This window comes from Martinezella lusitana (genome assembly GCF_014207095.1).
In the GTDB taxonomy this organism is placed as follows: Bacteria; Pseudomonadota; Alphaproteobacteria; order Rhizobiales; family Rhizobiaceae; genus Rhizobium; species Rhizobium lusitanum_B.
The window spans coordinates 1-84,657 of the sequence record NZ_JACHBG010000024.1; the positions used below are offsets into that span (position 1 = coordinate 1).

General features: G+C 58.3%; 79 protein-coding genes and 8 pseudogenes. 39 read left to right on the top strand and 48 right to left on the bottom strand.

All coding sequences use genetic code 11. From position 1 onward, the window contains the following. Positions 1-169: pseudogene (locus GGD46_RS34060) on the bottom strand (MarR family transcriptional regulator); the annotation flags it as partial. Between the two features lie 39 nt (positions 170-208). On the opposite strand from GGD46_RS34060, the gene GGD46_RS28345 reads away from it, so the two are divergent. Both GGD46_RS28345 and GGD46_RS28350 read left to right on the top strand, forming a co-directional pair. After that, positions 209-1,324, top strand: coding sequence for an IS630 family transposase (locus GGD46_RS28345; protein ID WP_004119981.1), 1,116 nt, complete (start codon positions 209-211; stop codon positions 1,322-1,324). 17 nt (positions 1,325-1,341) lie between these two features. Beyond that, positions 1,342-2,289: a hypothetical protein gene (locus tag GGD46_RS28350; protein WP_240535456.1), complete on the top strand. Its 948-nt coding sequence runs from the start codon at positions 1,342-1,344 to the stop codon at positions 2,287-2,289. A 613-nt stretch (positions 2,290-2,902) separates the two neighbouring features. On the opposite strand, the gene ssuD is transcribed toward GGD46_RS28350, so the two are convergent. The 6 genes from ssuD to GGD46_RS28380 form a co-directional block, all read right to left on the bottom strand. After that, positions 2,903-4,072 (bottom strand): FMNH2-dependent alkanesulfonate monooxygenase, encoded by a 1,170-nt coding sequence (gene ssuD, locus GGD46_RS28355; RefSeq protein WP_004119972.1) that lies wholly within the window; start codon positions 4,070-4,072, stop codon positions 2,903-2,905. Between the two features lie 213 nt (positions 4,073-4,285). After that, positions 4,286-4,735: a hypothetical protein gene (locus GGD46_RS34065; RefSeq protein WP_135488289.1), complete on the bottom strand. Its 450-nt coding sequence runs from the start codon at positions 4,733-4,735 to the stop codon at positions 4,286-4,288. Positions 4,736-5,321: 586 nt separating this feature from the next. Beyond that, entirely contained in the window at positions 5,322-5,465 is a 144-nt protein-coding gene (locus GGD46_RS34570) for an FAD/NAD(P)-binding protein (RefSeq protein WP_157385366.1), read from the bottom strand. Positions 5,466-5,529: 64 nt separating this feature from the next. Beyond that, positions 5,530-6,792 (bottom strand): SfnB family sulfur acquisition oxidoreductase, encoded by a 1,263-nt coding sequence (locus GGD46_RS28370; RefSeq protein ID WP_004119965.1) that lies wholly within the window; start codon positions 6,790-6,792, stop codon positions 5,530-5,532. Between the two features lie 7 nt (positions 6,793-6,799). Continuing rightward, the gene (locus tag GGD46_RS28375; RefSeq protein ID WP_004119961.1) at positions 6,800-8,068 is read right to left on the bottom strand and encodes an SfnB family sulfur acquisition oxidoreductase; all 1,269 of its coding nucleotides are present in this window, start codon (positions 8,066-8,068) and stop codon (positions 6,800-6,802) included. Positions 8,069-8,095: 27 nt separating this feature from the next. Then, positions 8,096-9,505, bottom strand: a complete 1,410-nt coding sequence (locus GGD46_RS28380; RefSeq protein ID WP_004119959.1) for an LLM class flavin-dependent oxidoreductase — start codon at positions 9,503-9,505, stop codon at positions 8,096-8,098. A gap of 383 nt (positions 9,506-9,888) precedes the next feature. Here GGD46_RS28380 and GGD46_RS28385 point away from each other — a divergent pair, with 383 nt between their 5' ends. The 3 genes from GGD46_RS28385 to GGD46_RS28395 all read left to right on the top strand — a co-directional run bounded on the left by GGD46_RS28385 (position 9,889) and on the right by GGD46_RS28395 (position 13,097). Continuing rightward, complete coding sequence (locus tag GGD46_RS28385) at positions 9,889-11,229, top strand: ABC transporter substrate-binding protein (RefSeq protein WP_004119956.1); 1,341 nt, start codon at positions 9,889-9,891, stop codon at positions 11,227-11,229. 114 nt (positions 11,230-11,343) lie between these two features. Beyond that, on the top strand, positions 11,344-12,285 hold the full coding sequence (locus tag GGD46_RS28390; RefSeq protein WP_015341969.1) for a carbohydrate ABC transporter permease: 942 nt from the start codon (positions 11,344-11,346) through the stop codon (positions 12,283-12,285). After that, positions 12,282-13,097 carry a carbohydrate ABC transporter permease gene (locus GGD46_RS28395; RefSeq protein ID WP_004119950.1) on the top strand — a complete coding sequence of 272 codons (816 nt, stop codon included), beginning with the start codon at positions 12,282-12,284 and terminating at the stop codon, positions 13,095-13,097. Before GGD46_RS28390 ends, GGD46_RS28395 begins: the two co-directional genes overlap by 4 nt. Before the next feature lie 508 nt (positions 13,098-13,605). Here the strand turns inward: GGD46_RS28395 and GGD46_RS28400 are convergent. The 9 genes from GGD46_RS28400 to msuE form a co-directional block, all read right to left on the bottom strand. Then, positions 13,606-13,836: a response regulator transcription factor gene (locus GGD46_RS28400; protein ID WP_004119948.1), complete on the bottom strand. Its 231-nt coding sequence runs from the start codon at positions 13,834-13,836 to the stop codon at positions 13,606-13,608. A 688-nt stretch (positions 13,837-14,524) separates the two neighbouring features. Further along, on the bottom strand, positions 14,525-15,772 hold the full coding sequence (locus tag GGD46_RS28405; protein WP_004119945.1) for an SfnB family sulfur acquisition oxidoreductase: 1,248 nt from the start codon (positions 15,770-15,772) through the stop codon (positions 14,525-14,527). A 32-nt stretch (positions 15,773-15,804) separates the two neighbouring features. Next, positions 15,805-16,599 carry an ABC transporter ATP-binding protein gene (locus GGD46_RS28410; protein WP_004119942.1) on the bottom strand — a complete coding sequence of 265 codons (795 nt, stop codon included), beginning with the start codon at positions 16,597-16,599 and terminating at the stop codon, positions 15,805-15,807. Between the two features lie 89 nt (positions 16,600-16,688). Then, positions 16,689-18,023 (bottom strand): ABC transporter substrate-binding protein, encoded by a 1,335-nt coding sequence (locus GGD46_RS28415; RefSeq protein WP_004119939.1) that lies wholly within the window; start codon positions 18,021-18,023, stop codon positions 16,689-16,691. Between the two features lie 96 nt (positions 18,024-18,119). Further along, positions 18,120-19,163, bottom strand: coding sequence for a branched-chain amino acid ABC transporter permease (locus tag GGD46_RS28420; RefSeq protein ID WP_004119936.1), 1,044 nt, complete (start codon positions 19,161-19,163; stop codon positions 18,120-18,122). A gap of 1 nt (position 19,164) precedes the next feature. Next, positions 19,165-20,061, bottom strand: a complete 897-nt coding sequence (locus GGD46_RS28425; protein ID WP_004119933.1) for a branched-chain amino acid ABC transporter permease — start codon at positions 20,059-20,061, stop codon at positions 19,165-19,167. Next, positions 20,061-20,972, bottom strand: a complete 912-nt coding sequence (locus tag GGD46_RS28430; RefSeq protein WP_004119930.1) for an ABC transporter ATP-binding protein — start codon at positions 20,970-20,972, stop codon at positions 20,061-20,063. Before GGD46_RS28430 ends, GGD46_RS28425 begins: the two co-directional genes overlap by 1 nt. A 122-nt stretch (positions 20,973-21,094) precedes the next feature. Continuing rightward, positions 21,095-22,204, bottom strand: a complete 1,110-nt coding sequence (gene sfnG, locus GGD46_RS28435; RefSeq protein WP_004119927.1) for a dimethylsulfone monooxygenase SfnG — start codon at positions 22,202-22,204, stop codon at positions 21,095-21,097. Positions 22,205-22,235: 31 nt separating this feature from the next. Further along, positions 22,236-22,811 (bottom strand): FMN reductase, encoded by a 576-nt coding sequence (msuE, locus tag GGD46_RS28440; protein WP_028755187.1) that lies wholly within the window; start codon positions 22,809-22,811, stop codon positions 22,236-22,238. A gap of 1,038 nt (positions 22,812-23,849) precedes the next feature. Here msuE and GGD46_RS28445 point away from each other — a divergent pair. Continuing rightward, entirely contained in the window at positions 23,850-24,899 is a 1,050-nt protein-coding gene (locus tag GGD46_RS28445; protein WP_004119923.1) for a class I SAM-dependent methyltransferase, read from the top strand. A 431-nt stretch (positions 24,900-25,330) separates the two neighbouring features. Here the strand turns inward: GGD46_RS28445 and GGD46_RS28450 are convergent, their stop codons facing one another. The 3 genes and pseudogenes from GGD46_RS28450 to GGD46_RS28460 form a co-directional block, all read right to left on the bottom strand. Beyond that, positions 25,331-25,732 carry a twin-arginine translocation signal domain-containing protein gene (locus GGD46_RS28450; protein WP_004119921.1) on the bottom strand — a complete coding sequence of 134 codons (402 nt, stop codon included), beginning with the start codon at positions 25,730-25,732 and terminating at the stop codon, positions 25,331-25,333. A 208-nt stretch (positions 25,733-25,940) separates the two neighbouring features. Continuing rightward, positions 25,941-27,475, bottom strand: a pseudogene (locus GGD46_RS34460) (M10 family metallopeptidase C-terminal domain-containing protein); the annotation flags it as partial. Positions 27,476-27,861: 386 nt separating this feature from the next. Beyond that, a pseudogene (locus GGD46_RS28460) lies at positions 27,862-28,290 on the bottom strand (HlyD family secretion protein); the annotation flags it as partial. A 1-nt stretch (position 28,291) separates the two neighbouring features. On the opposite strand from GGD46_RS28460, the gene GGD46_RS28465 reads away from it, so the two are divergent. Further along, positions 28,292-28,972 carry an argininosuccinate synthase domain-containing protein gene (locus tag GGD46_RS28465; RefSeq protein ID WP_004119915.1) on the top strand — a complete coding sequence of 227 codons (681 nt, stop codon included), beginning with the start codon at positions 28,292-28,294 and terminating at the stop codon, positions 28,970-28,972. Between the two features lie 3 nt (positions 28,973-28,975). Here GGD46_RS28465 and GGD46_RS28470 read toward each other — a convergent pair whose 3' ends face one another. After that, positions 28,976-30,121: an ISAs1 family transposase gene (locus GGD46_RS28470; RefSeq protein WP_004128957.1), complete on the bottom strand. Its 1,146-nt coding sequence runs from the start codon at positions 30,119-30,121 to the stop codon at positions 28,976-28,978. 519 nt (positions 30,122-30,640) lie between these two features. Here GGD46_RS28470 and GGD46_RS28475 point away from each other — a divergent pair. The 5 genes and pseudogenes from GGD46_RS28475 (at position 30,641) to arsK (ending at position 33,745) form a co-directional block, all read left to right on the top strand. Then, on the top strand, positions 30,641-30,919 hold the full coding sequence (locus GGD46_RS28475; protein ID WP_004119911.1) for a hypothetical protein: 279 nt from the start codon (positions 30,641-30,643) through the stop codon (positions 30,917-30,919). Between the two features lie 279 nt (positions 30,920-31,198). Beyond that, positions 31,199-31,549 (top strand): DUF3088 domain-containing protein, encoded by a 351-nt coding sequence (locus GGD46_RS28480; RefSeq protein ID WP_004119910.1) that lies wholly within the window; start codon positions 31,199-31,201, stop codon positions 31,547-31,549. 91 nt (positions 31,550-31,640) lie between these two features. After that, positions 31,641-31,856, top strand: a complete 216-nt coding sequence (locus GGD46_RS28485) for a hypothetical protein (protein ID WP_004119909.1) — start codon at positions 31,641-31,643, stop codon at positions 31,854-31,856. Between the two features lie 450 nt (positions 31,857-32,306). Beyond that, positions 32,307-32,513, top strand: a pseudogene (locus tag GGD46_RS28490) (arsenical resistance protein ArsH); the annotation flags it as partial. Beyond that, complete coding sequence (gene arsK, locus GGD46_RS28495) at positions 32,510-33,745, top strand: arsenite efflux MFS transporter ArsK (protein ID WP_004119907.1); 1,236 nt, start codon at positions 32,510-32,512, stop codon at positions 33,743-33,745. The pseudogene GGD46_RS28490 and the gene arsK, both read left to right, overlap by 4 nt. Before the next feature lie 255 nt (positions 33,746-34,000). Here arsK and qatD read toward each other — a convergent pair whose 3' ends face one another. The 4 genes from qatD to GGD46_RS28515 form a co-directional block, all read right to left on the bottom strand. After that, entirely contained in the window at positions 34,001-34,741 is a 741-nt protein-coding gene (gene qatD / locus GGD46_RS28500) for a Qat anti-phage system TatD family nuclease QatD (RefSeq protein ID WP_004119906.1), read from the bottom strand. Continuing rightward, positions 34,738-35,973: a Qat anti-phage system QueC-like protein QatC gene (qatC, locus tag GGD46_RS28505; protein WP_240535453.1), complete on the bottom strand. Its 1,236-nt coding sequence runs from the start codon at positions 35,971-35,973 to the stop codon at positions 34,738-34,740. Before qatC ends, qatD begins: the two co-directional genes overlap by 4 nt. Before the next feature lie 35 nt (positions 35,974-36,008). After that, the gene (gene qatB / locus GGD46_RS28510) at positions 36,009-36,605 is read right to left on the bottom strand and encodes a Qat anti-phage system associated protein QatB (protein ID WP_240535452.1); all 597 of its coding nucleotides are present in this window, start codon (positions 36,603-36,605) and stop codon (positions 36,009-36,011) included. A 290-nt stretch (positions 36,606-36,895) separates the two neighbouring features. Further along, positions 36,896-38,746: a P-loop NTPase fold protein gene (locus GGD46_RS28515; RefSeq protein ID WP_004119903.1), complete on the bottom strand. Its 1,851-nt coding sequence runs from the start codon at positions 38,744-38,746 to the stop codon at positions 36,896-36,898. A 152-nt stretch (positions 38,747-38,898) separates the two neighbouring features. Between GGD46_RS28515 and GGD46_RS28520 the strand changes: the two genes are divergently transcribed. Then, a complete protein-coding gene (locus tag GGD46_RS28520; protein ID WP_004119902.1) occupies positions 38,899-40,530 on the top strand; it encodes an ATP-dependent nuclease in 1,632 nt (543 codons plus the stop codon). Continuing rightward, complete coding sequence (locus tag GGD46_RS28525; RefSeq protein WP_245305019.1) at positions 40,455-41,666, top strand: UvrD-helicase domain-containing protein; 1,212 nt, start codon at positions 40,455-40,457, stop codon at positions 41,664-41,666. Before GGD46_RS28520 ends, GGD46_RS28525 begins: the two co-directional genes overlap by 76 nt. A gap of 85 nt (positions 41,667-41,751) precedes the next feature. Here GGD46_RS28525 and GGD46_RS28530 read toward each other — a convergent pair whose 3' ends face one another. The 13 genes and pseudogenes from GGD46_RS28530 to GGD46_RS28590 form a co-directional block, all read right to left on the bottom strand. Continuing rightward, on the bottom strand, positions 41,752-42,987 hold the full coding sequence (locus GGD46_RS28530; protein WP_004119898.1) for a type II toxin-antitoxin system HipA family toxin: 1,236 nt from the start codon (positions 42,985-42,987) through the stop codon (positions 41,752-41,754). After that, on the bottom strand, positions 42,980-43,570 hold the full coding sequence (locus GGD46_RS28535) for a helix-turn-helix domain-containing protein (protein ID WP_015341966.1): 591 nt from the start codon (positions 43,568-43,570) through the stop codon (positions 42,980-42,982). Before GGD46_RS28535 ends, GGD46_RS28530 begins: the two co-directional genes overlap by 8 nt. A 152-nt stretch (positions 43,571-43,722) precedes the next feature. Continuing rightward, positions 43,723-44,181, bottom strand: coding sequence for a hypothetical protein (locus GGD46_RS28540; protein ID WP_240535451.1), 459 nt, complete (start codon positions 44,179-44,181; stop codon positions 43,723-43,725). Beyond that, the gene (locus GGD46_RS28545; RefSeq protein ID WP_004119892.1) at positions 44,178-44,798 is read right to left on the bottom strand and encodes a hypothetical protein; all 621 of its coding nucleotides are present in this window, start codon (positions 44,796-44,798) and stop codon (positions 44,178-44,180) included. The genes GGD46_RS28540 and GGD46_RS28545 overlap by 4 nt, the downstream gene beginning before the upstream one ends. Before the next feature lie 23 nt (positions 44,799-44,821). Further along, positions 44,822-45,547 carry a DUF5677 domain-containing protein gene (locus GGD46_RS28550; protein ID WP_240535450.1) on the bottom strand — a complete coding sequence of 242 codons (726 nt, stop codon included), beginning with the start codon at positions 45,545-45,547 and terminating at the stop codon, positions 44,822-44,824. A gap of 258 nt (positions 45,548-45,805) precedes the next feature. Then, positions 45,806-46,795: a hypothetical protein gene (locus GGD46_RS28555; protein ID WP_004119888.1), complete on the bottom strand. Its 990-nt coding sequence runs from the start codon at positions 46,793-46,795 to the stop codon at positions 45,806-45,808. Between the two features lie 6 nt (positions 46,796-46,801). After that, a complete protein-coding gene (locus GGD46_RS28560; protein WP_004119886.1) occupies positions 46,802-47,305 on the bottom strand; it encodes a hypothetical protein in 504 nt (167 codons plus the stop codon). Between the two features lie 22 nt (positions 47,306-47,327). Further along, positions 47,328-48,428, bottom strand: a complete 1,101-nt coding sequence (locus GGD46_RS28565) for a helix-turn-helix domain-containing protein (protein ID WP_004119883.1) — start codon at positions 48,426-48,428, stop codon at positions 47,328-47,330. Between the two features lie 12 nt (positions 48,429-48,440). Next, a complete protein-coding gene (locus GGD46_RS28570; protein WP_004119881.1) occupies positions 48,441-49,064 on the bottom strand; it encodes a hypothetical protein in 624 nt (207 codons plus the stop codon). An 85-nt stretch (positions 49,065-49,149) separates the two neighbouring features. Further along, a pseudogene (locus GGD46_RS28575) lies at positions 49,150-50,226 on the bottom strand (RHE_PE00001 family protein); the annotation flags it as partial. A 260-nt stretch (positions 50,227-50,486) separates the two neighbouring features. After that, a complete protein-coding gene (locus GGD46_RS28580) occupies positions 50,487-51,416 on the bottom strand; it encodes a TRADD-N-associated membrane domain-containing protein (RefSeq protein ID WP_004119876.1) in 930 nt (309 codons plus the stop codon). Between the two features lie 71 nt (positions 51,417-51,487). Beyond that, entirely contained in the window at positions 51,488-52,414 is a 927-nt protein-coding gene (locus GGD46_RS28585; protein ID WP_004119873.1) for a hypothetical protein, read from the bottom strand. Further along, positions 52,411-52,788 (bottom strand): Rap1a/Tai family immunity protein, encoded by a 378-nt coding sequence (locus GGD46_RS28590; RefSeq protein WP_004119872.1) that lies wholly within the window; start codon positions 52,786-52,788, stop codon positions 52,411-52,413. Before GGD46_RS28590 ends, GGD46_RS28585 begins: the two co-directional genes overlap by 4 nt. A 510-nt stretch (positions 52,789-53,298) precedes the next feature. On the opposite strand from GGD46_RS28590, the gene GGD46_RS28595 reads away from it, so the two are divergent. The 4 genes and pseudogenes from GGD46_RS28595 (at position 53,299) to GGD46_RS28610 (ending at position 56,250) form a co-directional block, all read left to right on the top strand. Next, a complete protein-coding gene (locus GGD46_RS28595) occupies positions 53,299-53,658 on the top strand; it encodes a hypothetical protein (protein WP_028755196.1) in 360 nt (119 codons plus the stop codon). 592 nt (positions 53,659-54,250) lie between these two features. Next, positions 54,251-55,168, top strand: coding sequence for a recombinase family protein (locus tag GGD46_RS28600; protein WP_004119867.1), 918 nt, complete (start codon positions 54,251-54,253; stop codon positions 55,166-55,168). 285 nt (positions 55,169-55,453) lie between these two features. After that, a pseudogene (locus GGD46_RS28605) lies at positions 55,454-55,906 on the top strand (DUF4172 domain-containing protein); the annotation flags it as partial. A 140-nt stretch (positions 55,907-56,046) separates the two neighbouring features. Continuing rightward, the gene (locus GGD46_RS28610; RefSeq protein WP_004119863.1) at positions 56,047-56,250 is read left to right on the top strand and encodes a cold-shock protein; all 204 of its coding nucleotides are present in this window, start codon (positions 56,047-56,049) and stop codon (positions 56,248-56,250) included. On the opposite strand, the pseudogene GGD46_RS34080 reads toward GGD46_RS28610, so the two are convergent. The 4 genes and pseudogenes from GGD46_RS34080 to repA form a co-directional block, all read right to left on the bottom strand. Next, a pseudogene (locus tag GGD46_RS34080) lies at positions 56,199-56,784 on the bottom strand (GNAT family N-acetyltransferase). The gene GGD46_RS28610 and the pseudogene GGD46_RS34080 sit on opposite strands and share 52 nt — an antisense overlap. Positions 56,785-56,898: 114 nt before the next feature. Beyond that, positions 56,899-58,113, bottom strand: a complete 1,215-nt coding sequence (repC, locus tag GGD46_RS28615) for a plasmid replication protein RepC (protein ID WP_004119862.1) — start codon at positions 58,111-58,113, stop codon at positions 56,899-56,901. Between the two features lie 161 nt (positions 58,114-58,274). Continuing rightward, complete coding sequence (gene repB / locus GGD46_RS28620) at positions 58,275-59,249, bottom strand: plasmid partitioning protein RepB (protein WP_004119861.1); 975 nt, start codon at positions 59,247-59,249, stop codon at positions 58,275-58,277. A 59-nt stretch (positions 59,250-59,308) separates the two neighbouring features. Further along, positions 59,309-60,529 (bottom strand): plasmid partitioning protein RepA, encoded by a 1,221-nt coding sequence (repA, locus tag GGD46_RS28625; protein WP_028755142.1) that lies wholly within the window; start codon positions 60,527-60,529, stop codon positions 59,309-59,311. Between the two features lie 378 nt (positions 60,530-60,907). Between repA and traI the strand changes: the two genes are divergently transcribed. The 12 genes from traI (at position 60,908) to GGD46_RS28685 (ending at position 71,738) form a co-directional block, all read left to right on the top strand. Next, complete coding sequence (gene traI, locus GGD46_RS28630; protein WP_004119859.1) at positions 60,908-61,546, top strand: acyl-homoserine-lactone synthase TraI; 639 nt, start codon at positions 60,908-60,910, stop codon at positions 61,544-61,546. After that, on the top strand, positions 61,543-62,520 hold the full coding sequence (gene trbB / locus GGD46_RS28635; protein ID WP_004119858.1) for a P-type conjugative transfer ATPase TrbB: 978 nt from the start codon (positions 61,543-61,545) through the stop codon (positions 62,518-62,520). Before traI ends, trbB begins: the two co-directional genes overlap by 4 nt. Next, entirely contained in the window at positions 62,510-62,893 is a 384-nt protein-coding gene (locus GGD46_RS28640) for a TrbC/VirB2 family protein (protein ID WP_004119857.1), read from the top strand. The genes trbB and GGD46_RS28640 overlap by 11 nt, the downstream gene beginning before the upstream one ends. Further along, positions 62,886-63,185: a conjugal transfer protein TrbD gene (locus tag GGD46_RS28645; RefSeq protein WP_004119854.1), complete on the top strand. Its 300-nt coding sequence runs from the start codon at positions 62,886-62,888 to the stop codon at positions 63,183-63,185. Before GGD46_RS28640 ends, GGD46_RS28645 begins: the two co-directional genes overlap by 8 nt. Before the next feature lie 9 nt (positions 63,186-63,194). Beyond that, positions 63,195-65,651 (top strand): conjugal transfer protein TrbE, encoded by a 2,457-nt coding sequence (locus GGD46_RS28650; protein ID WP_004119853.1) that lies wholly within the window; start codon positions 63,195-63,197, stop codon positions 65,649-65,651. Next, on the top strand, positions 65,623-66,426 hold the full coding sequence (trbJ, locus tag GGD46_RS28655; RefSeq protein ID WP_004119852.1) for a P-type conjugative transfer protein TrbJ: 804 nt from the start codon (positions 65,623-65,625) through the stop codon (positions 66,424-66,426). The genes GGD46_RS28650 and trbJ overlap by 29 nt, the downstream gene beginning before the upstream one ends. 4 nt (positions 66,427-66,430) lie before the next feature. Continuing rightward, positions 66,431-67,609: a P-type conjugative transfer protein TrbL gene (gene trbL, locus GGD46_RS28660; protein WP_004119851.1), complete on the top strand. Its 1,179-nt coding sequence runs from the start codon at positions 66,431-66,433 to the stop codon at positions 67,607-67,609. Between the two features lie 24 nt (positions 67,610-67,633). Beyond that, positions 67,634-68,296: a conjugal transfer protein TrbF gene (locus GGD46_RS28665; protein ID WP_004119850.1), complete on the top strand. Its 663-nt coding sequence runs from the start codon at positions 67,634-67,636 to the stop codon at positions 68,294-68,296. Positions 68,297-68,312: 16 nt separating this feature from the next. Beyond that, positions 68,313-69,125, top strand: a complete 813-nt coding sequence (trbG, locus tag GGD46_RS28670) for a P-type conjugative transfer protein TrbG (RefSeq protein WP_004119849.1) — start codon at positions 68,313-68,315, stop codon at positions 69,123-69,125. Positions 69,126-69,128: 3 nt separating this feature from the next. Further along, positions 69,129-69,563, top strand: a complete 435-nt coding sequence (gene trbH / locus GGD46_RS28675) for a conjugal transfer protein TrbH (RefSeq protein ID WP_004119847.1) — start codon at positions 69,129-69,131, stop codon at positions 69,561-69,563. Positions 69,564-69,573: 10 nt separating this feature from the next. Continuing rightward, the gene (trbI, locus tag GGD46_RS28680; protein WP_004119844.1) at positions 69,574-70,875 is read left to right on the top strand and encodes an IncP-type conjugal transfer protein TrbI; all 1,302 of its coding nucleotides are present in this window, start codon (positions 69,574-69,576) and stop codon (positions 70,873-70,875) included. A 158-nt stretch (positions 70,876-71,033) separates the two neighbouring features. Further along, on the top strand, positions 71,034-71,738 hold the full coding sequence (locus tag GGD46_RS28685; protein WP_004119842.1) for an autoinducer binding domain-containing protein: 705 nt from the start codon (positions 71,034-71,036) through the stop codon (positions 71,736-71,738). Between the two features lie 3 nt (positions 71,739-71,741). Here the strand turns inward: GGD46_RS28685 and GGD46_RS28690 are convergent, their stop codons facing one another. Then, complete coding sequence (locus GGD46_RS28690; RefSeq protein ID WP_004119838.1) at positions 71,742-72,056, bottom strand: transcriptional repressor TraM; 315 nt, start codon at positions 72,054-72,056, stop codon at positions 71,742-71,744. 249 nt (positions 72,057-72,305) lie between these two features. Between GGD46_RS28690 and GGD46_RS28695 the strand changes: the two genes are divergently transcribed. Further along, entirely contained in the window at positions 72,306-72,542 is a 237-nt protein-coding gene (locus tag GGD46_RS28695; protein WP_004119837.1) for a helix-turn-helix domain-containing protein, read from the top strand. A gap of 263 nt (positions 72,543-72,805) precedes the next feature. Here the strand turns inward: GGD46_RS28695 and GGD46_RS28700 are convergent, their stop codons facing one another. From GGD46_RS28700 to traA, 4 genes are read right to left on the bottom strand one after another with little or no spacing between them, the layout of a single operon-like run. Beyond that, positions 72,806-73,414, bottom strand: coding sequence for a TraH family protein (locus GGD46_RS28700; protein ID WP_004119835.1), 609 nt, complete (start codon positions 73,412-73,414; stop codon positions 72,806-72,808). A 15-nt stretch (positions 73,415-73,429) separates the two neighbouring features. Next, the gene (locus GGD46_RS28705) at positions 73,430-74,593 is read right to left on the bottom strand and encodes a conjugal transfer protein TraB (protein WP_004119833.1); all 1,164 of its coding nucleotides are present in this window, start codon (positions 74,591-74,593) and stop codon (positions 73,430-73,432) included. Further along, positions 74,583-75,149 (bottom strand): conjugative transfer signal peptidase TraF, encoded by a 567-nt coding sequence (traF, locus tag GGD46_RS28710; protein WP_004119831.1) that lies wholly within the window; start codon positions 75,147-75,149, stop codon positions 74,583-74,585. Before traF ends, GGD46_RS28705 begins: the two co-directional genes overlap by 11 nt. Continuing rightward, positions 75,146-78,457 (bottom strand): Ti-type conjugative transfer relaxase TraA, encoded by a 3,312-nt coding sequence (gene traA / locus GGD46_RS28715; protein ID WP_004119830.1) that lies wholly within the window; start codon positions 78,455-78,457, stop codon positions 75,146-75,148. Before traA ends, traF begins: the two co-directional genes overlap by 4 nt. Positions 78,458-78,713: 256 nt before the next feature. Between traA and traC the strand changes: the two genes are divergently transcribed. The 4 genes from traC (at position 78,714) to GGD46_RS28735 (ending at position 82,010) form a co-directional block, all read left to right on the top strand. Beyond that, entirely contained in the window at positions 78,714-79,010 is a 297-nt protein-coding gene (gene traC / locus GGD46_RS28720) for a conjugal transfer protein TraC (RefSeq protein ID WP_004119828.1), read from the top strand. Positions 79,011-79,014: 4 nt separating this feature from the next. Beyond that, complete coding sequence (gene traD, locus GGD46_RS28725) at positions 79,015-79,230, top strand: type IV conjugative transfer system coupling protein TraD (protein WP_004119826.1); 216 nt, start codon at positions 79,015-79,017, stop codon at positions 79,228-79,230. Then, positions 79,223-81,199: a Ti-type conjugative transfer system protein TraG gene (gene traG, locus GGD46_RS28730; protein ID WP_004119814.1), complete on the top strand. Its 1,977-nt coding sequence runs from the start codon at positions 79,223-79,225 to the stop codon at positions 81,197-81,199. The genes traD and traG overlap by 8 nt, the downstream gene beginning before the upstream one ends. A 232-nt stretch (positions 81,200-81,431) precedes the next feature. Next, positions 81,432-82,010 carry a thermonuclease family protein gene (locus tag GGD46_RS28735; protein WP_004119813.1) on the top strand — a complete coding sequence of 193 codons (579 nt, stop codon included), beginning with the start codon at positions 81,432-81,434 and terminating at the stop codon, positions 82,008-82,010. A gap of 149 nt (positions 82,011-82,159) precedes the next feature. On the opposite strand, the gene GGD46_RS28740 is transcribed toward GGD46_RS28735, so the two are convergent. Then, on the bottom strand, positions 82,160-82,336 hold the full coding sequence (locus tag GGD46_RS28740) for a hypothetical protein (protein WP_015342042.1): 177 nt from the start codon (positions 82,334-82,336) through the stop codon (positions 82,160-82,162). A 361-nt stretch (positions 82,337-82,697) separates the two neighbouring features. Here GGD46_RS28740 and GGD46_RS28745 point away from each other — a divergent pair, with 361 nt between their 5' ends. Then, positions 82,698-82,955 (top strand): WGR domain-containing protein, encoded by a 258-nt coding sequence (locus GGD46_RS28745; protein ID WP_004119812.1) that lies wholly within the window; start codon positions 82,698-82,700, stop codon positions 82,953-82,955. Positions 82,956-82,977: 22 nt separating this feature from the next. On the opposite strand, the gene GGD46_RS33655 is transcribed toward GGD46_RS28745, so the two are convergent. Beyond that, a complete protein-coding gene (locus GGD46_RS33655; RefSeq protein WP_004119811.1) occupies positions 82,978-83,277 on the bottom strand; it encodes a hypothetical protein in 300 nt (99 codons plus the stop codon). 179 nt (positions 83,278-83,456) lie between these two features. Between GGD46_RS33655 and GGD46_RS28750 the strand changes: the two genes are divergently transcribed. From GGD46_RS28750 to GGD46_RS28760, 3 genes and pseudogenes are all read left to right on the top strand, one after another. Continuing rightward, positions 83,457-83,699: a hypothetical protein gene (locus GGD46_RS28750; protein ID WP_004119810.1), complete on the top strand. Its 243-nt coding sequence runs from the start codon at positions 83,457-83,459 to the stop codon at positions 83,697-83,699. Continuing rightward, the gene (locus tag GGD46_RS28755) at positions 83,680-84,291 is read left to right on the top strand and encodes a zeta toxin family protein (RefSeq protein WP_028755140.1); all 612 of its coding nucleotides are present in this window, start codon (positions 83,680-83,682) and stop codon (positions 84,289-84,291) included. The genes GGD46_RS28750 and GGD46_RS28755 overlap by 20 nt, the downstream gene beginning before the upstream one ends. 121 nt (positions 84,292-84,412) lie before the next feature. Then, positions 84,413-84,580, top strand: a pseudogene (locus tag GGD46_RS28760) (HU family DNA-binding protein); the annotation flags it as partial. Positions 84,581-84,657: the final 77 nt, after the last annotated feature.

Below are 84,657 nucleotides of genomic sequence, written 5' to 3' on the forward strand. Positions count from 1 at the left end.
TCTGGTGTACAGACGGTGCGGTCACCTCAAAGTGGCGACGCATGTCCGCTTCTGCCGGGGAGCGTTTGAAGATCCTGGTATAGGCATAAATGAAGGCCAGGTATTGGCCCTGCAGCTGCGTGAACTGTGGCGCTCCGGCAGGAGGCTCTTTGCCAAACGTTTGATTCATTTGAGTTTAACCTGTGTTTCATCGCATCAGGAGGCTCAAATGAATATAAGATATCATGTGGAACTCAACCAGCTTGAACGTGAGCAACTGAACGCTCTTTTGAGCGGTGGCCGTCACTCGGCGCGCAGGCTCAAGCGTGCACAAATCCTGTTGGCGGCGAATGAGGGTGTGAGCGACGAGGTCATCGCTGCGACTTTGAATGTCAGCGGATCGACCATCTATCGCACCAAGCGCCGCCTGGTAGAGGCCAATCTCGAAGGCGCGTTGAGTGAGGAGCCACGGCCCGGCGTTGCCCGCAAACTATCAGCCAAGGAGGAAGCACTGCTGGTGGCGACGGCTTGCTCAACTCCGCCGCCCGGCCGGGCACGTTGGACGCTTGAGCTTCTGGCTGACGAGATGATCAAGCTGACCGATCACGCGCAGATCTCCTGCGAGACCGTGCGCCGAAGGCTTGGTGAAAATCATCTCAAGCCATGGCGAAAAGACATGTGGTGCATTCCCAAGGTCGACGGGGAATATGTCGCCCGAATGGAAGACGTCCTGGACCTGTATGCCGAAGCCCCAGACCCGCAAAGGCCGGTTGTCTGCTTTGACGAAAGCCCGGTCCAACTGATTGGCGAGGTGCGGGACCCCATTTCTGCAAAGCCGATGCAGCCCTTGCGCTACGATTGTGAATATCGCCGCAATGGCACCGTCAATCTTTTCGTTTTCTTGGACGCGCATCAGCCATGGCGGCGGGTGAAGGTCACCGATCGGCGCACCAACAAGGACTTCGCCGAGTGCATGCGCGAACTGGTCGACATTGACTATGCTGACGCAAAGACCATTCGTGTTGTTATGGACAATCTCTCTACCCATTCACCCGGCGCGCTATACGACGCGTTTCCTGCCGCCGAAGCCCGTCGTGTGCTCAAGCGGCTTGAATTCCACCACACGCCGAAACACGCAAGTTGGCTGAATATGGTCGAGATCGAGATTGGCGTTTTGAAAAGCCAATGCCTCGACCGCAGGATCGACGACAAACACAGGATGATTGCAGAGATCAATGCTTGGCAGCAGCAGAGAAACGCGCAAAGGGCACAAATCCAATGGATGTTCACCACCGAAAAAGCCCGTGAAAAACTCCACAAGGCCTATCCAGTCAAAGAGTCATAATCTCTGCGGAGGGGTACTTGAAGAAGCACGACCCGGTTGATCCGTCTCTGGCCGCGTCCGTCGAGGCCCTTTGCCGCGATGCACATAAGGATCACGACTGGAGGGCCGGCCGGGGTCCTCGCAGGCTCAGCAACCGAAAACTCGAGAACATCGAGCGGTGGCTGGAGTTGCCAATGCGCACCCCGCCATCCATTCCCCTCGAAGACGTCGATTGGGAAGTCGGTCCATGGCTGTCATCCTGGGAGATCTCGCTGCCGCCCGATCGGCCGCGTTATTTTCACCATGACAACTTATGCGGCAGAACCTGGCTGCTTTCGGGAGAGGAGCCATTAGGCGACATGGACGATGATGACGAGTTTCCAGCTTATGAAGAGCACGACAATACGGCGGAAATCGCCAAAAATCTGGTCGCCTGCTGGCCCAATCCGCCGAAAGAGATTGCGGCTACGGTCGGCGTTACCCTGCGACAACTCCAATGGTTTCTCTCGGAACGCTCCTCCCTGGACAGAACGGCCCGCTACGACCTTTCACGCCTGTTGGGCGTCGCGTATGACGAGCGGATGGGCGGCTACACTCCTTCGGGACCTTACGTCCTGATCGCCAGAAAAGCACAGGCGCTCGACGCGATCTATCAGGAGATTTCCGGCGCTGGTGATGCTTGTCCTTGTGAACTCGTTCCCGCGCAGGGAGAGGCAGATCCGAGCTGGCGATACGTCTTGATCAATGCATATGGAACGCCGCCGACCGTTGTCATGGCGCGCCGTGGCGAGGCAATCGCGGAGCGCCTTCCCGACCTGATCATGAACTACGAGGGCATTCGGCCGGTCTCCCCTACTTTTTACCGGGATGTGGTCACCACCTGCGCCCGCGCCTGCCAAACCCCTCAAGCGAATGTCCGGGAGATGACAGAATTCGCGAAACGGTATGAACGGCACTGGATTGATTGCGCGTGGCTACCGGATTGAATTTTCTGGTAGCACGTGAGCTCTGATGTTTGAGCGCGTTCGAACATACCAGCCTGGTTTCTTTGCACCCCTCCTTCCATAGGGAAAATGGAAGGTGCCGCTTTAACTCATCGTTTTCCGCGACCGTACAGCTCGATGTCAGCGACGGCGTCAGTCTTCCTTGCCTGGATGTTATCGCCATTTCCGTCAGCAAGGCGCTTTTGTGGCATACGGTCGAGGCCCGGTCTGGCAATCGAATCTACGACCTGGCCTGCCTTGGAGAAGAGGCAGCCCGGCTAGCGGCTGATCTCTACAGCTTCTTGAACCATCACCTCTTCGAATTGATCGGCTCAGACGTCGGTCATTTGAGCGAGGTGGACACGAGACTACAGTCTGTTGTCGAGGGTAGCCCGCAGGCAATATTTAGCGCAAGCCGACCTTTCCCATGCGATTTGGGGCGTTAGAGTCAATCACTCTTCTGAAACGGCCGTCTCCTCCTAAATAACGAGGTCTAATGAAAGATCCCAACGGGGCCCGTGGATCGACTTCTCCGCCCGCGTCGGTTTCTGGTTCGGCTCCCAGCGGCAGCCATTGTGCGCTCCTTCCAGACAGGAGGAGCTCGCCGGTAAATTCTTCAGGAGGCGGATGCGATCTTCACGTTTCCGCCATGTCCGCCTCCCCCAAAGACCCGGTGTTCGCCGAATGCGGAGCGGATCTGCCCATGAGGGCCGGGCAGGCCTATTTCGGGGAAGAGCAACTCGCAAACCCGGTAGGCTTCTTCCAGGTGCGGATAGCCGGAGGCGATGACGGTATCGATCCCGAGCTCCTGATATTCCCGGAGACGTTCCGCGATGGTCTTCGGAGATCCGACCAGTGCGGTCCCCGCACCCGTGCGGACGAGACCAATCCCCGCCCAGAGATTGGGAGAGACTTCGAGCTTTTCGCGGCGTCCCTGATGCAGGGCGACCATGCGCGCCTGGCCGACCGAATCCGAGCTCTTCGCGAACACTTCCTGCGCTGCGGCAATCGTTTCGTCGGAAAGCTTGGAAATCAGCCGGTCGGCCGCGGCCCAGGCCTCTTCATCGGTCTCGCGAACGATGAAGTGAAGACGGATGCCGAAGCTGACGTGCTTGCCCTTCGCCGCGGCGGCCTGGCGGACCTTGGCAATCTTCTCTGCCACTTGCGCCGGCGGTTCGCCCCAGGTCAGGTACTTGTCGGTGATACCGCCGGAAAACGCAATTGCAGCGTCGGACGATCCGCCGAAATAGAGCGGAGGGCGCGGTTCCTGTATAGGCGGCAGGCCAAGTCTCGCATCGATGGCCTTGATATACTTGCCGTCGAGGTTGGCCTTTCCGGTCTCGACCAGCGAGTTGAACACCTGGAAGAACTCGCCCGCATGATCGTAGCGTTCGTCATGCGGCAGGAAAATGCCGTCACCGGCGAGCTCCTGGGCACTGCCGCCGACCACGATGTTAATCAGCAGGCGGCCATTGGAAACGCGGTCGAGCGTCGCGGCAAGGCGCGCATAATAAGCCGGCGATGCCGTACCCGGCCGAATGGCCACCAGAAATTTCAGTCGCTCGGTATGGGCGGCGAGATCGGCGGCCAGAATGAAGGATTCTTCGCACGCCGCCCCCGTTGGGATAAGCACGCCGGAATATCCCAGCCGGTCGGCAGCCTTCGCGATTTCGCGGAAATAGGCGGGATCCGCCGGGCGGCTGAGATCGTCCGACCCCAGATACGCACCGTCACCGGACGAAGGGATGAACCAAAGAAAGTCGAGAGGCCTATCGATTACCGTCATTCCCATTCCTGTCAAAAGCGGCAGAACCGTTACAGATTTTCTCGATATTATTAAATTCTATAGTTTTCATAAGCAATTTTCTTCCAACTATCGTGCGGCTTTCGAAAAGATCGGTTCTCTTGCGGCGGTCTTAGTGACCGAAGTGATCAGTAAGTGTCTGTCTGATACGGTTCGCACCGAACACGGCGTGTTCGGTGACCTGGGGCAGACCCATCAGTTCACCAGAGGTTCCTCGGCCAAGGGGCCGGCAATGAGCACATTAGACACGGCTTCACTCCCTCGAGAGATCGAATGTGCTTTACCATTGCAGGCGATACCGAGCCACGTCGGGCAGGGCTGCAGGAGGCCGGCGACGCTAAGGTCGCGTAAAAAGTCCTGGCTCTCGAGAATAGCGCCATGCCCCGGCCCTGTTGTCACGACGATGGCCTCGACCATGATTTCCCGACTATCTCGCCTGTGCCGTTGTCGTAGGCTCACCTTGAAGCTGGAGCCGGTTCTCTCAACCGCCGCTACTGAAGCGGCGAGGATCTCAAGTTTGCCGCTGGAGAGCTCATCATTGATGACATCCTCCACCTGCGGCGGATGCGGAAGCGGTGGACGTCCCAGAACGGCCTGACATGGCGGGCGATCGGCCGGCGTTCGGCCATCGGCAAAGCGGCCCACACTTCTTGTCCCTGCAAGCGAACAGCATCGAGCACACAGTGCCAGGACAGTCCCTTGGCCTCAGCCTTCCTGTCCGCTGTGCGCACGTGCCGCAAGAGGCGGCTCGCCGTCATTGCGGGTTCCGTCACGAGATCGCCCAGCGCCTCCTGTCCGGCCGGCTGTGCCCGCGCGAACGAAGACCGCGCCGAGAGATGGATGATGTGGCCATAACGTCCGCGACGCTTCAGCGATGCCACGACGTCTGCCCGGTCCGTCCGTTCCCGATAATCAGCACATGGTCGGTCGCCGCGATGGGGCCAGCGCACCAGCGACCGTGACATCCATGACGAGTTTGCCGTCTCCGCGCAACGGCACGAGGACGTGGGCAAAGCCGGCGGCGGATGGCTGACGGCAAGGACCAGGAAATCGGCTCGAATCTCGGATCAGTCGGCAGCCTGCAAGCGATATTCCTGACCGTCTCGGCCAACTGTCTGGATTGTGGCTCGGCAGTGCACGATCCGACCCTCTGCGATCAAGGGGCGCAGTCGGGCAGCCACATAGTCACCGAAAACGGAACGCCAGGGATAAGGCAGGCCATCTCGACCGATCAGTCTTTCGTCGGCAACCTCGGTCGAACACTCTGCGAGCAGTTCAGGAAATCGTCGGGTCGCTCCGGAAAGAGTGTCATCTTACCTGCGGAGACGTTTATCCGGTGCGCAGGGTCGTTTGTACCATAGGCCAGACCCGTCACCGATATCAGAGCGCCAAGGCGATCTCATTCGGATCTCCACAGAATTCGATAGGTAATCTGAAAATCAGAGGGCGCCATGCCGCGGGGGCAGGATGCCATTCAGATAGAAGTTTCCGATATGGTGATATTTCCAGCGCACCGGATCATGCAGGGAATGCGTGCGGGCATTACGCCAAAAGCGGTCGAGCCCATAGCCTTCGAGCGTCGAGCGCGCACCACCGAACTCGATAAGCTTGGTGGCGGCAAGCTGTGCCACTTCCGTCCCGAGCGCCTTAACCTCCGCGACAGCAACGGATGCCTGCGCTACGCTCGCCGCCGTCGGTTCTGCGATGGCGCGGTCGATGATCCGCCCCGCCCTTTTGAGCAGCGCGTCGGCCGCATGCACTCTGATCGCGACGTCGCCGACGCCATGTATGGTGTGCGGATCCTCATAACCGTGCTCGATCGTCAGTTCAAAAAATGGCCGTGCATGGGCACGAACGTAGGAAATCGTCTCCGCGAGCGCCCCGCGCGCGATGCCGACTTGCACAGCAGCATGGATTATCTGCGCAAAAGGACCCATCGGCGTCGGCTGTTCGAAGCTTCCATCATGGTCAACGATCTGAAACGGCGCCACCTCGACGTCGTCGAAGGTGACGGTCCCGCTCCCTGTCGAACGCTGCCCGAAGGACGACCAGTCGTCGACGAAGCCGAGCCCCGGAGCAGCCCGGTCCATGAAGACCAAATGGACGCGGCCATTCGGTCCCTTCGCCACAGCGACGACGATATGGGCGAACAGTGAGCCGGTCGCGTAAAACTTCTGGCCGTTCAGATAGAGTTTTCCGTCGCGCTCGGCGAAATGCGTCTTAAAGTCGACCGGCGTCTTCGTGCCGATCTCTGTGAAGGCGTTGCCAAGACGGTCACCCTGCAGCACGCCCCGGAAATAGTGCTGCTTCTGCTCCTCGCTGCCGGTCAGTCGCAGCGCCTCTACCATGTAGAAATGATTTTGCGGGATCTGCCCGATTGAAGAGTCCGCAGCCGAGATGATGGCGGTGACCTCGGCCAGCGTCACCGCAGAGACGCCGGCGCCGCCATATTCCTTCGGGATGGTGATTGCCCAGAGACCGCTTTGCGAGAAGCGGTCGATCTCCGCAAGCGGAAGGCGTCGTTCGCGGTCGCGCTGAGCGGCACCGACCGCGAATTCAAGCGCAAGGTCCGTCGCGATCTGGATGGCCTCCGCATCATCGCGGATGACATGGGCCAGGCCCCCGCGCGCGGCTATGCGCGGCGCGGGACGGCCGGCGGTGAGCGCTGCATCCCGGTGCAGCTTGCGATCATTTGTGCTCATCTTGGGGTCAGTTCCAGGCGTGGCGCGGCGGGTGGACGCGGTTCAGATAATAATTGCCGACATGGTAGAACTTCCAGCGCACTGGATCATGCAGCGTATGGACGCGGGCATTGCGCCAGTGGCGGTCAAGTCCGTGCTCGGCGAGGGTCGAGCGGGTTCCTGCAAGTTCGAACAGCTTGTTCGTTGACAGGATCGCAATCTCCGTCGTCAGAACCTTGGACTCGCCTGTCTTGATCGTTGCTTCCGAGACCGTCTCCAGCGTCGGATTGGCGCGCGCCACATCGATGGCGTGCCCGGCGATCTCTAGCAGCGCTTCGGCCGCATGCAGCTTGATCTTCAGGTCGCCGATCTGGGCAATGGTGAAGAGGTCTTCGCCGGCGGTCGCCTTGCCGCTGTCGATCCAAGGCCGGCTATACTTGCTGACGAACTCGATCGTATCGTCGATCGTGCCCCGGGCGATGCCGACATCGATCGCCGACTGGATGATCTGCGAGACAGGGCCGCCGACTGTCGGATGGTCGAAAGAGGTGACCTTCAGCGCCCGAGCCTTAGGCACGCGCACGTTTTCGATCTTAACCGAACCCGACGCGGTGGTGCGCTGACCGAAGCTCGACCAGTTGTTGGTGACGGTGAGACCGGGGGCGTCGCGGTCGGCAAAGACGAGATAGCCCTGGCCAGTCTCGTCGACGCCGACGATCGGCACGATATGGGCAAGGAGCGCGCCAGTCGTGTAGAATTTCTCTCCGTTGACGACCACGTCGTCGCCATCATGAACGACCTTGGTCTCGAAATCGGCGACGGTCTTGCTCTTCAGTTCGGAGAAGGCGTTGCCGTAACGGATCCCTTCGAGCGCCCAGCCGAAGAACAGTTTCTTCTGCCCTTCCGTGCCGTCGAGATCGACGGTCGCGACGATCGCCAGATGGTTCTGAGTGATCTGCGCGATGGCCGGATCGGCCGCAGCGATGATGGCGATCACCTTTGCGAGCGTGGCATAGGAGACTTCCGGACCGCCATAAGCTTTCGGCACGTTGATGCTCCAGAGACCGCTTTGCGAATACGCGTCGAGCTCGGCGATCGGAAGCAGTCCCTCCCGGTCACGCAGCGCCGCCCCGACCTTGAAGCTCGCGGCCAGCTTCTCGGCTATCTGGATAGCCTCCTCTTCGCTCCTGATCACATGCGCCGGCTTGACCGGGCGCGGACGGGGCGACAATGGGTCTGTTGAATTGACGCGCGGATGGACGCTGTGATCAATCTTGGTCTCGGTGATGCTTCCCATAAGGAAAAACCTCGTCGGTTAAGGACCTCAGCTGGCATTGGCCAGCGTAATTGCCTGGTTGCGTTTGAAGGATTCGATGTCGCGGTAACGGTCGGCCGGATGGGCCTTGGGCAAATGGGGTCCCTCGCCGAACAGCTTCTCCCGCAGCGTTCCGGGGCGATAGCCGGTCGGATAGACCCCGCGCTTCTGTAGTTCCGGCACCAGATAGCCGACGATATCCTCAAAGGTCTCGGGAGTTACGGCATAGGCGAGGTTGAAGCCGTCAACGTCGGTCTCCTCAACCCAGGCCTGCAGCTCGTCGGCTATGGTGGAGGGCGATCCCACGACCACCGGTCCCATACCGCCGATACCGCCCCATTCGGCGAGCTCCCTGATCGTCCAGCGCTTATTCGGATCGCCTTCCGAAAGGCTCTCGATCGCCGAGTGGATGGCGTTGGTCTCGACCTTGCGCACGAGGTCGTCCGGTGCGTAGCGCGAAAAGTCGACGCCTGTCCAGCCGGACATGAAAACCAGCGAGCCATCATAGGAAACGTAATCGAGATAGTCGCGGAATTTGGCGCGCGCCTTCTCGTCGGTTTCGTCCACGATGACGGTCATCAGATTGTAGATGCGGAACTTCGACGCATCGCGCCCGACGGTCGCCGCCCGCAGCCGGACATCACGCACATAGTTCTTCAGAATGGTCCTGGTCTGTGCCGCAACGAAGACGCATTCTGCATGCTCCGCCGCGAATTGCTTGCCCGGCCCGGAAGCACCGGCCTGATAGAGCACCGGGGTACGCTGCGGCGACGGCTCGGTCAGGGCGTAGCCCGGCACTTCGAAGAAGCGGCCCTTATGGCCGATCTCGTGCACCTTCGACGGATCGGTAAAGATGCGTTTCTCGCGGTCGCGCAGTACGGCACCTTCTTCCCAGGAACCCTCAAGGAGCTTGTAGATGACCTCGAGATATTCGCTCGCCACTTCGTAGCGGTTATCATGCGCACGCAATCCGCCTTGTCCAATGTTCTTGGCACCGCTCTCCAGATAGGAGGTCACGATATTCCAGCCGACGCGCCCCTTTGTCAGGTGGTCGGCGGTGGCCAGACGCCGTGCGAAGGGATAGGGGTGCTCAAACGAGATCGAGGCGGTGATGCCGATGCCGAGATGTTCGGTGGCTAGCGCAATCGGGACCGCGAGTTGGATCGGATCATTAACCGGAATCTGCGCCGCCTGTTGGATGGCGTGGTAGTTGTTGCCCTTGTAGACGTCGTAGTAGCCGATCACGTCAGCGATGAAGATGCCATCGAAGACCCCCTTTTCGAGCGTCCTCGCAAGACCTTGCCAGTAGTCCAGATCCTTGTATTTCCAGGATCTGTCCCGGGGATGCGCCCAAAGCCCGGGCGACTGGTGACCCACGCAGTTCATGTCGAAGGCGTTGAAATGTATCTGCTTGGTCATTCCTCGATCCCATCCGAATTTCAGGCTTGGCCCCGAAGCATCCAGACACTGCACATATTTAACAGTTATTATATGTTTTTTATAGACTATTTCGTGGAATTTTTTTCTCGGAGTTTGATGGGCAGTGAATGGCTCTCGTCTCGGTTATCGCGCTGATCGGCCTTATTTGACAGCATCCGCTCGTGCGTCGCCACTTCGGCTCTAGCCGCTCGAAGCGTCGCGCCGAAAAGAAATTCTATGTTTTTTGTGTACTTTAAATTCCTGTTGGTTAACGGCAGGAGTTATCTGGCGAATGATCCCCCAAAGGCCGACGCGGGTGCCACACGGAATACCGCTCCGTGGTCATTCCTGCGGCCCGCACCATCGCAACCGAGGATCAATTCATGTCCGACCCCATCATCGACCAAGCATATCGCCGCCGCACGGTCTTGAAGACCATGCTGGCATCAGGAGCGCTTCCTCTTCTCTCATCGGGCGTCTTGTCCTCCGCCCTGGCCGCAGGCAATCGGTTCGCCGGACACACCCTCAATCTCCTGATCATTCAGCCGCATGTCGTCACAGGCAAGAAGATCTCCGAGGATTTCGAGAAGCTTACGGGTGCGAGGGTCAACGTAACCGCCGTTCCCTACGACCAGGTCAGCGTCAAGGCGACCCTCGACTTTCAATCTGGAGCCGGTGAATTCGACGTCATCGACTATTTCTATACCTACAAGGGCCAGTTGGCCGAGGACGGCGTGATCGAGGACGTCACTGACTTGATCGAGAAAGACAAGGCGGAAATCCAACCCGACGACTTCATCCAGACGATCTATGACCAGTACACGCTGCATGAAGGCCGTCGCTATGGCCTGCCTTATGACGGCGACAGCCACCTTCTGTTCTACAACAAGGAACTCTTCGATCGTTATGGCCTCAAGCCAGCAACGACCTGGGACGAATACAATGAAAACGCCAAGATCATCACCGACGCGGAATCCAAGAACGGTATCTACGGTGCTGCAGTCCTGGGCGCGAAGATCCCGGTGATCATCCTGTCGACCTATGCCAACCGCCTCACCGGCTTTGGCGGCAACTTCCTGAAAGCAGACGGCACCTCGGCCCTCGACAGCGCCGAAGCCGTGGAGGCGCTGAAGTCGCTCCTCGCATCCGCACCGCATGCATTGCCGACGCCGCTCGAGACGCGCTTCGAGGAAGGTCTACCCGCCTTCCTCAGCGGTAAGGCCGCCCAGATCGACTTTTGGACTGACCTCGGCGGCTACGCCCAGGATCCCAAGGGCTCGAAGATCGTCGACAAGTGGGGCGTCACCCGCATTCCAGTCGGTGGCGCCAACAAGACACCGCGTCTTGCCTTCAACGCCGGTTTCGGCTTCGCAATCACCAGCGGGTCGAAGAACAAGGACGTCGCCTGGGAACTGATCAAGCTCGCGACCAGCAAGGGCTACCACGAACAACTGCTCACGCTGACCGGCTCCGGTATCGATCCCGACCGTCACTCCGGCCTTAACTCCGAAAAGTTCAAGGCCTTCCAGCCGCTCGTCCAGCCGCTGCTGGCAGACGGTGCACTTGAAAACAGCCTCGCCTGGCCCACGGCCGTTTATGCCCCGAAGCTGGAAAACGCGCTGACCGATGAACTCTCCCTCGCCCTTGCCGGGACCAAAAGTGCCGAACAGGCGATCGCCGATGCCCATAAGTCCTGGACGAACATCATCGAAGCCAATGGCTGATCATTGAGCCCCGGCCCACCTGCGGACGTCGTACACCAGTCCCAAAGGCGTGGCTCGCGGCCGAGGGGGCACGCCTTTCCAGAGAAGAACGACGAAGACCACAGGCACGATGACATGACTGCGATCGATTTCCCCCCCGCTCGAAGACGCGCCGCCTCAACGACGGCAGATCACGGTATTTCGGCACACCGGGTCATCGGTTGGCTGTGGATCTCTCCGATCTTGCTCGGGCTCGCCTCGACCCTGGTCTATCCCACACTCTTCCTGGTGGCCCTTGCGCTCAGCAAAAGCACGCTCGGGAAACCCTTCCGCAGCTTTGTCGGATTGCGACATGTGCGGGACGTCCTCCAGGATCCGCTGTTTGTGACCTCTCTGACCAAGAGCATCGCCTATGCTTTCATCACGGCGAGTACCCAGCTGGCTATCGGCTTTTTGATCGCCTTGCTCTTCAGCCAGCTCCTGAAGGCCGGACGGTTCCTGGTAAGCCTGATCCTGCTGCCGCTCATGACGCCGCCGGTGATGGTGGGAGTCGCATGGAAGTTGATCCTCGCGCCGGCCGGAGGGCTCCTGAACGGGGTGCTCCTGAACCTTGGCATTGTCGACGCGCCCGTAAGCTTCCTGGGCGATCCTGTCTTTGCCTGGTTCGCGATCGCGGTTGCCGATGTCTGGCAATGGACGCCCTTCGTCGTCATCCTTAGCTTCGCCGCCCTTTCGACCATTCCCGAAGGCGTCCACGAGGCATCGATCATTGATGGAGCATCACCTCTGCAACGCTTCTGGCACATCACGCTTCCGCTCGTGGCGGCGCCGCTCTCCTCAATCTATCTCCTGAAGCTCATTCTCTCCTTCAAGGTCTTCGACCTCGTCTATGTCCTGACGTTCGGCGGTCCGGGCTTTGCCACTACGACGACCGGCTTCTCCATCTATCGCCGCGCATTGGAACAGTTCGATGTCGCCCGCGCCGCCGCCGAGACCCTGATCTATAGTCTGGTAATTGGCGCAGTGCTCTGGCCCGTCATCCGCATTCACCAGCATCTCGAGAGGAAAGACGCATGAAGATCAACCGCTCCGACATTCTGCTCGTTGCCGCGACCGCGCCGATCTTCATCTTCTTCACTCTGCCGATCGCGTATCTCATCTCGGTTTCTTTCAAGACCAAAGACGACGTGCTGAGCGGGCACTTCCTGCCGACAAGCCCGACGCTCGACAATTGGCCGGCCGCCTTCGAGGCTGCCTGTCTTTCAGGATTCATAGCCAACTCCGTTGCCGTATCGCTGCTCGCCGGCGCCCTGACGTTGCTGCTCACCCTCCCCGCCGCCTACGCCGTGCTGCGACTCGGCATCGGTGGCAAGTGGCTCGGTGATCTCACTCTGTCGAGCTACATGGCGCCACCGATCGTGGCTCTGATTCCCCTGTTCTATCTTCTCAAGGCAACCGGGCTCCTCAACACGCATGCCGGACTTGTGATGCTCTACGGCTTTGCCAATATTCCCGTCGCCTTCTGGCTTCTCACGCCTTTTCTCCGGCGCATGCCGCTGGAGATTGAACAGGCGGCAGCAGTCGACGGAGCCGGCCCCTTCCGGATCCTTGTCCATATCGTCGTGCCGATCATTGTGCCAGGCATCGTGGCGACGCTGATCATTGTCTCGGTCCTCGCCTATAACGAGTTCCTCTTTGCCTCCGCCTTCACCTTTTCCGACGAGACGCGCACGCTTCCCGTCGGCATCTCGCTCTTCCAGGGGGATCGGCTGGTCAATTTCGGACAGATGGCGGCTGCTTCTCTCGCGGGCATCGCACCAGTCTATCTGGTGGCACTCTTCCTGCAGCGTTATCTCGTTGCAGGTCTTGCCCATGGCGGCCTCAAATGACGACTGGACACGGTGCAAGCACGAGAATTCCGAGGAGTGGGCGGGATTGTTCCTCCGAGCCGTCACCCTCGCTAGAGAAGCTCGGGCGCATCCATACCCGCCTCAGTCTTATGACAAAGGGAGTGAACTGCTTCGTCGCCAGATCCGAGGCGAGCATCTCGCATGCGTACCGGCGTGTTCTTTTCGCATACCTAAACCGCTTCCCGTGACAGTGATCCGCCCCCCGCGCAAGATCTCTTATTTAGCTTCGAACGAGTTCAGCAATATTGACCTCAAGCCCAACTTGATAGCCGCAAGATAGTTTCATAAGTCGGGGAGACCTGCCCATTTCTCGATTCGATAAGGCAGAAGTTAATATACCCGCCCCCCGCCGGAGGGGGTTTAAGGCGAGCTCCGCCTGCGTTCTGAGCTTCTGACCTGCTGGTGCGATGGGAAGATATTTCTCGTTCATCGACCCTCTACTCGAATTCCGGTTAGTCCTGCACTTCCCGATGCGAATTACAGATTCCTAATGCCATCCAATGATTCCGAGCTCAACAGCTTTCAATGCAGCAGCCATTCTGCTGCTGCAGTTTAGCTTTCGCATGGCATTCCTAAGATGAAAATTTACCGTGTGCTCCGATATGCTCAATGTCTTCCCGATCGCCCACGATGATTTACCTTTCGCAGTCCATGCGAGGCATGCTTTTTCGCGGTTTGAGATGGCTGGATATTCCGTGTTCATGGCCGAGTTTTGCATCGTGCGGTTCCTAGGTGGAGTCTTGAGCCGGCGAGAGGTTCGGAAGGGACAATGCGCTTGTCACCGTGATCGATCCCAAAGCGAGACTCAAGAACCGTGCCAAATCGTCAACTGTGGCGCCAAATGCGCTAGAACCTCAGTGGCGGGGCCGGTAAGTGTCAATAAAAATCGGTTTCGATGGCGAGATGAGCAATCTCTGAACCGACTCACGACAGCGACTGTCGGTTGAACCGGCCGCCTGACCAAAGTACCCCCTTAAAAAGGAGAGCCTTTCGTGTCGAAGGGCCGGATGTCGCAGCGAAAGCGCTGGCGATCTCGCAACAGCCGGCGGCCGTCATCATTCATATCACCGCCGCCAAGCCTGACGGGGCAGCCGCCGGCAACTGTTTAGGCAAGCCGAGGTTGGCATGGAGCGTCTCTTCTCCGCCTTCGGTGCGGATACACGCCCCGCTCCTGCAAAAGCGGCACGACCTTTCCGACGAATTCGTCAAAGCCGCCAGGAGGTAAATGCGGCGCGAAGACGAATCCATGCGCGCCATCGGCTGCTCCGGCTTTTGATAATGCAGATCATATTGGCTTATTCGTCAACGCCTCCGACATATGTTTGGCAGAGGCCGCATTTGGTTCACTTTGCCACGAACCTTGAGGTCTCTCACGCCGTGACGGCGCAAGAGACTTTTGCGGATCGTCAACTCCACGCATGCAGCGGGGGATTTTCGCCATTCAGGAAATATCTTCCAAGAATGGCGTATTTCCAGCGCACGGGGTCATGGAGCGTATGGGTGCGCGCATTGCGCCAATGGCGATCGAGGTTGTGCTCGGCGAGTGTTGAGCGAGTGCCTGCGAGTTCGAACAGCTTGTTGGTCGCAGCAATCGCGATTTCGGTCGATAGGATCTTGGCCTCGGCCGTGACGATCTGCGCTTCGGCGACCGTCTCCGCATTGGGGTTCAGTACGGCGCGGTCGATTGCATAGCCGGCTTTTTCCAAAAGCGCTTGCGCGGCATGCAGGCGCAGCGTCAGGTCGCCGACGGCCTGGATTGTATAGGGATCCTCCCAGGCATGATCCTGGCCGCTATCCACCCATGCCCGGCTCTTGGTGCGCACGAAGGCGACCGTCTCGTCAATGGCGGCCTGTGCGATACCGGTGTCGACGGCAACCTGGATGATCTGGAAGATCGCACCATCTGCGCTCGGCACTTCATAGCCCTTGTATCCAGGCACGAGATGGGTCTTCGGCACCTTGACGTTGTCGAGCAGCACGGTGCCGGACAGCGTCGTGCGCTGCCCGAACGAGGACCAGTCATCGATGACGGTGAGCCCCCGCGCATCCCGCTCGGCAATCGCATACCAGGCCCGCCCTTCGTCATCGAGCGCGACGATCGGCACAAGATGCGCGAGCAGAGCGCCGGAGGAATAGAACTTGCGCCCGTTGACGACAACGTGGTCGCCGGCATCGCTGAAGCGCGTTTCGAAATCGACCGCCCGTTTGGAACCGAATTCCGAAAAAGCGTTGCCGAAACGGGTGCCTTTCAGCACCTCGGCAAACAGGAGTTTCTGCTGGGCGACATCCGATACAGTCCGGATGGCAGCGACGACCCCCAGATGGTTCTGGGCGATCTGACCGATCGATGAATCCGCCGCCGATATGATTTCGATGACCTTTGCAAGCGTGGCGTACGAAACCTCCGGGCCGCCGAAGGCCTTTGGCACATTGATCGACCATAGGCCGCTTTGCGAAAAGGCATCCAACTCGGCGACGGGCCAAATGCGTTCGCGATCGCGCTTGGCGGAGTCCTTCACGAATTCGGCCGCAAGCCGGCGGGCAACAGCGATTGCCTCGGCATCGTCCTTGATGACATGGGCGGGCTCAGCCGGACGAGGAACCGCCGGCACAGCCTTGACGGCATTTTCGGTATTGACCTGTGAGAGCGTCATGATGGATTCTCCTGGTTGACGATGGCGGCCGATCAGGCCTGTGGGAGGCTTGTTGTGGCGGGTATGGATGCCGGTGTGGATTTCTGACCGAGATAAAATGCCTTGACGTCGTCGCGTCCGCGCAACTCGGCCGCATCTCCCGAAAGCACTGCAGCGCCGTTTTCGAGGACTGTCGCGCGGTCGGCATAACGCAGGGCGATCGCCGAATTCTGTTCGGCAACGAGAATGGAAAGACCGCCTTCAACATTCAGCCGCCGCAACGTCCGGAAAATGTCCTGCACGACGATCGGCGCCAGCCCCATGGACGGTTCGTCGAGCACCAAAAGCTTTGGACGCGACATCAGCGCACGGCCGATCGCCGCCATTTGCTGTTCACCGCCCGAGGTAAGACCGGCCAGCGCGCGGCGCTTCTCCTTTAGTCGGGGAAAAATCGTGTATATTCTCTCCAGATCGGCGGCGATCTCGGAGCGCGAGCCGCTCCGTCCAAGGCCGCCGGAAACGAGATTTTCCTCGATGGTCAAATTGCGGAAGCAATGCCGGCCCTCAAGGACCTGCACGAGGCCGGCGCGCACCAATTCGGCCGGCGTTGCAGTGGTGACGTCGCGGCCCTCGTACAGGACGCCGCCGGCGGTAATCTCGCCGCGCTCGGCTGGAAGCAGGTTCGAAATCGCCTTGAGCGTCGTCGTCTTGCCGGCGCCATTGGCACCCAGCAGCGCCAGAATCTCGCCGCGGCGCAGTGTGAAGCTGACACCGTGAAGCGCCGTGATTGCTCCATTGTAGGTCGCTTTGATCCCGTCCACGCTCAGCAGAACGTCTTTTCCAGCCATGGTCCACCCAATCTCAGTGTGGTTTCGTATGCGAGCCGGGCACCGGCAGACAGCAGCAGGACCGCGCTGCCGATGCCCAGCCACCGGGCTCAGTTCGTCACGGCCTGTGCGTCTTCGGACGTGCGCAACTTGATGCCCTTTTCCTTGGCGTAGGCTTCCGAGGATTTCTCGATGATCGGCCGGAGCAGTGCCCAGTCCGGCGCAATCCAATCGGAGACGACGTTCCACTTCTTGCCGTCCCACTGCTGGAAGGTCACGTAGCCGTTGCCCTCGTGATTGTCCCAGGTGACGTTTATGGAATGGAACAGGCCCTTGGCGCCGAGCGCCTCGACGCGAGCCGGATCAAGCTGCAGGTGCTCGAAGCCCCAGCGGACCTCGTCGCCCGTCAGAGTCCGATGTCCGAACTTTTCCTGGGCAATACGGATCGCCTCGACGTTCAGGATACCGTTGACGATACCGAGATTATGATAGACGGAGCCGATGCGCTTCTTGTCTTCCAGATTGCCCTTGCCGTTGTCATAGAGCGTCTTCACGATCTCCTGGACGATCGGATATTCCGTGCCGGAGGCTTGGGTCGTGATGGCGGTATATCCCTTCGCGGCGTCGCCGGCCGGGATCACGTCCTCTTCCGAGTTCGACCAGACATTGCCGATGATATGGTCGGCAGGAAAGCCGGTCTTGGCCGCGGTTTTCAGGGCGACCGGGTTCATGACACCCCAGCCGCGCAGGACGACGTAATCCGGCTTGGCGCGGCGGATCGTCAGCCATTGCGCCTGTTGCTCATTGCCGGGATGCGGCACCTCGATCTGCTGCAGTTCGAAGCCATATTTCTGCGACAAGAGTTCATAGATCGGGATCGTTTCCTTGCCGTAGGGCGAGCCGTGATACAGCACGACGATCTTCTTGCCCTTCAGCTTGTCGAGACCGCCGAGCTTCGAGGCGATGTAGTTCACGATGCCCGAGGTCTCGCTATAGGGATTGAGCAGCAGCGGAAAGACATAGGGGAAAACGCGGCCATCAGTGGAATCCGTGCGACCATGGTTGATGGTGATCAACGGCACCTTGTCCTGCGTGATGCGGTCGATCATGGCATAGGCGATACCGACGGAAAGCGGGTTCCAGGCGGCAATATTCGGATTGCTCTTGAGACGCTCGTAGGCCTCGACGCCGCGTTCAACCTCGTATTGCGTTTCCGCTTCCGACCAGGTGAGCTTGACGCCGTTGACGCCGCCATTCCGCGTGTTGATGAGGTTCAGATAATCGATAAAACCACCGAAGAAACCTGTGCCGCCGGCCGCATAGGGCCCGACGCGATAGCTCTGCAGCGGGAAATATTGTTCATCGGCATGGGCGGCCGGTATCGCGGCCGAGACGGCTAGTCCAGCCGCAATGACAGCGGCCTTCAATTTCGCAAGCATGGTCATGTTTGGATACACTCCGGGTATTGTCCGGTGTGATGGCCGGAACTGGGTTGAATGAGCGATGGGTTTGATGTTTGCGGAGCTTGTGCCCCGGCTTGGTCAGGCCGGCCTGTCGATGGCAGAGCCCAACCGCCTTCGGATCTTGCCCCAAAGCGAGGAAAGCCCGTCCGGTTCCAGGATCAGAAACAGAATGATCAAGGCGCCGAGCACGATGCGCTGGCTCATGTCGAGCACGCCGGAATCGAAAACATCACCGAGCAGGAACGAGCCCAATCGAGATAGCACGAGCGGGAAGACGACGATCAGGGCGGCGCCGAGAAAGGCGCCCCGCGTCGAGGCAAGCCCGCCGATGATGATGATGAAAAGGATTTGGAACGATCGGTCGAGATTGAAGCCGGCCGGCTCGACGGTCCTCAGGTAAGCAAAGGCCCAAAGCGCTCCCGCAACCGCGATGATGAAAGAGGAGATCGCAAAGGCCAGCAACTTGGTTCTCAGTACGGGCACGCCGATGATGCGCGCCGCGATCTCATTGTCCCGAACGGCGATGAAGTTGCGCCCGGTTTGAGAGGTCGTCAGCCGATGCGCCAGGAAGGTCAGCACCACCACGATCGTAAGTGAAAAGAGATAGCGACCTGCCGGGCCCGTAAACTCGACGCCCGCAAGCGTCAGAGGCGGCGCATCAATGACCCCGGAGGCAGAGTCGTTTGAAAACCAGCTAAACTTGGTGAGAGCCCACTGCACGAAGAACTGCGCGGCGAGCGTCGACACCGCAAGATAAAAGCCCTTCAATCTGAGGCTCGGCAGGCCGAAGACGATGCCGATCACCGCCGCCATAAGGCCGGCCAGCAGGATGCTGACGATCAACGGCAGGCCATCGACGCGCAGATTGAAATTGTAAGCAGCAAAGGCACCGACGGCCATGAAGGCGGCGCTTCCGAGCGAGACCTGGCCTGCATAGCCGGTAAGCAGATTCAGCCCGACGCCGGCAAGGCTGAGCGCCAGGAACGGCAAAAGGATCGCCTCGAACAAATAGGTCGAACCGACAAAGGGAACCACGAGATAGGCGCCGGCAAGGATGGCAATCGGCGTCATCCAGCGGCTGAAAAGCCGTGTGGGATGATGATCGGTGGTAACGACGGCCATATCAGACCCTTTCCACGAGCTTTTGCCCAAACAGGCCGGAGGGGCGGATGAGCAGGAAGGCGAGTGCTGCGACATAGGCAATCCAACCTTCGATGCCGCCGCCGAAATATTCGCCGATATAGACTTCCGCGAGCTTCTCTGTCGCGCCGATTAGCAGGCCGCCGACGATCGCACCCAGAATGGAATCAAAGCCGCCAAGCACGAGAACGGGCAGCGCTTTCAGCACCACCAGCGACAGGGAGAACTGCACGCCGAGCCGCGCGCCCCATAGCAGGCCAGCCACCAGCGCCACGACACCGGCAGCCGCCCAGACCGTTGCCCAAATCCAGGGCAGTTTCAGTCCGACTGCAAGCGCAGCGAACTGATCGTCCGCTACAGCCCGGCATGCCAGCCCAATTCGGGTGTAGCGGAAGAAGGCGGACAGCGCCGCCACCATCGCAGCAGCGACTGCCGCCGCAAAAAGATCGAACTGGCTGATGAACACGCCGCCAATGTCGAATGGAACATCCTCGATCCCGAGCTCCAGACCGTGGACCTGCGTGCCCCAGATGAGTTGAGCCGCCCCCTCGATGATATAGGAGAGCCCGAGCGTCGCCATGAAAAGCGTAATCGGCGGCTTGTTGGTCAATGGTCGCAGCACGGTACGCTCGATGGCAATGCCGATCAGCACCATGACAGCGAATGTAATGACGAGCGCCAAGGCAAAGGGAACGCCACGCTCAAGAAGGCTGACAAAGGTCAGCGCGGCAAACAGCAACATTGCCCCTTGAGCGAAATTAAGCACGCCCGACGTCTTGTAGATCAGCACGAAACCGATTGCGACGAGCGAATACATAACGCCCGACAGCAGGCCGCCAACCAGCACTTCGATCAGAAACGGCCAGTCGAAATCTGCCATCAGATGCCCTCCCCATCCTCGTTTTCCGCAACGACGCCGAGATAGGCGTCGATGACGCGCTCGTCGGCACGAATTTCGTCCGGGCTGCCGTCGGCGATCTTGCGGCCGTAATCGAGGACCGCGATCCGGTCGGAAAGCTGCATGACCACGCCGATATCGTGTTCGATGAGGATCACCGTCGTGTCATACAGATCTCGGGCAGACCGGATGACGTCGGCCATGTCGTTCTTTTCGCTCGCCGTCATCCCCGCCATAGGCTCGTCTAGAAGCAGGATCTTCGGTTCCGCCACCAGGGCGCGGGCGAGCTCGACGCGTTTTTGCAGTCCGTAGGGCAGCGTGCCTACGAGACGATGGCTGACCTGGCCCAGATGCAGGAACTCGAGAATACGGGCCGCCCGCTCGCGTGCATCCGCCTCTTCGCGGCGCGCGCGGCCAAGCCCGAGGATCTGTTCGGCAAAGGTCGAGCACACGGTATAGGCTCGACCGGCGATGACGTTATCAGTGACACTCAAGCCCTTGAACAAGGCGAGGTTCTGGAACGTGCGCGCAACGCCAAGCGATGCCAATCGCTCCGTCGGCACATGACGATAGGTGTTGGAGCCGATACGAACATGGCCATGGTTCGAGCGATAGACACCGCTGATGACGTTGATCAGCGAACTCTTGCCTGCGCCATTTGGACCGATAATCGCCCGGATCTCCCCCGGCTCAACAGAAAGGTCTACATTGACCAAGGCAGCGACGCCACCGAATGACAGGCTGATGCCATGCAAAGAGAGAGCATGGGTCTCTTCGTCATGCTGCGGGATGCCGCCGGTCTTGCCCGGTGGCAACGCGCGGGCAATCTGGTCGCCGGAGTCCCGCAGCGTACCGGGATCCAGCACGTCAAGGGAATAGGTCGCGGCAGGCATTCAGTGTCCTCCATTCGGCTCGGGCGCGGCTTGAACATGGCACGCCAATCCCGTCGGCGTGGACCAATCGGCCCACGCACCCATCATGTTTCACTTTACGAGGTATTTTGCTGCAGCGAGGCCTATTCGGCCGCCACTGGCTGCGTGCTGGCGGCCTCTTCGAGCTCACGAACCAGCGGAATCACATGCTTGCCGAAATACTCGACCTCCTCCTGGAAATGCAGGAAGCCCAGCAGAATCAGATCCGCACCCGCCTGCTTCAGCGCCACAACCCGCTCGGCAACCTGCCGTGGCGTGCCGATGAGGTTCGAGCGGAAGCCATCATTATATTGAACGAGGTCTTCGAAAGAAGATTTCGCCCAGTTTCCTTCGCCTTCCGGCGACGCCTTGCCGGCGTTCTTAACTTCATGCCCGAAAGCATTGACCGCCTCGGGATTGGCCTTCTCGATGATCTCGGCAAGCACTGCCTTGGCTTCTTCCTCGGTTTCGCGCACGATTGCGAAGGCGTTCACCCCGATCCGCACTGAATGGCCATTCTCCTTGGCCTTCGATTGGATGTCGTCAACCTGCTTGCGGATCTCGGCCGGCGTATTGCCGTTGGTGAAGTACCAGTCCGACACACGCGCCGCCATGTCGCGAGCTGCGCGTGAGGAGCCGCCCTGGAAGATTTCCGGCTGCGGATCGATCGGCTTCGGCTTCAGCGAATAATTGTTGAAGCGATAGAAATCGCCGCGGAAGGTGAAATTATCCTCGGTCCAGATACCGCGAAGCGCACGGATGAACTCCTCCGAGCGGCGATAGCGCTCGTCATGATCAAGCCAGTGCTCGCCAATGGCGGCAAATTCACCGCGGAACCAGCCGCTGACAATATTGACTGCGACGCGCCCGTTGGTCAGGTGATTGATGGTGGCAATCTGCTTGGCGGCAACGGCCGGATTCCAAGGACCAGGCAGGATCGCTGCGATCACCTTCAATGTCGTCGTCGATTCAAGAAGGGCCTGACTGAACGAAACGGACTCATGCTGAAATTCCGCTCCATAGCCTGCCGTGAAACGGATCTGGCTTAGGGCATAGTCGAAACCGCTCGCTTCGGCGATCTGCGCAAGCTTTCTGTTGTATTCGATCGTCCAGCTTGTGCGCTGTTCGATATTCGAAATCACCAGTCCTCCCGAGACATTCGGCACCCAATAGGCAAATTTGACCGGATCGTTTGAGGCATTGGAAAAAGTCATGTAAGGCTCCCTCTGGAATTTCGTTCTATGGCTAAGCTGCCAATCCGCTGTGTTTTGCCGAGGCCGCGATCGCTCCGATGTCGAGCGCCGGCGTGATTTCAGAAACCTCTTCGACGGCTCGATCCACGCGCTCGAGGACGGCAGGATTCCTGAGCTCGTGATCGGTAAAGTCGGCCTCAAGCGCATAGATCGAGGTCGGGACGGTCAGCGCATTGAAGAAGCCGAAGAGCGGCCGCAATTGGTGCTCAAGCATCAGGCCATGCAACGGCGTGCCGCCGGTTGCGGCGAGGACGACGCGCTTGCCCGTCAGCGCTCGATGATCGACAAGGTCAAACAGATGCTTCAGCGCGCCGCTGTAGGACGCCCGATAAACGGGTGATCCGGCGATGATGATATCGGCTCCTTCCACCGCGGCAATGACCGCCCTGCCCTCGGTATCGAGCTGATCAGCTCTGAGCGCCCGAAAGAGCACCGGTGCTGCATCGACAAGCTCGATGCACTGCACGTGGCCACCAACGCGCTGCCGCAGGCGATCGGCGGCGACCTTCACCAAGGACGCCGTGCGGGACGGTCTTTTGACATTGCCACTCAGCGCGAGGATGTTCATGATGACCACGAGTCCCGATTGATTAGATAATTTACCCTATATATTTAGTAGCTTTTAGAAAGGCGAAGATGTTCTAATCTTCCGAGCAAAATGGATTGAATTACTGTTTTGAGCGATGGCTTATCGGAAGAATTTTCTCAAACGCAATCTGTCGTGCATGGCACGATGGGTGCTGAAGAACTGACGCCGAAGTGCGGGGACTGATCGACATACGAGCTCTGAGGGCAGTCATTTTCTTAAGCGCCTTACAAACTTTATATTGGCCGTTGATCGCCCGGCGTCCAACCCAGTGCACGCGTTGGGGAGGCCGATGGGGATTATGGCTGGTCGCCCCAGTGAGCGAAATCGCAACCAGCCTGTCCGTCTGCACCTTTGAATCGCGAAATCAGGTTGGGAAAGAAAAACGAATTCTTCGGCCGCTTATGATTCTAAGTTAGACATGACCTCTGGTTGTGACTGCCGCAGACATACGACAGCCTTGCGTGCGAGCAGTGATGCCGGAATTAGATCAGTGTTGGCCATTCTCAGTTCCTCGGCTTTCAGACCCGCAGCTTGCATCGAGATCCGGGCGTTCGTTAATACCGTCTTCGCCCATTTGTTGTCGCCCCTCCCAAAACTTCCTCTTCATCGTGGCACTGATCGGGGGCGGATTGCGACACGACATGTCCGCAACCCTACACCCCCCCGATGAAACATCCGCAATCTCGGACGGTTGCGGGGGCGACCTGATTGGCACGAGTAGTGCTCAGAAGAAGCCGGGGGGCTAAACCCAAGAGCGCGACGGAGGTACCATCGGCGGCATTATTCGCTGAAAACGGATGGCGATTAAACCGCCCAGTTTGCGCACCGCAAGCGTCTACGCGTTACTGTCGTGCGAGAAGGCCATGCAGTTAGAGGGATGCGCAGGTTCTAGATGAGCGTCTACGCAAAGCGTAGGCGGTGCATACATCCGAAATCGAGGGCATCGAGTTCATCTGTTTCCGACCCCTTGAACCACAAGCGGCGCATGAGGCCGCCACAAATCACGAGGAATTTCACATGACAGAAATCAACGAAACAACGCTCAATGAACTCGTGAGCCGCGTCCTTGACGACCTTGGCGGAGCGCTCAGCGTGCCGCTGGTACGGATTGGAGATGCTCTCGGGCTATACAGGACGCTGAAGGCAGTCGGGCCGGTGAAGGCCGACGAACTTGCCGATGCCTCGGGATGCGCACCTCGTTATGTGCGGGAGTGGCTGGCGGCACAGGCAGCCTCAGGTTATGTGCATCATGAGCGAGGATTGTTCTCGCTGACGCCGGAGCAGGCCTTCGTGTTTGCCGAGCCGGACAGCGCGGTCAATCTCGTTGGCGCGTTCGATATCGCTGCTGCGATGGTCGAAAACCAGCCGAAGGTGCAGTCCGCCTTCAAAACCGGCCGAGGCGTTGCCTGGGGAGATCAGGCTGGCTGCATGTTCTGCGCCGTCGCGCGACTATTCCGCCCAGGTTATATTAATTCCCTTGTGCAGGACTGGCTGCCGGCACTCCACGGTGTAATCGATAGATTGGAAACGGGCGCGAAGGTGGCGGACGTCGGATGTGGGCACGGGCTATCCACGATCCTTCTGGCGCAGGCGTTTCCCAATTCCCGCTTTGTGGGCTACGACTTCCATGCAGGCTCGATTGCCGCTGCGATCGCGCACGCCCAGGCACACGGGTTGACGAACCTGCACTTCGAGGTTGGCCGGGCGCAGGATTTCGACGGCGGAGATTTCGATTTGATCACCTGCTTCGACTGTTTGCACGACATGGGCGACCCGAAAGCCGCTGCGGCTCATATCCGAAAGGCGTTAAAAAAAGGCGGGGTCTGGATGGTGGTCGAACCAACGGCCGGAGATACCCTGGAGGAGAATATCAATCCGGTTGGACGGCTCTACTACTCAGCCTCGACGATGATCTGCGTTCCGACCTCGCTTGCCCAGGAGACAGGGCTCGCGCTCGGTGCGCAAGCTGGAGAGCGGCGATTGGCCGAGGTGATCCGCTCAGGCGGCTTCACTCATATCCGGCGTGCAGCCCAGACGCCCCTCAACATGGTGCTCGAAGCAACCTGACGAGAATGAGTGACGCATCGGTCCGGCCAGATGGGGCAGGCGCTCTGCGCGTGACGTCGGAAAGCGGGTAGCCGCCCTTGAAATTTGGTCGCGTCTGCTGGGTACAGGAGAAATCGCGCGCTTGCGATAAACTTAGGCCGGGTTCGAGTGCGATCCGGAACGCTGTCCTGCGGCTGTTTGGCGACGCCTTGTACCGGCGGACCTATGAGCAGCTCACACGCCCCTTCTGAAAGGCGGCCGAACAACCAAAGTCCCTAGCCCTTGGGTGCCCTCACCCGCAGATCGATCTCTCAACCTGGGATTTGATGGTGCGCCAGTTTGGTGGAGCAAAGCCTGCCGCTATTAGCCAGTGTCTACGCGCGAGTCAGGCGGTCACCTGTCGACATCGATTTTCGAGACGAGTTCTGTCGTCAGTCATTGGTCTTGCCCCCTTAATACATCACGATGTTGAGTGTGACGTCGACAGGCGAAGCCGCCTTGAGCTGGGTGCTCCCGCGCGCAACCAGCAGGCCATCCGCACGCTCCAAGCGCGCGACGATCTGCAGCGTTCTCGAAGCAGCCGAGCTTGCGGGCAGGGACAAGGAAAAGGCTATCGCCTTTGACCCGCCGTCGCTTCTGATGCGCGTTTCCGTGGCGCGACGTCGCGCATTATTTTGAATGGCACGGTCCTCGAGATAAATCTCAAGACGACCCTTCGGTATCACCGCGCCGCCCTCGAACGTGACCGTGCCGCGAATATCCGACGATTGAGCAGCGACTGGTCCGGCGACCGCCGCAACAGCCGCAGCCCCAACGGCCTGTAATACTGTGCGGCGGTCGGTCCGGTGCTTCATCGCACACTCTCCATGATTGCCTCGCAAGGCCCTGCGGTAGCGAGATTGCCGCTCAGCTAAGGGCTCGAAAAGATAAACCACTGCAAATGTAGTATCGGAAGGGGCGCCTGCAAGCGCCCCTCCTGGTATCGAGTTAGATGACAATGAAGTCGGCTGCCGAAAGCCTCAGATTTGGGGTCAGCTGCGCAACCTGAATGGCCGCAAGCTCTCCGCCTCCGTCGACGTCATATGACAACGCGCCGCTATCGGTGTTGTAGATGATGCGGTCGCCTGCGTTATGAGCGATGCCCTCCGCGCTCCCGTGGAACGCGCCCAAGGCGAGAGCGCCGTCTCCACCGCCGCTCTCAAAGACGAGACTGTCCAGCAGGATCATGTCGTTGATCACCCTGAAGTCCTTGATCCGCTCGACATTACCGTTCCCAAGCTCAGGCGAGAAGCGGAATGTATCCTGACCCTCGCCGCCGGTCAGCGTGTCCTCGCCAGCTCCGCCACAGAGGATGTTGCCATCGTTGCCAGGCAATTCGTCGGCGTAGATGATGTGTTCGACGTTGGCGATTTGCGGAATTTTCAGGTTCTTGGACAGGAGGATGACGGTGTCGTTCCCGCCGTTGGCCTTCTCGTGAATGACGTCGTCCGGGGAATCGACGAAATAGATATCGTCGCCGCCGTTGCCAGCCATGCGGTCGGCGCCGCCGCGGCCGTCGAGGACGTTGGCGCCGTCGTTGCCGATCAGGACATCGTCATGGCTGCTGCCGATGCCGTTCTCGACGTAATAGTCGGTCGCATCCGCGTTGTGTCCAGCGAAGATCGAAACATTGTTGCTGCAACCGTTGACGCTGGAGAAATGTCCGGCGCGCAAGTCGAGGATCGTACCCGCCGTCGAGCCGGAGAAATCGATCGTGTCGGTCCCGCCGGTATCATGGATCGCGAAGCCGATGTCATGCTGCTTGCCAGAGGAGGTCAGCTGGTAGCTACGCTGTGGGCTCCCGAAGCCGTAGATATTGTTCTCTGTGTTGAGGTCGATGTGCTGGTAGGTGCGCACTCCATTCGCGTCAACGGTTGAAAAAAGGCGGCGAATGAAGGCCTCGATGTCGGCCATAAGCGGCGTCGACGCAAACCAGAGGCTGGTTTCGCCGACAGCGTTGCTATCGAAATAGGACATGACGCTGTATTGCCACCGATCATATATCCAGGTCGCATCGTTCCGATAGGTGATCGGCTCGCGCCGTCGGGACCGCTGTAATTGTAGTCTCCAGGATGATTCAGACCGAATTGATGGCCGAATTCATGCATGAAGGCTTGGAAGACATAGCCGCCGACATCGGTCTTGTGGGCTTCCTTGTCGTCGAAACCCTGGCCGATGCTGACATGGTGACCGTTCGAATAGGCCATGCCATCGTCCTCCTCGCCAAGTTCGGGGCTGACAACCTCAATCTGGTCCGTGGTGCCGTCGAACGGCGCGTCGTCGATGATTTCGAATTTCAGGGGTGTGACAGACGCCCACATCTCTAAGGCGCCGATCGCGGCGGCCTTGTATTCCGGGTGGTTGTTGAGTTCGTAGAGATTGATCCTCACCGTTCCCGCAGCGATCTCGGGCGTCAGCCAACTGGGCAATGACCCAAGATGGTCGATAAAGGACTCATAATCCTCGCTCTTGCCATATGGGTTGTCGGGCGTCTGGTCGTTAATCCACCAGTCGTCGCTCGTCTGGCTTGGTTTTCCGGTCTGGCTTGGATGCGGCATCTTGGGATTCCTCTCTCTTCGATTGTGCGCAGTTACGGCTGTACCGTTCTGCAGGGGTCAAGACTTCCGGTACCAGTTTGGAGGACGCACAGTAGAGAAGGATTGACCTCACCATAAACCGCCCGATCGCTTAGGTTTTCTGTACCGTTGCTACTCAGAGGCCAATAACCGATGTTCATGATCCATTCGTCCTTAGCGCAGGATTTTGAACTGCTCCTGTCCTAACCCCAATTACATATGAGCCACAGCCTGCACGTGAGGCGCTGCGAACCCCCATACGCCGACGAAGCATTCCCCCGGAACGCATCGTTCTTAAAAACCGCTGCCCCGCCCGAGGCGCCCACCTCATTCGCCGATACCTACTCGCCGCTCCAGCCACGCGCTGCTCAATCCTCCCGAAACGCATGCTGCATCTGGTCGGTGAGCGGCTTTGTCAGGTAGGAGATGACGGTACGGTCGGCGATCTTGATGAAGACCTCGGCGGGCATGCCGGGGTAGAGCGAAAGGCCCTTGAGCTTGGCGAGGCTTTCCGGATCGGGGTGGATGCGCAGCGGATAATAGGTGGCCCCGGTGCGCTCATCGGTTACGAGGTCGGGAGCGACCGTCACGACCTCCGCCTCGACGTCGGGCGTGGTGCGCTGGTTAAAGGCGCTGAAGCGGATCTCGACCAACTGCCCGACGTGGATCTGGTCGATGTCACGGGTGGCCACCCGGGCTTCGACGGTCAGATCATCTGCCTCCGGTACGACGAGCATCAGCGTCTCGCCTGCCATGACGACGCCGTTGATGGTGTGGACTGCGAGCTGGTAGAGCCGCATGTGGAATCTCGTATCCACCGAGGATGGGATTCTCGCTTTTGTTCGCGGCGCATCAAAAGGGCAAGGAGCGCAATATTGGACCCAATCCCAGATAGGTCAGTTCTTTTCCTCGGGTGCTAAGCAAATTGCGGTTGTTCAGGCACCCCAGACCATCAGGACCAAAGGTTACGGTGCTGTGTCGCTCACCGCGTCGGAAATCTATCGCGTGGACTCCGATAACTTCGGCAGTCCGTATGAATGCTCGGTGATTTGCCGGCAGCAGAAGGCCGCCGCCCTCTCCAAGTTCGGACTGACTTTTGTGACGGATCGCACGTGGAGCGGGGACGAAAACCTCTGGTGCCGGGAATTTGAGTCTGGACCTTTGGACGATCCCGAGAACTTTTCTATCCCGGAAGAGGCGTTTGATTGGACCCGTAACATTGCCGCGCAGCAGCCGGTAGAGATCAAACTGGGGTTTATCGACGGAAATCTCGTGTCAATTGATGACCATGACGTTGCACTGATCGACACAATCCCGCTCCTAAATAAAACAGTTGGTAAATTCGGACACGGCCGCTTTGTCGGGCTCGAACACATTTCAACCGGTGAAAAGGTTCTCGAGGTCCGCGAGGCGCCCGCGGCGGCCATCATCATGGACGCGCTGCGGCACCTCGAAACCACGGCTCTGAATCCGGGTTAACAGTCATGCTCGGATGATTTCGGCCATGTATTGTGGGTTTCTGCCTGCTTTGTTTCGTCTGAGTTTGATACTGCGCTTGTCGTTATGGCTTCGAACCATGTTGATGGCGAAGTGTCGGACGACGGCCATGTTGGCTGGTCCATGCCCGGTTCGAGATCGGGCGGCATCCTCGTTGAAGGTGACGTCGAGTACCCAATGGAGGGAGTTCTCGATGGCCCAATGGCCACGTATGGCCTCGGCGAACTGGAGCGCGGTCATCGACCGCGAGGAGATATAGAAGCGGACCTGGCTGCTTTGCCTGGACTTTTCATAGACTTGTGCTTGCACCTTGACGATGGTGGCGATGGACGGGAAGCGGTATTCGCCGGGAAAGCGCCTGTCGCCGGAGAGCCAGTCGATTTGAGTGGAGACGGTGACCCGCCGCTCTTCGACCCGGCCATGGCCCTTGTCGACTTCGGTCACGGTTGAGGTGAGGTTTGCCGGAGCGTCGGCAAAGAAGCGCTCGATCTCACCCATCAGGCCGGGCTGATTGGCCTTGGCCGCCAGGAGGTAATCAGCGCCTGCATCGAGCACCGCCTGGGCGGTTTTGGCATTGCAGGCAATGGCGTCGATGGTCACGAGCGCGCCTTTCAGGCGATCCTTTTCGGCCAACCGTTCCAGCAGCAAGGGGATGGTGTCCTGCTCACAGCTTGTCGTTGCCACTGCCTCTTGTCCAAGAACCAGCCGTTCACGGGTGGCGAAAGCCGAGACGAGATGCAGCGCCGCCCGGCCGTTGGCCCGGTCATGACTGCCGCGCGAGGTCTTTCCGTCAATCGCCACCAGCGCCGGAGCATCGGGTCGAAGCGTCGCCGCCCAGGATATGAAGCAGTTCGAAAACAGGTCCGGATCGATCCGGTTGAGCAGAATGCGCAGCCAGCGCGAACCCGGTATGCCATGGTGATAGGGAAGAAACCGACGTAAAAACGCCAGGTTATCCTCTCCCCATTCGACGACCTCGTCAAAATCGTCGCATGCGCCGATCGTCCCGCAAACGACCAGAAGAAGCACCTCGGGTAACGGATGGGCGACCCGCCATTGCTCCCGCTCATCCTCAACGAGACTAAAATGGTCCAGCAAAACCCGCAGCCGCGGGCGATCGTCTTCAAACATGTCGGCCTCCAAATCACCGACACTCTTGAATCACACCCAAACCGTTCAGGGAAGAAACGTTAACCCGAGTTCAGAGCCGTGCCTCGAAACCGCTTCCCTTGACGTCGGATCAATCGTGTTGAAGCAAGGGCTGGAGCAAGCCTGGTCCCAGGAGGCGGTTTCAGGTGCATGGGGCAGTACTATTCACAGGATGTGCGATCGGGCCATAGCATCCGCACTCGAGGGCGTCAGCGGAAGCGTCAGCTACATAGTCGACAACACGCGCTTTCTACCTCGGTCCATCATAGCCAGCACGCCTAAATACATTACGGACCGCCACCTGTGGGAACACCAACCCGTCAGGGGTTCCGTGGAGCTGCAGCAAGGCTGCGGCGGAATAGAGCCTGGTCCGAAGGACGTGCCTGTGAAATCACGTGGCACCGATGGGAAAACAAATGAAGAACGATTTACGCCGTGCTATGCCTATTCACGGCACCTCGTTTCATAGGTGATGCAGGGATAGACAAGCAGGATGCTGTGATGCTGAAAACCGATACCCGCCAAGCGAATTGGCGCCGTGCCAATCCAGGCAAATACGATGCTCACCTTGCTGTGCAGCGAGCGGTGAAGGCAGGCGAGCTAGAAAAGCAAATATGCGAGGTTTGCGGGATCGAAGCGGTCGATGCCCATCATGATCAATACGATGAGCCTTTAAGGGTGCGGTGGTTATGCCGACGGCATCACACCCGGCTTCACCACTACGGCGAAGATATGTTTCCGATCAGGGACTTGATCACTGGCAGCGACTGCAGAAACTGACACGCAGTCCAATAACTGTCCGTACGGGGCAAAATGACCTGGTCATAAATTATCTTGGCAGGCTTTCGAACAGAGGAGATATTTCGGACAGCCTATTCGGCCTAAATTGACCCATACCGCACCTTTGCCTAATCTTTCAATTTCGTTGCGGAGGTGTGGCGAACTGGAAAAAGCCTGTCCGACAAACGGACGTTTTGCGGGCCGTGCAAGAGGCTGCCGCGCACTTGAAGATTGGCAAGCCCGCGCTCTACAATGCACTGAAATCGGAAAGGAAATGAAATGGCGAACCGCGACCGACTGTTCTTGCTGCGCCCGGGCTTTGACGATTCTGCCTATCCAGGTCAGCAGTTTTATTGCTGGCACTGCGCCCTTCTGGAGGGGGTGCTGGCCTCGTTCCCGGATTTGGCGATGAAGCTTAATGTCGAGCGCATAGAATGGCCGAGACCCAGACAAAGCGTCATCGCCCTTGTTGGAGAGCAAAACCAGTCCTTGCCCTTGCTGGTACTAGCGGAGGGAGACAGCTCGCCTCATCAAACAGGGGTTTATGAGGGGCGCATCTTCATCGCAGAGAAAGACAAGATCCTTGCCGCGCTATCGGATCGGCACTGCTTTCCGCTCCCACATCCATAACCAGTGAAAAGCGGTTCTTCACTCGTTCTCAAAAGCCGGACAGAATCACCACTTCGGTGTCGTGACGCCTAAAGGGAGAGGACATGAACGGATGAGACTGGTACGCCTGACCTTGAATGCCGCAGTCTTGGTGCTCGGCCTTGGCGCAATCTTCTTTATGATCGGCGCCACACTTGAATTTCTGAGGATCGATGTGGGCATGGCCGACGTGTTCCGTAGCACCATCTATTCATCGATTTGCACGATCCTGTTGGCATTCGCCGCCGTCTGCCTGGACAAAGCCAACCAAGCATTGTTGCGGAAATAGATGCTCTGAGGCGTGGGTGGGGCCATGGCCCCTGCTCGCGATGAGGTCTCGGAAGATAGCCAATCGGTTAAAGAGGAACCTGCTGGCAAATCACTTAGACCTGAGCCCGAGGCTGGCATACGCAGCCCCCTCCATCCATACCAATGGTCTTGCAGCGACGGTAAATGACTTGCAAATCGCGCATAATTAGGTTGATCAGGGGTTGTAGGAAAGCACTACCGGTGTGGCGGATATCCAAGTTCAACTGTGCGCATATCCTTGGTGGCAAGGCGGCCATCACTTGACGCGGAGAAAGATAATCGCGACATTTCAGAGATGACTATATTCAACCTCCTCGCTGTGAGAGTTCAGATCCGGACCGGCACCTTTGGTGCCAGTACGCGCTGCATCTGTCCTTCGCCTTGTCAGCAAGGCGGTCGACGCCGGTTGGGGCGAGCGGGAGGTTGCCGCAGCACTCGAAAGGCTTTCCAGGAATTCGATGCCAAGGGCCGGATGAAGCCATCCTCCTATTATGACCGTGTCGTCGATGTCTGCGAGGAGCTGGCAAAGTTCACCTGGCTGACGCGTGATGCGTCCGGCTACCTGACAGACCGCTACAGCGAGCGGAAAGAGGAGGCCGAAAAACTCGAACAGCGCGTGAGCCTCAAATCCATATGACGATGATCAGCACCGAACGACCGCCCGTCGCGGCTATCCTTGCCCTCGGTCTCACGCAGATCATCGGGTACGGATCGCTCTATTACAGCTTCAGCATCCTCGCACCGGGCATAGCGCGGGATCTGAAATGGTCGTCGAAATGGATTTTTGGCGCGTTGTCGGCCGGTCTCCTGATCGGCGGCTTGGCGGCCCCAGCCATGGGCAAGTGGATCGACCGCTTTGGTGCCGGTCGCGTCATGACAGCCGGCTCGGCGATTGCCGCCGCCGCCCTTGTGGCTTGTGCGTTTGCCTCTGGCAAGATTGCCTTCGTCGCCGCCCTGATCGCGCTTGAGACGGCTTCCAATCTCGTGCAGTACGGTGCGGCCTTCGCGCTTCTCGTTCAGATCAGACCAAAGGTCGCCCAGCGCAGCATTACCTACCTGACGCTGATCGCCGGCTTCGCCTCGACGATCTTCTGGCCGATCACGACGGCGCTCAACGCGCATATGTCGTGGCAGAATGTCTATCTGGTCTTCGCTGCGCTCAATGTCGCTGTCTGCCTGCCGATCCATGCGTGGCTGTCGTCCAGCGTCACCAGAAGCCGCAAGCGTGCATCGGCCGAGCCTGCAAAGCATGTCGAGCCAAGTCTCTCTCCGTCGATCCGCTCGCCAGCCTTCATGCTAATGGTAACAGGCTTTGCGCTGGAGAGCTTTGTCAATGCCGCGCTCCTCGTCCACATGGTCCCGGTTCTGTCGGGACTTGGGCTCGGAGCGATGGCGCTCATGGTAGGCACGCTGTTCGGCCCGTCGCAGGTGCTGAGCCGGTTCATCAACATGGTCTTCGGAGGCGGCCTACCGCAGCTGGTGCTGGCGCTGATCTCCGCCGTGCTGTTGCCGGCCGCGCTGGTCATCCTGATTGTCACCGCCCCCTCCGTGCCAGGCGCACTGGTGTTCGCCGTGGTCTTTGGCCTCGGCTCGGGCTTGAGCAGCATCGTGCAGGGAACCTTGCCGTTGGCGCTCTTCGGCAGTGAGGGTTACGGCCAACGACAGGGACAGGTATTGGCCATCCGTCTGGTGGTCTCGTCGACGGCGCCCTTTATCCTGGCATTCCTGATGACGAACGTCGGGGTGTTCTGGTCACTAACGGTTGCCGCCACTGTCGGCGCGATTGCCGTATTTGCGTTCGTCGCAATCAGCCGGCTGGCGCACCTGCCTGACCCTTCGCATCTCGCTCTTAACCGTGCCGAGACCTGATCTTTTCAACAGCCTTTGCGAAGGATCGAAGACAGTCCGCTCAACAGATCTCGAGATGTCCTCGACGGTGCCGCAAGGATCGCCATATCGCCAACCTCGCACGCCTTGAACCAATTCGAACTACCGACCGGAACGAAATTTTGCAAGGTACTGAAAACACATTCATTTCGCGATAAATCGAATGGCCCATGGTTTTGACGCAACGCATATTTTAGGAGGATGCTCTCGACAAGCGATCGCGCCCCTTATGCGCGGTTAGCTTTCGGCTCGACCATAGCCCAATTGTCGTAAGTTCTCCGCCACCCGCCCTTCGACCGAAAGCGCATCTTCCGACCACAGTTCTGCGATCGCGTTCAATACGCGGTCGAGCTCCCATGGTAGAACAGACCTGCCCTCGATTTGTGTGAATGGTCCGTCAGATTCGGTTAACAGGCGATCACGGGGGATCATTTTGACGATATCCCGGCCCTTCTGACCATGGATCATCCCTGGTCCCACGCTGAACCAACAGCCCATGGAGACGGCGCGATCCAGCTCTCGCTTTGTCCCCGAAAACCAATGAAGGATTGGTGTTCCTGCGCCTTTGTGCGCTTCGAGTGCGTCCATTACTTGCGTGGCCGCCCGCCGACTATGAATAGTCATTACACGACCGCCCGCCTGGTCGCATAGATCTAAAATGCGATGAAACACCCGCTTTTGGGTTTCCCAGTGGGGTCGCAACTCGGGTGAGCCGTCTAACCCGATCTCCCCTACGTATGTGGCTGATGGCAGGAGTTTTTCAAATAAGGGAAGTTCGCCATGGCGTTCATGTGCAATCTGTGGGTGCAGCCCGAGCGCCGTTCTGATCCGCTTTGCCTTATGTGAAAGAGCAAGCGTACCTTCCCAAGCCGAGGGCGTGTTAGTGACAGAGAGAACATAGATATTCCGGCTCACGCAGGACTGCGTGACCGCAACAGGATCCGGGTACAGATCAAGATGGCAATGGAAGTCAATCACTTAACACCATATAGTCGATGCAGCTCACCGAGTTCGTTTAACCCTCGATCTAGCATGCCGCGGACACCGTTACGATCACCAATATCCGGAGGCGACAAGGTGTGGCCAAGCCACCGATCGAGGCCGTCAGCTTTCACCGAAGCCAACGCTATGGCAACGGAACGAACATCATCGAACGACGCGTGGTCTTCATCATCCTTTCCCAAGGGCTCGTAGACGTAATCCGTCGTATCGCGCTTCGCGTCCCATGCGACGAATGCTGCCCGTCTCACTTGACAGGGAACGCAGCGACCGCAGTGCCGGTAATTGAACCGCTGAAAGCGCCCACAGCTGGTCGAATGCGCGGCCTCGGTCTGAAGGAAAATCTGGTCCTTGCATTCGATAAGCATCTCGCCCTTCGTTTTTTGGGCGTAGGGATTTTCGATCTTCACGTTGAGGCTTGCGGCATCGAGGATCTTCTGGAATCGCGTTAGGAAGACAGGGTGCGCCGTGCGCGTGCTCAGGCTTCCAAGCCGGGAACCGGTGAGCGGCGGATTGATCGCAATGAACCCATTTTCGCAAACGTAGAGCGGGGCGGTGTTGCCTTTTGCGTATTTCTCCAGCGATGTAGCTACGACCACGCCAAAGGTCAAAAAGATCAGAGAGCGCGCTCGCTGTGACGTTTCCTGCACGGTGGGGGAAGTCGCAACGTGATTGAGCTGCAGGTGCTTCGTCAGACCAATTTCCTGTGCGAAATCCCGTTGCTTCAGACCGTCCCCTCGAACGTTCTGGCTGACTGCCACCGGCTTCAATCCATCACGAGTCAGATCGATTGCGCCAACGAGACTGTCCAATCCGCCGGACAACAACACGACGCAGTCTTCTTTCAGCACCGAAATCTTCTTCGGCGGAGCGGGTAAAACGCCGCCGTCATGAAACCGAAGCTTCCAGCGGTCCGTTGTCAGGAACGCGAGCGCCTGCCGAAATTCGTTGGCCATCGTATTCCAGAAAGCTCGGTCGGAAACGGCGACATCGAGTTCAATCTCTCTAGTCCAGCCATCGGCGCTGTCATCCCGCAGTACCGAAAAGTCGGCGGTGATGATTGAAAGTGCGATCGAAAGCAGATCCCATGCCCGTCGATGGGGGTTCAGCCCCTTTCGCCGAAGCTCTGCCTTGACGGCTTCACCCGCACTTGCCTCCGAGGGGATGCGTGGCTGACCATACAGGACAACACGCAGATCGCCTTCTTCCAATGGAAGCTCGAACGATCCAGGTCCACAAACGAGCCTCATTCTGCGTATCCCTCGAAAACCTGAAAGGTATCCCGTAGTGCATCTCTAACCACCGCGGCGATACGGTTCGAGTTTACGCTCTTGCCCGCCGCTCTGAGTTTGCGAAAGGAAGCAGCTACGGTCTGCTTGATGTAGTCACGCACCTGTTTCAGGCGACTGAGAGCCACTGTGGCGGTGGGCGCTTTCTCGATGATTGTTTTTCCGACATCGAGTTCGAACCGACGAGCAACATCCATTGCGGTGAAACGCTCGATGGCGAATTCACGCTGTTCCGGTGTCAGGGCAGCCAAATCGGCATCAGGGTACTTCACCAAGAGATCCGAAAGCGAGTCCTTGATGGCGGTTCGTTCAGCCTCGGCGTCCTGAGTGCCGTCGACCGGCCGAACCGCTTCGACGACAGCATCCATCACCTCGTTCGCGGTGCGGCCCGCAAGAAGCGCCGGATCCAGTGCACTGCCTGCGGGCTGTTGCCCCATAGTTTCGAGGATGCCGCCGAGTGCACTGGCTGTGGAAGCGGTCCCACCAAATCTGCTGGTGGTCGTCCTCGATCCGCCGTAGCCGTTACGCACGTAGTTTCCCAAGCTGCGGCGCATATCACTTAAGTTTCCGGCCTTCGCAAATTCGCCAAGGCTTCGGCGGGTACCAGCGAACCGGTGACCGGGCGCGAGAGGGGCCGCTGGTGGCGGCACGTTAGGCGCAACGGGTTTGTTGGGAGCGGCATCTACCGGCTCCTGCTCCGGCGGATTTAGATCTGGAGCGGGGTCTGGCGGCGCGTCCGGTGGTTGATCACCGGAAGGCGGATCTTCCGCCGGTGGCGCGGGGGTCCACGCGGGCACCATGTGGACGCCTCCCTTGGGTCCGTTACTTGATTGAGATGTCCCCATTATTGTTCGGCCTTCTCAATCGCTCTTTTGACCACCAGCGGCACGCCCGTGCGCTTCCATTTCTCGAAAACGCCGTCCGCCCAAGGTTGGTCTCCGATTTTCGGAACGATCCCCGGAGTAATCTGCGCCGGTGGACGATCGTTCAGAAATGCCGCCAATCGTAGTCCTTGCTGAGGATCGGCTTTCGCAACCGCGAGGCAGGCTTCCAGGATAGCTGGAACTCCCCATTCTTGTTCTTGATGAGCACGGTCCAGGAGACGATCCATAATGATCGAGGTTTCTACGCGCGACACGCGTGCCAATTTGTCGACCAGGGCCGCAGCCATTTCAGGGTGGGTGAGCATTGCGGTCAATATTTCGGCCGCTTCGGTCGTTAAACGGTCACCGGGCGTTATGAGCGGCGCGTGCTCGCGGCTCACATACAAAGCGCCCAACAACTTCGCATCGTGTAGCGGCGGAGGCAAAGCCAGCCATTCCCTCGAGAAAGGAGCATCCCAGGGCGCGGCAAGGTTTAGGTCTTTTCCCTCTGTGGCCGCTTCTTCCCAATCCTTCAGGAATCTGGGTTTGCCGTCATCGTCTTGGCTAACGGCCTTCAATAGTTCGGCGTAAGCCAACGGGCTACCGAGACGTTCGAACAGGAGAAGCTTGGCGAGGACCGCCTCATCCACGCCGACGCCCTGAGCATTGGAGATCGCCATGCGGATAGAAAGTGCATTCAGGAAACGCTTGATCAGTCGGGGATTACCGACGATGCCCGAGGCAGTCGTCATGATAGGCGCAAGCCTTTCAGCCGTATCAAAACGTCCGATAAGATCTGCCGGTATGTTCTCGTGCAGTCCCGTTACATATGCCTTGTCGACGCGCGCGCCCTGCCACGTCTTTCGCAACTGATCGATTATCCCAACCCGCAGTTTTTCCTTTACGTCGTCCTTCAAGTCGCTGTTTTCGATGTAGAGCAACATCATGTACGCGCGGACTTCCTGCGTTCCCAAGGGAGGAACGCGGATAGGCACCTGGATCAATTTGTCGAAGTAGCTCGTTACAAGTAGATCGTCGGGAACGCCTTCGAAATGCTTGCGGACGGCGTGTTTGATCATGTCGTTGTCGGCCGCGATGACGAATGCCGTATTTTTCAGAAACAGGAACAGCCGTATGGCCTCAAGGGTCGAGATCGTCGTCTCGGGGAGGCAACGGTCAAGGTCGTCGATCAACACGACAAGAGTTACCCCAAGCTCCTCAAGGGTCTCCTCGAAATTATCCCTGAGGGCTTGGATTTCCTTAGGTGGTGAGGTTTCCTCTGCCGGATTGAGAAGCCCGGAGGCAGCACTTGCCACCTCACCCGCTTTCGATTTGGCGTCTTCGATTAGTTTTTGGTCGACGGAACCACCTAGAAACCGCTGCCCCAGCCCCCACACTTCGCCGATGAGCCCAGTTGGAGGAAGTCCCATCGACACCGCTATCGCCGAACCGGCAGCGAGCTTCATTGCACGCAGCCAGTTCACGCGCTTGATGAGCGCCTTGGCCTTGTCTACTCCTCTTTCGCGCGCTCTTGCTTCCTGCTCTAGCTTCGTCGCGATGACGTCCATCAATGCGGCGCGAGCGTCGTCATAACCTTGGTAAAGCCAAGCATTGAATTCGACGAAGACGAAGTCCTTCTCGCCTTCTTTCCTCTCTCGGTTAGCGAGGGATGCTTGGGTCAGTTTTATCATGGAGGATTTTCCAATGCCCCATGATCCCGAGACACCGATTGAAATTGGGCGCCCCCGCGCCTGGACGATGATTTCCGCTACGGTGTCGGCCACTCCCGAAAAATTAAGGAAGTCTTTTTCAGTCTCATTATCTGCCCACATTCAAGGCCTCCCCCGTCGCACCTGTCGATAGTAAAACCATCGCACCGAGACGTCGCACCGATGATTCGCGTCACCCTACATTTGCAACGTATTGTTCGCGCCGAAGCTGTGTCAATTTGGAAATTCTTGCCTCGCTGGAAATAGGGAAGTCGATGTACATCGAGAAGGTCAAGATAAAGAACTTCAAGTGTTTCGAAGGCTGGTTCGCAGCCGATTTCAATCGGGGCGTCAACATCATCGTCGGCAACAACGAAGCCGGAAAATCCACGCTGCTCGAAGCTATCCATCTATGCCTGACGGGTATGCTGAACGGGAAATACCTGCGCAACGAATTATCTCCCTATCTTTTTAACCGGAAGGTCGAGCGGGCGTATCTGGACAGCATCGCCGCGAAACAACCTCTCGATCCGCCGGAGATCCAGATCGAGCTGTTTTTCGGCGGTGATAGCGACGCGTTGGAAGACCTGCGCGGAAACGGGAATTCCGAGAAAAACGACAAGGCTCGCGGCCTTCTCTTCTCGATCGAGTTCGACAAGAAATATGACGGTGCCTATACCGAGTTGCTGAAGAACAGGGAGATCAACTCGATACCCTTGGAATTCTATCAGGTGCAATGGTCGGAATTCTCCCGCCAACCGGCGATGCCTCGCACCATTCCCATTAAATCGGCCCTCATCGATTCAACAAGCACGCGTGTGCAGAGCGGTTCGGATATGTACATCTCCCGCATCGTCAGAGAGTTTTTGGACGACAAGGAACGTGTTGCGATATCCCAAGCCCACCGCAAGCTGAAAGACGCCTTCAAGGCCGACGGCAATGTCGGCGCCATTAATGAAAGATTGGCGGAAGCGGCGAAGATCAGCCGAAAAAAGGTCAGCATCTCGGTCGATATGTCGTCTCATAATGCCTGGGAAAACAGCCTCATGACTTATATCGAGGATGTGCCCTTCCACTATATCGGCAAGGGCGAGCAGTGCATCGTCAAAACGCGACTCGCGCTGAGCAGCAAAAAGAACAGCGAAGCGACCGTATTGCTGATCGAGGAACCGGAAAACCACCTCTCGCACTCGAAGCTCAACCAGCTCATCAGCGATATCAGCACCGACAATAGCGGCAAGCAGGTCATCATCACCACGCATAGCAGCTTCGTCGCGAACAAACTAGGACTGGACCACCTGATCCTGTTACGGGAAGCGAAGGTCACACGGATCGAGGATCTGGACGCGAGCGACTTCTTCCATAAGCTGCCTGGCTATGACACGCTGCGTCTCGTGTTGTCGCAGAAGTCGATCCTTGTAGAGGGCGATGCGGACGAGCTGGTCGTCCAACGGGCCTACATGGATACCAACGGGGGAAAATTGCCGATCGACGACGAGATCGATGTCATCTCGGTCGGGCTTTCGTTCCTGCGTTTTCTCGAACTGGCGACGGCGCTGAAAATCCCCGTCGTGGTCGCAACCGACAACGACGGGGATACTGCTGCGCTTGAAAAGAAGTACGCCAAATACAAGGACGTCGATCATATCACAATCTGCTATGATCCTGTGGTGGATAAGGGCGACCTGGTCCTCGGCGGCAAGCCTTTCAACTATAACACCCTTGAGCCGAAACTGGTCAAATCCAATAGCGTCGAGACCTTCAACACGCTGTTCGGTACCAAGCATGATCTCGATAACCTTCATCGTTATATGAAGAACAACAAGACCGAATGCGCGCTGGCGATTTTCTCGGCGAAGACGAAAATCAGTTATCCGAAATATATTCTGGATGCGATCGCCAAATGATGGGGCCGAATAAGCTCGTCATTGCTGCGGCAGGCTCGGGGAAGACCACCTACCTCGTCAGGCAGGCGCTTGCCGTTGAACAAAAACGGGTCCTCATCACCACCTACACGGAATCGAACGAAAAAGAGATCCGGCGCAAATTTTTCGAAATCAATGGCTCGGTTCCGGGCAACGTGCATATCCAGACCTGGTTCAGTCTGCTGATCGAGCACGGCATCAAGCCCTTTCAAGGCAAGCTGTTCGATTGGGATGTCGCTGGCATGCTTCTAGTTTCGCAGAGATCCGGTTTGCGCGGGCGCGACCGGCAAGGCCGTCCCATGTATTGGGGTGAGGAAGATTTCAGACGCTGCTACTTCGACCGTCGAAATCGCGTCTATTCAGACAAATTGTCGAGGCTGATGATACGGTGCAACGAGGCATCGGACGGCGCTGTCATCGAGCGGCTTTCCCGTATCTATCACTTTATTTTCGTAGATGAGGTGCAGGATCTGGCAGGCCACGACCTCGACATTTTGGCGGCGCTCTTCCAAAGCCCCGTCAACGTCGTCATGGTGGGTGATCCCCGTCAGGTCACCTATGTGACCCATCTGGAGGCTCGCCTTAAGAAGTACAGGGATGGCGGCATTGCCGACTTCATTCGGGCGGAACTTCCCCGAAAGGTTACCTGCGATATTGATGTGACCAGCCTCATGACATCGCACCGAAATAGCACCGCTATCTGTGAACTATCGTCGAAGCTCTATCCAAAGTTGGCGGCTGCGACTGCATGTAAATGCGTCGACTGCAGGCAGCCGGTCCCTGGTGATGCGGGTCTCCACATCGTCCGACGTAACGATCTGCCACGCTATCTCAAGACCGGACGACCGGTACAGCTGCGATGGAGTTCCGCCGTTAAGGTCGCATCTGTAGAACTGCCGTCGCTTACATTCGGACGATCCAAGGGACTCGGTTTTGACCGCGTCATTATCTATCCGACGAATGAAATGATGGACTGGCTGAAGAGCGCCCAATCGGCGTTGAAAGCCGAAACCCGTGCAAAACTCTATGTTGCCCTAACCCGCGCAAGGCATACGGTAGCGGTGGTCCATGACCTTGCCGATGGTGAAGTCGTTCCAGGATTCACATTGTTCCAGTAGCGAAAATCTCCGGAAAATGCACCCTATATAGATCTATGATTTCATCCTTGGCGGTGGGGCATCATCTTCCGATGATGACCTTTTTCTAGGTAGCTTCGTTGAATTCCCGATACAGCTCGATTGTGGGCAGATGTGCATCGATAGTCTCGCGCACCTTCGCGGCCATCGGCAGGTTGTTTTTCTCGTTTTTCCACACATCCATAAACCGTCCGACCGTCTCGCGTGCTGTGTCGAGGACCAGCTTTTCGGACAGCGCCGACTTGGCGGCCAGATGTGCAAGCTCGTCCTTCGATAGCTCCGCCATTCTTTTCGTGCGTGAAAAGTTAAGCGCGGCCGTATCCTCTCCCTCGATATAGGGGATTGTCGATAGCAGGTCGTAAGCCGGCGAGAGCGCAGGGGTACGGCGATCGGGGTAGATCAGCGACCAGTTCTTCAGATGCATGTCGCCATTGCCGATCAGTGTGCTGAAGACCAACCGGCGGATGAACTCCGCCACGTCGGCCGTGCTCGTCTCGATGCCGAGGACGCGGGCGATCATCCGGTAATTGCCCTTGCTGTACTTGTCATCCGGCTTCACGCCAAACACCTGCGCAAAATCCTCGATATGCACCGGACCCTCCGGCGTACGGTCGAAACGCCTAATGGCGAGCGCCTGCCCGTGCAGTTCTCCTACCCCCTGTGGCAGGCCGCTCACCGCATCCAGCTCGACCAGCTGGATCTCCGGCACGTCCATGCCCATCATCGCGGCGATGGTCATCATGGAGAATTCGTTCTCCGGCACGCCGCTATACTGCTGGGAGGGCAGCTTCACGATCCATGATCCACCGGTACCCTCGGCCGGAATAGTCAGGCCGCCTCCCTTCGTGGTGTTCTTGAAGGCCGAGAATTTCAGCTGCACACCGGCCAACGAAAAGCGCAATGCATTCGGTCGCGCTTCGACAGAAGCCTGCTCGTCATCGGGCGGCAGGTCATCACCCACGGTGGGATGGACCGTCACTGCACCGGGCAGATCACGACCGAGCATCCAGAGCAGGAAGAATTCCCGCGTCTGTTTTACGCCAGCACGCTCGGCGAGGTATTTTCGCAGCGGCCCTTCCGGCAACAGGTTCGAGAAGAAGGGTGGGACCACCATGTTATATGGGCGGAACTTCGTAATCAGGGCGCCGAACGGGTCCTTGAAGGACAAGCTGAGTGTCGGCCGCTTTTCGTTTTCGATATAGTCCTCGTTGAATGCGAAGATGGTGCGCCCGTCCTGCAGGTTCGTCAGGGTCGCGACCGGTTCTCCGTTTAGCCTGACATCGAGTACCGTGACCTTAGGCATCATCGTCCTCCTCATCCAGCGCGTAGGCCGAGCGCGGGATTGCGTCATCCCGGTCGCGATGCACCGCGGCGTTGCGCAGTTGCCTTATCTCGCGAACGATCGCACCCATTTCCTGACGTGACATCTTGTCGGTCTGAGAATTTTCAAGGCGGTTGGCTGCCCGCCTGAGGATGTCCAGCTCGTCGGGAGTCAGTGGCAGATGGCGTAGGAGGCCCAGGCTATCCTTGAACGCGTCCGCGTCGGCACTCGTCCCGACCCCATACCCGTACTGCGCAGACGATCGCTCGAGACGCGCGACCAGTTTGCGTTGGTCAGATGTGAGGACGTCATTCGACGCCGAACTACTTTCGAGGATGTTGCGGATCGCCGGCATCAGCTTCTTCGGCGCAAGGACGATCTCGAGGTCGAGCGCGCGCGCCACATCCACCAAGCTGCCGAGCCCAGGCTCCATTGTACCCCGCTCGATCTGGGAAATATGGCTCTGCGTCAGGCCCGAACGAGCGCTCAGCTCACGCTGGCTTACTTTCTGTCCTTCCCGGGCAGCGCGTAACTGCTGTGTTATATGCTCTGTTTTATATGCCACGATCATTATCCTGTATCGCATGATGGGAGATATACAGGATAATATATAGACAATTCCGTAAGGCAGCGCAACTCTGATATACAGATCTGTATCACTGAACAATTTTATATATAATCATATGTCAATCAGCCATGATGACTCATCATACCGGCCTAGCTTCTGTAGCCGCCCATGAGGGCGCGCAACATATCGGCCTGTGCAGACCCTGCCGGCATCGTATCCACTGTGAAAGGGACATTGATATAGGCCTGCCCGTCAGGTTGCGGCTGCGCATGCACGCCGAATTCCTCAAAAAGCCGGTAACCGACCGCCCCGACATCGATCAGCGCATCATAGCTCGGCCACTCACCACGCGTATCCCATAGGCCGCGCAGCTGCTCCACCAGCCGGCCGATCGCCCTGACCAAAGCCTGATCCTCGGTCGGCAATTCTGGCGCCACCTCGCAGAGGTTGTCGGATTCGTTCATCCCGTCCAGATGGCCGAACAGGTAGGATGCGATCCGCAAGGGCTCAAGAATGACAATACCGACTTCCTGAAAGACCCGCACCACATTGCCATGCAGGCGATAGGACCGGATGGCATCGTGCGCCCTGCCGCGGCAATCCTTCAACCGAACGGCCAAATTGTCGCGGAAACGGGCTTCCTCGTTGACCGCGAACCCCGCCGACAAACGGCAGACCGCATATTCACCCCGGCAGGCTTCGGCGAAGTGCTGCTCGTGATCGCTGATGAAATGCCCGGTCGGCGGACGAAAATGGATGCCGGGAATTGGTCCTCGCGAAAGGCGATTTCTTCGACATGTGCGCATTCATGGGCGATGATGGCAATGGCCGTGCGGAAATCCTCTTCATCGCGATCGGCCCCCTCGAGCACAATCGGGCATACCGGACCCGCGGACAAAACGATATGTGTCTTCACGGCGTCGCCACGCATGACCACGACACTCTTTCCGACGCCGGCCAGGCCCTCGTCATTGGTGCGGCTCAACGGCGCCAGCCCTTCGACGCCCCGATCGAGGTCGCGCAGCGCCTCGTCGTAATCGACCGCTACGGTCACACCGTCGAGCGCGCTGATATCGATATATTCCCCGACCTCGCGCAGAATGTGGAACATCTGCTGCCCGAGGCATTCGGCGCCGTACTGGTTGGTGATGCCCTGTACCGTCACCTGAATCTGCGGAAGCGTGGAGGCAGGCACCTCTTGTCGCGGCGTGTCGCTCGTATCCATATTAGCCCCTCTCTCCCCTCACCTCATGCGGTTTCACCCAGCTGCGCCTGCCCGCCGGCGGCAAGCACCTTATAGCGGGCATGCAGGTTATAGAATGCTTCGTCGCCCACCATGGTGAGTATCATGCGCACAAGGCTGAAGACGCACAGCAAAACGGAGAGGCCGAGTATGTTCAGCGTCTCCTGCAGCTCGTCTTCCTCCAGCAGAGGATCGAGGCTGAACAATGCGGTCCCGTCCGGCAGGAACGAACGATGCCGTAATAGCGAGCTGTAGGTGACATGTGCCGTGTCGGCCGAGATCTCACGATACATGTGCGCCATGCGCGGGAACTGGCTGTCCTTGCTCAGGTCACTCGGCTTGAGCTGCGCGCCCTTCTTGTCATTCAGGAATTCCTGCAGCAGCTTATGCGAGCCGGCATCAAGGTCCGTCTGCATGTCCTTTAACGCCTTGGCTCTCGACCATTTACTCGTGGCTTCGTCATCCTTGAGCGCCTGCAAATAGTCAGGCTTGCGGCACGCTGCATCCATATGGATCGCGCATTCGACGACCTTGCGGCAGGTACTGCGCACATCGAGCACCTTGTCATGCTCAGCGAGCAACAATGCCGTGTCGAACAATGTCAGGGCACGGGCGAACAGCGCGAATTTCACGAACAGCAGTTCGGGCTCTTCGCCTTCCGGCGCATCGAAGCTGTCCACGTCCGCGAGCTTCGCCGAGCCATGCGGAAATCCCTCATCCATTGCAGCCATGCTTCATTTATCTGGGGCTGATCATCATTCATGCGATTCTTCCTGGTTGCCACCGGTACATGTGGAGTCAAATAGCTATCCGGAGGATAATCCCACCGCCAAATGGTTCGGCGGAATGCGATGCGACTATGCGATAATCAGGAAGTCGGCAGCCGTCAGCGCCAAACCTTTGTCGAGAGAGGCGAACTGGACCGCAGCAGCCTTTTCCGTACCGTCAGCCTGGTACTGGAGAGCACCCGTGTCTTTATATGGCCGTTCCTACATCGTGGCGAACGTGAACGGAATGCGGAAGCCGCAATTGCCGTGCTCATCCCATTGGAAGAAGAAGCCACCCTCGCCCAGCACATCGATGATGATCTCGCCGATCGGTGCGAATTCGCTTCGATCTTCCCATTGCCCGTACCTGGCCCACAGTTCTCTTAGCGCGGTGCGCAGCCTTTCGAAAAACGGCGCGAACCAATGCCCTCCCAGCGCCCTGCGAACCGCAGGCACATCGTCTATCGTCAAGCCGTGACCGTCCATATGGCCGAGCAGATAACTGCCGCTCGTCATCAGGTTCTGGTAATACCGCAGGACCTCGGAGAGTATTCGGTCATGGTCGTGATCGGTGCGATAGCGTCGGATACATTCGTTTGCCCGGTTCATCGTCTCCTCGAGATGGGTGATGAATGCATTGGTGTAATCCTGCAGAGGATCTCGGCCGAACGGGGCTGCGATGCGGCAAGCCGCATACTCATCCCAGCAGGCGTTTTCGGCCTGCCCTTCGCAGGCATCTGCGGCATCATCGTAGATTTTTTTCAGCAGCGTATCGGGGAACGCCTTGTCAGTCGTCATGGCGAGTTCGACATGTGCGCATTCATGAGCGAGCAGATGCAGGGAATGGGCATAGTGCTCATCTTTCTCGTCCGGCAGTGAATAGATATAGGCAGCGTTCAGTACCAAATGCGATTTGAGAATACCGTCACGGATGACGCTCGGCGCCATCGCAACGCCTTCGACCAGCTCGGAGCTGGGCGTTAGGCGGTGGTCCGTCTCATATCCTCTATCGAGTGCGAGAAGCGCTTCCTTGTAATCGACGGCGATGGTGATGCCGTCCAGCCGCTCGAGATTGATGTAACGGCTCAACTCCCGCACATAATCGCCGACGCAATAGGCGAGCTTCTCGCCTGCTTTTTCTTCCATGCCTTGGACTGAAATACCAATGCTGGGCACGGTGATCGGTCGCTCTTCCTCGGTGGTCTCCGTCATGCTTCCTCACTCTGACTGCAAATGCGTCTTGGCCCAGACCAGCGCGCTCAACGCCCCTGCCCTTGCCTCTTCCACGGATGCGAATTCCTTGTTGCCGCTGCGGGTCGCACCGTTCTTGCGGTTCGTCACCACCACGCCAAAGCCTGCATTTTTAGGGAATACCGTCAGATTATACCCTTCGGTGTTGATGTAATCATTGCCCTTGGCCGAACGTTTCCATGAGCGCTCGGCCCATGTCCTACGGCGTTTGGCGAGGCTCCTTAATCCCCTCTCCCGTTCTTTCGGACGGACATAGTCCTCTTCCATATGTTCGGCACAGACGCAGTCAACGGCCAATGCTTCCGTGGTCTGGCCGTGCTCCATATAATGGACGTAGCGGATGGTGACGCTTTCGCACATTTCGCAAAGCTGGGAAGGCTCACCCAAATCCTCGATCCCGACACATGACCATCCCTTTTTGGGCACCCCAGCTTCGGACCATTTGCCATGACTCGTGTGATCCCTGGTCATCGCGTCCACTCAATCTTGACGTCTATTTCACGATACTGAGCTTTGAGCGTCGGACTTCACCACCCTCATTGTCGGTACCGTGCTGGGGCAGAATACAAAATAAAAGTCGTTCGACCTCAGTCATTGGAAGCGATAGCTCATCGGCAACGTCCACGAGACTTTTCCGCTCCGCCCAAAGCTGGGATAAAACCTTCCCCCATAGCACAGACGTTTCCCTGGGGATGCCATCAGGCTCGCTCGTGCGATAACCGCGTTTCCCAAGCTCGATACATATGGAACGGTATTGCCATTCGGAGAGCATGGGTCTGGTAAGATGTGCCAGTCGGTATGCCAGCGCCATTGCCGAGACGCGCCACCTTTTCTTCGCCCGTAAAATGAGATCAGCCGTTATAAGACGGGGCATTCTGACCCTGACGTCTTCCTCCGGCATTAGAAAGGCGGAAGCGAAGCGGTTTGCCTCCACCTCGGCCGTGCGTGTATCTTCGTCCGCGCCTGAGGTTTGGCCATGCCTGTGCAGGACCAAATGGCCCAGTTCGTGAGCCGCATCAAAAATACTACGCTCCGCCGATTTGAACGAATTCAGAAACACATACGCTTTGTCATTTTGCCAGAACGAGAATGCATCGACATTTGCGGTGGTTTCTTCTAGCCCCAGGACGCGGATGCCTTTGGCCTCCATCAGTTTCATCATGTTTGCGATGGGTTGGTAACTGAGGCCCCAGTGCTGGCGGAGAGCATCGGCGGCAGCTTCAGGTGTCAATTCCGGGTCGAAATGCGGCAAATCCAACGCCGGTAGATTGTATCGATTTTCAAGCCACTCATAGACTTCGACCCCGTTATCGCCGGCCGAAAGGGCAGCGTTTCGTTCTTTCGCGGTCATGCTCGACAGGCTGCGAAAGCTGACGATTTCTGCTGAAAGGAGTGCGGGGTCCTCCTTGAAGAAAAACTGCACGGGATAACCGAGAACCTCTGCGAGCTTCTCAAGTGTTCCAGAATCCGCCTGGTTCTGACCGGTTTCAAGCCGCGTGATTGTGACCGGCGATACGCCGGCCTTTTCTGCGAGTTCCTTCGCTGTCAGCTTCTGCCTTTTCCTGGCGAGGCTGAGTCTCTTTCCATTGAACATGATTGTTCGGCTTTATTTTCGACTGACGACGATATCCAGATCCGGATCGTTGGTCGGTTCATTGATGCCAAAATCGACCGCGTCCAGATCGCCACCCTCAATCAAAAATACGCGATCGATACAGCGAAGGAATTGGCCATTCTTCACCACAGGTAAGCTGAGTTCCATTGCGCCAAACTGATCGACCATCAGGTAATATGTTTTGTGGTCTCCATGAAACTTGACCACGCTGATAGGGAGGTCGATACCGGCAGCTTCAAACATATCGCCACAAGCCACGCGCTCGGAGCCAGCGCCTTTTCGAGACCGCGCTCTAGGATCCGCTTTGCGGCAGGCTTGATTGACATTTACAAAGAGAACTCGAAGCTTGAGGACGTCATTGCGGATGCCTTCCACACCTTCCTCGCTAAAGATCTCCCAATTTCCACCGAGGTTTTCGGCTCGAAGGCCCTTCACTCCGTCCATATACGCGAACATGCCGGCGGCATTGGTGGGATGCAGTGGTGAGGCAGTCGCAGCAGCAGCAAGTGCGTGATGACCTGCCGCGATCAATTTCTCACGCTCAAGTTCCAGACGAGCAAGGTAAAGGTCGCCAATCTCAGGATCAGTGATTGTCTTTGGGCTGATATTTTCCATGCCGCCTACTCATGTTAATGTTCTCTACCTCATTTGTGGAGGAAAAAATTAACATGGTCAAGCTAGAAGAATGTATTCGGCTAATTCACAGGACGCTCCAGGCGCGAAACCTCCCCCGCCCCGTCATCTCGCGCAATCCGAGCTCGCCAACGATCCGCCGCGCCGCCTGCGGCGTGACGCCCAGCGTCGTTACGACCATCTTAGCCGACACCAGCGGTTTCGCCATCACCAGCTCGACCAGCTCCGGCAGTTTTGACGACGTCCGGCGCCCGTCCAGTTTTCGGTCCATCATCGTTTTCACCAGCGTCAGCCGATCATGCTCTTTCAGCCCGATCTCGGCGGCCGCGACCAGTCCATGGGCGATGGCGAGCAGCCGGGTTTCTCGATCGCGATGTCGGCGCCGATCGACGGGAATGGTTTTTAGTCCGAGATTGATGGCTGCGAGATGTGCGGCCGTGGTGACACCGGCCTGGCGGAGGATCGAGGCGGCCAACAGTCGTCCAAGCCAGGGCGCGTGCTGCAGCACCGCAATCTCGTTCCAGGCATCGAGGGCGACAATCGCCTGCAGCACCGCCGGCAGATCATCGGTCTGCCGCAACACGTTGCGCCACTCGCCCAGCCGCGCGTCCTCGTCCCAATCGAGATCGTAGATCATGGGATCTTTTTCTTGCGCGCCGGCCCGTCCGGACCGTGCGTTCTCGATCGCCGCCTCGGACCGGGCCAGCAGCGCATCAATGGCGGCATAATCGACGCCAGGCAGATCTTTGGCGTCGTCAGCATCGTCCCCCTCCCCTATCGGCTCGACAGCGACAGGCCGCTTGGCGGCGGCGCCCGACTCAGCATCATCGGCCCTGACCGATGTCACATCCGAGGTTTGCCTGAGCGTGCGAATGCCGTCGGGCGACAGTGCCCAGACCGGTGGTTGCGCGGCAATGCGTCGCCGGGTGCGCAACGCGTCGCGGGCGATTGTCAGTTCATGGGTGGGTGTGCGAATATCGCGGGTGTCGTCGTGGAGGACGAGGTCTTCGAGGTGAACAAGTTCGCCGTCGATCCACAGCGAGGCGCAGGCGTCGGCAAAGTGCGACCGTTCGATCCACCCCTGTCCGACCGCGGAGCGGGCGATGCGCTCGTCGAGACGCGCCAACTCAATGCCGGCTCGAAAAGTGTGGCTTCTACTTTGTTATTTCAAATGGGAAAACTTCATATGTCTGTTAGGTTTAGCCGATAAATGAAGGGCGATTTTCCGCTAACGATTTCACTGAAACGTCTCTTTGCCAAAACGATTTCAAGATCGAACATCAATGTCGGCTCGCTCGATCGAGGGAGAGCAGTGGTCGGCGTCGTCAAAGGCGTGCCGCGCTTATGCAAAGGTGCGACGTGCAGCTTCATCACGCTGGCAAGCATTACGCGTAGTCGGTCGCGCTACTCGGCGGCTGGCTCGGGTTGCGTTCTGGTGCGCCTTGCCGCTGGCTTCTTTGCCGCTGGGTCCGGAAGGTAAGCGGGCGCGGTCGTGCTGCGTTCCGCTACAATGAATATCAGCCTGTCCACGGCCTTCGCCCTTTCCTTTCCCTCTGGCAAGGACTCGGCAAGATGGATTGCCAAAAGCGTGTCCTGCATTTGCGCCAGACGGGAGAAGAAGAAATTAAGCTGAATCAGGCTTCGGTTATAGAGATAGAAATAGCCTCCGCCGATGAATTGAAGCAGTACACCCGCTAAGGGAACGATATATGCCGTCCCATCGCTTCGGCCCGAGGAGAACGCCCACCACGTACCCCCAATGATCGTCCCGAAACCGGCAACGATGGCGGTCAGGCTGGCAGTGTAACTCCTGCGCGCCTGACTTTTGTTCATGATGTAGTATTCGATCAGCTGACGGAGGTTCGCTTTGATGCCCTGAATAATGTCGTCGTCGGACTTGGCAGCGCTTTCGGTTTGCGGCGCCATCTTGGCATCGCCGCCCGCGCCTCCAGACTGCGCGTCGAGCAAGGGAGTGAAGCTGGATGCCCACGCCCTGAGAAGCTGGTCGTCGCTGTCACGATCTACGATTGCCTTGAGCTTATCACGGTCGATCACGCTGAAAGCGACCATCACGAGCATGAACAGGGCGAAGACGACCCCTATAGTGATGCCCGGCTGAAGGTCGTGCGGCTTATATTCATAGCCTTGCACGAACACGTGGCTTGTTGCCAAATAGAAGACGACATAGAAGCTTCCGGCAATGGTCAAAATGGAAATGATTGCGACCGCCCAGCGAACCTTCGGCGAGTACCGAAGGACTTCAACGATTACGAGGATGACGGTAAGAATAAGCTGATACATGAAGCCCCCGCCGAACAAATTCGCGACAGTCATCTGTACTCTCTCAACCTTTACGAATCGTGCCTATACAACCCTGGCGCGGAATAAATCGAGCGGGCGCGTCGTCACTTCAATGGCGGCAGCGTCATGCCCTTAATGCTATCGGCCACGGTCGGCCGCTTCCGCTTCCCGTCCGCGTAGGGATCTGGCAGAGCCCGTGCGGCCTTCTTCACGGCCTCGATGTCATAGCCGACCGGACGGCCAAGCAGGAACATCTCCACAAATCGGTCAACAAGCGACTGGTCTGCCAAAAGATTGGCTTTGACCGCCTTGCGGAAGGACGCGATATCCGAACCATTGGTCAGGTAGCCCAGATTCCGTGCCTCGGTGAGGTGCTCATCAACCCTCTTCTGAACGCCCTTGCCCATGCAAAATGCACGGACGTAACGCACTAGCGACGTGAACAGCAGCTCCTCGCTATGCATGAGGAGCAGCTTGTCTTTCAGGACTGCTCGGAACGCACCGATAAGCTCGCTCTTCTCGAAGACGTGCCGGTAAAACCGGACCACAGAATCCTCCGCATCGCCTGCCGTAACTTTGTTTTGGGGCGCGGCCAATATGTAGAATGGCGCGCGGGTCGTGACATGAATTTCTTTCACGAGATGAAAGCTGAAACAGGCCAGCGAGATGACGCACAGGTTATTGGCCGTGGCTATGTTGATCGCGCGCAGTCTCTCTGTGATCTCGGCCCAGCTGCAATCCTCGTTCGAGGCGACGATATGAATACCCATGTCCTCATCGCCATGGGTATCGAAATGGATGATCGGCAGCAGGCCGTCTTCAACCACCTTCGCCACATAATCCAAGAATCCCAGAAGATCAGCGGCGCTCTTCGGCTCAAATTTCATGAAGAAGATCTGGTTGGCCTGCAACAAGGGTTCCAAATCTTCGAGGACGCGGAGGGTCACCCCGTGCTCGCTCTCATGCAGGGACGTGATCCAGATCACGGAATTTACGCTCACATGGGATTGGATAGTCGCGGTCTTGGTCATTGGTCGCAAGGCCATGCAGCTTTATAGGGAGCCATCAACGAACGCTCGGCCGGCCAGGTTCCCTTCTCGGGATGCGTCGTCACCCAGTCGCAGCCAATCACGATGGCGCGGGCGACATTGGCGCCCTTCGGGATGCAGAATTTCCCGAGAATGCTCTCCCGAGCGATCCCGAGCATTTGCTCGTCCTTCATGCCCATCTTAACGACGCTATCGAATACAATCTCATCCTCGCGCCATTTCTCCATGAAGCCCATGACGTAATTTCCGGCAAGTGTGATGCTGCTCTTGCAGTCGCGCGCCAAATCCTGGGCCATCATAGCATTGGCGCCGGTCGCAAAAAGGGCGGCTGCAGCCGCCAGTATCATCCGTTTCATGATCTTCCCCAACCCAAGTTGGGGGCAGATTATCGAGTGCAACCGGTAACTGCAACAGGGTCAATTCGCTTGCTTCCCTTGGTTTTTCTTCACGTACCCGTGGCCGTGCGCAGTTGTCCGATGCACCTCGAGCTTGACGCCAAGACCGCCCTGCTCGCGCTGACGCAGTTCAATGGTAAAGAACTTTCGGTACCGTCCTTTGATGGGCGCGGCGATGAAAAGTGCATGTTCCACCGCCGATTGGGATGAAAATCGGAATTGCTAAGTGGTGGCGCAGCCAATGGAAACGGCGCATCTTTCTTTCATCACCGAGCTAGTGCCGGAGCCGCCAAGCCACCGTCCTCATGGGAGTTGATGGCCGCCGGTCTGCAACGCGACCGCATGAGCCGCGACGACGGCAACCGAGCATCTTGAGGAGCAGGTTCGGACGCTGAATCAGGGACGGCGACAAATGTAACTCATCTTATATTTTCCACGCGTCGGGCATTCCGCCCTTAGAAAGGACCTGACATGCATGAAATTTATCAGAACGGAAAGCCGATCGGCCTCACTTTCAGCGACCGCGAGGTGGCCAAAGCCATAGCCCGCGACATGCAGAGGGAGGGCGCCAAAAACGTCGAAATGCGGCCGTTTAAGCGCCGAAATCACTGGTATAATTGGCGCGCAAACGGGCGCAACGTGGCGTCTTATCTCGCCTCGTTACGCCCTGCCGCGCCACTTAGGAGGCCTTGTGATCCCGATAGAGCAATACTTATCTGGTCAGAGGCGGTACAAAATCTGATCGTTCCAGAAACCATCGAGGCTACACAACTCCCCACGCCCGGAACCTCCCCTCCCTACCATCTGCATATCAATGAAATTCTTAGCTAAAAGCGACACCCACGTACCCCTTTTATCCGGGAATGTTGGCCGTTTCCATCTCGTTACCCATATGAATTAACGTTGTTCTTTTCCAGAACAGAAGCTATTTAAGCCATTGCTTCCGTCACTCGGGACGGCGCCGTGGATGGGCAATCACTTCCGATAAGTACTGCGTATCGATAGGTGATGGTTTTTGGCGGCAAGAGATAGCGTATTTGTCCGTGAGAATTGGCGGAAAAGCCGCAAATCCGGGCCCCTTGAGGGCTTTTCATTTTGGGTCGCTGGAAATTCTGCCTGATTGAGCGGAAATAACGCGTGCTGAACCGGTCGAGCTCTTCCCCTCCCCGACCGCCTCTCGGCGTCAGAACCTCATCAAAAAGCCGGAGCCGGAGCGACCTCTTCCGAAATAGCCGATTTCCCTGCGTTTTCGCCATAGATGCCCGCTGACGTGCGTTCTCGGGCGGCGATGGGTCGATGCCTGCCTCACGTCATAGAACGCTCTCTATCGCCTCCCATTTTTGTCATAAAACACGCTTGCAAATCCCCATTTTCTCATGCATTCATTATCTGTACAAAGGCCATCAAAAAAGAGCCAGAACGAATGCCCCAGGTTGCAATCGCCAGCTCCCCCTCTCCGCGGCCCCGGCTGATCGGATACGCCCGGGTTTCGACTGACGATCAGCTCAACGATGCCCAGGTCGATGAGTTGCGCGCCGCCGGCTGCGATCGCATTCATCAGGAGCACGGATCCGGGTTATCCCGCACAAGACCGGTGCTCACCAAAGTGCTGAAGGATCTCACCTCTGGCGACGTGCTAGTCGTCGTTCGTCTCGATCGCTTGGCCCGATCAGTCAGCCATCTGCTTCACGTGATTGAAGACCTCGAAAAGCGCGGAGTTCATTTCCGCTCGCTGCGCGATCCGATCGATACGTCCACGCCGCAGGGAATGTTTTCCTTGCAGGTGCTCGGCGCCGTCGCCCAGCTTGAGCGCGCCCTGATCGCCGAACGAACCAAAGCTGGCATCAAGGCTGCGAAAGCCAGAGGGAAGCTTCCCGGAAATCCCGGTCTGCGCGAGCGCCGACCGGAGGCGATCAAGGCGGTGTCGAAAGCACGCGAGAAACTTTATCTCGACGAACTGATTTCGTCGGCACAGACCTGGCTGCCGACCGTGAGGCAGCTCAGGCCACAGCATAGTTGGGACAACGTCGTGCGCGTCCTTAACCGTCGCGGTCATCACTGGACGGTCCAACGATTACGCCGCGCGGTGCATCGGATGGTTCGTGAGAAGCTTGCAGAGCCAGAGCTGCTGGCCCGCTCACCGCGCCGCGCGCCCGAAGATCATTTGATGAAGTTGGTCGCCGCGATCACCATCGCCGACCCCAGTTTGTCGCTGCGCGACATTGCCGCGCAACTGGATCAGATGGGGGAACGGCCGGCGCGTGGTGGCAGGAGGTGGCAGCCCTCTTCCGTTAGGGCGCTGTTGGACGAGGCACATCGCTTCGGGTTAGTTCGTCCTTGACTAGCTGATTCATAAGGGAGCGCCCGCGCTTTTTGCCCCGCGAGCTTCCTTTCCCGGCGGAGATCTCCTTCCAATCCGTGCTTGCCACGACCTGTTCGGCCAACCCCGCCAAGGTGGATTTCCTCCTCCACCTGACGCCCGTCCGGTTCAATGGTGTAGCCGGTCATCATTGTTCCTTCTGCCAACGACCGAGGTGGTTTCTCGTCTCGAACCCGCATGATGGTATGCCGGCTCGTCACGATCTTTCTTCAGCGCGGCGACCTGCTGGGCTGCTTGTTCGGCCCTCAAAAGTCGCTCGCGCAAAACATCGGGCAACCGAGCCTGATCTCGCTTGCATATACGATCAAAAGGAGCCGCAAGGCTTATTACGGAGAGCTCGAAACAAATCAGCGTAAGCTCGATATAATCGAAAGGCTCATCTACTCTACTTCTTGCAAACCATTCTCGATGCGCAGCAGACGACTCTCACGCGCGTTGCGTTTTATATCCGCAAGGCAAAGTTCTATGAACGGTTCCGCGACCAGTTCAACAATCGCCAAGGCGATCTCCCGCATGTTCCGCGAAGGGATTGAAGGCTTCAAAGGTGGCCTGAGCGCGGAAAATTACATCTCGATCACAGGGGCTTCCCGGGCAACGGCGACTCGAGACCTTCATGATATGGTGGAGAAGGGGGCAATGAACCGCAGCGGTGAACGCCGACATACGCGTTACACCTTAAACCTGCCGGAGCCAGAGTGATAGAAACAACGGCTGGGGCACGGCCTTTCGTCCACTCTATCCAAAGAGCGCGACATCACTCGGCGGAAGCAGACTGGCTTGATTCTTGCTGTGGCTGGTCGTTAGTTTGCTGCCTAAACTGCGAAGACACGAGGATTGTTATGCCAACTGGCAAGGTTAAGTTCTTCAACGCCGATAAAGGCTTTGGTTTCATCACGCCGGAAAGCGGAGGAGGCGACGTTTTCGTGCATGTCACCGCCCTGCAATATGGCGATTATCTCAGAGAGGGACAGTCCGTTTCCTACGATCTCGGTCAGGATCGGAAGACCGGCAAGTTAAAGGCGGAAAACGTCAGACCGCTCTGAGGCCAATTGACCGGAGCGGCGGCAACGGGCTCAAAAGCGCCTCGGGGCCACCTGCTCTTAAATTGCGAGATCTCGGCCTGTGCCAAAGGCGCAGCGCCCAACTTCTTGGCCCGGTCGAAGGGTGTCACATCCAGAAGCGGAACGTCTATGAGACTAGCATAGCCCTCAAACCCCATCTTGGTGCAATAGCAAGACTCATGATGTTATCGGCACGTACGGTCGCATTGATGAATTTCGAACACGAGTTCTTCGGCTGTTGTCCGAGTTGCGGTAAAAAGAGCTGTCGACGCTGGATATCTTTGGGTTCGCGCGTGCAAATGTAGGGATGTCGACAAAACGGTGGATCGCCGTACAGGCTTAACAACTGACAGCCGACAAGCAGCCGATCGTAACTTGCGATCAATAAACCACTCCGCGAACCCCGCGGCCGAAAGCAGCGTCTCCAGCGCCGTTGTTCCGCCGGCGCGGATGTCCGGATGATTTCGTTCAGAAGGCTACACAGCTCTTTGCATCCGAGGTTACGGCCCTTCGAATATGCTGTTTTCAGCGACCCCACTTTAGATTGATAGCTTATCGGCGATACTCGGGAGACCACAAGCCAGGATCTCACCTTGCTGCGGTCTCCAAACAGCATCAGCTTTTTGCAGCTCATGATGCTCTCCGGCCTGGCGAACCATTCGTTCGCATCAGCGCCATCAACATCGGCCCAAGTGAAAACTCTCCGCGTTCTGCCTTGCGGGTGAGGTCACGCAAATAACCGCCCGCATTGTTGATGTGCCCTGCCCTTTCGAGGATGCAGGCCATCACGGCCGCAGCATTCTCGGCACCGAGTGCCTCACAGGCATTCTGGTAGGCACTCGGACTGACGGCCAGCATCGATCGCACGACCACCGCGGCTGACATGAGATCGCGCCAACTCCCGACCGCCCCGCCCGGCCCGTAATTCGAAATCTCAGGGCAGGCCTGCAAGACCATTCCCAGTGGAAAAGCCTTTATCGGCTCTCGCATTCGCCCAATGTCTGGGTTCGATTTCGCCCCCTGCTCTGTTTCAGAGCGAGGTTCAAATTCATTGCTGGATTCGGGTTTTGAATTCTGTATGTGACGTCCAATTTGGACATCATTGGTATCTGTTTTTTGAGAATCTTCCTGAAATTCCAGTTGGTTGATGATCTCTTCACGCAACATTCGCATTTCGTCGAGGACGGATTCAATATCTTTGAGGGTTGGGGAGCGGGGGATGCCTGCGAGCAGCTGCACGTAGTAGCCCTCCAGCTTTTCCCAATCGCCAGAAGCGCCCTCTTCTATCGCAGCCGTCAGCAGCTTACGAACGTCACGACGGCAGATCGTCAGTGCTTCCTTGGCGCTGCGGAAGTGCCGGCGCTCGGCTGCTATCTGCTGTGCGAGCTGCGCAAGCTCTTCGGCGCGAGCAAGCAGCGGCGCGAGGCTGAAGCCGAACGCATCTTCGATCTGGCCGCCATTGTCCTTTCGGGCGTATCGTTTGCCATTAGCACTGTCTTTGCGCTGGATCAGTCCAGCATCGACGAGTGCAGCAAGGTGGCGGCGCAATGTCGTGCCAGCAATACCATGCGCTCGAACGGAAAGCTGTTCATTTGATGGGAACACCACCAGGCCGCGCTCTTCCGAAAGCTCATTGTCGGGATAGAAGGTCAAGAGCGCATCAAGAACGGCAAGGGCGCGGTCCTGAATGCCGAGCACTGCCCTCGCCTCCGAGGCATCGCGAAAGATCTTCCATTTGTCGGCCGTCTTACCTGGCCGCATCTCAGCCGTTTTCATTTGCCCTCTTACCTGGGCAAGCGATATCGGCCGCCGCCCGAAGGGCGTCGTCACACTTCCAATCTGCATTTTTTCTCTCACCTTAATTGAGGCAAAAGAGATCCGCCCGCCAAATCGACGGTTACGACTCTTGACAGGGATTCGTGGAAATGCGATTCTCAATCTTGCTTAGGGAATACGAGAAGGGCTTCCACGACTTGGTCGTTTGGGGGCCTTTTTCTTTTGCGGCTTCAGTCTCCTTTGCTTCCCTCCTTCAGGAATTGCTCGTAGAGCGCATCCAAATTGCGGGAAAGATATTCTCCGAAACGGCCAGCATTCTTCGCCTTCATCGAGAGCGAGAAAGCTTTGCCCGTATTCTTGATTTCGGCCTGCACTGCCTTGTCCCGGGGCTGCCACTTCGCCTTTTGAGTCGAAACCTCCGCCTTCCTCACGGGCCGCGCTGTTCTGTTGAGCGCCTTGTACAGAGATGAAAAGCGTTCATCGGACGGCAATGCGTCGAAGCCGTCCGTGCTCAAAACTTCTGACACTTTGCCGCTATTGGCGAATTTTCCGACTAGAAGTGAAAGCTCTATCCAGCGCTCTCGGCCCACACCGGGAGCCGACCCGATTTTTTCTATGACGTTAGCCGAGATGCGCTCTGCCACCGTCATCATCTTCGAGACCGAAGCCGCATTCGCGGACAATGCCAAGGAAATCACCTCTCGGCCGTAACCAAGATCATCCAGGCGCTTGGCAAATAACGCCCTTTCGATAAAAGAGAGATTCGCGCGCGCGGAATTTTCCTGCCCTTGAGCAATGACATGGGAACGGTCGTCGATTGCCTTGACAATAGCCCGGACTTTTCTGCCGAGGTCCCTTGCTGCCCTTACCCGTCTGTGGCCGAAGACAACCTGATAAAGACCATCGACCTTTGTATGGGGCCGCACGAGAATAGGCGTATCCTGCCCACGTACCCTAATTGCCTCTAGCAGATCTTGATACTCGCCGTCGTCGTCTGATATCCGATCCTTTACGAAGGAGCCTTCAATTTGTGCCGGATCAAGTTCGATAATTGCCTCGCCTTCGAGATATTTGTCAGCCTGCTTTGCCAGCTCGTCCAGCGAACGCACGAGAGATTTGCCTGCGCCTCGCATTGGATATGCAGGTGCCGTGCCGCTATCTTCATGCAGGTCAGCAAGTCCCTCGAGCAGATTTTTCCGTGCCATCTCATTTGCTCCGAGCAGCCGTTAGCTGCTTGTTTTTCCGCATAAAACGTTCGTTTTTGTCAGCTGACAAATCGACGTCCCCATGACTCGTGAACGAGGCCGGCAATTTCAGCATTCACTGCATCCAACGATTCCATCGCACGGTCATACGTGCCTCTATTCATGGATGCCCGATCGACTTCGTACAGAGTTTGCTTGGTAATTCCGGCATCTGAAACCGCCGTCGACTTCACCATCTGGTTCTTTAGTATGAACTCGTTGAACATCGTGGACATAAAGCCGACCATCTGGGCTTGCGGAACATCGGTCGGCTCGTAGCGCGTAATCAAGTATCTGTACCAGGAGAGGTTCACTTCCGCACCAGCGGCACGGATCGGCTTTAGGATTCCACCAAGCATCAGAAGGAACTGACCCATCGACATCACGTCGAGCATCTGCGGATGGATTGTTATCAGAACACTTGTAGCTGCGGTCAGTGCGGTCAGCGTCAAATATCCGAGCTGCGGTGGACAGTCGACGACGACGACATCATAACGATCGTCGACCTCAGCCAAAGCCCGCGATATGCGGGTGAAAAACGTTTTGCCTTCATTAGAAGACTTATCAGACATCGCAAGCGGCGTGTCATATTCATACTCCTGCAAATCGAGGTTTGCAGGGACAATGTCCAATCCAGGAAAATTAGTGGTCTGGATGATCTCCGAGATCGGCTTTCTCGCACCATCATAGCGAATGGCATCATAGATGGACGCGATCTGATCGAGCTCCGGTTGGAAGCCGTGCAGAGACGAAAGGGATGCTTGAGGGTCGAGGTCTACGGCAAGGACGCGATGCCCCGTCAATGCCAGGTACTGCGCTAAATGCGCGGCGGTCGTGGTTTTCCCCGAGCCCCCTTTGAAGTTGACTACAGCAAGCACCTGCAGCTTTTCACCGCCGCGCCGGTGGGGAACATACATGCGGTTGTCGGATCGACCGTGCGTATCCAGATATTGACGCAGTTCCAACATCTGTTCGGCGGTGTAGGAGCGACGACCGGAGGACGATGTTTGAGGGGAGGGGCCCTTTCCGTCCAGATGCAGCTTTTTCAATGTGCTCTGCGATACGCCGACATAGGTCGCGACCTCCGCCAGCGAGAAGCTTCGCAATGTCTTTTTCGCGTTGGGCGGGAATCGTTGTACGCTAAGTAGGTGCAGCTTTTTCGAGATCAAATCACCCTGTTCTAGGATTTGATCTTCAAAGTGCATCGGCATCTTAAGCGAAGCCATCGAATTAGCGTTCATTGTCAGAAATCTTTCAGATAACGGTTTTCGGCCCGATATTGCCACTGAACCGTTATTATGTCCGATTCTCGCGGGCCGGCAAGGAAAATGCGGCTAATAAACTGTTAATAGCCGGGACGCCCCTTGACCTATGGTTAACGCCGCCATCTGTATTTCCCTTGCAAATCCAATCTGTTACCGCTCCGAGTCACAACGTTCGTTGCATATTTGTTCACTGGTGATTCCTACAACTAAGGGAATAACACGCGAGATCAGATCAGCGCGTTGTCGCCCAAAACCGCGCGCGACTCACCAAAATACCTTGTAGGATTCTACAACTGCCCAGCCATTCTAATCCGTGCTGATCTTTGTCGATAAATTTAAGCGACGGAGATCAGTATGAAGGTTGTTGCGATATCGACCAGACATGGGCTTCCTGCACAGCACCTTCTCGAAGCACATCATCGACTTCGAGCTCAAGTGTTTTCAAATCGGTTGGGTTGGGAGGTCGGTGTTCTTGACGGCCGGGAAGCGGACGTCTTCGACGCTCTCCAGCCGACTTACATACTCGCCGTATCGGACAGCGCTCGTGTGGCAGGATGCGCTAGACTCCTGCCGGCCATGGGTCCGACGATGGTGACCCATGTCTTTTCGTCACTGCTAACGCATGGACACCTAAACGCCCATCCAAGTATGATCGAAAGCTCCCGTTTTTGCGTGGACACAACCTTGGTCGATCTTCGCGGAGGAGGCCTCGTCCACGAGGCCACTTTGACCATGTTCGCAGGCATCATCGAATGGTGCATCGCAAATGGGTACACGGAGCTCGTCACGGTGACCGATCTTCGATTCGAGCGGATCCTTGCACGCGTTGGGTGGCACCTATCGCGATTGGGCGAACCAAAGAACATTGGCAAGACAATTGCCGTCGCGGGCACCTTACCGGTGAACGCCGAGACATTCCTGAGGCTTCGTCCATCCAGTTACCGTTCTGAATTCATCTCCCCAGATGGGCAGCGGAAAAGGAGAAATCCATGAACCAGCTCCGCTCTCACCACCGGCTTGTCTGCAAACTTCAAGACGCGCTCGGCCATAAGCTGTGCGCCGCATTGGAAGACGTGGATGTGATCGAAATAATGCTCAATCCGGACGGAAAGCTCTTTATTGAGCGCCTCGCTCACGGCGTTGCGGCGGCCGGCGAAATGTCCCCCGTCGCCGCGGAAACGGTGATCGGAATTGTGGCGCATTTCCTTCAGTCCCAGGTAGACACGAAGCAACCGATCATCTCCGGCGAGCTCCCGATAGGTGGGCACCGCTTCGAAGGCCTTTTACCACCAGCGGTCGCCAAGCCAGCCTTTACGATCCGCCGCCGTGCCCCACGCCTAATTCCGCTGGAAGAATATGTGCGGTCAGGCGCGCTGACGGGATGCCACGCCTTAATGATCCGAAAGGCGATTTCCAAAAGGCGAAACATCATCGTATCCGGGGGCGCCGGTTCTGGCAAAACGACGCTTGCGAACGCGTTGATCGATGAGATCGTCAAATTCGCCCCCGAAGACCGTTTGGTGATCCTCGAAGATACCGCCGAAATTCATTGTTCGGCCGAGAACGCCGTTCTTCTGCATACCAGCGATACCGTTGATATGTCACGATTGCTGAAGAGCACGATGCGACTGCGCCCCGACAGGATTGTCGTCGGCGAAGTCCGCGACGGTGCCGCGTTGACTCTGCTGAAGGCGTGGAACACCGGTCATCCCGGAGGCGTTGCGACAATTCACTCGAACACCGCCATGTCGGCCCTCCGCCGCTTTGAACAATTGACCGCAGAAGCAAGCCAGCAGCCGATGCACGAGGTTATCGGTGAGGCAGTCGACCTCATCATCTCCATTGAACGGACACCGCGCGGGCGACGGGTTCGAGACGTCATCCACATCGAACGGTTCGCGGAGGGCCAATACCAGATCGGTTCAGACCAACTCGATGAGGAAGAGGAGGCCCGTCATGTCGCGTAAGCCTTCGCTCGCCAAGGTCACATTCTCTGTCCTAACGACAGTTCTCGCTTCGCTTGATCCGGCACTCGCCAGTTCGGGCGGTGGCGGACTGCCCTGGGAAGGACCACTGCAGCAGATTCAAGAGTCGATCACCGGACCTGTCGCAGGATACATCGCACTTGCGGCTGTCGCCATAGCCGGCGGCATGCTCATATTTGGTGGGGAGTTGAACGACTTCGCGCGGCGACTTGTATACGTGGTTCTCGTCGCCGGCATTCTGCTCGGTGCCACGACCATTGTGGGCCTGTTCGGCGCGACTGGAGCTTCAATTGGCCTGACGAGGGAGCTGGTCGCCTCGGACGGCTTCCAAGGCGCAGGAGTGACAAATGGCTGAGTCCGCGTCCGGTCTGCAGCGGAACCGCATCCACCGCGCGCTGTCGCGCCCGAACCTTCTGGTGGGCGCGGACCGGGAACTGGTGCTGATCACCGGCTTGGCCGCAGTCATCCTCATCTTCGTCGTTCTTACGATCTATTCGGCGCTCTTCGGCGTTGGCGTCTGGATTGTCATCGTCGGGCTCTTGAGAATGATGGCAAAGGCCGATCCGCTCATGCGACAGGTCTATGTCCGCCATATCTCGTACAAGCATTACTACAAGGCGACCTCCTCGCCGTGGCGCCGGTATTGAGAGGAACGCATGGTCGCTCTCAAACGCTTCCGGGCCCCCGACCCATCCTTTGCTGATCTCGTCCCCTATGCCGGCCTCGTCGACAATGGTGTTCTCCTGTTGAAAGACGGAAGCCTGATGGCCGCCTGGTATTTTGCGGGACCAGATTCAGAGAGCGCCACGGCCCTCGATCGCAACGAACTGTCGCGCCATATCAATACAATCCTCTCGCGGCTCGGGAGCGGCTGGATGATCCAGGTCGAGGCAGTTCGCATCCCGACATTCGACTATCCGTCGGATAATCGTTGTCACTTTCCCGATCCTGTAACTCGCGCGATCGACGCCGAGCGGCGGGCGCATTTCGCCCGCGAACAGGGGCATTTCGAGAGTAAACACGCGCTGATCCTGACCTATCGGCCGCTCGAATCCAAAAAAACGGCGCTCAGCAAATACATCTACTCGGACGAGGTGAGCCGCAAGAAGACCTATGCCGACACGGTGCTGTTCATTTTCAAGAACGCGGTCCGCGAGATCGAGCAGTATTTCGCCAATACGCTTTCGATCCGTCGCATGGAAACGCGGGAGGCTCTCGAGAGGGGAGGGGCGCGGGTTGCCCGCTACGACGAACTGCTCCAATTCGTTCGCTTCTGCATCACTGGTGACAACCATCCGATCCGGCTGCCGGATGTGCCCATGTTTCTCGACTGGATCGCGACCGCCGAGCTTGAACATGGGCTGACCTCAAAGGTTGAAAGCCGCTTCCTCGGTGTCGTCGCGATCGACGGCCTGCCGGCCGAGAGCTGGCCGGGGATCCTCAACAGCCTCGATCTCATGCCGCTAACCTACCGCTGGTCGTCGCGCTTCATTTTTCTCGACGCGCAGGAGGCCAGACAAAAACTGGAGCGGACCCGCAAGAAATGGCAGCAGAAGGTGCGCCCATTCTTCGACCAGCTTTTTCAGACGCAGAGCCGTTCGCTTGATCAGGACGCCATGAACATGGTCGCCGAGACAGAAGAGGCTATCGCCCAGGCTTCGTCGCAGTTGGTCGCATACGGCTATTACACGCCCGTCATCGTTCTCTTCGATCACGATCGTGAAGGACTGCAGGAAAAGGCAGAGTCCATCCGCAGACTTATTCAGGCGGAGGGCTTCGGGGCGCGCATCGAAACGCTCAACGCCACCGATGCCTACCTCGGCAGCCTACCGGGCAATTGGTATTGCAACATCCGCGAACCGCTGATCAATACCAGCAACCTTGCCGATCTCATTCCGCTCAACTCTGTCTGGTCGGGCTCCCCTGTCGCGCCGTGCCCGTTCTACCCGCCGAATTCACCGCCACTGATGCAGGTGGCGAGCGGGTCGACGCCGTTCCGGCTGAACCTACATGTCGACGACGTCGGTCACACACTCATTTTTGGGCCGACCGGTTCGGGCAAGTCGACGCTGCTTGCACTAATCGCCGCGCAGTTCCGGCGCTATGAACGCGCCCAGATCTTCGCCTTTGACAAGGGGAACTCTCTCCTTCCGCTGACCCTTGCCACCGGAGGTGATCACTATGAGATCGGTGGCGACGCTCAAGAAGAGGCGAAGGCGCTGGCCTTCTGCCCGCTGTCGGACCTCTCCAGCGACAGTGATCGCGCATGGGCCGCGGAATGGATCGAGATGTTGATCGCGCTGCAGGGCGTGACCATCACCCCGGACCACCGCAATGCGGTCTCTCGCCAGATTGGCTTGATGGCCAGTGCAGCGGGCCGATCTCTCTCGGACTTTGTAAGCGGCGTACAGATGCGCGAGATCAAGGACGCGCTCCATCACTACACCGTCGATGGTCCCATGGGCCAGCTTCTCGATGCTGAGAAAGACGGACTGTTGCTTGGCTCATTCCAGACCTTTGAGATCGAAGAGTTGATGAACATGGGCGAGCGGAACCTCGTACCTGTTCTCACCTATCTGTTCCGCCGCATCGAAAAGCGCCTCGATGGCTCACCGAGCCTCATCGTCCTAGACGAAGCCTGGCTGATGCTCGGCCATCCGGTCTTCAGGAGCAAGATCCGAGAGTGGCTGAAGGTGCTGCGCAAGGCGAACTGCGCGGTGGTATTGGCCACGCAATCCATTTCCGATGCTGAGCGTTCCGGCATCATCGACGTGTTGAAGGAATCCTGCCCCACGAAAATTTGCCTGCCGAACGGCGCCGCAAGTGAGCCTGGGACCCGCGAGTTCTATGAGCGGATTGGCTTCAACGAGAGACAGATCGAGATCGTTTCGAATGCGATTCCTAAGCGAGAATATTACGTCGCAACGTCCGAAGGCAGGCGGCTCTTCGACATGTCGCTCGGCCCCGTGGCGCTCAGTTTCGTTGGCGCATCCGGCAAGGAAGACCTGAAGCGCATCCGCACGCTCAGTTCCAAACACGGCCGCGACTGGCCGATCCACTGGCTACGAACGAGAGGAGTTCAGGATGCCGCAGCGCTGCTCAACCTCGAATAAATTGCTCACTGGCCTGGCGGCTGTCGCATTGATGGCCGGCACTGTCGTGCCCGCAAATGCTGGAACTGCCACGGGTGCCGCCACCGAGTGGACGCAGGTCCTCAATAATGGCGAGCTGGTCGCTTTGGTCGGGAAGTCCGGCGAGCAGATCCAGAACCAGCTCACCCAGATCAGCCAGCTCGCACAACAGATCGAAACGCAGCTGAATATCTACCAAAACCTCCTCCAGAACACGGCGACGCTTCCGTCGCATATGTGGGGGCAGGTCGAAAGCGATCTCAACCAGCTGCGCAGCATCGTCGACCAGGGCCAGAGCATCTCGTTTTCCATGGGCAATGCGGATGATGTGTTGCAACAACGTTTTCAGAGCTACTCAAGCCTTAAAACCAACCTGCCAGACAATTCGTCGTTTTCTACCACCTATCAGTCCTGGTCCGATACGAACCGGGACACGATCGCCAGCACGCTGAAGGCGGCGAGTCTGACGGCCGAGCAATTCGATAGCGAGGAAGGCACGATGTCCTCGCTGCGGTCCATGTCCGAGACCGCCGACGGGCAGATGAAAGCCCTGCAGGTCGGGCATGAGATCGCCGCGCAACAGGTCGCCCAGATTCAGAAGCTTCGCGGCCTCGTCTCGCAGCAAATGACGATGATGGGCACCTGGCTCCAGACCGAACAGACCGACAAGGACCTTGCGCAGGCGCGGCGTGAGAAATTCTTCAGCGGGACTGCCCCTTCCACCTCCGGCGGCGAAAAGATGAAAGTCGAGTGGTAAGCACATGACAACAATATGTCTTCGGCGGCTCCGCACCGCGATGGTGATTGCCACCTTCTGCATGCTGGCAGCACAGCCGGCAGTCGCCCAAGAAGGTTCAGTGCTGACCTCATTACAGAGCCAGATCACCACGGCCGCAAAGGGGTGGGAAACTACTGTCATGGATGCGGCGAAATCCTTGTTCTGGATCCTCGCGACAATCGAGATTGGCATCGCCGCCGTCTGGCTCGCATTGCAGGCAGCTTCGCTAGACAGCTGGTTTGCCGAGCTTGTCCGGCGGATCATATTCGTCGGCTTTTTTGCCTTCGTTTTGGGACAGGGGCCGGCCTTTGCGAAGGCAGTGGTGGATAGTTTGTTTGAGATTGGGGCTGGAGGCGGCACGGCCTCCCCAGCAGACGTCTTCAATGCTGGACTCGCCGTCGCAACGAAGATGTCGGAAAAGATACAGTTCGGTCTTTTTGAGGACAACGCGTTGGCGATCTCGGCTGCTTTTGCAATGGTCGTCGTCGTCATCTCATTCTCGCTTGTCGCCGCGATTTTCGTGTCGGTCATGGTTGAGATGTATATCGGCCTTCTTGCCGGTATGATCATGCTGGGGCTTGGCGGCTCGTCCTATACAAAGGATTTCGCGGTCCGATATTTGGTCTACGCCTTCTCGGTCGGAATGAAACTCATGGCGCTCGTCATGATCTCGCGTATCGGATCAGAGGTGCTGATCGGGTTGGCAGACCAGCCCGACATTGGCGACCAGTTCCAGACTGCGCTTGCGATCGCTGGTATCGCTGTCGTGGTCTTCATTATCGCCATCTACGTCCCGAACATCATGCAGGGTGTTGTTCAGGGCGCGTCCGTCTCGGGCGGAATGGAGGCAATAAGGCACGGTGGTCAGGCCGCATCGTTTGCGACAGGAGCAGGGTTCCTCGCGGCGGGCGCTGCCGGGGCGGGATTTGCGGCGGCTCAAACCGCGCGCGCCGCGGGGTCATCCGTCGCAGGCGCAATGCTGCGGGGTTTCGGCGCAGGGATCGGCTCGGCAGGAAAAGCGGCGGGCTCGGCTACCAAGGAGAAGGCCATCGGCTCTCCCGGTGCCTACGCCGGGTCTATCCTAGGCCTTGCTAACGCCAAGCTGGATCAGGCGCGCAGTGGGCACAGCGGACCAAAGCCACTTCCCGAACTTAAAGACTAATAGCAATCAGAAAGTGATCGATCGATGGCAGCGAAACGCGCTCCCGAAAACCCGTATCTTGCCGCGCGCCAGGAATGGAATGAGCGATACGGCTCCTATGTGCAGGCCGCGGCCGCATGGCGCATCGTCGGCATACTGGGTCTGACCATGGCCGTGATCGGCTTCGGGTACGCGATATACCTAAGCACGCAGGTGAAGCTGGTGCCTTATATCGTCCAGGTCGACAAGCTCGGCACCTCGGTCACCTCAGGGTTCCCCGAGCAGATCGAATACGCGGATGTGCGGGTGGTGCGCGCCACGCTTGGCAACTTCGTAACGAGCTTCCGCAGCGTCACACCGGATGCCGTAGTGCAAAAGCAATATATCGATCGAACCTATGCGCTTCTGCGAGCTTCCGATCCCTCGACCCAGAAGATCAATGACTGGTTCCGCAGCAATTCGCCGTTCGAAAAGGCGAAGTCGTCGACGATCGCCATCGAGGTCAACAACATAGTGGCGCTCTCCAATCAGACTTATCAGATCGACTGGACCGAATACGAACGGGACCGGAAGGGCAAGGAAACCGGGACGCGCCGGTTCCGCGGAATCGCGACGGTTGCGCTTACCGCGCCGCAGGACGAGGCGACCATCCGCCTCAATCCGATCGGCCTCTACGTTAGGGATTTTGACTGGACGGCACAGCTTTGAGGGCAGGGGATTTGACATGCACAGAACAGCACTAATTGCAGCCACCGGCTGCTTGGCGGGACTCGTCTTTGTGGGCGGCGCTGAGGCGCAGACCATGACGGCAAATGAGGTGAATGGCACGACCATTTCCAGGAAATGGCGCGTCGCGCCCGGACTGGTGACGGCAGGCTCCGATGGCAAGGTCACCTTTCTCTTCGGCGAAACCCAGCCGTCCGTTGTCTGCTCGCCCTTGCAGGTCTGCGATATCGAACTCCAGAGCGGCGAGATCGTCCGCGATGTTCTCGTTGGAGATACTGTTCGCTGGAAGGTGGAGCCTGCCACCTCCGGTGCAATCGGCGGCCAAGCGATCCATCTGATCGTCAAGCCGTCGGAAGTAGGTCTTGTCACCTCGATGGTGGTCACGACGTCGCGACGCACCTATTACATCCAGCTCAAGTCACATCCGAGCCAGTACATGGCACGCGTCGGCTTCGAATATCCGGAGGACGTCTCGACCAAGCTCGCCGACATCAATTCCCGGCTCGAGACCGGCGGCATTCCCGGGGCGGCACCCGACAAACTGAACTTCTCATATTCCGTGAGTGGCTCGGCACCTTGGAAGCCGACGCGGGTCTATTCGGATGGCGTGAAAACCTACATCCAGTTTTCGAAGTCGATCTCAGGTCAGGATGCACCGGTGCTGGTCGTGATCCACGGCGGCCAGAGCCGCATCGTCAATTACCGAATGAAGAACGACTTGATGATCGTCGATTATGCCGTCGACGAGGCGATCCTCGTCTCCGGCGTCGGCTGGCGCCAGCAGAAGATTACCATTCGGCGAGGAGGCTAAGCTATGCACAAGCTTCTCGTCATCATCATCAGCGGCTTTCTCACCGCATGCCAAACTGCTGGGGATGGGTCTGACGCCAGGTCAAACGCCGCGCCGGTCTCCGGGCCCGCCGCAAGTGCCATCGCCGCCGACATGGCAAGCCGGCTCGCCGAGCAGATCAGTCCCGTGAGGTCGACGACAATCAAGATGGAAAGGGACACATCGGAGTTTGCGGCGGCACTCGAGGCGGCCCTCAAGGGCTCTGGCTACACCGTTCTAACCGACGGCAAAGTTGGAAAGGACGTGAAACCGGTCGAGCTCACTTACGCGATCGATGGCACTCAAGATCAGGTGCTCGCGCGGCTGTCAACACCGTCCATTACCCTTGGCCGCGCATACAAAGCAACGGCCGCCGGTGCGACGCCGGCAAGTCCGCTCTCCATCATGCAGCGTAATTGAGGGGAAAGGTATGATCCAATCGCTCCAGCTCGGCCCTTCAAAGCAAGCCGACGATCCGAAAGGAATGCGCCGCCTCAATCGGCTGCCAATTATTACCGCAACCGTCCTCATCGCGCTATTCTTCGGCGTGGTCGTGATCGGCCTATCGTGGCGAGGACTTCCCTTCAACTGGAGCTACGATATCGACAGCAACTTGAATACACCGGCGACGAACTTCGGTGACCAGCTCAAGCGCGGCATCAGTGACGGCATCATCGGCGAGCCAGGTGAGCGCGAAGTGCTCCAGCCAACACCCACCGTCGAGCAGAAGGTGGAGAAGGGAGCACCTGTTATAGACCGCCGGCCTACGGAACGGCAAGAAAGAGGCCCGCAGCTCGAATCAGAGGAGGAATGGCGAGCCCGCCTAAAGCGGGAGCAGGATGAACAATATATCCGTGAAGCTCAGCGCCAGCGGATGGCTCACCTGCAGGCGCGGGCAACCGCTTTGGACTCGCCTTTGAAGGTGGATATTTCTGATGTCGAGAAGGCCGCTAAAAGTTCCACAGACGCCGGTCGTCAGACTGCGACGACGACAGCCAACAATGCTTCTGATCTCTACACCGCCGCATCGAAATCCGGGCTGACGGCCCAGAACGTCGACCCGAATGCCCAAAGTTCGAAGGAGGATTTCTTCAATCAGGACATCAAGGATCTTGGCTATTTGCCGAATAAGGTCGTGCCGCAGATGTCGCCGTATGAGCTGAAGCGCGGCTCGGTCATTCCAGCCACGTTGATCACAGGTCTCAACTCAGACCTTCCGGGCCGGATCATCGGGCAGATCAGCCAGAATGTCTATGATAGCGCCACCGGCTACCGGCTCCTGATCCCGCAGGGAGCCAAGTTGTTCGGCCGTTACGATTCCAAGGTTTCCTTTGGCCAGGACCGCGTGCTCGTCGTCTGGACCGATCTGATCTTCCCGAATGGCTCGACGCTGCAAATCGGCGGCATGGCTGGGACCGATGGGGCAGGTTATGGCGGGTTCAAGGATAAGGTCGATCGGCATCTCTGGCGCACGTGGAGTTCGGCAGCACTTGTCGCGATACTCGGAACCGGCATCGACATGTCGATGCCCGAAAGCACGACGCTTGCCACCCAGGACACGGCCTCCGATGCCGCCAGACGGAATTTTGCGGACACCTTCGGTCGCGTTGCCGAGCAGACGATCTCGAAAAACTTGAACGTTCAGCCGACAATCCAAATCCGGCCGGGATACGAGTTCAATGTCTTGGTCGATCAGGATATCGTCTTCCCCTCTACGTACAGCAGTCAGTGATACAGCATCAGAAGAGATCTTTGTTTAACTTCATCTCTTGGTCAGAAGGTTTGATTGCGAAATAGAGGTGAATAGACGTTTGCGCGGGTGAGCGCAGATCTGTATCACTTCCGAAGGAGCGGGGGCGCCTTCACGTACAACAGAAAGGAGACAGGTCTGTGGATCCAGCCTTAAGCGCTCTCATTGACATGGTTGAAGCCTCATACGATGAACGGATGATCAAACGCGGGCTCAAAGGGTTCGTTCATTCGTGCGGATTTCAATTCTTTGCATATCTGCAAACGGAAGGCCTTAGCGCCCGCGCGCTCAGTTCCTATCCCGAGAAATGGCAGAAAATTTACCTAAGCAACCAATATTCTCGGGTGGATCCGGTCGTTACGGAAGCCAAACGCCGGATGGAGATGTTTTCCTGGGCGATCGATGACTGGCCGTCTCGTGGGAGCTCTGAGTTCAATCGTTTTCGGGATGAAGCGGTAGAACATGGCATTCGCAGTGGGGTGACGGTTCCCGTTCAAGGCAGTTTCGGCTCGATCATTATGCTGACATTCGCGTCCTCGGGGCATAAAGCTGATATTTCAAAATGTCAAAAGCAACTAAACCCGCTTCAGGCGGTGTTGGCAATTCACTATCGCCTGAAGATCATAGCTGCGTCGACGATCGTCGCACCCAGCCGGCTGCTTTCACCAAAGGAAGCGATGTGTCTTACGTGGGCGGCAAAGGGTAAAAAGGCTTGGGAGATTGCCATTTTAATGGGAATTACCCAACGAACAGTGCAACACCATTTCGATCGCGCACGCAAAAAGCTGAATGCCGCGACGATCCCTCAGCTCGTGGCAATCGCGAAGGACCGCGGTTTGGTTTAACCATCATTCGTTGTTTTCGGAGGGCACATCGGGAACATAACCAAGCGCATCGACGATTTCCGAGAGTTCTTCCTGCTGCGCTTCTGACTTCTTTTGACGATCGAGATACTCATCTTGCAGGCTCTTGAGCACGTCCCTGGAAGTCGAGGCGTTGGCGGTTGCAAGAGTCCACGTTTCGTAGACAGCTTCATCCGCGGCTAGAAGTCGGCGGTGCTCGCGGATCGCAGAAATTGCTAACGCTTTCAAATCGGCTTCTCGCATCGCTTTATAACGAGACTCTCTTTTGCCGCTTGTCTCGAATGAGACCTCGTTGTCCATCCGCTTCTCCTCTTACCTCGTTTGCGACCCGGCAAGGATCGAGACCTTCCGGTAGCGTATACGCTTTGCAGAATAGATCCCATCCTTCAGTAAGATGGGTGGCTACAAACTCGACAATTCATTGCTCGCAAGAAGAGGGCATCAGTGAACGCCTAATCACCCTGATTCGTATGAACATTCCATATCCGGAATACGGCTGTAGAGAATACTCCGTGGAGAAATACTCTGCAAGCCGCTGCTCTCTCCAGCATGGAGATTCGAGAGGTGTTTGCACGGAATCTGAAAGCCGCGCGTCAAGCCAAAGGCCTGTCGCAAGAAGAGCTCGCGTTTGAGGCAGGCATCGATCGAACTTATATCAGTTCTTTGGAGCGCAGTGTCTATAATGCAAGCATCGACGTTGTCGATCGCCTGGCGACGGTCTTAGGTGTTGAGGCGTCTGAACTGCTGAAACGTCGGCCTGAGACAAAAATTGAGCCACTGAGATGACGGGTACAGGGCTGGGAACCGAAAACAAGGCAAACAAGGACGCAATGCTCAGCGCGTCCTCAACCCCGAATGTCCGACAGGCTCTGGAGGAATTGCTATGCGGCCATAAAAGGTCATGCCATCCGGCGAACGTTCCGCGGTACCCTTTTTCGCCTGTGGCGTTGGCACTTTGGAATTGCCCTTCAACTTTTCGACGAGGATGATTATGCATGCCGGGGATGTTCCATCCGTCGCGCCGTTTCCGACGTAAGAAACTCGAGTGCTTATTTGCCTCCGATCCTCGAAAGATCGATCCGAATTCCGGCTTGGCCAATAACCTCATTCACCTTCGTCCGCATCTCGGGAGTGGTCGCGGTGGCTGGCGGTTCATCGACGGACCGCGCTTCGCTTTGCCGAGGCAATTCGATGGAGGCTCCTGGATCCTGCGCTTGAAACACACCGACGCCCTCGAACTCGCCGGCTTTCCACGCATAGAGCGCATCCTCGAAAATCTGGCGGAAGACGTCATCGCTCTTCGGATCGCCGTACCATTTGGCAACAATGCGCAGGACCTTGGCGAACATCGCCGTTCCCTTGCGCAGGTTCTGGCAAGCATCGACCAAATCCGTTTTGAGATCGGCCAGGTCCTTGACGCCCACACCGGCTGGAAACTGCGTCAGACCGACACGAACGACAGCGTTGCCGGCATATTGGCGCACGATGTCCATCGCCTCGTCGGGTGATCTGGCCTTGGGCACCAGGATCAACCGCCCTCCCGAGCGCACGGTCACCGCAAGGGGATCGGCAGAGCCCGCCGCCGCGACGAACTGCTCGACGATCGCGGGTTTCAGTGAAGGGTCGGCGCAGTCTTTGATAAGGGCGGCGTCGAGCATGGGACCTCCTCGGCATCAGGTGTTGAAAGAAAAAACGACTGGCCTGGAAAACAGCTTTGCCCAGGCGGCGGTGCTGGCGCGCTGGATGGCGACAATGGACGTGCCTTTGGTCCACCAGCCGTTGCCGACCGCAACGATCACGTCCGGACTGCCGAGCATCGATTGCAAGACCGGCCAGACGAGCAGTTGCTCGTAGCAGATCAGCACCGCCACCCGCCCGGAGCCGAGCGCGACGACAGGATTTGCAAAGATGTGCGCTTGCGCTCCGGCGTTGCCGCCGAAGAGCGGCTGCCAGGGCTGCCACATCGAGCCCGGAACCGGCATCCGTTCCCGGTAGAGGATCCGACTGCTATCTGCGGAGATTGCAACCACCACATTGTCGTATCCGGCCGCGTTAACGACTGCCGCGCCCGCGAGAACGGTCGTGTCATGCCCTGATAGCGCGCGGATCCAAAGCCGTTCGACCGTCGGCGTCCAGAAGCCCAACGTACTTTCAGGAAGGATGACGGTTCGAACACCGTCGGTCCCTCGTTCAAGCACCGTTGCAATTAGATCACGGTGGCGGGCCATGCTGGTGTCCCGCCCGACCGACGCACCCAATTCGAGATCGACGCCCCGCCAGGCTTCCGGTAGCTTCGGGTCCGTCCACGAAGCGGCGGACCAAAGCCAGAAGCCTATAAGGCCCATGGCGACAGTTGGGCAGAGGCGGGAAACGAGGCCCGCCAAGCCGGCTGTCGTGACGGCCAGTCCCCACCATCCCCATCCCGGAAACAACACGCCTGCGGCCGTGATGGGATGCGCCCAGCCGGTAATGCCGAAAGGGGGAACCACCATCAGTACGGCCGCCAGGACGTAGCGGCCCGGACGAAGGCCAACCTCCTTCGTCCACAGGAGCGCATGCGCCGCGACAAAGCTGGCCGAGGCAGCCAGCCACAGCAGCAGGCCCGGCCAGATATCCGCAGCATAGAAGGTGGCCACGCCTTGCGGCAGGCCGCGCGACGCCGACAGGAAATATGCTGCGGAAACCAAGGTTGCCGTCTTTTTCGTTCTCGACAGCGACCAGAGGACGGGAAAGCCGAGCGCCACCGGCAACAACAGCACGTGGCCGCTCCATGCCACCGATCCGACGCCGACCGAGGCGATGATAAGCAGCGTTGGCCAAACCCAGTCATGGCGCATAGGTCAGCACCTCACGCGCCAGACCGAGAATGCCGGATGTCGGCACAGGCCCGAAATAACGGGAGTCGAACGAGCCGGCGAAGGCCGAATGCAGGAAGACCTCACCGCCCGGTACCACGCCGCCCGAAAACCGTGTCAGCGGCCGACCTTCTCCGTCTTTTTCGGCGACAGTGGAAGCACGAACCAGGCGCCCATCGACCGTCACCTCGTTGGCGATCTCGACGCGCTGGCCGGCGACCGCGACCACCGACTTGATGAGCGGCGCGAGATGACCGGGGCAAAGTCCGGAGCGGAGATAGCCGCGCGCCCTCGCTTCGTGCATGGCGGCTGTGTCCGGTGGGCAGATGAACACCAGGTCGTCCACACCAGGCGAACGGTCGAGCGGGACAATCTGCCAGAGGCCAAGTGGCTCGCTCGGCGTAAGATTGATGCGATAGCTGCCTAATAGACCGGCCAGTCCGATCACTGCGATGGCGGCAGCAGAAACCGATGAAGTGACGGCAGCTTGTTTTCGCTGCGCCATGGCTCGCTCGCGTGTTCGACCCGGACGCGTCATTTGAGCGAGAGCCCCTGGCTCTTCGTTTGCCGCAGCGTCTCGGCCTGCTTCAACGCCTCGGTCGTGCGCTCATGCGCGGAAAGTTGCTGCACCGTTCGCATCGTGCTCCAGGCCGATTGCACTTCCGCCTTCTGCCCGGCAGACATGCTCGAGGTCACCGACTGGAAGGTCTGACCTGTCATGTCTTTGGCGGCGAGCGGTAGGAAGGTGCGTTCCCCGAAACGTTCCGATACGGCTCTCGCAAAACCTTCGAGTTCGGCTTTCACCATTTTGTCGGCGAGCGCGTTTTCGAGTCCTGCGGGAAGGTCGTTGCGATCGATGGCGTCACGGACGCGTTCGAGCGTCTGCTTTGCCGCCGGCGACAGCGCCGGGATGTCGAGAGAGATCTTCATGCGGACGGCGCGCTCCTCGGCGTCATATTTGTGTTCCGCCTCCGTGCGCTGCCGCAGATAGCGTTCCAGGTTTCGGGCAAGCGCCGGCGCATTGGTGACGGCCCTCTCATGGGCCTGCTTGTCGGCGCGGCCGGCAAGGATCCCGGTCTTGCCTTTCAGCGCACCAAAGGTCTCCGGCTCGGAACCGATCTTGGTGATCGTCGATTTCGCCGCCGCTTCGTTTCTCAGCATCGCATCGACGTTGACAGCCTTGAACGCGTCTTCCGGCTGAGCGTAGACGAGATGGAAGCGCGCTGAGACTTCCTCCCATTGCTTCTTCAAGCCGGCGTCCGCTGCAAGCAGGTCCTCGACGACCTGTTCCAGCGATTTTGGGAACGTGGTGATGCCCGATACCATGGGTTTTGCCTCCTGCATGCTGTGCGATTGACTGGTCTTGGCCGCGCCGGCGGACAGACCAAGCCTGCGGGCGATTGCCGCCAGACGAGCGCCAAGCGCGGCGAGCTTCGACTTTTGCCGGACGGTCCATTCGATCCGGTCGCGAACGACAGTGCGTGCGACGTTAACGAGGTGAAGGCCACGGGCGTCGGCGAAGCGAAGGGCTTGGGCGTAGAAGCGGCCACTCGCATAATCGAGCGTCGTTTCCTTGGCTTGTCTGCGCGACAGGATCGGGATCAGGCCGCCTGCCTTGGCGAAAGATCGGCGGCCGTGGTAGAGACCGAAGTCCTCTCGGTGACGGGTCATGGCCACGTAAGTGAGATGGCGGTCGAGAGAGAGGGAAGCCAGCACCTTCACCCTATCGACGGTGGCACCCTGGCTCTTATGGATCGTGGTGGCATAGCCGTGATCGAGATTGGCGTAGAAGCGTTGTTCGACCGTGACCTGGCGGCGGTGTTCGCCGTCTCCGACTTCCGCGACAATACGCCCGGGCGTCGCGTCCACGACCTTCGCCAGCATACCGTTCTTGACGCCGAGCGAGCCCTCGTTCTTCAGGAACACGATCTGGTCGCCGGCCGCGAATTTTCGGTGCCCGTCTTCGGTCCGGAAGGCGAAACCGTCGGCGACGAGACCGCGTTCGACGAGCTTTGCGCGAGCCATGCCGTTGAGCATGCGCACGTCTCTTCGCAAGTGCGCAAGAATGAGGCTCGACCTTTGCGGATCGTAGTCGCGGTTCCAATCGGCAATCAGCGCCTGCACGGCATCGGCCTTGAGATCGGCTCCGCTGACGCGGCCCTGGGCGCGATAGGCTTCGACGGCTCTGCCGATATTGCCGCGGGCCAGATCGAGCGACGCCTCGCGCATCCACTGTTCACGCTGGCGGTAGATGTTTTCGAGTTCGCCATAGCCGATGCGGTCGGCAATGGCGCGGAAGGCAGCGCCGGCTTCGATCGGCTGGAGCTGTTCCGGATCTCCGACAAGCACGAGTTTGGCGCCGGCCTTGGTCGCCGCTTCGACAAACAGCGCCATCTGCCGCGACGACACCATGCCCGCTTCGTCGAGAACGAATACGGTTTTGTCGTCCAGCTGATTGCGGCCTTGGTTCCAGCGCAGTTCCCATGATGACAGCGTGCGGGAGAGAATGCCGGCTTCCTTCTCCAGGCCCTCGGCGGCCTTGCCCGCAAGCGCCCCGCCGACGACGCGATAACCGGCCGCTTCCCAGGCTTCGCGCGCCGCCTTCATCATCGTCGTCTTGCCGGCGCCTGCACGTCCGATCACCGCAGCGATGCGCTCGCCGCCGGTAACATGTGCGATCGCCGTCTTCTGCTCGTCCGCCAGGCGCAGGTGGCGGGCGAAGGTGGCTTCGCGCACAGCGTCCGCAACGCCGTGAGAAGAGCGTTGAGCCAGCCAGATCGCCCGGTTGGCCATCTCTGCTTCCAGCCGGACGAGGTCCCGCGTCGTGTATTTCGTCGGCACGCGTAGGCCGCCTGAAAACTCGATCCGCTCGCGTTCGAGCCGGAGCGTTTCGGGGCTCTGCAGGATCCTTGCCATCAGACTTTGGAAGAGGCCAGCGTCGTCTATGTAGCGGTGGAGGATCTTGGCAACGTCGCGTTCGTCGAAGACGCTCTTCTCCCGCGTGATCAGGTCGAGCACGAGCTCGGGACGGCGCTGAATGCGGCGGGCGTTTTCGGCCCGGCGCTCCTCCTGCAGCTCCAACCGCTCCAGCGAAGGGGCCCGCTCGGCTTCCGCCGACTTGCGCTCGATCGCCTTGGCGCCGACACCGAGGTGGATGGTTGGCGTCAGATTGATCCCCTGCTTCTCGAAGGAATGGCCGTCGACGCGGAGATCGAGGCCGGCGCGCGCCAGGTGCCGGTTCTGACAGGCGAACCAGCCGTCACGAAAGGCATTGAAATCGTCGAGGCTGCCGGCCCAGAGCTCGTAGACGATCTTGCCGGCATCGTTGCGCACTGGCTTGCCGCCAGGGCCGGTCACTGCAACCTTCTTGGCGCCGAACCCGTCTTCGGTCAGCGGCCGGAGCGTCGTCATCAGGTGCACATGCGGATTGCCGGGTGCATCGTGATAGACCCAGTCGGCGATCATGCCCTTCGACGTGATGTGACGCTCGATAAAATCCCGCACCAGTTCGATGTTCTGCTCGCTTGAGAGCTCCATCGGCAGCGCAACGGTCACATCCTTTGCAAGCTGGGCATCGACGCGTTTCTCGAAGATTTCGACACTGTTCCAGAACGCTTCCGACGCGCCGGAGACGGATCGGTCGGCAATCATCGTCCGCAGCCATGACGGCGCATCGGCAGGGATGACGAACTCCTCGTGCAGCAAGCCCTGCTTGCGGGTGTAGTCGATCGTGCGGGCCTCCCGCTCGTACTCCATCTTGGCGCAATGCCGATAGGCCGCCGACAGCACAGCGCTGCGGCCGGAGCCGCGGGCGACGATGCTGACGGAGAAATGAGGAACGGCCACGGCGGAATTCTCTCCCGATTCCGAGCAAAATCAACATGTTCGCCAGCGAGATCGGCTCCGCCAGGCGCTCTCAAAAGAACGTCGCGCCAGCGACGTATAATTGCGCCCTTCGGATGCCGCTCTTGTCGAGCGGCCGGGATCATCCACGAAAGCATCGCCCTTGGCGATTGTAGGATTCACAGTAGTGCGTTCCGCACCGACATCCGGAAGATGGGGTCCGAAAGACAAGCTTTCGCACCCAAGGAGACATCCGGACATGAAGAAACCATCCTCGAAAATCCGCGACGAAATCGCCAGGCTCCAGGAGCAATTGAAGCTCGCCGAGACCCGGGAGGCCGAGCGCATCGGCCGGATCGCGCTTAAAGCCGGGCTCGGTGAGATCGAGATCGACGAGGGTGAACTGCAGGCAGCATTCGAGGATCTGGCGAAACGCTTTCGCGGAGGCAAGGTCCGTTCGACCGGAGGGAAGGGGGCAAGCGGCGCAGGCGAGGGCAGCGCGCCCGCCGCGCAGAACCCGCCTGGTACGGCTGAGGGCAGGACTGGCGAGGCTTGAGCGGATGCGAAGATCCACGACATCAGATGCCCGCAAGAAGGACACGCGCGAAAAGATCGAGCTCGGCGGCCTGATCATCAAGGCGGGGCTGCGCTACGAGAAGCGCGCGCTGCTGCTCGGGCTCCTCATCGATGCCGCCGCGCGCCTGAAGGGAGACGCACAGGAGCGCTCACGGCTCGCCGCACTCGGTGCTGAAGCGTTCGGAGAGAGAGATGACTAGGATCCTGCTGTTCGTAGCGCCATGCGCGTTGATGATGCTGATGGCCATCGGCATGACCGGGACCGAACTGTGGCTATCCCACTTCGGCAAGAGCGATGCCGCCCGGCAGATGCTCGGCCGTGCCGGCATCGCTCTGCCCTATGTCGCCGCGTCCGTCGTCGGCATCATCTTTCTGTTTGCGAGCGCAGGCTCCGCGCGGATCAGGACGGCAGGATGGGGCGTTGTCACGGGCGCGACAGCGACGCTCGTCCTAGCGGTCCTGCGCGAGGCATCGAGGCTCTCCGCGTATCTCGAACAAGTCCCGGCCGGCAAAACCGTCTTCAACTATCTCGATCCCGCGACGGCGATCGGGGCTGCTGCCGTGCTGATGTCGGCGCTGTTCGGCATGCGTGTGGCGATTGCCGGCAACGCGACATTCGCGAGGGCCGAACCGAAGCGCATCGTTGGGAAACGGGCGCTGCACGGCGAGGCCGACTGGATGAAACTATCGCAAGCCGAAAAGCTGTTTGCCGAGAGCGGCGGCATCGTCATCGGCGAGCGCTACCGGGTCGACCGGGATAGCATCGCGGCACCATCGTTTCGCGCCGACAGCGCCGCGAGCTGGGGAGCGGGCGGCAAGTCGCCGCTGCTTTGCTTCGACGGCTCGTTCGGCTCGTCGCACGGCATCGTGTTCGCCGGATCCGGCGGCTTCAAGACGACATCGGTCACGATCCCGACGGCGCTCAAGTGGGGTGGCGCGCTCGTTGTCCTCGATCCTTCGAACGAGGTTGCGCCAATGGTGTTGAAGCACCGTGGCGACGCCAACCGCGACGTCTTCGTGCTCGATCCGAAACACTCGGAAATCGGCTTCAACGCGCTCGACTGGATCGGCCGGTTCGGGGGAACGAAAGAGGAGGATATCGCCTCCGTCGCATCGTGGATCATGAGCGACAGCGGTGGCGCGCGTGGGGTCCGTGACGACTTCTTCCGCGCCTCGGCCTTGCAGTTGCTGACGGCTCTCATTGCCGACGTTTGCCTCTCAGGCCACACGACGGAAAACGACCAGACACTCCGGCAAGTACGCAAGAACCTGTCCGAGCCAGAGCCCCAACTGCGCCAGCGGCTGCATGAAATCTACGACGATTCGAATTCGGATTTCGTCAAGGAGAATGTCGCAGCCTTCGTCAACATGACGCCGGAAACCTTCTCGGGCGTATATGCCAACGCGGTCAAGGAAACGCACTGGCTGTCCTATCCGAACTACGCCGCGCTGGTCTCGGGAACTTCCTTTTCGACGAGCGATCTGGCGGACGGAAAGACGGATGTCTTCATCAACATCGATCTCAAGACGCTGGAGACGCATGCGGGCCTGGCGCGCGTCATCATCGGCGCGTTTCTGAACGCGATCTACAACCGCAACGGAGAGATGCAGGGAAGGGCACTGTTCCTTCTCGATGAGGTGGCGCGCCTCGGCTACATGCGCATCCTGGAGACCGCGCGCGACGCCGGCCGTAAGTATGGAATCACGCTGACCATGATCTACCAGTCGATCGGCCAGATGCGCGAGACCTATGGCGGCCGCGATGCGGCGAGCAAATGGTTCGAGAGCGCAAGCTGGATTTCATTCGCCGCGATCAACGATCCCGAGACTGCCGACTACATCTCACGCCGCTGCGGCATGACGACCGTCGAGATCGATCAGGTCAGCCGCAGTGTCCAATCGAAAGGATCGTCGCGCACGCGGTCGAAGCAACTCGCCGCCAGGCCGCTGATCCAGCCGCACGAGGTGCTGCGCATGCGGGCCGACGAGCAGATCGTCTTCACCGCCGGAAACGCGCCGCTCAGATGCGGACGCGCGATCTGGTTTCGGCGTGACGATATGAAGGGGTGCGTGGGCGCGAGAGCGTTTTCGAAAGCAGCGAACCCCGCAGAGAATTCGCCCGATCGGCCGGCGCGCAGCGCAGCGAGCAAGGCCGATCGAGAACAATGAAGAGTATCGGAGAAATCAGCGTGGGCGTCCGCCGAAGGGCGGGATTTCTGGAATTCTCGTCGTGCAAGGAGCGGGAAAAAGCGCAGCCGCAGGAGCCTCAACATAGTGGCCCACACCGGGGAGGCGGGACCGACTGCGCCCGCTCCTAAACTCCATCTGAGGCCGGCTTGTTCGTAAAGACAGAAGAAACCGGGCTCGACGTAGATTGATGCGAACAGCAGAGGACAGGCACGTGGCGAAATCGAATGTGGTGCCGTTGAGACCGCGGCGCAAATCCGGCCGCGGGAGCGATCGATATCGGCCGCAGCGAAAATTCCGAACTGGACAGAACGGCCCGCGCAAGTCGCTGATGGCGGTCATCTCAGCCATCATCATTGGAGCAGGCGGATGGTTTGCGTTTGCCGGCGCCGGCGATCTTTCTGGCATCTTAGCTTTGGCCAAGGCGCCGACAACGGATACGTCGCAGGCCACGTTTTCGTTGTGCGGCGAGAGCGTGCGAATGAACTGCGTCGTCGATGGCGACACTTTCTGGTTTGGGGGAGAAAAAATCCGCATCGCTGACATCGACACGCCGGAGCTCAGCCCACCGCGCTGCGAGGCGGAACGGATCAAGGGCGAGGCAGCGAAAGCGCGCCTGCTGGCGCTTCTGAACGCCGGCAAGTTCTCGTTGTCAGTAGGCTTGCGGGACGAGGACAAGTATGGCCGAAAACTCCGGACCGTTACACGGGAAGGGCGCTCGCTCGGCGACCGCCTCATCGATGAAGGTCTTGCCCGGCGCTGGGACGGCGCAAGACATGGATGGTGCGGGTGAGGGGCTGCGAGAGGATCGCACCTGGATGGGCGGAGACCGTTTTCGGGCACCGTGAGCATCGCGAATAGAGCCGTGCGCCGCAGGCGTCTCGCCCAAGAACCGTCGGCTTTGCACGACCGAGGCCCGATATCCATCTGTTGATAGTCACGTTAGCGCGCTCGTGACCCGCGATAGTAAAAGCGCTCGACCAGCGCAGCACCCAGAACCGGCAGCAGCGCCAAGACCGCAAGCTGGAACATCCCATCAAGGCCGAAGAGAATGGACACAGCGACCGCGACGATGGCGCCCAACAATGCGCCGATGACATAGGGAAGATAGCCTTTCATGTGACATCCTCATGCTATTTTCGAAATTTATGATCTTCTCGGAGGTGAAATCCCGGCGAAGTGAGAAACCTGCGCCAGCGCACGCCTAAAAAAAGCGAAGCTCCCTGAAATTAAACCTCTATCATCTGATGTCGGCGGCAGTCGAAGACGCTCATTGTGCCAAGCCCAGCCTCGAAAGGAAATCCCGCGGAATTGGTTTAAGTTCCTTATCGATGGTCGCCATCCGCACGGACCGTCATCAGGCAAATTCGAGCAAGGCCATCGTGTCCGGTCGCAGGTCATCAGCGATATGAATCGATCCTTGCCGACCGATTCATAAGTCTCGTTGGACGCGATTCCCGGCATAGGCGATTCTTGTCTCATGATCGCGCAACCGTACCATCTTTATGTCGAACGCTCTGACGCCGCCAGAAACATGGCGCGCTACTACGCCATGTCGATCGAGCCCAACCTGTTCGGGGATGTCTGCCTGCTCCGGAAATGGGGCCGCATCGGCACGAAGGGTCAGATGATGGTCCACCATTTCGGGCGGGAAGAGGAAGCAGTCGAACTGTTTCTCGACCTGCTGCGGCAGAAACGAAAGCGCGGCTATCGTCCACGCACCTCCGTGCCAACATGAGAATGGCCCGCCGAAGCGGGCCTCATCGGCGCCTGTTCCAGTCGGTCTCGAAGGACATCTCGATCTCGACGAAGAACGGGATCTTGACGCCGAACATATTCCGGTTCCGTATCGCACCGAAAAAGCCGGCGGCAGGCTCGATGTCTGTCGTCGGCTTGCCTATCTGGCCAGTCGGCCCCGCCTCACGGTGGGGCGTTTCCGGCTCAGTCCCGGTTGGTGATGAAAATTTCGAAGCGCCGTTGCGGGTAGCGAGCGAGGCGCAGCCGGTCCGCGTCAGACGTGCCCCATCGAGGCGCCCCTGGAGCCACGAATAACCAGACAAAGGGACATGACAGTGGCGGCCCACGCCTGGTAGATTTCGCAATGCGATTCGGCTGCTTCGCCTTCAACGTGAAGCCGTTCGCTCTCATAGCAAGGCTCGCACACCCTCCAGTCAAAAGCCAACAGGCTCTTTTCGGGTGGGAAAATGATTGCTATATTTGCGGAAAGGTTGGAGCAGACATGGCCAAAGTCGTCGTCAAAAAATTTGGAAGTGCCAAAGTCGGCGTACGCGATACCGCGGTCACGCAGAAACGCGTGCGTGACGCAGGTACCGGGCAGTTTCTGACTGTTCGGACGATCGACGCGCAGAGCAAGACGCTCGGAAAAGATCTGAGCTACGTGTTCAGCAAGAATGTCGCCAAGGCGCGTCGCGAGAACAAGGCTGTAACTGGCGTCCTTGATCGTGCTCCCATCGAAGATTGAGCAGCCAGTCTTCCTGATCATCGCCGGGCCAAATGGCTCTGGGAAAAGCAGCGTGTACGAGAATGCCGACCTTGAAATGGAAGGTCGCTCAGTCTGGATCGTAAATCCGGATCTACTGGCTGCCAGAATCAGCAAAGTCGAGTCCAGACCGCCGCTGGAAGCCAACCTAACCGCGGTTCAACGGATCGAGTCTTGGCTTGAAGCGTCGATCAACGTCCACAAAACAATCGGCGTCGAAACAGTCCTGTCGACAGAGAAGTATCGACGTCTCGTGGTAGCGGCGAAGGCGCTCGGATTCGCGGTCTGGTTCTTATATGTCGTCGTCGATAGCCCCGAGCGCTCGATCGAGCGGATCAAGTTGCGCGTAGCCAAAGGCGGACATCCGGTACCCGACGAAAAAGTCCGCCAGCGGTACCAACGGTCCCTTGAGCAATTTCCCTGGTTTCTGGAACAAGCCGACAAGGCCTGGATCTGGGACAACAGCGGCGCAAAGCCGAAAACGATCGGCGAGAAGTCTGATGGGGTCATTGAACTCGACGTGCACGCTCTGGAGGTCGTTGCCAAAGCGGTTCGGTCCATCGCAACCGAATAAGGAGTCGTGATTCCGCACTTTCTGTGGAGAACCGTCGATTGTCTGGCCTCCAGATAGGTGTTTGCGTGACAGGCTGCGGCTCCGGTGGAAATGATTTCCTTCTTGAAACGAGGAGAAATCGATGACCACGACAAATGAAATCGCTGACAAGATCGCGTCAGACCACGGCCTGACGAAGGTGCAGGGAAAGGCGATCGTCGAAGCTGTATTTGCGGCGATCACGGCCGCTGCCACCTCCGGCGCCGAGACGTTCATTCCCGGCTTCGGGAAATTCAAGGTGAGTGCGACGTGAAAGTCGCCTAAGTAATTGTTTGTACGGGATTTATATTCCGGGACAAACCTGATGTTCCGTCATCAGTAGCCTAC

Bases quoted from the DNA above. Each gene is read 5' to 3' on its own strand.
- GGD46_RS28345 (WP_004119981.1), top strand. From the start codon at position 209: ATGAATATAAGATATCATGTGGAACTCAACCAGCTTGAACGTGAGCAA.
- ssuD (WP_004119972.1), bottom strand. From the start codon at position 4,072: ATGACGGTAATCGATAGGCCTCTCGACTTTCTTTGGTTCATCCCTTCG.
- GGD46_RS28370 (WP_004119965.1), bottom strand. From the start codon at position 6,792: ATGAGCACAAATGATCGCAAGCTGCACCGGGATGCAGCGCTCACCGCC.
- GGD46_RS28375 (WP_004119961.1), bottom strand. From the start codon at position 8,068: ATGGGAAGCATCACCGAGACCAAGATTGATCACAGCGTCCATCCGCGC.
- GGD46_RS28380 (WP_004119959.1), bottom strand. From the start codon at position 9,505: ATGACCAAGCAGATACATTTCAACGCCTTCGACATGAACTGCGTGGGT.
- GGD46_RS28385 (WP_004119956.1), top strand. From the start codon at position 9,889: ATGTCCGACCCCATCATCGACCAAGCATATCGCCGCCGCACGGTCTTG.
- GGD46_RS28390 (WP_015341969.1), top strand. From the start codon at position 11,344: ATGACTGCGATCGATTTCCCCCCCGCTCGAAGACGCGCCGCCTCAACG.
- GGD46_RS28395 (WP_004119950.1), top strand. From the start codon at position 12,282: ATGAAGATCAACCGCTCCGACATTCTGCTCGTTGCCGCGACCGCGCCG.
- GGD46_RS28400 (WP_004119948.1), bottom strand. From the start codon at position 13,836: ATGCAAAACTCGGCCATGAACACGGAATATCCAGCCATCTCAAACCGC.
- GGD46_RS28405 (WP_004119945.1), bottom strand. From the start codon at position 15,772: ATGACGCTCTCACAGGTCAATACCGAAAATGCCGTCAAGGCTGTGCCG.
- GGD46_RS28410 (WP_004119942.1), bottom strand. From the start codon at position 16,599: ATGGCTGGAAAAGACGTTCTGCTGAGCGTGGACGGGATCAAAGCGACC.
- GGD46_RS28415 (WP_004119939.1), bottom strand. From the start codon at position 18,023: ATGACCATGCTTGCGAAATTGAAGGCCGCTGTCATTGCGGCTGGACTA.
- GGD46_RS28420 (WP_004119936.1), bottom strand. From the start codon at position 19,163: ATGGCCGTCGTTACCACCGATCATCATCCCACACGGCTTTTCAGCCGC.
- GGD46_RS28425 (WP_004119933.1), bottom strand. From the start codon at position 20,061: ATGGCAGATTTCGACTGGCCGTTTCTGATCGAAGTGCTGGTTGGCGGC.
- GGD46_RS28430 (WP_004119930.1), bottom strand. From the start codon at position 20,972: ATGCCTGCCGCGACCTATTCCCTTGACGTGCTGGATCCCGGTACGCTG.
- sfnG (WP_004119927.1), bottom strand. From the start codon at position 22,204: ATGACTTTTTCCAATGCCTCAAACGATCCGGTCAAATTTGCCTATTGG.
- msuE (WP_028755187.1), bottom strand. From the start codon at position 22,811: ATGAACATCCTCGCGCTGAGTGGCAATGTCAAAAGACCGTCCCGCACG.
- GGD46_RS28445 (WP_004119923.1), top strand. From the start codon at position 23,850: ATGACAGAAATCAACGAAACAACGCTCAATGAACTCGTGAGCCGCGTC.
- GGD46_RS28450 (WP_004119921.1), bottom strand. From the start codon at position 25,732: ATGAAGCACCGGACCGACCGCCGCACAGTATTACAGGCCGTTGGGGCT.
- GGD46_RS28465 (WP_004119915.1), top strand. From the start codon at position 28,292: ATGTGGAATCTCGTATCCACCGAGGATGGGATTCTCGCTTTTGTTCGC.
- GGD46_RS28470 (WP_004128957.1), bottom strand. From the start codon at position 30,121: ATGTTTGAAGACGATCGCCCGCGGCTGCGGGTTTTGCTGGACCATTTT.
- GGD46_RS28475 (WP_004119911.1), top strand. From the start codon at position 30,641: ATGCTGAAAACCGATACCCGCCAAGCGAATTGGCGCCGTGCCAATCCA.
- GGD46_RS28480 (WP_004119910.1), top strand. From the start codon at position 31,199: ATGGCGAACCGCGACCGACTGTTCTTGCTGCGCCCGGGCTTTGACGAT.
- GGD46_RS28485 (WP_004119909.1), top strand. From the start codon at position 31,641: ATGAGACTGGTACGCCTGACCTTGAATGCCGCAGTCTTGGTGCTCGGC.
- arsK (WP_004119907.1), top strand. From the start codon at position 32,510: ATGACGATGATCAGCACCGAACGACCGCCCGTCGCGGCTATCCTTGCC.
- qatB (WP_240535452.1), bottom strand. From the start codon at position 36,605: ATGCGCCGCAGCTTGGGAAACTACGTGCGTAACGGCTACGGCGGATCG.
- GGD46_RS28515 (WP_004119903.1), bottom strand. From the start codon at position 38,746: ATGTGGGCAGATAATGAGACTGAAAAAGACTTCCTTAATTTTTCGGGA.
- GGD46_RS28520 (WP_004119902.1), top strand. From the start codon at position 38,899: ATGTACATCGAGAAGGTCAAGATAAAGAACTTCAAGTGTTTCGAAGGC.
- GGD46_RS28525 (WP_245305019.1), top strand. From the start codon at position 40,455: ATGCGCGCTGGCGATTTTCTCGGCGAAGACGAAAATCAGTTATCCGAA.
- GGD46_RS28530 (WP_004119898.1), bottom strand. From the start codon at position 42,987: ATGCCTAAGGTCACGGTACTCGATGTCAGGCTAAACGGAGAACCGGTC.
- GGD46_RS28545 (WP_004119892.1), bottom strand. From the start codon at position 44,798: ATGGATACGAGCGACACGCCGCGACAAGAGGTGCCTGCCTCCACGCTT.
- GGD46_RS28550 (WP_240535450.1), bottom strand. From the start codon at position 45,547: ATGGCTGCAATGGATGAGGGATTTCCGCATGGCTCGGCGAAGCTCGCG.
- GGD46_RS28555 (WP_004119888.1), bottom strand. From the start codon at position 46,795: ATGACGGAGACCACCGAGGAAGAGCGACCGATCACCGTGCCCAGCATT.
- GGD46_RS28560 (WP_004119886.1), bottom strand. From the start codon at position 47,305: ATGACCAGGGATCACACGAGTCATGGCAAATGGTCCGAAGCTGGGGTG.
- GGD46_RS28565 (WP_004119883.1), bottom strand. From the start codon at position 48,428: ATGTTCAATGGAAAGAGACTCAGCCTCGCCAGGAAAAGGCAGAAGCTG.
- GGD46_RS28570 (WP_004119881.1), bottom strand. From the start codon at position 49,064: ATGGAAAATATCAGCCCAAAGACAATCACTGATCCTGAGATTGGCGAC.
- GGD46_RS28580 (WP_004119876.1), bottom strand. From the start codon at position 51,416: ATGACTGTCGCGAATTTGTTCGGCGGGGGCTTCATGTATCAGCTTATT.
- GGD46_RS28585 (WP_004119873.1), bottom strand. From the start codon at position 52,414: ATGACCAAGACCGCGACTATCCAATCCCATGTGAGCGTAAATTCCGTG.
- GGD46_RS28590 (WP_004119872.1), bottom strand. From the start codon at position 52,788: ATGAAACGGATGATACTGGCGGCTGCAGCCGCCCTTTTTGCGACCGGC.
- GGD46_RS28595 (WP_028755196.1), top strand. From the start codon at position 53,299: ATGCATGAAATTTATCAGAACGGAAAGCCGATCGGCCTCACTTTCAGC.
- GGD46_RS28600 (WP_004119867.1), top strand. From the start codon at position 54,251: ATGCCCCAGGTTGCAATCGCCAGCTCCCCCTCTCCGCGGCCCCGGCTG.
- GGD46_RS28610 (WP_004119863.1), top strand. From the start codon at position 56,047: ATGCCAACTGGCAAGGTTAAGTTCTTCAACGCCGATAAAGGCTTTGGT.
- repC (WP_004119862.1), bottom strand. From the start codon at position 58,113: ATGCAGATTGGAAGTGTGACGACGCCCTTCGGGCGGCGGCCGATATCG.
- repB (WP_004119861.1), bottom strand. From the start codon at position 59,249: ATGGCACGGAAAAATCTGCTCGAGGGACTTGCTGACCTGCATGAAGAT.
- repA (WP_028755142.1), bottom strand. From the start codon at position 60,529: ATGAACGCTAATTCGATGGCTTCGCTTAAGATGCCGATGCACTTTGAA.
- traI (WP_004119859.1), top strand. From the start codon at position 60,908: ATGAAGGTTGTTGCGATATCGACCAGACATGGGCTTCCTGCACAGCAC.
- trbB (WP_004119858.1), top strand. From the start codon at position 61,543: ATGAACCAGCTCCGCTCTCACCACCGGCTTGTCTGCAAACTTCAAGAC.
- GGD46_RS28640 (WP_004119857.1), top strand. From the start codon at position 62,510: ATGTCGCGTAAGCCTTCGCTCGCCAAGGTCACATTCTCTGTCCTAACG.
- GGD46_RS28645 (WP_004119854.1), top strand. From the start codon at position 62,886: ATGGCTGAGTCCGCGTCCGGTCTGCAGCGGAACCGCATCCACCGCGCG.
- GGD46_RS28650 (WP_004119853.1), top strand. From the start codon at position 63,195: ATGGTCGCTCTCAAACGCTTCCGGGCCCCCGACCCATCCTTTGCTGAT.
- trbJ (WP_004119852.1), top strand. From the start codon at position 65,623: ATGCCGCAGCGCTGCTCAACCTCGAATAAATTGCTCACTGGCCTGGCG.
- trbL (WP_004119851.1), top strand. From the start codon at position 66,431: ATGACAACAATATGTCTTCGGCGGCTCCGCACCGCGATGGTGATTGCC.
- GGD46_RS28665 (WP_004119850.1), top strand. From the start codon at position 67,634: ATGGCAGCGAAACGCGCTCCCGAAAACCCGTATCTTGCCGCGCGCCAG.
- trbG (WP_004119849.1), top strand. From the start codon at position 68,313: ATGCACAGAACAGCACTAATTGCAGCCACCGGCTGCTTGGCGGGACTC.
- trbH (WP_004119847.1), top strand. From the start codon at position 69,129: ATGCACAAGCTTCTCGTCATCATCATCAGCGGCTTTCTCACCGCATGC.
- trbI (WP_004119844.1), top strand. From the start codon at position 69,574: ATGATCCAATCGCTCCAGCTCGGCCCTTCAAAGCAAGCCGACGATCCG.
- GGD46_RS28690 (WP_004119838.1), bottom strand. From the start codon at position 72,056: ATGGACAACGAGGTCTCATTCGAGACAAGCGGCAAAAGAGAGTCTCGT.
- GGD46_RS28695 (WP_004119837.1), top strand. From the start codon at position 72,306: ATGGAGATTCGAGAGGTGTTTGCACGGAATCTGAAAGCCGCGCGTCAA.
- GGD46_RS28700 (WP_004119835.1), bottom strand. From the start codon at position 73,414: ATGCTCGACGCCGCCCTTATCAAAGACTGCGCCGACCCTTCACTGAAA.
- GGD46_RS28705 (WP_004119833.1), bottom strand. From the start codon at position 74,593: ATGCGCCATGACTGGGTTTGGCCAACGCTGCTTATCATCGCCTCGGTC.
- traF (WP_004119831.1), bottom strand. From the start codon at position 75,149: ATGACGCGTCCGGGTCGAACACGCGAGCGAGCCATGGCGCAGCGAAAA.
- traC (WP_004119828.1), top strand. From the start codon at position 78,714: ATGAAGAAACCATCCTCGAAAATCCGCGACGAAATCGCCAGGCTCCAG.
- traD (WP_004119826.1), top strand. From the start codon at position 79,015: ATGCGAAGATCCACGACATCAGATGCCCGCAAGAAGGACACGCGCGAA.
- traG (WP_004119814.1), top strand. From the start codon at position 79,223: ATGACTAGGATCCTGCTGTTCGTAGCGCCATGCGCGTTGATGATGCTG.
- GGD46_RS28740 (WP_015342042.1), bottom strand. From the start codon at position 82,336: ATGAAAGGCTATCTTCCCTATGTCATCGGCGCATTGTTGGGCGCCATC.
- GGD46_RS28745 (WP_004119812.1), top strand. From the start codon at position 82,698: ATGATCGCGCAACCGTACCATCTTTATGTCGAACGCTCTGACGCCGCC.
- GGD46_RS28750 (WP_004119810.1), top strand. From the start codon at position 83,457: ATGGCCAAAGTCGTCGTCAAAAAATTTGGAAGTGCCAAAGTCGGCGTA.